This is a genomic window from Crossiella cryophila (genome assembly GCF_014204915.1).
Classification (GTDB): domain Bacteria; phylum Actinomycetota; class Actinomycetes; order Mycobacteriales; family Pseudonocardiaceae; genus Crossiella; species Crossiella cryophila.
The window spans coordinates 9,367,657-9,482,999 of sequence record NZ_JACHMH010000001.1 but is presented as its reverse complement, the minus strand read 5'-3'; the positions used below and the strand labels follow the sequence as shown (position 1 = coordinate 9,482,999).

102 protein-coding genes and 2 riboswitches (2 of these 104 only partly in view) are annotated in these 115,343 nt (G+C 71.7%); of the genes, 63 read left to right on the top strand and 39 right to left on the bottom strand.

The window, feature by feature from the left end; all coding sequences use genetic code 11:
• The 5 genes from HNR67_RS40680 to HNR67_RS40660 all read left to right on the top strand — a co-directional run.
• Nucleotides 1-656, top strand: partial view of an ABC transporter ATP-binding protein gene (locus HNR67_RS40680; protein WP_312989236.1) — the 3' portion only. 259 nt of this gene lie to the left of the window's left edge; only the last 656 of its 915 coding nucleotides appear in the window; its start codon lies off the left edge, out of view; it ends in the stop codon at nucleotides 654-656.
• The gene (locus HNR67_RS40675; RefSeq protein WP_185008944.1) at nucleotides 656-2,266 is read left to right on the top strand and encodes an ABC transporter permease; all 1,611 of its coding nucleotides are present in this window, start codon (nucleotides 656-658) and stop codon (nucleotides 2,264-2,266) included. Before HNR67_RS40680 ends, HNR67_RS40675 begins: the two co-directional genes overlap by 1 nt.
• Nucleotides 2,267-2,348: 82 nt before the next feature.
• The gene (map, locus tag HNR67_RS40670) at nucleotides 2,349-3,206 is read left to right on the top strand and encodes a type I methionyl aminopeptidase (protein WP_185008942.1); all 858 of its coding nucleotides are present in this window, start codon (nucleotides 2,349-2,351) and stop codon (nucleotides 3,204-3,206) included.
• Nucleotides 3,203-4,741 carry a cobyric acid synthase gene (locus HNR67_RS40665; RefSeq protein WP_185008940.1) on the top strand — a complete coding sequence of 513 codons (1,539 nt, stop codon included), beginning with the start codon at nucleotides 3,203-3,205 and terminating at the stop codon, nucleotides 4,739-4,741. Before map ends, HNR67_RS40665 begins: the two co-directional genes overlap by 4 nt.
• Before the next feature lie 118 nt (nucleotides 4,742-4,859).
• The gene (locus HNR67_RS40660) at nucleotides 4,860-5,330 is read left to right on the top strand and encodes a DUF5994 family protein (RefSeq protein ID WP_221490218.1); all 471 of its coding nucleotides are present in this window, start codon (nucleotides 4,860-4,862) and stop codon (nucleotides 5,328-5,330) included.
• 45 nt (nucleotides 5,331-5,375) lie between these two features.
• Here HNR67_RS40660 and HNR67_RS40655 read toward each other — a convergent pair whose 3' ends face one another.
• Nucleotides 5,376-6,179 carry a dienelactone hydrolase family protein gene (locus tag HNR67_RS40655; protein WP_185008937.1) on the bottom strand — a complete coding sequence of 268 codons (804 nt, stop codon included), beginning with the start codon at nucleotides 6,177-6,179 and terminating at the stop codon, nucleotides 5,376-5,378.
• Between the two features lie 325 nt (nucleotides 6,180-6,504).
• Here HNR67_RS40655 and HNR67_RS40650 point away from each other — a divergent pair, with 325 nt between their 5' ends.
• On the top strand, nucleotides 6,505-10,500 hold the full coding sequence (locus HNR67_RS40650) for a discoidin domain-containing protein (protein WP_185008935.1): 3,996 nt from the start codon (nucleotides 6,505-6,507) through the stop codon (nucleotides 10,498-10,500).
• Between the two features lie 85 nt (nucleotides 10,501-10,585).
• Here the strand turns inward: HNR67_RS40650 and HNR67_RS40645 are convergent, their stop codons facing one another.
• Entirely contained in the window at nucleotides 10,586-11,452 is an 867-nt protein-coding gene (locus HNR67_RS40645) for a LysR family transcriptional regulator (protein WP_185008933.1), read from the bottom strand.
• A 133-nt stretch (nucleotides 11,453-11,585) separates the two neighbouring features.
• On the opposite strand from HNR67_RS40645, the gene HNR67_RS40640 reads away from it, so the two are divergent.
• From HNR67_RS40640 to HNR67_RS40630, 3 genes are read left to right on the top strand one after another with little or no spacing between them, the layout of a single operon-like run.
• On the top strand, nucleotides 11,586-12,551 hold the full coding sequence (locus HNR67_RS40640) for an SMP-30/gluconolactonase/LRE family protein (RefSeq protein WP_185008932.1): 966 nt from the start codon (nucleotides 11,586-11,588) through the stop codon (nucleotides 12,549-12,551).
• Between the two features lie 15 nt (nucleotides 12,552-12,566).
• A complete protein-coding gene (locus tag HNR67_RS40635; protein WP_185008929.1) occupies nucleotides 12,567-14,312 on the top strand; it encodes an amidohydrolase in 1,746 nt (581 codons plus the stop codon).
• 52 nt (nucleotides 14,313-14,364) lie between these two features.
• A complete protein-coding gene (locus HNR67_RS40630) occupies nucleotides 14,365-16,203 on the top strand; it encodes a glycosyltransferase family 39 protein (RefSeq protein WP_185008927.1) in 1,839 nt (612 codons plus the stop codon).
• Here the strand turns inward: HNR67_RS40630 and asnB are convergent.
• Entirely contained in the window at nucleotides 16,179-18,020 is a 1,842-nt protein-coding gene (gene asnB, locus HNR67_RS40625; protein WP_185008925.1) for an asparagine synthase (glutamine-hydrolyzing), read from the bottom strand. The two genes, HNR67_RS40630 and asnB, sit on opposite strands and share 25 nt — an antisense overlap.
• A 113-nt stretch (nucleotides 18,021-18,133) precedes the next feature.
• Between asnB and HNR67_RS40620 the strand changes: the two genes are divergently transcribed.
• Nucleotides 18,134-18,619 carry a MarR family winged helix-turn-helix transcriptional regulator gene (locus HNR67_RS40620; RefSeq protein WP_185008923.1) on the top strand — a complete coding sequence of 162 codons (486 nt, stop codon included), beginning with the start codon at nucleotides 18,134-18,136 and terminating at the stop codon, nucleotides 18,617-18,619.
• 66 nt (nucleotides 18,620-18,685) lie between these two features.
• Here the strand turns inward: HNR67_RS40620 and HNR67_RS40615 are convergent, their stop codons facing one another.
• Complete coding sequence (locus tag HNR67_RS40615) at nucleotides 18,686-19,369, bottom strand: FadR/GntR family transcriptional regulator (RefSeq protein ID WP_185008922.1); 684 nt, start codon at nucleotides 19,367-19,369, stop codon at nucleotides 18,686-18,688.
• Nucleotides 19,370-19,417: 48 nt separating this feature from the next.
• Here HNR67_RS40615 and HNR67_RS40610 point away from each other — a divergent pair, with 48 nt between their 5' ends.
• Entirely contained in the window at nucleotides 19,418-20,785 is a 1,368-nt protein-coding gene (locus HNR67_RS40610) for an MFS transporter (protein ID WP_221490217.1), read from the top strand.
• Here the strand turns inward: HNR67_RS40610 and HNR67_RS40605 are convergent.
• From HNR67_RS40605 to HNR67_RS40590, 4 genes are all read right to left on the bottom strand, one after another.
• The gene (locus HNR67_RS40605; RefSeq protein ID WP_185008919.1) at nucleotides 20,782-22,026 is read right to left on the bottom strand and encodes a cytochrome P450; all 1,245 of its coding nucleotides are present in this window, start codon (nucleotides 22,024-22,026) and stop codon (nucleotides 20,782-20,784) included. The two genes, HNR67_RS40610 and HNR67_RS40605, sit on opposite strands and share 4 nt — an antisense overlap.
• Nucleotides 22,027-22,114: 88 nt before the next feature.
• The gene (locus HNR67_RS40600; protein ID WP_185008917.1) at nucleotides 22,115-23,479 is read right to left on the bottom strand and encodes a mycothione reductase; all 1,365 of its coding nucleotides are present in this window, start codon (nucleotides 23,477-23,479) and stop codon (nucleotides 22,115-22,117) included.
• Between the two features lies 1 nt (nucleotide 23,480).
• Nucleotides 23,481-24,647: a VanZ family protein gene (locus HNR67_RS40595; RefSeq protein ID WP_185008916.1), complete on the bottom strand. Its 1,167-nt coding sequence runs from the start codon at nucleotides 24,645-24,647 to the stop codon at nucleotides 23,481-23,483.
• A 4-nt stretch (nucleotides 24,648-24,651) separates the two neighbouring features.
• The gene (locus HNR67_RS40590) at nucleotides 24,652-25,197 is read right to left on the bottom strand and encodes a YbhB/YbcL family Raf kinase inhibitor-like protein (protein ID WP_185008914.1); all 546 of its coding nucleotides are present in this window, start codon (nucleotides 25,195-25,197) and stop codon (nucleotides 24,652-24,654) included.
• Nucleotides 25,198-25,286: 89 nt separating this feature from the next.
• A riboswitch (ZMP/ZTP riboswitch) is annotated at nucleotides 25,287-25,374 on the top strand.
• Nucleotides 25,375-25,406: 32 nt separating this feature from the next.
• On the opposite strand from HNR67_RS40590, the gene glyA reads away from it, so the two are divergent.
• Nucleotides 25,407-26,678 (top strand): serine hydroxymethyltransferase, encoded by a 1,272-nt coding sequence (gene glyA / locus HNR67_RS40585; protein ID WP_185008912.1) that lies wholly within the window; start codon nucleotides 25,407-25,409, stop codon nucleotides 26,676-26,678.
• Nucleotides 26,679-26,747: 69 nt separating this feature from the next.
• Here the strand turns inward: glyA and HNR67_RS40580 are convergent, their stop codons facing one another.
• A complete protein-coding gene (locus HNR67_RS40580; protein WP_185008910.1) occupies nucleotides 26,748-26,951 on the bottom strand; it encodes a PspC domain-containing protein in 204 nt (67 codons plus the stop codon).
• Between the two features lie 132 nt (nucleotides 26,952-27,083).
• A complete protein-coding gene (locus HNR67_RS40575; RefSeq protein WP_185008908.1) occupies nucleotides 27,084-28,031 on the bottom strand; it encodes an alpha/beta hydrolase in 948 nt (315 codons plus the stop codon).
• Nucleotides 28,032-28,154: 123 nt separating this feature from the next.
• Between HNR67_RS40575 and HNR67_RS40570 the strand changes: the two genes are divergently transcribed.
• A complete protein-coding gene (locus HNR67_RS40570; protein ID WP_185008906.1) occupies nucleotides 28,155-31,073 on the top strand; it encodes an AAA family ATPase in 2,919 nt (972 codons plus the stop codon).
• On the opposite strand, the gene HNR67_RS40565 is transcribed toward HNR67_RS40570, so the two are convergent.
• Together HNR67_RS40565 and HNR67_RS40560 are read right to left on the bottom strand one after the other, a co-directional pair.
• Complete coding sequence (locus HNR67_RS40565; RefSeq protein WP_185008904.1) at nucleotides 31,070-31,459, bottom strand: hypothetical protein; 390 nt, start codon at nucleotides 31,457-31,459, stop codon at nucleotides 31,070-31,072. The genes HNR67_RS40570 and HNR67_RS40565 overlap by 4 nt on opposite strands.
• A gap of 208 nt (nucleotides 31,460-31,667) precedes the next feature.
• Entirely contained in the window at nucleotides 31,668-31,991 is a 324-nt protein-coding gene (locus HNR67_RS40560) for a hypothetical protein (protein WP_185008902.1), read from the bottom strand.
• Between the two features lie 373 nt (nucleotides 31,992-32,364).
• Here HNR67_RS40560 and HNR67_RS40555 point away from each other — a divergent pair, with 373 nt between their 5' ends.
• Nucleotides 32,365-33,456 carry a M48 family metallopeptidase gene (locus HNR67_RS40555; protein ID WP_185008900.1) on the top strand — a complete coding sequence of 364 codons (1,092 nt, stop codon included), beginning with the start codon at nucleotides 32,365-32,367 and terminating at the stop codon, nucleotides 33,454-33,456.
• Nucleotides 33,457-33,519: 63 nt separating this feature from the next.
• On the opposite strand, the gene HNR67_RS40550 is transcribed toward HNR67_RS40555, so the two are convergent.
• Nucleotides 33,520-34,413, bottom strand: coding sequence for a M15 family metallopeptidase (locus tag HNR67_RS40550; protein ID WP_312989226.1), 894 nt, complete (start codon nucleotides 34,411-34,413; stop codon nucleotides 33,520-33,522).
• A 164-nt stretch (nucleotides 34,414-34,577) separates the two neighbouring features.
• Here HNR67_RS40550 and HNR67_RS40545 point away from each other — a divergent pair, with 164 nt between their 5' ends.
• The 4 genes from HNR67_RS40545 (at nucleotide 34,578) to HNR67_RS40530 (ending at nucleotide 38,414) form a co-directional block, all read left to right on the top strand.
• Nucleotides 34,578-35,420: a S1 family peptidase gene (locus HNR67_RS40545; RefSeq protein ID WP_185008899.1), complete on the top strand. Its 843-nt coding sequence runs from the start codon at nucleotides 34,578-34,580 to the stop codon at nucleotides 35,418-35,420.
• Between the two features lie 245 nt (nucleotides 35,421-35,665).
• Complete coding sequence (locus tag HNR67_RS40540; protein WP_246492704.1) at nucleotides 35,666-36,466, top strand: S1 family peptidase; 801 nt, start codon at nucleotides 35,666-35,668, stop codon at nucleotides 36,464-36,466.
• Nucleotides 36,467-36,592: 126 nt separating this feature from the next.
• Nucleotides 36,593-37,405 carry a S1 family peptidase gene (locus HNR67_RS40535; RefSeq protein WP_185008897.1) on the top strand — a complete coding sequence of 271 codons (813 nt, stop codon included), beginning with the start codon at nucleotides 36,593-36,595 and terminating at the stop codon, nucleotides 37,403-37,405.
• 193 nt (nucleotides 37,406-37,598) lie between these two features.
• Nucleotides 37,599-38,414, top strand: coding sequence for a S1 family peptidase (locus HNR67_RS40530; protein ID WP_185008895.1), 816 nt, complete (start codon nucleotides 37,599-37,601; stop codon nucleotides 38,412-38,414).
• An 18-nt stretch (nucleotides 38,415-38,432) separates the two neighbouring features.
• On the opposite strand, the gene HNR67_RS40525 is transcribed toward HNR67_RS40530, so the two are convergent.
• Together HNR67_RS40525 and HNR67_RS40520 are read right to left on the bottom strand one after the other, a co-directional pair.
• The gene (locus HNR67_RS40525) at nucleotides 38,433-38,822 is read right to left on the bottom strand and encodes a phage holin family protein (protein WP_185008893.1); all 390 of its coding nucleotides are present in this window, start codon (nucleotides 38,820-38,822) and stop codon (nucleotides 38,433-38,435) included.
• A gap of 39 nt (nucleotides 38,823-38,861) precedes the next feature.
• A complete protein-coding gene (locus tag HNR67_RS40520) occupies nucleotides 38,862-39,503 on the bottom strand; it encodes a LysE family translocator (protein ID WP_185008891.1) in 642 nt (213 codons plus the stop codon).
• 175 nt (nucleotides 39,504-39,678) lie between these two features.
• Here HNR67_RS40520 and HNR67_RS40515 point away from each other — a divergent pair, with 175 nt between their 5' ends.
• Nucleotides 39,679-40,116, top strand: coding sequence for a GNAT family N-acetyltransferase (locus HNR67_RS40515; RefSeq protein ID WP_185008889.1), 438 nt, complete (start codon nucleotides 39,679-39,681; stop codon nucleotides 40,114-40,116).
• A 62-nt stretch (nucleotides 40,117-40,178) separates the two neighbouring features.
• Here the strand turns inward: HNR67_RS40515 and HNR67_RS40510 are convergent, their stop codons facing one another.
• The 3 genes from HNR67_RS40510 to HNR67_RS40500 all read right to left on the bottom strand — a co-directional run bounded on the left by HNR67_RS40510 (nucleotide 40,179) and on the right by HNR67_RS40500 (nucleotide 43,733).
• Nucleotides 40,179-41,183, bottom strand: coding sequence for a hypothetical protein (locus tag HNR67_RS40510; RefSeq protein ID WP_185008887.1), 1,005 nt, complete (start codon nucleotides 41,181-41,183; stop codon nucleotides 40,179-40,181).
• A gap of 140 nt (nucleotides 41,184-41,323) precedes the next feature.
• The gene (locus tag HNR67_RS40505) at nucleotides 41,324-42,361 is read right to left on the bottom strand and encodes a serine hydrolase (protein ID WP_185008885.1); all 1,038 of its coding nucleotides are present in this window, start codon (nucleotides 42,359-42,361) and stop codon (nucleotides 41,324-41,326) included.
• 202 nt (nucleotides 42,362-42,563) lie between these two features.
• Nucleotides 42,564-43,733, bottom strand: coding sequence for an 8-amino-7-oxononanoate synthase (locus HNR67_RS40500; protein WP_185008883.1), 1,170 nt, complete (start codon nucleotides 43,731-43,733; stop codon nucleotides 42,564-42,566).
• 38 nt (nucleotides 43,734-43,771) lie between these two features.
• Between HNR67_RS40500 and HNR67_RS46565 the strand changes: the two genes are divergently transcribed.
• From HNR67_RS46565 to HNR67_RS40460, 8 genes are all read left to right on the top strand, one after another.
• Nucleotides 43,772-45,004, top strand: a complete 1,233-nt coding sequence (locus HNR67_RS46565; protein ID WP_221490215.1) for a cytochrome P450 — start codon at nucleotides 43,772-43,774, stop codon at nucleotides 45,002-45,004.
• Between the two features lie 50 nt (nucleotides 45,005-45,054).
• Nucleotides 45,055-45,633: a TetR/AcrR family transcriptional regulator gene (locus tag HNR67_RS40490; RefSeq protein WP_312989222.1), complete on the top strand. Its 579-nt coding sequence runs from the start codon at nucleotides 45,055-45,057 to the stop codon at nucleotides 45,631-45,633.
• An 18-nt stretch (nucleotides 45,634-45,651) separates the two neighbouring features.
• Nucleotides 45,652-45,769, top strand: a riboswitch (cobalamin riboswitch).
• Nucleotides 45,770-45,801: 32 nt separating this feature from the next.
• Nucleotides 45,802-47,799: a putative cobaltochelatase gene (locus HNR67_RS40485; RefSeq protein WP_185008881.1), complete on the top strand. Its 1,998-nt coding sequence runs from the start codon at nucleotides 45,802-45,804 to the stop codon at nucleotides 47,797-47,799.
• Between the two features lie 16 nt (nucleotides 47,800-47,815).
• Entirely contained in the window at nucleotides 47,816-48,430 is a 615-nt protein-coding gene (gene cobO / locus HNR67_RS40480; RefSeq protein ID WP_185008879.1) for a cob(I)yrinic acid a,c-diamide adenosyltransferase, read from the top strand.
• Nucleotides 48,424-49,782, top strand: coding sequence for a cobyrinate a,c-diamide synthase (locus tag HNR67_RS40475; protein WP_185008877.1), 1,359 nt, complete (start codon nucleotides 48,424-48,426; stop codon nucleotides 49,780-49,782). Before cobO ends, HNR67_RS40475 begins: the two co-directional genes overlap by 7 nt.
• A 297-nt stretch (nucleotides 49,783-50,079) precedes the next feature.
• The gene (locus tag HNR67_RS43955; RefSeq protein ID WP_221490214.1) at nucleotides 50,080-51,669 is read left to right on the top strand and encodes a cobalt-precorrin-4/precorrin-4 C(11)-methyltransferase; all 1,590 of its coding nucleotides are present in this window, start codon (nucleotides 50,080-50,082) and stop codon (nucleotides 51,667-51,669) included.
• A 179-nt stretch (nucleotides 51,670-51,848) separates the two neighbouring features.
• Complete coding sequence (gene cbiE / locus HNR67_RS40465; RefSeq protein ID WP_185008875.1) at nucleotides 51,849-53,057, top strand: precorrin-6y C5,15-methyltransferase (decarboxylating) subunit CbiE; 1,209 nt, start codon at nucleotides 51,849-51,851, stop codon at nucleotides 53,055-53,057.
• A gap of 10 nt (nucleotides 53,058-53,067) precedes the next feature.
• Entirely contained in the window at nucleotides 53,068-55,392 is a 2,325-nt protein-coding gene (locus HNR67_RS40460; RefSeq protein ID WP_185008873.1) for a cobalamin biosynthesis protein, read from the top strand.
• A 488-nt stretch (nucleotides 55,393-55,880) separates the two neighbouring features.
• Here the strand turns inward: HNR67_RS40460 and HNR67_RS40455 are convergent, their stop codons facing one another.
• On the bottom strand, nucleotides 55,881-56,300 hold the full coding sequence (locus HNR67_RS40455; protein WP_185008872.1) for a winged helix-turn-helix transcriptional regulator: 420 nt from the start codon (nucleotides 56,298-56,300) through the stop codon (nucleotides 55,881-55,883).
• A 105-nt stretch (nucleotides 56,301-56,405) separates the two neighbouring features.
• On the opposite strand from HNR67_RS40455, the gene HNR67_RS40450 reads away from it, so the two are divergent.
• Nucleotides 56,406-57,473 carry an alkene reductase gene (locus HNR67_RS40450; protein ID WP_185008870.1) on the top strand — a complete coding sequence of 356 codons (1,068 nt, stop codon included), beginning with the start codon at nucleotides 56,406-56,408 and terminating at the stop codon, nucleotides 57,471-57,473.
• 153 nt (nucleotides 57,474-57,626) lie between these two features.
• Nucleotides 57,627-58,877 carry a uroporphyrinogen-III C-methyltransferase gene (gene cobA / locus HNR67_RS40445; RefSeq protein ID WP_185008868.1) on the top strand — a complete coding sequence of 417 codons (1,251 nt, stop codon included), beginning with the start codon at nucleotides 57,627-57,629 and terminating at the stop codon, nucleotides 58,875-58,877.
• A 418-nt stretch (nucleotides 58,878-59,295) separates the two neighbouring features.
• On the opposite strand, the gene HNR67_RS40440 is transcribed toward cobA, so the two are convergent.
• The 3 genes from HNR67_RS40440 to yaaA all read right to left on the bottom strand — a co-directional run bounded on the left by HNR67_RS40440 (nucleotide 59,296) and on the right by yaaA (nucleotide 63,537).
• Complete coding sequence (locus HNR67_RS40440; RefSeq protein ID WP_185008866.1) at nucleotides 59,296-61,377, bottom strand: DEAD/DEAH box helicase; 2,082 nt, start codon at nucleotides 61,375-61,377, stop codon at nucleotides 59,296-59,298.
• 326 nt (nucleotides 61,378-61,703) lie between these two features.
• Complete coding sequence (locus HNR67_RS40435; RefSeq protein WP_185008864.1) at nucleotides 61,704-62,570, bottom strand: serine protein kinase RIO; 867 nt, start codon at nucleotides 62,568-62,570, stop codon at nucleotides 61,704-61,706.
• A 223-nt stretch (nucleotides 62,571-62,793) separates the two neighbouring features.
• A complete protein-coding gene (yaaA, locus tag HNR67_RS40430) occupies nucleotides 62,794-63,537 on the bottom strand; it encodes a peroxide stress protein YaaA (RefSeq protein WP_185008862.1) in 744 nt (247 codons plus the stop codon).
• 76 nt (nucleotides 63,538-63,613) lie between these two features.
• Between yaaA and HNR67_RS46045 the strand changes: the two genes are divergently transcribed.
• Nucleotides 63,614-64,612, top strand: coding sequence for a GNAT family N-acetyltransferase (locus HNR67_RS46045; protein ID WP_185008860.1), 999 nt, complete (start codon nucleotides 63,614-63,616; stop codon nucleotides 64,610-64,612).
• A 14-nt stretch (nucleotides 64,613-64,626) separates the two neighbouring features.
• Here the strand turns inward: HNR67_RS46045 and HNR67_RS40420 are convergent, their stop codons facing one another.
• Nucleotides 64,627-64,995 carry a VOC family protein gene (locus HNR67_RS40420; RefSeq protein ID WP_185011677.1) on the bottom strand — a complete coding sequence of 123 codons (369 nt, stop codon included), beginning with the start codon at nucleotides 64,993-64,995 and terminating at the stop codon, nucleotides 64,627-64,629.
• Nucleotides 64,996-65,133: 138 nt separating this feature from the next.
• Here HNR67_RS40420 and HNR67_RS40415 point away from each other — a divergent pair, with 138 nt between their 5' ends.
• The 5 genes from HNR67_RS40415 (at nucleotide 65,134) to HNR67_RS40395 (ending at nucleotide 73,401) form a co-directional block, all read left to right on the top strand.
• Nucleotides 65,134-66,882 carry a proline--tRNA ligase gene (locus HNR67_RS40415; RefSeq protein WP_185008858.1) on the top strand — a complete coding sequence of 583 codons (1,749 nt, stop codon included), beginning with the start codon at nucleotides 65,134-65,136 and terminating at the stop codon, nucleotides 66,880-66,882.
• A gap of 39 nt (nucleotides 66,883-66,921) precedes the next feature.
• Nucleotides 66,922-68,298, top strand: a complete 1,377-nt coding sequence (locus HNR67_RS40410; RefSeq protein ID WP_185008856.1) for a type I glutamate--ammonia ligase — start codon at nucleotides 66,922-66,924, stop codon at nucleotides 68,296-68,298.
• Complete coding sequence (locus tag HNR67_RS40405) at nucleotides 68,299-69,432, top strand: amidohydrolase family protein (RefSeq protein WP_185008854.1); 1,134 nt, start codon at nucleotides 68,299-68,301, stop codon at nucleotides 69,430-69,432. It begins immediately after the preceding gene.
• A gap of 91 nt (nucleotides 69,433-69,523) precedes the next feature.
• Nucleotides 69,524-71,404, top strand: a complete 1,881-nt coding sequence (locus tag HNR67_RS40400) for a Xaa-Pro dipeptidyl-peptidase (RefSeq protein ID WP_185008852.1) — start codon at nucleotides 69,524-69,526, stop codon at nucleotides 71,402-71,404.
• Nucleotides 71,405-71,631: 227 nt separating this feature from the next.
• A complete protein-coding gene (locus HNR67_RS40395) occupies nucleotides 71,632-73,401 on the top strand; it encodes a Xaa-Pro dipeptidyl-peptidase (protein WP_185008850.1) in 1,770 nt (589 codons plus the stop codon).
• A 389-nt stretch (nucleotides 73,402-73,790) separates the two neighbouring features.
• Here the strand turns inward: HNR67_RS40395 and HNR67_RS40390 are convergent, their stop codons facing one another.
• From HNR67_RS40390 to HNR67_RS40370, 5 genes are all read right to left on the bottom strand, one after another.
• Nucleotides 73,791-74,486 carry an HAD family hydrolase gene (locus HNR67_RS40390; RefSeq protein ID WP_185008848.1) on the bottom strand — a complete coding sequence of 232 codons (696 nt, stop codon included), beginning with the start codon at nucleotides 74,484-74,486 and terminating at the stop codon, nucleotides 73,791-73,793.
• On the bottom strand, nucleotides 74,486-75,409 hold the full coding sequence (locus HNR67_RS40385; protein WP_185008846.1) for a hypothetical protein: 924 nt from the start codon (nucleotides 75,407-75,409) through the stop codon (nucleotides 74,486-74,488). The genes HNR67_RS40390 and HNR67_RS40385 overlap by 1 nt, the downstream gene beginning before the upstream one ends.
• 36 nt (nucleotides 75,410-75,445) lie before the next feature.
• Nucleotides 75,446-76,243, bottom strand: coding sequence for a hypothetical protein (locus HNR67_RS40380; RefSeq protein WP_185008844.1), 798 nt, complete (start codon nucleotides 76,241-76,243; stop codon nucleotides 75,446-75,448).
• 15 nt (nucleotides 76,244-76,258) lie between these two features.
• Entirely contained in the window at nucleotides 76,259-77,563 is a 1,305-nt protein-coding gene (locus HNR67_RS40375; RefSeq protein WP_185008842.1) for an MFS transporter, read from the bottom strand.
• A gap of 113 nt (nucleotides 77,564-77,676) precedes the next feature.
• Entirely contained in the window at nucleotides 77,677-78,087 is a 411-nt protein-coding gene (locus HNR67_RS40370) for a secondary thiamine-phosphate synthase enzyme YjbQ (RefSeq protein WP_185008840.1), read from the bottom strand.
• A 38-nt stretch (nucleotides 78,088-78,125) separates the two neighbouring features.
• Here HNR67_RS40370 and HNR67_RS40365 point away from each other — a divergent pair, with 38 nt between their 5' ends.
• Entirely contained in the window at nucleotides 78,126-79,157 is a 1,032-nt protein-coding gene (locus HNR67_RS40365; protein WP_185008838.1) for an aminotransferase class V-fold PLP-dependent enzyme, read from the top strand.
• On the opposite strand, the gene HNR67_RS40360 is transcribed toward HNR67_RS40365, so the two are convergent.
• Nucleotides 79,150-80,091, bottom strand: a complete 942-nt coding sequence (locus tag HNR67_RS40360) for a DUF222 domain-containing protein (protein WP_185008836.1) — start codon at nucleotides 80,089-80,091, stop codon at nucleotides 79,150-79,152. The genes HNR67_RS40365 and HNR67_RS40360 overlap by 8 nt on opposite strands.
• A 133-nt stretch (nucleotides 80,092-80,224) precedes the next feature.
• Here HNR67_RS40360 and HNR67_RS40355 point away from each other — a divergent pair, with 133 nt between their 5' ends.
• Both HNR67_RS40355 and HNR67_RS40350 read left to right on the top strand, forming a co-directional pair.
• Nucleotides 80,225-81,289, top strand: a complete 1,065-nt coding sequence (locus HNR67_RS40355) for a DNRLRE domain-containing protein (protein WP_185008834.1) — start codon at nucleotides 80,225-80,227, stop codon at nucleotides 81,287-81,289.
• Nucleotides 81,290-81,426: 137 nt separating this feature from the next.
• A complete protein-coding gene (locus HNR67_RS40350) occupies nucleotides 81,427-82,047 on the top strand; it encodes a hypothetical protein (RefSeq protein WP_185008832.1) in 621 nt (206 codons plus the stop codon).
• Between the two features lie 318 nt (nucleotides 82,048-82,365).
• On the opposite strand, the gene HNR67_RS40345 is transcribed toward HNR67_RS40350, so the two are convergent.
• Together HNR67_RS40345 and HNR67_RS40340 are read right to left on the bottom strand one after the other, a co-directional pair.
• Nucleotides 82,366-82,836, bottom strand: coding sequence for a ferritin-like domain-containing protein (locus HNR67_RS40345; RefSeq protein ID WP_246492702.1), 471 nt, complete (start codon nucleotides 82,834-82,836; stop codon nucleotides 82,366-82,368).
• The gene (locus tag HNR67_RS40340) at nucleotides 82,833-83,330 is read right to left on the bottom strand and encodes a hypothetical protein (RefSeq protein WP_312989209.1); all 498 of its coding nucleotides are present in this window, start codon (nucleotides 83,328-83,330) and stop codon (nucleotides 82,833-82,835) included. Before HNR67_RS40340 ends, HNR67_RS40345 begins: the two co-directional genes overlap by 4 nt.
• A gap of 214 nt (nucleotides 83,331-83,544) precedes the next feature.
• Here HNR67_RS40340 and rimP point away from each other — a divergent pair, with 214 nt between their 5' ends.
• The 7 genes from rimP (at nucleotide 83,545) to HNR67_RS40305 (ending at nucleotide 90,746) form a co-directional block, all read left to right on the top strand.
• Nucleotides 83,545-84,090, top strand: a complete 546-nt coding sequence (gene rimP / locus HNR67_RS40335; protein WP_185008830.1) for a ribosome maturation factor RimP — start codon at nucleotides 83,545-83,547, stop codon at nucleotides 84,088-84,090.
• Nucleotides 84,087-85,121: a transcription termination factor NusA gene (gene nusA / locus HNR67_RS40330; RefSeq protein ID WP_185008828.1), complete on the top strand. Its 1,035-nt coding sequence runs from the start codon at nucleotides 84,087-84,089 to the stop codon at nucleotides 85,119-85,121. The genes rimP and nusA overlap by 4 nt, the downstream gene beginning before the upstream one ends.
• Nucleotides 85,048-85,428 (top strand): YlxR family protein, encoded by a 381-nt coding sequence (locus HNR67_RS46560; RefSeq protein ID WP_312989207.1) that lies wholly within the window; start codon nucleotides 85,048-85,050, stop codon nucleotides 85,426-85,428. The genes nusA and HNR67_RS46560 overlap by 74 nt, the downstream gene beginning before the upstream one ends.
• Before the next feature lie 156 nt (nucleotides 85,429-85,584).
• Nucleotides 85,585-88,704 (top strand): translation initiation factor IF-2, encoded by a 3,120-nt coding sequence (gene infB / locus HNR67_RS40320; protein ID WP_185008825.1) that lies wholly within the window; start codon nucleotides 85,585-85,587, stop codon nucleotides 88,702-88,704.
• 74 nt (nucleotides 88,705-88,778) lie between these two features.
• Nucleotides 88,779-89,078: a DUF503 domain-containing protein gene (locus HNR67_RS40315; protein WP_185008823.1), complete on the top strand. Its 300-nt coding sequence runs from the start codon at nucleotides 88,779-88,781 to the stop codon at nucleotides 89,076-89,078.
• 36 nt (nucleotides 89,079-89,114) lie between these two features.
• Nucleotides 89,115-89,624: a 30S ribosome-binding factor RbfA gene (rbfA, locus tag HNR67_RS40310; RefSeq protein ID WP_185008821.1), complete on the top strand. Its 510-nt coding sequence runs from the start codon at nucleotides 89,115-89,117 to the stop codon at nucleotides 89,622-89,624.
• Between the two features lie 126 nt (nucleotides 89,625-89,750).
• Nucleotides 89,751-90,746: a DHH family phosphoesterase gene (locus HNR67_RS40305; RefSeq protein WP_312989205.1), complete on the top strand. Its 996-nt coding sequence runs from the start codon at nucleotides 89,751-89,753 to the stop codon at nucleotides 90,744-90,746.
• Nucleotides 90,747-91,029: 283 nt separating this feature from the next.
• On the opposite strand, the gene HNR67_RS40300 is transcribed toward HNR67_RS40305, so the two are convergent.
• Nucleotides 91,030-91,554, bottom strand: a complete 525-nt coding sequence (locus tag HNR67_RS40300; RefSeq protein ID WP_185008819.1) for a CGNR zinc finger domain-containing protein — start codon at nucleotides 91,552-91,554, stop codon at nucleotides 91,030-91,032.
• Between the two features lie 72 nt (nucleotides 91,555-91,626).
• On the opposite strand from HNR67_RS40300, the gene HNR67_RS40295 reads away from it, so the two are divergent.
• The 11 genes from HNR67_RS40295 to HNR67_RS40245 all read left to right on the top strand — a co-directional run bounded on the left by HNR67_RS40295 (nucleotide 91,627) and on the right by HNR67_RS40245 (nucleotide 103,053).
• Nucleotides 91,627-92,940, top strand: a complete 1,314-nt coding sequence (locus HNR67_RS40295; protein WP_185008817.1) for an MATE family efflux transporter — start codon at nucleotides 91,627-91,629, stop codon at nucleotides 92,938-92,940.
• 179 nt (nucleotides 92,941-93,119) lie between these two features.
• Entirely contained in the window at nucleotides 93,120-94,457 is a 1,338-nt protein-coding gene (locus HNR67_RS40290) for an MFS transporter (RefSeq protein ID WP_185008815.1), read from the top strand.
• A gap of 11 nt (nucleotides 94,458-94,468) precedes the next feature.
• The gene (truB, locus tag HNR67_RS40285; protein WP_185008813.1) at nucleotides 94,469-95,377 is read left to right on the top strand and encodes a tRNA pseudouridine(55) synthase TruB; all 909 of its coding nucleotides are present in this window, start codon (nucleotides 94,469-94,471) and stop codon (nucleotides 95,375-95,377) included.
• 48 nt (nucleotides 95,378-95,425) lie between these two features.
• Nucleotides 95,426-96,385: a bifunctional riboflavin kinase/FAD synthetase gene (locus HNR67_RS40280; protein ID WP_185008811.1), complete on the top strand. Its 960-nt coding sequence runs from the start codon at nucleotides 95,426-95,428 to the stop codon at nucleotides 96,383-96,385.
• Nucleotides 96,386-96,510: 125 nt separating this feature from the next.
• On the top strand, nucleotides 96,511-96,990 hold the full coding sequence (locus tag HNR67_RS40275) for a helix-turn-helix domain-containing protein (protein WP_185008810.1): 480 nt from the start codon (nucleotides 96,511-96,513) through the stop codon (nucleotides 96,988-96,990).
• A 95-nt stretch (nucleotides 96,991-97,085) separates the two neighbouring features.
• Entirely contained in the window at nucleotides 97,086-97,511 is a 426-nt protein-coding gene (locus HNR67_RS40270; RefSeq protein ID WP_185008809.1) for a 2'-5' RNA ligase family protein, read from the top strand.
• A gap of 133 nt (nucleotides 97,512-97,644) precedes the next feature.
• Complete coding sequence (gene rpsO / locus HNR67_RS40265; protein WP_185008807.1) at nucleotides 97,645-97,914, top strand: 30S ribosomal protein S15; 270 nt, start codon at nucleotides 97,645-97,647, stop codon at nucleotides 97,912-97,914.
• Between the two features lie 285 nt (nucleotides 97,915-98,199).
• Nucleotides 98,200-100,455: a polyribonucleotide nucleotidyltransferase gene (locus HNR67_RS40260; RefSeq protein ID WP_185008805.1), complete on the top strand. Its 2,256-nt coding sequence runs from the start codon at nucleotides 98,200-98,202 to the stop codon at nucleotides 100,453-100,455.
• A 113-nt stretch (nucleotides 100,456-100,568) separates the two neighbouring features.
• Nucleotides 100,569-101,831, top strand: coding sequence for a M16 family metallopeptidase (locus tag HNR67_RS40255; RefSeq protein WP_185011669.1), 1,263 nt, complete (start codon nucleotides 100,569-100,571; stop codon nucleotides 101,829-101,831).
• On the top strand, nucleotides 101,828-102,613 hold the full coding sequence (dapB, locus tag HNR67_RS40250; protein ID WP_185008803.1) for a 4-hydroxy-tetrahydrodipicolinate reductase: 786 nt from the start codon (nucleotides 101,828-101,830) through the stop codon (nucleotides 102,611-102,613). The genes HNR67_RS40255 and dapB overlap by 4 nt, the downstream gene beginning before the upstream one ends.
• On the top strand, nucleotides 102,610-103,053 hold the full coding sequence (locus HNR67_RS40245) for a hypothetical protein (RefSeq protein WP_185008801.1): 444 nt from the start codon (nucleotides 102,610-102,612) through the stop codon (nucleotides 103,051-103,053). Before dapB ends, HNR67_RS40245 begins: the two co-directional genes overlap by 4 nt.
• Nucleotides 103,054-103,090: 37 nt before the next feature.
• Here HNR67_RS40245 and HNR67_RS40240 read toward each other — a convergent pair whose 3' ends face one another.
• Together HNR67_RS40240 and HNR67_RS40235 are read right to left on the bottom strand one after the other, a co-directional pair.
• Complete coding sequence (locus tag HNR67_RS40240) at nucleotides 103,091-103,570, bottom strand: VTT domain-containing protein (RefSeq protein ID WP_221491383.1); 480 nt, start codon at nucleotides 103,568-103,570, stop codon at nucleotides 103,091-103,093.
• 56 nt (nucleotides 103,571-103,626) lie between these two features.
• Nucleotides 103,627-104,187 carry a GNAT family N-acetyltransferase gene (locus HNR67_RS40235; protein WP_185008797.1) on the bottom strand — a complete coding sequence of 187 codons (561 nt, stop codon included), beginning with the start codon at nucleotides 104,185-104,187 and terminating at the stop codon, nucleotides 103,627-103,629.
• Nucleotides 104,188-104,278: 91 nt separating this feature from the next.
• Between HNR67_RS40235 and HNR67_RS40230 the strand changes: the two genes are divergently transcribed.
• The gene (locus HNR67_RS40230; RefSeq protein ID WP_312989707.1) at nucleotides 104,279-105,331 is read left to right on the top strand and encodes a methyltransferase; all 1,053 of its coding nucleotides are present in this window, start codon (nucleotides 104,279-104,281) and stop codon (nucleotides 105,329-105,331) included.
• A gap of 66 nt (nucleotides 105,332-105,397) precedes the next feature.
• On the opposite strand, the gene HNR67_RS40225 is transcribed toward HNR67_RS40230, so the two are convergent.
• Both HNR67_RS40225 and HNR67_RS40220 read right to left on the bottom strand, forming a co-directional pair.
• Nucleotides 105,398-106,255, bottom strand: a complete 858-nt coding sequence (locus HNR67_RS40225) for a S1 family peptidase (RefSeq protein WP_185008793.1) — start codon at nucleotides 106,253-106,255, stop codon at nucleotides 105,398-105,400.
• Between the two features lie 221 nt (nucleotides 106,256-106,476).
• On the bottom strand, nucleotides 106,477-107,238 hold the full coding sequence (locus HNR67_RS40220; protein ID WP_185008791.1) for a S1 family peptidase: 762 nt from the start codon (nucleotides 107,236-107,238) through the stop codon (nucleotides 106,477-106,479).
• Nucleotides 107,239-107,419: 181 nt separating this feature from the next.
• Between HNR67_RS40220 and HNR67_RS40215 the strand changes: the two genes are divergently transcribed.
• Complete coding sequence (locus HNR67_RS40215; protein WP_185011667.1) at nucleotides 107,420-108,655, top strand: winged helix-turn-helix domain-containing protein; 1,236 nt, start codon at nucleotides 107,420-107,422, stop codon at nucleotides 108,653-108,655.
• 45 nt (nucleotides 108,656-108,700) lie between these two features.
• Here the strand turns inward: HNR67_RS40215 and HNR67_RS40210 are convergent, their stop codons facing one another.
• Both HNR67_RS40210 and HNR67_RS40205 read right to left on the bottom strand, forming a co-directional pair.
• Nucleotides 108,701-109,609, bottom strand: coding sequence for a DUF4097 family beta strand repeat-containing protein (locus tag HNR67_RS40210; protein ID WP_185008790.1), 909 nt, complete (start codon nucleotides 109,607-109,609; stop codon nucleotides 108,701-108,703).
• Between the two features lie 22 nt (nucleotides 109,610-109,631).
• On the bottom strand, nucleotides 109,632-110,195 hold the full coding sequence (locus HNR67_RS40205; protein WP_185008789.1) for a toxin-antitoxin system HicB family antitoxin: 564 nt from the start codon (nucleotides 110,193-110,195) through the stop codon (nucleotides 109,632-109,634).
• Between the two features lie 109 nt (nucleotides 110,196-110,304).
• Between HNR67_RS40205 and thyX the strand changes: the two genes are divergently transcribed.
• The 5 genes from thyX to HNR67_RS40180 all read left to right on the top strand — a co-directional run bounded on the left by thyX (nucleotide 110,305) and on the right by HNR67_RS40180 (nucleotide 114,964).
• Complete coding sequence (gene thyX / locus HNR67_RS40200) at nucleotides 110,305-111,057, top strand: FAD-dependent thymidylate synthase (RefSeq protein ID WP_185008788.1); 753 nt, start codon at nucleotides 110,305-110,307, stop codon at nucleotides 111,055-111,057.
• Nucleotides 111,058-111,067: 10 nt separating this feature from the next.
• A complete protein-coding gene (locus HNR67_RS40195) occupies nucleotides 111,068-111,616 on the top strand; it encodes a GNAT family N-acetyltransferase (RefSeq protein WP_185008787.1) in 549 nt (182 codons plus the stop codon).
• Between the two features lie 31 nt (nucleotides 111,617-111,647).
• Nucleotides 111,648-112,265: a TIGR03085 family metal-binding protein gene (locus HNR67_RS40190; protein WP_185008786.1), complete on the top strand. Its 618-nt coding sequence runs from the start codon at nucleotides 111,648-111,650 to the stop codon at nucleotides 112,263-112,265.
• Between the two features lie 93 nt (nucleotides 112,266-112,358).
• Nucleotides 112,359-113,270: a 4-hydroxy-tetrahydrodipicolinate synthase gene (gene dapA, locus HNR67_RS40185; protein ID WP_185008785.1), complete on the top strand. Its 912-nt coding sequence runs from the start codon at nucleotides 112,359-112,361 to the stop codon at nucleotides 113,268-113,270.
• Nucleotides 113,270-114,964, top strand: coding sequence for a ribonuclease J (locus tag HNR67_RS40180; protein ID WP_374205820.1), 1,695 nt, complete (start codon nucleotides 113,270-113,272; stop codon nucleotides 114,962-114,964). The genes dapA and HNR67_RS40180 overlap by 1 nt, the downstream gene beginning before the upstream one ends.
• A 205-nt stretch (nucleotides 114,965-115,169) precedes the next feature.
• Here HNR67_RS40180 and HNR67_RS40175 read toward each other — a convergent pair whose 3' ends face one another.
• Nucleotides 115,170-115,343 carry the final stretch of a lysophospholipid acyltransferase family protein gene (locus HNR67_RS40175; protein WP_246492701.1) on the bottom strand. 573 nt of this gene lie beyond the right edge of the window, so only the last 174 of its 747 coding nucleotides appear in the window; the start codon falls outside the window, past its right edge; it ends in the stop codon at nucleotides 115,170-115,172.

Genomic DNA, 115,343 nt, shown 5'->3' with positions numbered 1-115,343 from the left:
CGCTGTGGCCCACCCTCTCCGGCGGCGAGGTCATCGACCTGCTGGGCAGGCTGCGCGGCGGGCTGGACCAGCGTCGCCGCGCCGACCTGCTCGACCGCTTCCAGCTCGATCCGCGCACCAGGGGCCGCGCCTACTCCAAGGGCAACCGGCAGAAGGTGGCGCTGGTGGCCGCGCTGGCCTCCGACGTGGAGCTGCTGGTGCTGGACGAGCCGACCTCCGGCCTGGACCCGCTGATGGAGGAGGTCTTCCGCGAGGTGATCCGCGAGGAGCAGCGGCGCGGGGACCGGACGGTGCTGCTTTCCAGCCACATCCTGACCGAGGTCGAGGCGCTGTGCGACCGGCTCACCATCATCCGCGACGGCCGTGCCGTGGAGACCGGCGCCCTGGCTGAGCTGCGGCATCTCACCCGCACCTCGGTGCAGGCCGAGCTGTCCGGACCGCCGGCGGGGCTGGCCGGGCTGGCCGGTGTGCACGATCTGCGCGCCGACGGCAGCCGGGTGCGGTTCACCGTGGAGACCGCGGCGCTGGATCCGGTGCTGCGCGCGCTCACCGCGATCGGCGTGCGTGGACTGACCTGTCAGCCGCCCACCCTGGAGGAGCTGTTCCTCCGGCACTACGACCGGGCGCGGCCCGCCGGGCCCGAGGTGGCGAAGTGATGACGACACTGACCGGCGCCGGCCCCCTGCTCCGGCTCGCCCTGCGCCGCGACCGCCTGCTGCTGCCGGTGTGGGTGCTCTTCCCCGCGGTGATCCCGGTGGTGTTCGTGGCCGCCTTCACCACGGCGTTCCCCACCCAGCAGGCGTTGCGGGAGTACGCCGAGACCAGCGTGCACAACACCGCGTTCACCGTGACCTACGGCGCCCTGCACGGGTCCGGTCTCGGTGAGTTGATCGCCTGGCGGGCCGGGTTCGTGCCGGTGGTGATCGGCCTGTTCACCCTGCTCACCGTGCTCCGGCACACCCGGTCGGAGGAGGAGGCCGGGCTGCGCGAGTTGATCGGCGCGACCGCGGTGTCCCGGCACGCGAACCTGATCGCCGCCCTGCTGCTGGCCGGCGCCGCCAGCCTGGCGCTCGGCCTGTTGTCGGCGCTGGCGATGATCAGCCAGGGGCTGGACCCGGCCGGATCGCTGGCCTATGGGCTCGGGCTGGCCGGCGCGGGCTGTGTCTTCGCCGCCATCGGCGCCGTCACCGCCCAGCTGACCACCGGCGCCAGCGCCGCCCGCGGGATCGGGATCGTCGTCCTGGGCGGCGCGTTCCTGCTGCGCGGCGTCGGCGATGTCAGTGCGGGCGCTGGTGGCGGGCTTGGCTGGCTGAGCTGGTTGTCCCCGGTCGGCTGGCCCGGTCAGCTCCGCGCGTTCAGCGGTGAGCGCTGGTGGGTGCTGGCGCTGTTCGCACTCGCCGTGGTCACGTTGACCGCGCTCGCCCTCGCCCTGTCCCAGCGCCGGGACCTGGGCAGCGGCCTGCTCCCACCGCGTACCGGACCGGCCGGGGCGGCCGCCGGCCTGCGGTCCCCGTTCGCCCTGGCCTGGCGGCTGCACCGAGGGGCGCTGGCCGGCCGGGCCGCGGGCTTCGCGGTGGTCGGCTTCGGGCTGGGCGCGATCGCCGAGGCCATCGGCGAGCTGATGAACAACAGCACCCCCGCCGCGCGTGCGGTGCTGGCCCGGATCGGCGGGCCGGGGCCGGTCATCGACCAGTACCAGGCGGGGCTGATGACCATGCTCGGGGTGGTCGCGGCCGGGCTGGCGATCCACACCGCCCTGCGGGCGCGGGCCGAGGAGCGCTCCGGGCGCGCCGACCCGCTGCTCGCCGGGCCGGTGCACCGCCTGCGCTGGGCAGGCGGCCACCTGGTCTTCGCCCTGCTCGGCCCCCTGCTCTGGCTGGCCCTCTTCGGCGCCGCGCTTGGCCTGGCGCACGGGCTCAACACCGGCGAAGTCGGCCACGAGTTGCCCCGCTCGTTCGCCGCCGCGCTGGTGCAACTGCCCGCGGTGTGGCTGTTCGCCGCGCTCGCGTTCGCGCTGTTCGGGTGCCTGCCGCGGCTGGCGGGCGGCGCGTTCGCGGTGCTGCTGACCAGTCTGCTGATGGGCTGGCTGGGCGGCGAACTCAAGCTGAGCCAATGGGTGCTGGACCTCTCGGTGTTCGAGCACATCCCGCGCCTGCCGGGCAGCGCGGTGTCGGCGGCGCCGCTGCTGGTGCTGACCGCGCTGGCCGCGGCACTGGGCCTGCTGGGCCTGCTCGGGCTGCGCCGCCGGGATCTCTCGCTCGGTTGAGTCCGTCACATCGCTCCGCCACCGGGCCGTTCTCCGGCCGGTCCGGTCCGCGCGACCAACCCGGCGTCGTAGTCTGGAGGGCATGCCCGTCCGTGCCCCACTGAAGCCCGGCCAGCTCTCGCCGCGGCGTCCCGTGCCCGCTCACATCGATCGTCCCGAGTACGTGGACAAGCCGGCGCCCCAGCGCAACACCGATCCGTGGGTGCAGCCGCCGGAGATCATCGAGGCCATGCGGGTGGCCGGGCGGCTCGCGGCGCAGGCACTGGCCGAGGCTGGCAAGGTGTGCGTGCCGGGGGCGACCACGGACGAGGTCGACGCGGTGGTGCACGAGTTCCTCTGCGACAACGGGGCCTACCCGTCCACGCTGGGCTACCGGAACTACCCGAAGTCCTGCTGCACCTCGCTGAACGAGGTCATCTGCCACGGCATCCCGGACACCACGGTGATCGAGGACGGGGACATCGTCAACGTCGACGTCACCGCGTTCATCGGCGGTGTGCACGGCGACACCAACGGCACCTTCCTGGCAGGCAACGTGGCCGAGGAGGCCCAGCTGCTGGTCGAGCGGACCAGGGAGGCCACCCACCGGGCGATCAAGGCGGTCAAGCCGGGCCGTCAGATCAACGTGATCGGCCGGGTCATCGAGGCATACGCCAAGCGGTTCGGCTACGGCGTGGTGCGCGACTTCACCGGGCACGGCATCGGCCGCTCCTTCCACAGCGGCCTGGTCGTGCTGCACTACGACGAGCCCAGCATGGACACCGTGCTGGAGCCGGGCATGACCTTCACCATCGAGCCGATGATCACCCTCGGCACCATCGACTACGACATGTGGGCCGACGGCTGGACGGTGACCACCAAGGACAAGAAGTTCACCGCGCAGTTCGAGCACACCGTGCTGGTCACCACCGACGGTGTCGAGATCCTGACCCTGCCTTGACCGGCGGTGGCCTGCTGATCGCGGGCACCACCTCCGACGCGGGCAAGAGCGTGCTCGTCGCCGGGCTGTGCCGCTGGCTGGCCCGGCGCGGGGTGCGGGTGGCGCCGTTCAAGGCGCAGAACATGTCCAACAACTCGGTGGTCACCGCCGACGGCGGCGAGATCGGCCGGGCCCAGGCGGTGCAGGCGGCCGCGGCCGGGCTGGCGCCCTCGGTGCGGTTCAACCCGGTGCTGCTCAAGCCCGGCAGCGACCGCAGCTCGCAGGTGGTGTTGCTGGGCAAGGTGATCGGCGAGGTCACCGCGCTGTCCTACCGCGAGCGCAAGACACACCTGGCCGCCACCGTGCTGGCCACCCTGGACGGCCTGCGCGCCGAGTACGAGGCGGTGATCTGCGAGGGCGCGGGTTCGCCAACCGAGATCAACCTGCGCGCCAACGACATCGCCAACATGGGCCTGGCCAGGGCGGCCAACCTGCCGGTGCTGGTGGTCGGCGACATCGACCGCGGCGGCGTCTTCGCGCACCTGTTCGGCACCCTGGCCCTGCTCGACCCGGCGGACCAGGCCCTGGTCAGCGGCTTCGTCATCAACAAGTTCCGCGGCGATCCTGCCCTGCTCGACCCTGGTCTGCGTCAGCTCACCGCGCTCACCGGCCGCCCGGTGCACGGTGTGCTGCCCTGGCGGGAGGAACTCTGGCTGGACGCGGAGGACTCGCTCTCCTACGCCGCCGACGGCGTGGTGGGCCGTCCCGCCGCGCCGGTCGGCGAGCAGTGGCTGCGGGTGGCCGTGCCGCGGCTGCCCCGGATCTCCAACGCCACCGACGTCGAGGCCCTGGCGAGCGAGCCCGGCGTCTCGGTCCGCTTCGTCACCGAGCCCTCCCGGCTGGCCGACGCCGACCTGGTGGTCATCCCCGGCTCCAAGTCCACCGTGGCCGACCTGGACTGGCTGCGCCGCACCGGACTGGCCGAGGCCATCACCCGGCACGCGGCCGCGGGCCTGCCGGTCACCGGCATCTGCGGCGGCTACCAGATGCTGGCCCGCAGCCTGCACGATCCGGTCGAGTCCAAGGTGGGCACGGTCGACGGCCTCGGCCTGCTCGACCTGGACATCGAGTTCCACCCGGCCAAGACCCTGGCCAACCCCACCGGCGCCGCGCTGGCGCACCCGGTGCGCGGCTACGAGATCCACCACGGCCGCCCGGCCCGCCGCGCCGAGGACCTCGCCCCGCTGATCACCCTGCCGGACGGCACGGGGGAGGGCGCGCTGCACGGGCCGATCGCGGGCACGCACTGGCACGGCCTGTTCGAGAACGACGGGTTCCGCCGCGCCTTCCTGCGCTGGGCCGCGACCCGCGCGGGTCGCACCGGCTTCAGCCCGGCCCCGGACACTGATTTCGCCGCCGCCCGCGCCGCCCAGCTGGACCTGCTCGGTGACCTGGTCGCCGACCACCTGGACACCGGCGCGGTGCTCCGCCTGCTGGATTCCGGGGCGCCGCAAGGACTCCCGGCCATCCCGCCCGGAGCACCACCCGGTAGCTGAGGCGAGGGCGTAGAGTGCGGGTACCGGAGGCAGGCCGAATTTCAGCGTTCTCGCTGAGCAAACCTCGGGCGTACGCCGAACCCGGCGCCTGAGCGCTGCCGGAGATGGGATGACCGACATGACGTCGGGATCCACGCAACGCCAGGACTTCCAGCCCCCAGCCGCCGGCGCCGTGCAGCACGAGTCCCGGGTCCAGGTGAAGCCGGTGGACGCGAGTCCCGGCTTCCTCGACGGTGGCTGGTGGCCCAACAGCATGGACCTCACCAGGGGCCTGCCCGCACTGCTGGCCGCGCTGCGCGAACGGCTGGGCCCGGTCACCAGGGTCACCTACCACCTGGAGCACTGGCTGCCAGCGCCCCGGCGGCTCACCGTCGGCGGCCGGGTGGTGCGGCTGGAGGGCTACCGCTCGCCCGATCCGCGCACCATCACGGTGACCGGCCAGACCGGGCAACGGCTGGTGCTGCTGGTGGTGCCGCCGGAGACGACCGAGGCCGAGGCGCGCCGGGTGCTGGACCTGACCGCCGGGCCGGACAACCGGGACAGCGCCGCGAGCCTGCTCGGTGTGATCAGCCAGGCCGACCAGCACTGACCACCGCCACCCGGGGTGCCCGGCGCCCGCCGGACCACCCCGGGGTCAGCCCAGCCGCTCGTGCAGGAACGCCACCACCTGCGCCCGCGCGGCCAGCGCCGCGTGCCCGTCCCGCTCGCGGACCTCCCTGGTCAGCACCGAATGCGCGTTCTTCTTGAAGCCGTCCGGATTCCCCGGCCGCGAGTCCAGTTCCACCACCCGGAACGCCTCGCCCAGCCGGTCCTTCAGCGTCTGGAACCGCTCGCCGGGCGCCATCCAGTCCTCGCTGAACCGCAGCCCCATCAGGCACAGCCCGGACTCCACCGTGCGCGCCGCGATCCTGGCCAGCTCCGCCTCCGACATGCCCGGATCAGCCTTGCGCTTGGCGCCCAGCGGCAGTGGCAGTGACGGCTGGCTGCCCACCGGGGCCAGCACCACGTCGTCCACCGCGGCGGCCAGCGCGAACCCGCCGGTGAAGCACATGCCGATCACGCCGACGCCGGGTCCGGGGGTGCGGGCGGCCAGGTCCCTGGCGACCGCGCGCAGGTAGTCGCTGAACGGCCGTTTCGCGTTGGTGGCGAAGGCCCGGAACTCCGCGGACACACACGCCTTGGCCACCACCGGCAGTCCGGTGCGGGTGCTCTCCGGCACGCCAGGGGTGCCGAAGGCGGACACGATCAGCACGGTGAACCCGTTGTCCACCAGGTGATCGGCGAAGCCCAGCACCGAGGGCGTCATGCCGGGGATCTCCGGCAGCAGCACCACACCGGGGCCGCTGCCCTTCTCGTAGCAGTCATAGGTGGAGCCCGCCGCGGTGAACGGCGCGCGCCGCCACCCGGTCAGGTCCGTCTCCGGCGCCCCGGCGGTCATGGCAACTCCTCGATGTGGTCGGACCCGGCCCGCCGCAGTCTCGCGAGCTTGATCACGGTTGTACACCAGCGGCGGGGCGGCCGTTCGCGCACAGCGCGCTGACCCGCCGCTGCTCCATTCGGCGGTTTGCTGTCACGTTCCAGAACCAAGCCCTGCCGAGCCGTTGACGCGGCCGTAGCCCGTCTGTAACTCTTGCCTCCCGCCGCGCAAAATCATGACATTGCACCGGTAATTCCGTACAGAGTCCCGTGAATTCCTGCGCAACGCCGCGCATGACCTCCTCCCTGGCTGCCCTGCCGTGGGGATGAGAAACAAGAGGACCGCAATGAGAGTGCAGCGCTCCCTGTCCCGACCCGTCGCCTTATTGACCACGTTGTGCCTGGTCATCCTGGGTGGCCCCGTGGTGGCCACCGCCGCACCCGCCGCCGATCTCGCGATCCGGCAGCCGGTGGCGGCCAGCAGCGCCGAGGCCGCGCACACCGCCCGCGCCCTCACCGACGGCGACCAGGGCACCTACTGGCAGAGCGCGGGCGCCGCGCTCCCGCAGTGGGCCCAGGTGGACCTCGGTAGTGAGTCGGTGATCGACCAGGTCAAGCTCAAACTGCCGGCAGGCTGGGCCAAACGCACCCAGCAGCTGGCCGTGCAGGGCAGCAGGGACGGGGTCGGCTTCGACACCCTGCTCACCTCCCGCGCGCACACCTTCGACCCGGCCACCGGCAACGCGGTGACCATCGACCTGCCCGCGACCACCACCCGCTACCTGCGCCTCGAGGTCAGCGCCAACTCCGGCGACCGGGCCGCGCAGCTGGCCGAGGTCGAGGTCCGCAGGGCCACACCGTCCACAGTGGACATCGCGGCGGCGGCCACCTTCAGCGCGAGCAGCCAGAACCAGAACTACGCCGCGGCCAACGCCGGTGACGGCAACGCGGGCAGCTACTGGGAAAGCGCCAACAACGCCTTCCCACAATGGATCCAGGCCGATCTGGGCGCCTCGATCAGCGTCAACCGGCTGGTGCTCAAACTCCCGGCGAACTGGGAGACCCGCGCGCAGACCCTCACCGTGCGCGGCAGCGAGAACGGCAACACCTTCACCGATCTGCTGGCCAGCCGGGCGCACACCTTCAGCCCGCAGGCGCAGAACACGGTGACCATCACCTTCAACGCCACCACCACCCGGTATGTCCGGCTGGAGATCACCGCGAACACCGCCTGGCCCGCCGCGCAACTCGCCGAGTTCGAGATCTACGGCCCCACCAGCGGCGACACCCAGGCCCCCACCGCGCCCGGCGCGCTGGCCTACACCCAGCCAGGGGTGGACCAGATCCGGCTGACCTGGACCGCGGCCACCGACAACGTGGGCGTCACCGGCTACGACATCTACGCCAACAACACCCTGCGCAGCAGCGTGGCCGGGAACGTGCTGACCTACACCGACACCCAGCCGGTGACCGCCACCGTCACCTACCACGTGCGGGCGCGCGACGCCGCGGGCAACGCCTCACCCAACAGCAACGCGGTCACCCGCACCGGCACCGACACCGGCACCAACCTGGCCCAGGGCAAGCCGATCACCGCCAGCTCGCACGTGCACACCTTCGTCGCGGGCAACGCCAACGACAATGACGTGCGCACCTACTGGGAGGGCGGCGGCTACCCGAACACGCTCACCGTGTCGTTGGGCGCCAACGCCGATCTCACCTCGGTGGTGCTCAAACTCGACCCCAGCTCGGCATGGGGCCGCCGCACCCAGACCCTGGAAGTCCTTGGCCGGGACCAGGGTGGCGGCGCGTTCACCCCGCTGGCCGCCTCCGCACAACACGTCTTCGACCCCGCCACCGGCAACACGGTGACCATCGGCGCCCGCGGCCGGGCCGCGGACATCCAGCTCCGCTTCACCGGCAACACCGGCGCGCCAGCCGGTCAGGTCGCCGAGTTCCAGGTGCTCGGCGTGCCCGCGCCGAACCCCAACCTGACCGTCACCGGCAGCTCCTGGACCCCGGCCACCCCGGTGGAGACCGATCCGGTGCGCCTGAGCGCCACCGTGCGCAACGCGGGCAGTGCCGCCGCGGGCGCCACCAGCGTCGGCTTCTACCTGGGCGAGACCAAGGTCGGCACCGCCGCCGTCGGCGCGCTGGCCGCCGGTGCGAGCAGCACCGTCACCGCCGACGTCGGACCGCGCGACGCGGGCAGCTACCCGTTGACCGCCAAGGTCGACGAGGACAACCAGGTCGTCGAGCAGAACGAGACCGACAACAGCCACACCAACGCCAGCCAGCTGGTCGTCAACCCGGTGTCCAGCTCGGACCTGGTCGCCGCCGCGGTGAGCTGGACCCCGAACAACCCGTCCCCGGGCGCCGCGGTCAACTTCTCGGTGTCCATCCGCAACCAGGGCAGCATCGCCTCGGCCTCGGGCGCGCACGGCATCACGCTGAACGTGCTGGACGCCAACGGAAACGTGGTTCGCACCCTCACCGGCGCGCACAACGGCGTGATCACCCCGGGCAGCACCACCGCCCCGGTGAACCTGGGCAGCTGGCCGTCCGCGGCCGGACGGCACTCGGTCCGGGTCGTGCTCGCCGACGACGCCAACGAGCTGCCGGTCAAGCGCGCCAACAACACCAGCACCCAGGCCCTGTTCGTCGGCCGCGGCGCCAACATGCCGTACGACATGTACGAGGCCGAGGACGCGGTCACCGGTGGCGGCGCCTCCGTGGTCGGCCCCAACCGCACCATCGGCGACCTCGCCGGTGAGGCATCCGGCCGCCGGGCGGTCACCCTCAACAGCACCGGCAGCTTCGTCGAGTTCACCACCAGGGCCGCCACCAACACCCTGGTGACCCGCTTCTCCATTCCGGATTCGGCAGGTGGCGGCGGCATCGACGCCACCCTCAACGTCTACGTCAACGGCCAGCCGCACCAGCCACTGAACCTGACCTCCAAGTACTCCTGGCTCTACGGCGCGGAGGCCAGCCCCGGCAACTCGCCGGGCGCGGGCTCACCCCGGCACATCTACGACGAGGCGCACCTCAAGCTGGGCAGCACCATCCCGGCCGGCAGCAAGATCAGGCTGCAGAAGGACGGCGGCAACAGCACCAACTACGCGATCGACTTCATCAACACCGAGCAGGTCGCACCGATCGCCAACCCGGACCCGGCCAAGTACGCGGTGCCAACCGGATTCGGCCACCAGGACGTGCAGAACGCGCTGGACAAGGTCCGGATGGACACCACCGGCACGCTGATCGGGGTGTACCTGCCCGCCGGTGACTACCAGACCAGCAGCAAGTTCCAGGTCTACGGCAAGGCGGTCAAGGTCACCGGAGCCGGGCCGTGGTTCACCCGGTTCCACGCACCGTCCACACAGGACAACACCGATATCGGCTTCCGCGCCGAGGGCACCGCCGGTGGCTCCTCCTTCGCCAACTTCGCCTACCTCGGCAACTACACCTCGCGGATCGACGGACCCGGCAAGGTGTTCGACTTCAGCAACGTCGCCGACATCGTCATCGACAACATCTGGAACGAGCACATGGTGTGCCTGTACTGGGGCGCCAACACCGACCGGATCACCATCAAGAACTCCCGGATCCGGAACATGTTCGCCGACGCGATCAACATGACCAACGGCAGCACCGACAACCACGTGGTCAACAACGATTCCCGGGCCAGCGGCGACGACAGCTTCGCGTTGTTCTCCGCGATCGACGCCGGTGGCGCGGACATCAGGAACAACGTCTACGAGAACCTGACCTCCACGCTGACCTGGCGGGCGGCCGGTATCGCGGTCTACGGCGGCTACGACAACGTCTTCCGCAACATCTACGTGGCCGACACCCTGGTCTATTCGGGGATCACCATCTCCTCGCTGGACTTCGGCTATCCGATGAACGGGTTCGGGCCGGGACCGACCAGGTTCGAGAACATCTCCATCGTCCGGGCGGGCGGCCATTTCTGGAACGGCCAGACCTTCCCCGGCATCTGGGTGTTCTCCGCCTCCAAGGTCTTCCGCAACATCCGGGTGTCCGATGTGGACATCATCGACCCGACCTACAGCGGCATCATGTTCCAGACCAAGTACACCGGCAGCTCGCCGGAGAACCCGATCACCGACACGGTGTTCACCAACGTCTCCATCTCCGGGGCACGCAAGAGCGGTGACGCCTTCGACGCCAAGTCCGGGTTCGCCCTGTGGGCCAACGAACTGCCCGAACCCGGTCAGGGTCCGGCGGTCGGCTCGGTGACGTTCACCAACCTGCGGCTGTCGAACAACCACACCGACATCCGCAACACCACCTCCACCTTCACCATCAACCGCAACTGATCAACCCAGTCGAACGGGCGCGGCCGTGTGCACTCCGGCCGCGCCCGTTTCCCTGTGTGGCAACGACTTCGGCCCACCAAGCACTTCAGCGCAGCAACGCGGTGAACACCGCCCGGATCCTCGGCAGGTTCTCCCGGCCGCGCCGGGTGGCCAGGTGGATCGAGTTGGTCACCGGCTTGGCCGGGTGGTGCAGCACGGTGAGCACCCCGGCGGCCAGGTCGTCCTCGACGAAGTAGCGCGGCAGCACCGCTAGTCCGGCCCCGGCCCGCACCGCGGCGGCCACCGCGCGCACATCCGGCACGGTCAGCGCGGGCGCGGGCGGGCGCAGCCCCCAGCATTCCCGGAAGTACCGGCGCGCCATCGGCATCTCCTCGGCGTACCCGGCGAAGGGCCTGCTGTCCTGCCGCGGGTCGTACGGCGGCTCCCCGGCCCGGCCCACCAGCACGAACTCCTCGTCCAGGAAGTGCACCAGGTACAGCTTGCGGGTGGGCGCGCCGCCGACCTGGGTGAGCACCGCGATGTCCAGCTCGTCCCGCAGCACCGCTGGCACCAGTTCGGCGGCCAGCCCGGTCCGGCAGCGCACCAGCAGCCCGCTGGCCAGCACCGGCGGCAGTGCGGGCACCACCAGCGCGGCCAGCGCGTCGTGCGGGGCGCCCAGGAACACCATCGCCGCCTGCCCGTCCCCGGTCGGGCGCAACGCGTCCACCGCGCGTTCCAGCGCGTCGATGTGGTCGGCGATCTCCGCGGCCAGTGCGTGCCCGGCCTCGGTGGGCTCGATGCCCCGCCCGGCCTTGACGAACAACGGCCGTCCGGCCACCGCCTCCACCGTGCGCAGGTGGTGCGAGACCGAGGGCTGGGACAGCGCCAGCGCGTCCGCGGCCTTGGACACCCCGCCGGTGCGGTAGACGGCGAGGAAGGAGCGCAGCGCCACGAGTTCGGCCCGGGTGGACATAGCAACAGCGTAGATGGGTGACCCTGGACACCGTAAGTTTCCTGATGGGTCGACCAACGCATCGAGATGGCCCGGAGCGCACCGGGACGATTGACTCGGAGGCACAGAACTTCCTGTCCCCCAAGGAGATTCGATGCTTCGTCGGACCATCGCCGCCCTGGTTATCGGTTCCCTGTCGATGCTCACGCCGACGGCTTCGGCCGCGCCACCGCGGAGTACCTTGACCGCCCTGCCCGGCAACGAGGTCTTCCCGGAGAGCATCGCGGTCGATCAGCGCACCGGCGTCTACTACGTCGGCTCGGTCAAGGACGGCACCCTCTTCCGCGGCAGGGTCGGCAGTCCCGAGGTCACCGTGTTCTCCCCGGCGGGCGCGGACGGCCGCACCATCGCCAACGGCCTGGCCCTGGACGGCGACCGGCTGATCGTGCTCGGCCGCCAGACCGGCAAGGTGCACGTCTACGACACCCGCACCGCCCGCCTGGTGACCACCCTGCACAACGGCGAGCCCAGCACCTTCCTCAACGACCTCACCGTGCACCCCGGCGGCGGCTACTACGTCACCGACTCGATCAACCCGTGGCTGTACCGGATCCAGCGCACCGGGGACGGCTACCGGCTGGAGAAGTTCCTCGACTTCACCGGCACCCCGCTCACCTACACCACCGGCGCGGGCGCGGCCGGGATCAACGTCAACGGCATCGTGTCCACTTCGGACGGTCGGCACCTGATCGTGTCCAAGCGCAACGAGAACGCCCTCTACCGGATCACCCTTGCTACTAAGCACGTCGTCAAGATCGCCACGCCGCCGGGCGCCCTGGAAACCCAGGACGGCCTCTTCCTCACCGGCCGCACCCTGTACGCCGCACAGAACCTGCCGCGCAACGTGGCCGTGCTGCACTTCGCCGCCGACTACGCCTCGGCCACCCTGACCGGCCACCTAGGCGACCCGAGTCTCCGCTTCCCGACCGGCGTCGTCCGGCACGGCAACCGGCTCCTCGTGGTCAACGCCCAGTTCGACTCCAAGGGCAGCCCCGCCGCCGTGACCGGCCCCAACCCGCCGGTCCTGCCCTTCGGCGTCACCACCCTGCCCCTCACCTGAGCCGAGGAATTCCCTGTGTCCGAACACGAACTCACCCGCCGACAGGCCCTCACCGCCGGACTCGGCGTCGCGGCGGCAGTCACCCTCGCCAGTACCCTCGGCCCGGCCACCGCCAGCGCCCGCCCTGCCCCCGGCGCCCCCGCCGACCTGGTGCTGCGCAACGGAAAAATCACCACCCTCGACCCCAACCGCCCCCGCGCCGGCGCACTGGCCATCCGCGACGGCCGCGTCCTGGCCGTCGGCGCGGACGCCGCCACCCACATCGGCCCGCGCACCCGGGTGCTCGACCTGCGCGGCCGCCGGGTGGTGCCCGGCCTCAACGACTCGCACACCCACATCACCCGCCAGGGCCTGAGCTACACCAACGAACTCTCCCTGGCCGGGGTCCGCTCGGTCGCCGACGCGCTGCGGATCCTGCGTGCCGAGGCCGCCCGCACCCCGGCAGGCCAGTGGATCCGGGTGGTCGGCGGGTTCAGCCAGTTCCAGTTCGCCGAACAGCGGCTGCCCACCCTGGCCGAGCTGAACGCGGCCGTGCCGGACACCCCGGTGTTCCTGCTGCACCTCTACGACCGCGCCCTGCTCAACCAGACCGCGCTGCGGGTGCTCGGCTTCGACAAGAACACCCCGGAACCACCCGGCTCCCAGATCCAGCGCGACGCCGCGGGCAACCCGACCGGCCTGCTGATCGCCAATCCCAACGCCACCCTGCTCTACGCCACCCTGGCCAAACTGCCCAAGCTCGACCCGGACAGCCAGTACCGCTCCACCCGCGCCTACCTGCGCCACCTCAACGTCCGCGGCGTGACCAGCGCGAACGACGCCGGCGGTGGCGGGCAACGGTTTCCGGAGGATTATTCGGTGGTGGACCGGCTGCACGCGGAGAACAGGCTCACCGTGCGGATCGGCTACCACGTCTTCACCCAGCAACCCGGCGCCGAACTCGCCGACTACCAGCGGATGGCCAAGCTCACCCACCCCGGCGCGGGCGACGACTTCCTGCGGATGATCGGCGCGGGCGAGCTGCTCGTCTACTCGGCCAGCGACTACGAGACCTTCTTCCAGCCCCGCCCCGACCTGCCCGCGACCATGGAATCCGAACTGGCCAAGGTCCTGGAGTTCCTGGCCGGGCAACGCTGGCCGTTCCGGCTGCACGCCACCTACGACGAGTCGATCAGCCGGTTCCTGGACGTCATCGAACGCGTGCACACCCCCGGCACCCGGTTCGTGCTCGACCACGCCGAGACCATCTCGCCACGCAATATCGACCGGGTGGCCGCCCTCGGCGGTGGCATCGCCATCCAGCACCGGCTGGCCTTCCAGGGCGAGGCGTTCGCCCAGCGCTACGGCGCGGCCGCCACCCGCGACGCGCTGCCGGTCAACCGGATGCTGCGGGCCGGGATCCCGGTCGGCCTCGGCACCGACGCGACCAGGGTGGCCAGCGACAACGTCTGGCAGGCCCTGCACTGGCTGCACACCGGCCGCACCGTCGGCGGGCACACCGTGCTCGGCCCGGACTCCCGGCTCTCCCGCGAGGACGCGCTGCGCAGGCTGACCGTGGGCAGCGCCTGGTTCACCGGCGAACAACAGGTCAAGGGCAGCCTCGCCCCGGGAAAGCTCGCCGACCTGGCGGTGCTGTCCGAGGACTACCTCACCGTGCCCGCGCCACGCATCCCGGCGATCACCTCGGTGCTCACCGTGGTCGGCGGCCGGATCGTGTACGGCGCGGCCGAACACGCCGCCTTCGACCCGGGTCTGGGCTGACTCCCAGCGGGCTCCCACCCAACTCCCAGCAACGGCGGCCAGCCTCAACCCCGTGAGCGCCTCCACCGTCGTCCCGGAGCCCGCGACCGCACGCTGGTCCCGGCCCGCCCTCGCGGCGGTGCTGGGACTGGCCGCGGTGCTCTACACCTGGGGCCTGTCCGCCAACGGCTACGCCAACACCTACTACTCGGCGGCCGTGCTCAGCGCCACCAAGTCCTGGTCGGCCTTCTTCTACGGCTCCCTGGACGCCGGCAACTTCATCACCGTCGACAAACCACCACTGGCCCTGTGGGTGCAGGCGTTGTCCGCCAGGGTGTTCGGCTTCTCCGGCTGGAGCATCCTGCTACCCCAGGCACTGGCCGGAATCGCCGCCGTCGCCATCGTCCACCACGTCACCAAACGCTCTTTCGGCCCCACCGCTGGGATCCTGGCCGCCCTGGCCCTAACCCTGACCCCGGTGACGGTCGCGGTCACCCGCCACAACAACCCGGACACCCTGCTCGTCCTGCTGCTCACCCTCGCCGCCTGGGCACTGTCCAACGCCCTCCGCTCCGGCCGCCTGCTACCCCTGCTCGCCAGCGCCCTGGCCATCGGACTCGCCTTCAACACCAAGATGCTCCAGGCCTACCTGCTCGTCCCCGCCGCCGCGGCCGCCTACCTGATCGGCGTCACCGGCCCGTGGTGGCGCAAACTCCTCCGCCTCGCCCTTGCCGGTGTCGTCCTGCTCGGCGTGAGCCTGTCCTGGCTGCTCGCCGTGGACGCCATCGCCCCCGCCGACCGCCCCTACATCGGCAGCAGCACCGACAACACGGTCAGCGAGTTGTTGTTCGGCTACAACGGATTGGGCCGCCTGTTCGGGCAGAACCGGGTCGGCTCACCCGGCCTGACCGTCGGCGGAGGCGGCGCGGGCAACGCCAGTGGCTGGGACCGGCTGCTCACCGGCGAGGTCGGCGGCCAGATCGCCTGGCTGTTCCCACTCGCCCTGGCCGGCCTGCTCGCCGCGTTCGTGCTGCGCCGCCACCGCGCCGAACTCGTGCTGTGGGGCGGCTGGCTGCTCACCACCGTCGTCGTCTTCTCCACCGCCGCCGGGATCTGGCACACCTATTACACGGTCGCGCTCGCCCCACCCCTCGCCGTCGTCCTCGGCCTTGGCGGGACCGCGCTGTGGCGCCTGCACCAAACCCGCTCGCACTGGGCCTGGCTGCTCCCGGTCTCCCTGGCCCTGACCGGGTTCTGGGCCGCGACCCTGCTCGGCCGCACCCCCGCCTACCTGCCCTGGCTGCCGATCACCGTGGTCTTGCTCGCCCTGGCCGCCGCGATCACCCTGGCCATCCCGTTGCTGGGCAAGCGACTCACCCGCCGCACCACGGCCCTCGCACTCACCGCCGGACTCGTGGCCGCCCTGGCCGGACCCGCCGCCTACGCGATCACCCCGCTGACCACGACCACCTCGGTGACCTTCCCGATCGCCCAGCCCGCCACCACTGCCACCGCCCGCCCCGGCGGCTTCGGCGAAGCGGACGGCCCGGACACCGCCGCCCTCAACCACATCCAGGCCGAGTACCGGAATCAACGCTGGGCGCTGGCCGTGGTCGGCGCGCTGGTGGCCGCCCCGGTCATCCTGGACACCGGCCTGCCGGTAATGGCCATCGGCGGCTTCAACGGCAACGACCCCGCACCCACCGCGACCCAGCTCCAGAACTACGTCCACAGTGGACAGTTGCGGTTCGTCTGGACCAGCGGCGAGTCCACGGTGCGCCAGTTCGGCGGTACCACCGGCACCGGCGCGACCGTGGTCAACCAGGCCCTGTCCTGGGTCACCGCGAACTGCGCGCTGGTCCCAGGAACAGGGCAGCTCTACGACTGCTACACGGCCACCCGGACGTCGTAGTCCAGGATCCACCGGTTCAGGCCCAGCAACGATTCCACCGTTCGCCGGGTCGCCGAGTCCGAGCCCACCGCGTTCAGCGGCGAGTCCAGCAGCAGCTGGATGTCCTTGCGCGGCACCAGTTCGCACACCGGCGCGGCGGTGTCGGTGATCACCGTGGCCAGCTCCTCGCGCAGCGCCTTCTCATAGCCCGCGTCCTGGGTGGAGGGGTACGGGCTCTTCTTGCGCTGCACCACCGACTGCGGCAGCACGTCCGCGGTGGCCGCGCGCAGCAGGCTTTTCTCCTTGCCGTCGAAGGTCTTCATCGCCCACGGCGCGTTGAACACGTACTGCACCAGGCGGTGATCGCAGAAGGGCACCCGCACCTCAAGGCCCACGGCCATGCTTATCCGGTCCTTGCGATCCAGCAGGTTGTTCACGAACCGGGTCAGGTTCAGGTAGCTCAGCTCGCGCATCCGCGCCTCCAGCCCGGTCTCCCCGGCCAGCCGCGGCGCCTCGGCGAGCGCCTCCCGGTAGCGCCCCTGCACGTAGTCGCCCAGCTGGAGCCGTTGGGCCAGCCCGGCGAAGACCGACTCGGTCCGGCTGTGCGCCCGCGCGGCGATCCACGGGAAGGTGTCCGCGTTGACCGCGGCCGGGTCGTGGAACCACTTGTAGCCGCCGAAGACCTCATCCGCGGACTCCCCGGACAGCGCCACCGTCGAGCGGCCGCGGATCGCCTTGAACAGCAAGTACAGCGAGAAGTCCATCTCGCCCATGCCGTTGGGCAGGTCCCGTGCGTGCAGGGCGGCCGCGCGGACCGCCGGGTCCATCAGATCGTCGTTGTCCAGCACGATGTTGGTGTGGTCGGCGGCCACGTGCGCGGCCACCTCGGCCACGAACGGCGCGTCCGGGCTGTCCCGGAAGGCGTCGGCGTGGAAGTTGTCGGTGTACCCGGCGAAATCGATGGAGAACGAGCGCACCGGCCCGGCGCCCTGCGCGGTCAGCGCCTTGGCGGCCAGCGCGGTCAGCGCGCTGGAGTCCAGGCCGCCGGAGAGCAGCGTGCACAGCGGCACGTCCGCGATGAGCTGCCGCTCGACGATGTCCTCCAGCAACTCGCGCACGGTGCTGACGGTGGTGTCCAGGTCGTCGGTGTGCTCGGTGGCTTCCAGCTGCCAGTACCGGGACTTGGCGATCCCCTTGCGGGACACCGTGACCACCGACCCCGGCCGCACCTCGAACAGCCCGCGCAGGATGCCCAGTTCGGGCGTCTTGACGAAGGCGAGCGCCTCGCGCAGCCCGTCCGCGTCCAGCACCGCCTCGGCGAGGGGGTTGGCCAGGATGGCCTTGGGTTCGGAGCCGAAGAGCACGCCGTCGGCGGTGGGGTAGTAGTAGAGCGGCTTGATGCCCATCCGGTCGCGCACCAGCAGCAGTTCCTCGCTGCGGGCGTCCCAGATGGCGAAGGCGTACATGCCGTTGAGCCGGTCGACCAGCGACGGGCCCCATTCCAGGTAGGCGTTGAGCACCACCTCGGTGTCGCTGGCGGTGCGGAAGTGGTGGCCGCGGCGCTGGAGTTCGGCCCGCAGCTCGCGGAAGTTGTAGACCTCGCCGCTGTAGGTCAGCACCGCGGCGGTGCGGCCGTCCTGTTCGGCCACCATCGGCTGGCGGCCGCCTTCGAGGTCGATGATGGCCAGCCTGCGCTGGCCGATGGCGGCGTGCCGATCCAGCCAGAGCCCGGAGTCATCGGGGCCGCGGCAGGCCATGGTCTCGGTCATCGCGGCGGCGGTGTCGTGTTCCTGGGTCAGGTCGCGCTGGTAGCCGATCCAGCCGGCGATTCCACACATGAGATCCCCCTTCATCGCTGAAATTGGTGGGATGTCTCCGACGGTAAACCCGATGGTTGCGTCGCGCAACTGTCTGTCTGGTGTTCCGGACCTACAGGTGGAAGGGTGGTTTCGTGACGAACCGGGCCGAACCGACGACACCGGACAGCGAGCTGACCACCGCGCTGGAACACGAGCTGACCGTGTTCACCCGCAAGGCCTTCTGGCGGTTCTGGACCACCAGGTATCCCGAGGTCGTAGGCCTGGATCAGACCACGTACCCATACCTCGCGGTGATCACCGCACGCCCCGAGCTGACCGTGGGCGAGCTGTCCCGGATGTTCAACGTGGACAAGTCCACCGCCAGCAGGCATGTGGCCAAGCTCACCGGCGGCGGCCTGGTCCGGGTGGTCGACAACCCGCCGAACGCACGCACCCAGCCGCTGCAGGTCACCGACGAGGGCAGGCATCGGGTCGCCATCGTCCAGGCCGACCGAGCCGCCTGGCTGCACGGCGTACTGGCCGACTGGCCCGAACAGGACCAGCGCGACCTGGCCCGCCTGGTCGCCCGGCTCAACGCGGACCTGGACGCCCGCGAGGCCCGGCTGCGCACCCGGTAGGCCCGAATCGCCCCCTCGGTGACCCGGCCCCGTCCCGGACCCGGATCGCCGAAGGGGCGCGCGACCTCAGTGCTCGGCAGAACCGAGGGTGGAGAGCAGTTCCTCGATGAAGCCGCCCGCCTCGCGGGCCGCCCGTTCGGAGTCCCGGTCCCGGACCGCCGCCAGCAGGTCCTGGTGGGAGATGTGCCGGTCGCTCTCGGCCTCGGAATCAACCGTGGTCGCGACGCTGGCCTTCACCGCCTCGGTGAACCCGCGGTACAGCTCGGTGAGCACCGGGTTCTGCGAGCATTCGACGAGCATCAGGTGGAAGGCGGTGTCAGTGACCACCATCCGGTCCCATTCACCGGCGGCCAGGGCCGCATCGCGTTCGGCCAGGGTCTCGGTCAGCCTGCGCAGGTCCTCCTCGCTGCGGCGGACCGCGGCCAGTCGCGCTCCCTCGACCTCCAGCGCGTGCCGCACCTCCAGCACATCGCGGAGTTCGGCGTCGCACAGCCTGCGCACCGCGCCCGACAGTTCACTGGTCGCGCGCACGAACGTGCCGTCGCCCTGCCGCACCTCCAGCAATCCCGCGTGCGCCAGCGCCCTGACCGCCTCCCGGACGGTGTTCCTGCCCACGCCCAGCGCCGTCACAAGCTCGGGCTCGGCGGGAATCCGCCGCCCGATCGGCCATTCGCCGCTGGTCACCAGCGTGCGCATCTGGTCGATCACCTGCTCGACGAGGCCGGTGCGTCGGGTAGTGGCCAACGGCACAGTCTCATCCTTTCATCCGGACATCCCATGTTTGCCTATAGTACTTGCGTGACCGTGACGCCGACCCTCCCTGACGACATCCGGTCAACGGATCAGACTGCCATCTCCGACCGCTCCCGTGCAGCTACGGTCGTCGGCGGCAGCCTGCTGTTGATTGTCGGAATCGTGCTCGCCGCGCTGAACCTCCGTCCTGCCGTGACCAGCCTCGCCGCCGTGCTGGCCGAGGTCCGTGATTCTTTGGGCGTCTCGGCAGTCTGGGTCAGCGCGGTCACGGCTGTGCCTACGGTGTGTTTCGGTTTCGCCGGTCTCGTCGCGCCAACGCTTGCGCGACGATTCGGCGCCCTCCGCGTCGTCGGTTTCGCGCTGGGCCTGCTCGGGCTGGGACTCGCGCTGCGGGTGCTGGACGGACCAGCGGTCCTGCTCGGCGGCACGCTCGCCGCCTGCTCCTCGATCGCGGTGGCCAACGTGCTGATCCCGGTGGTCGTCAAGGAGTCCTTCCCCGGCCGCCTCGGCTTCGTCATGGGCGTCTACAGCGCCGCCCTCTCCGCCGGTGGCGCCGCGGCCGCGGCCTTCACCGCCCCGCTGGAACGCTGGGTCGGCGGCTGGCGGCTCGCGGTCGGCCTGTGGGCCGGTCTCGCGGTGGTCGCCCTGATCGTCTGGGCGGTGGCCCGCCGCCGCGCCCAGCCCCTGGAAACCGCCGCCCTGGCCCACGACGCCGAGGAACAGGCTGCCCAGGCCACCGACCCGGCCGCCGCCGCGACCCCGGACGTGATCGCCCCCGCCACCGCCCCGGCCGCCACCGCCCCGGCCGCCGCGTCCACCACCGCGGCCGCCGGGCGCACCACCAGCCTCTACCGCAACCGGCTGGCCTGGGCCGTCACCGGCTTCTTCGGCATCCAGTCGCTGGTCGCCTACACCTGGATGGGCTGGCTGCCGGAGATCCTGCGTGACGTCGGCGGCGTCGACCCGACCACCGCGGGCGTCATGCTCGGCGCGCTGATGGTCATCGGCGTGCCCGCCGCGCTGATCATCCCGCCGCTGGTCACCCGCCGTCGTGCGCAGTCCGGCTGGGCGGTCGGCATGACCGCGACCTCGCTGCTGGGCGTGCTGGGCCTGCTGTTCCTGCCCACGCTGTCCCCGGTGCTCTGGGTGGTGCTGCTCGGCGTCGGCATGGGCGGGCTGTTCCCGCTCGCGCTGACCTTCATCACGCTGCGCTCGCGCACCGTGGCCGACACCGCCGAGCTGTCCGCGATGGCGCAGAGCCTTGGCTACCTGATCGCCGCGATCGGCCCGTTCGGCGTCGGCATGCTGCACGGCTGGACCGGCGGCTGGACCGCCTCGCTGCTGCTGGTGCTCCTCGCCATGACCATCCAGCTGCTGATCGGCTACCTGGCCGGCCGCCCGCGCTACGTCTAGAACCGGACCGGCAGTCCGCTGAGCCCGCGCAACGCCACCGTGGGCCTGCGGACCGCCGGTCCGCTCAGCCGCAACTCCGGGAACCGCGCCACCAGCGCACCCAGCAGGGTGGTCATCTCCAGCCGGGCCAGCGCCGCGCCCAGGCACAGGTGGATGCCGTGCCCGAAGGACAGCGAGCGGCCATCGGCCCGGCCGATGTCGAACCGGTCCGGCTCGGCGAACCGGGCCGGATCCCGGTTGGCCGCCCCGGTCAGGATCATCACCGACTCACCGGCGTGCACGGTCAGCCCGCCGACCTCGGCCTCGGCCACCGCGACCCGCTGCCCGAGCTGACCAGCGGTGTCCCAGCGCACCAGCTCCTCCACCGCCGAATCGGCCAGCTCCGGATCCGCGACCAGCCGCGCCCACTGCACCCGGTCCCGCAACAGCACCTCCAGGCCGTTGCCGAGCACCCCGGCCGTGGTCTCGAAACCGCCGCCGAAGAGCACGATCAGCGAGTCGACCAGCTCCTCGTCGCCGAGCTGGTCCGGGTCGGCCGCTCGCTTGGCCAGCAACGCCGAGGCCAGGTCGTCCCTCGGTTCCCGCCGCCGCGCCTCGATCAGCCGCTGGAAGTAGGCCCGGTACTCGAGCGCGGCCGCGTCGCCGCGGGCCTTGGTCGCCGCGTCGGCCTGCGGGTCGAGGAACCGGCCCACCGCGTCGACCAGCTCCCGGAACCGTGGCCGGTCCGCCTCCGGCACGCCGATCAGCTCGCTGATCACGGTCATCGTCACCGGGTACAGCACCGTGTCCACCAGGTCCGCGCCCGCGCCGTCGGCGGCCAGCCGGTCCAGCGCCGCGTCCACGCACCGCCGCACCGCCGGGCGCAGCGCCTCCACCCGCCGCACGGTGAAGTCCCTGGTCAGCAGCCGCCGCAGCCGGGTGTGCTCGGGCGGGTTGCGCCAGGCCAGCAGCGCGGACAGGAACACCTGCGCGTTGGAGTCCCGCCAGTCCGGGGTGTGCTCGTCCCGCCAGGCCGCGTCCACCACCCGGAAGTTCGCGGTGTCGCCGAGCACCCGCCCGCAGTCGGCGAACCGGGTCAGCACCACCGCGCCCAGCGCCGGACTCCGGTGCACCGGGGCCAGCTCGCGCAGCCGGGCGAACAGCGGGTACGGATCCGGCGGGCTGTCCGGTCCGAACAGGGTGCGCAACACCTGCTCGGCCTCGTCGGTCGCCGTGGGCGCGAAGTCGACGCGAAAGGGCATGCCGCCCACCCTGCCCACCCGAAACCGCCAGCGACAGTGGTGCGAAGTCCACAGTCGCGGGCGGTTCGGACAGGTCAGCCGGCCAGGATCAGATCTTCAGCAGCGCGTTCTCGATCAGCTCCGGCATGGCCGGGTGGATCCAGTACTGCCCGCGTGCCATGGTCCGCGCGTCCAGCCCGAAGTGCATGGCCTGGATCAGCGGCTGGATCAGCGTGGAGGCCTGCGGGCCGATGATGTGCGCGCCCAGCAGCTGCCCGGTGACCGGGTCCGCGATGAGCTTGCAGAACCCGGTGGTGTCCTCCATCGCCCAGCCGTAGGCGATGCCCGCGTACTCCTGGGTGACCGCCACGTGCGCGAGTCCGGCCGCCTTGGCCTGGTCCTCGGTCAGCCCGACCGAGGCCACCTGCGGCGAGGAGAACACCGCGTGCGGCACGAACCGGTGGTCGGTCCTCCGCGGCGACTCCGGGTGCAGCAGGTTGTGCTGGACGATCTTCGCCTCGTGGTTGGCCACGTGCTTGAGCTGGTGCGGCGAGCTGACATCGCCCAGGGCGAAGATGCCCTCGACCTCGGTGCGCTGGTGCTCGTCGACCACGATCCGGCCGTCCGCGTGCGTGCCCACCCCGGTCGCCTCGACCTCCAGCAGCTGCGCGTTCGGGATCCGCCCGGCCGCGACCAGCAGCTCCTCGGCCTCCACCACCTCGGCGCCCTCTGGCCCTTCCAGGTGCAGCCGGACCACGCCGTCCACCCGCTCCGCGCGCAGCGCCTTGCGGTTGAGCCGCACGTCCCAGCGCTGGCTGACCAGCTCGGTGAACCGCGCGGACACGTCGGCGTCCTCGGCCCGCAGCAACGCCCCGGACCGGTTGACCACGGTGACCTGCACGCCGAAGGAGCTGAACACGTGCGCGAACTCGGTGGCCACGAACCCACCGCCGAGGATCACCATCCGCGCGGGCAGCTCTTCCAGCCGCATCACGGTCTCGTTGGTGTGGTAGCCGACCTCGTCGATCCCGGCCACCGAGGGCACCACCGGCCGGCTGCCAGCCGCGATGACGAACCGGTCCGCGGTGATGGTCACCCCGGTGCCGGTGTCCAGCTGCTTGGGCCCGGTGAACTTGGCCGCACCGGTATAAACGGTGACGTTGGGGCACTCCTCCGCGCGGTAGCGCTGACCACCGGCCGCGATCGGGTCGATCCGGCCGAAGACGCGATCGCGCACCTCGGCCCAGCGCACCCCGTGCAGTTCGAGGTCGACACCCAGCTTGGCCGCGGCCTTGGGGCTGCTGGCGAGTTCGGCGGGGTGCACGAACATCTTGGTCGGGATGCAACCGACGTTGAGGCAGGTGCCGCCGAAGACGCCCTTCTCCACGATCGCGATGTTCCAGTCGTCGAACCGCTCGTCGATGATCGAGTTGCCCGAGCCGCTGCCGATGATGACCAGGTCGTAATGAGGCACGCTATCCATCCTGCCTGTCGCTCGTTGGCCGCCGGTCATCGGCGGGGTCGGGGACCGCCGCGGACACCCGGGCGTCGATCACCTGCAACCCGGACAGCCGCCCGGAGATTCCCCGCTGGTCCCGGCCGAAGACCGCGGACACACCGTGCACCAGCAACAACCCCAGCGCCACCCACCAGGCGATCTCTGCCCCGGGGACCTCGGTAGGCGTCACCGCCAGGCCCAGCAACCCGGCCACCCCACCCAGCCCGACCAGCCACCGGAGGAGCATCGCGACAGCGCCCGGCCGCCGCCCGGCCGCGGGCTCGGCCCGCGCCACCTCGTCCCCGGCCGCCACCGGCCGCAGCCGCACGATCACCTGCCCAGGACTGGCCCCGCGCGCCGCCACCGTCAGCACCAGCAACCCCACTGCGGGCACCCACCACTCCGCCCACGCGGGCACCCACGGCCCCGCGAACCCGAACACGCCCGCGAGCAGCGCGAACACCTGCCCGGCCCACCAGACCAGCAGCAGGTCGCACATCATCGCCAGCAACCGCCGCCAGCGCGTCACCGGTCGCGGCAACCCGGCGTCGGCCACCGCCCGCTGCCCCGGCACCAGCCGCAGCAACGGCGCGAACAGCACCCCGATCGCCGTCCCGCCGGTGTTGGAGATCAGGTCGTCCACGTCGAAGATCCGGAACGGGCAGGGGTAGATCCACCAGATCCCGGTCAGCTGGGTCAGCTCGACCAGCAGCGACACCCCGAACCCGATCAGCACGGTGGCCACGAACCCGCGCCGGAACAGGTGCCGCAGGAACATGCCCAGCGGCACGAAGAAGGCCACGTTGAGCGCGAAGGAGCGGAAGCTGCCGTCCGCGGCCACCCTGGGCAGATCCCGCCAGGTGCGCACCGCCGGCCACTCGGTCAGCACGTGCATCGGCTGCCACTGCGGCCGCACCCAGCCGTAGTACTGGCAGAAGTCCGGGCCCACCGGCGGCATCGGCACCATCACATAGGCGATCAGCGCCAGCGCGTAGAGCAGGAACCCGAAGGCCAGCGCCACATCCCCGGCGCCGAGGTCGCCGCGCCTGCGATAGCGCACGGCGACGTAGGGGACGAACAGCACCAGCGCCAGCCCGACCGCGGCGATCGCCGCGACCCAGGCCGGTAAGACCCGGACTCCCACGCGGTCAGTGCGCGAAGACCGGGCTGATCACGGCCCTGGCCAGGGTGTGGAACACCAGGTTGAAGCTGACCACCGCCGGGGTCGCGGAGGCGTCCACGCCGAGGGTCTCCACGTCCAGCGCGTGCACCACGAACATGTACCGGTGCGGGTGGTCCCCGGCCGGCGGCGCGGCCCCGCCGTAACCCTCGGACCCGAAGTCGGTGCGCACGTGGAAGGCGCCCGCGGGCAGCCCGGAGCCGTCGGCCCGGCCCGCGTCGGCGGCCAGCTCGGTGACCGAACCGGGCACGTCGACGACCAGCCAGTGCCAGAACCCGGACGGGGTCGGCGCGTCCGGGTCGAAGCAGGTCACCGCGAAGCTCTTGGTCTCGGCGGGGAAATCGCGCCAGCTCAGCTGCGGGGAGCGGTTCTCGCCGGAGACGCCCATCCCGTTGAAGACCTGCGCGCTGGGCAGCTGCTCGCCGTCGGTGACCTCGGTGGAGGTGACGGTGAACGAGCCGACCTTGGGCAGCAGGCTGTACGGGTCGGGGGCGACGGGACGTTCGAGGCTCATCGGCACTCCAGAAGGGGATGTCGCGGGTCACGGCCACCGCGGCTGCGGTCACCTTATCCACCCCCGTACTACCCCGTCGCACGGTAGGATCACCCGGTCGCGACTGGCGTGTTCGGGTGGACTCAACCACCGGGGAGCGGCACGGTTCGGTGCGCGCCGTACGCCTGGGCGCAGCCGGTATCCGTTGCCGTGCCGCGAGAGGAACGCCCATGCACCAGCCCGCCCTTCCCCACCTCAGCCAGGCCGATCCGGTGCTCGCCGAACTCGTGCAGGCCGAGGCCGGTCGCCAGTTCGACAAGCTCCGCATGATCGCCTCGGAGAACTACGTCTCCGAGGCCGTGCTGGAGGCCACCGGCACCGTGCTGACCAACAAGTACTCCGAGGGCTACGCCGGCCGCCGCTACTACGAGGGCCAGCAGCTCATCGACCCGATCGAGACCATGGCCGTGGATCGGGCCAAGGCGCTCTTCGGCGTTGACCACGCCAACGTGCAGCCCTACTCCGGCTCCCCGGCCAACCTGGCCGTCTACCTGGCCTTCGCCAGCCCCGGCGACACCGTGATGGGCATGGCACTGCCCTCCGGCGGCCACCTCACCCACGGCTGGAGCGTCTCGGCCACCGGCAAGTGGTTCCGCAGCGTGCAGTACGGCGTGCGCAAGGAGACCGGTGTGGTGGACATGGACCAGGTGCGTGACCTGGCCCGCGCCGAACGCCCGAAGCTGATCTTCTGCGGCGGCACCGCGATCCCGCGCACCATCGACTTCCCGGCCTTCGCCGAGATCGCCGGCGAGGTCGGCGCGATCCTGGTCGCCGACATCGCGCACATCGCCGGCCTGATCGCCGGTGGCGCGCACCCCAGCCCGGTCGGGCACGCCCAGGTCATCACCACCACCACGCACAAGACCCTGCGCGGCCCGCGTGGCGCGATGCTGCTCTCCGACGCCGAACACGCCAAGGCCCTGGACAAGGCGGTCTTCCCCGGTCTGCAGGGCGGCCCGCACAACCACACCACCGCGGCCATCGCGGTCGCCCTCGGCGAGGCGTCCGGCCCGGCCTTCCGCGACTACGCGCACGCCGTGGTCGCCAACGCCAAGGCACTGGCCGCGGCGCTGACCGAGCGCGGGTTCGAGCTGGTCTCCGGCGGCACCGACAACCACCTGATCCTGGCCGACCTGACCAGCAAGGGCATCGGCGGCAAGCCCGCGGCCAAGGCACTGGACCGGGCGGGTGTGGAGCTGAACTACAACACCGTGCCGTTCGACCCGCGCAAGCCGTTCGACCCCTCCGGCATCCGGCTGGGCACCGCGGGCATCACCACCCGCGGCCTGGGCGTGGCGGAGATGCCGAGGGTCGCGGAGTGGATGGACCGCGCGGTCACCGCGGCGGGCACTGGGGACGAGCAGGCCATCGAGGCGATCGCGGCCGAGGTCGCCGAGCTGATGGCCGGCTACCCGATGCCCGGCTGGGCCCCGCAGGTCTGAGCCGACCAACGAGGCGGGACCCCCACCAGTGGTTGGTGGGGGCCCCGCCTCAGGTCAGTTCAGCGCAGGTCAGTACTTCTCCGGCGAGCGCATGAACAGCGCGAGCAGCAGGTACAGCAGGAACTGCGGGCCAGGCAGCACGCACGAGATCACGAACGCCAACCGCACCGTGCCGGGCTTCCAGCCGAAGCGTTCGGCGATCCCGCCGGCCACGCCGAAGAACACACTGTTGCGCGACCGGGCCAAGCGTCGCGACCTGATCGGGGCGGACATCGTGAGTACCTCCTGGAGTAGGGCCGCTCGGTGCGGCGCTTCCCCATTCACTTTCCCCGTTTCCCGCCGTCCGCACCTCGGGGTACACCCCTGATTTTCGACTCCGGGTGACCGCGGCCACATCCGCCCAGGTCAGAGCGAGGTGCGCGAGGTCAGCCAGTCCCTGGCCGCGGCCAGGGCCCGCTCCCGCACCGGGGGTGCGGACAGGAACACGTCGTGCAGCGCGTCCGGCACCGGCGTCACCGTCACCTCGCCTGCCAGCTTCGGCGCCCACCGGGCGATCTGCTCGACATCCAGGACGGTGTCGGCGTGCCCGGCCGCCTCCTCCCACGCCTTGCGGTGCAGCAGGCTCTTGTCCGAGCACAGCACCAGCACCGGCGCGCCGACGTCGATCCCGGCGTGCACCTGGGAGTGCCCTCGGCGCACCGCGCGCAGCCAGCCCGCGCGCACCGGGAAGTGCTCGATCGGCTTCCAGGCCAGGTTGTACTCCCACTCGCCGTGGTGGCTGGCCAGCAGGCTGTGCCCGTAGGTCGGCGCCAGCGTCGGCTTGATCACCAGCTTCGGGAACCAGCGGCCGACCAGCCGCACCAGCGCGGTGCCGATGACCCGGTTGAACCAGCCCTCGGCCAGGTCCAGCCACGGGCTGTTCAGGATCAGCCCGTCCAGCGGCAGGCTGCCCCGGCGGGCCTGCGCCCACAGCGGGGTGATCAGCCCGCCGGTGGAGTGCGCCATCACCACCAGGTGCTCGTGCCCGTCGGCGCGGATCAGCTCGGCGGCGGCGTCCAGCTCCTCGAAGTGCTGGGCCAGGTCGGTGACGAAGTTGGGCAGCTGCCCAGGGCGCAATGACCGGCCGTAGGCGCGTAGATCCAGCGCGTAGAAGTCGTAACCGAGTTCACTGAAGAACTCCGCGACGTGCGTCTGGAAGAAGTAGTCGCAGAATCCGTGCACGTAGAGCAGTGCGCCCTTGGCGGGCGACTTCGCCGGGTGGTGCACCAAGGTGGCCACCGTGTCCACATTCTGGACCGCGGCCAGCTTGATCGTCCGCGCGGTATAGGGATTCCCCAGCAGGTCCGCTGTCACGATCACAGTCTGCACCACAAAACTCCAATGTGGACTGGCCGTTGGTCCACCCAGCTTCCTAGTCTTCCTCCATTCAGATTTCGCACCGCCGCGAAGCCCGAAGTGGCCTTCGAGGAGCAGCCGATGACGCGCCAGCGACCATGGATGCCCGAGCGCGACACCCGGCTGATCGGGCGGTCCGCCGAGCTGACGATGGTCCGCGACCTGCTCGCCGACGTGCGCGGCGGGCTGCCGCGGGCGGTGCTGGTGACCGGCACCGCGGGCATGGGCAAGTCCAACCTGCTGCGCGCGGTGGCCGAGCTGGCCGAGGAGTCCGGCCTGCTGGTGCTCAGCGCGCAGGCCGCGCCGGTGGAACGCGATTTCGCCTTCGGCGTGGTCCGGCAGCTGCTGGAGCCGGTGCTGCTCACCGTGCCCGCGGAGTGCCGGGAGCGGCTGCTGGCCGGTCCGGCGGTGCTGGCCGAACGGGTGCTCGGCTGGGAGGGCCTGCCCGGCGCGGCCGAACGCCCCGCGCTGGACACCTACGCCGCCCTGCACGGCTTGTTCCGCTTCACCGCCAACCTGGCCGCGACCGCGCCGCTGGTCATCGCGGTGGACGACGTGGAGTCCACCGACCCGCCCTCGCTGCGCTGGCTGGCCTACCTGCGCCGGCGCCTGCACGGCCTGCCGGTGCTGCTGGCCATGGCCAGGGGAGCGGGCCGTGAGGTCGCCGACCCGGTCGCGCTCAACGACCTGACCACCGCCAGCGTGCCGCTCGCGCTGACCGGCCTGGCCGGCGGGGACTGCGCCGACCTGCTCGCCGCCGTCTTCGGTGAGCCGGTCGCGCCCGAGTTCGCCGCCGCCTGCGCCGCGGCCACCGGCGGCAACCCGTACCTGCTCGGCGAGCTGGCGCACTCGATGTATGCCGCCGGTATACCGCCTGCCGCCGAGTATGCCGCCGGTATACCGGAGTTCAGCGAGCGTCACCTGGCCCAGCTGCTGCTGCCCAGGGTGCACGCCCAGCCCATCGAGGTGACCCGGCTGGCCCGCGCGGTCGCCGTGCTCGGCGTGGCCGAACTGGACCTGGCCGCGGCGGTGGCCGACCTCAGTCCGGCCGAGGCGGCCGAGGCCGCCCGCGAGCTGACCGGGCTGGGCATCTTCGCCGACGGCAAACCGCTGACCTTCGCGCACGGCCTGGTCGCCACCGCCCTTGGCGCCGAGGCGGGTCCGGCCGATCGGGAGACCGCGCACGCCCGCGCCGCCGCGCACCTGCACGCCGCCGCCGCGCCCGCCGAGCAGATCGCCGCGCACCTGGCCGCCACCCCGCCCGGCGCGCTGGCCGGCGACTGGATCACCGACACCCTGGTGCGGGCCGCCCGCGGCGCCGCCGCCAACGGCGCGCCCGACCTGGCCGTGCGCTGCCTGCGCCGGGCACTGGCCGAACCCCAGCCCACCGCGCAGCGGGACGAACTCCGGCTCGAACTCGCCCTCACCGAACTCCAGATCGACCCGGAACCCGGCATCCGCCGCCTCACCCAGCTCACCGGCGAGGACCTCGATCCGGTGCTCGGCGCCAGGGCCGCGCACGCGCTGGCCCAGGAACTCGGCGAGGCCGACCGGCACCCCGAGGCGATCGCCCTGCTCGAGGCCGCGGTGCCCAGGGTCGAACCGCACGATCCCGAACTGGCCAGGCAGCTCCGGCTCTCCGTGCTGTGCCTGCAGGTCGACGACTGCCACGTGCAGCCCGACCTGCCTGCCCGCCTGGCCGGCCTGCGCGGCGCGCCGGGGTCCATGCGGGCCAGCCGGTTCGCCGACACCATGCTCGCCTTCCAGGCCGCCGTCGGCGGGTCCAGCGCCGCCGAGGCCGATCCGCTGGCACTGCGTGCCTGGGCCCAGCGCGGCCTGGCCCCGGCCACCGGCGCGCACGCCGAACTGGCCGAACGCTGGGAGTTCGCCTACCTGATCGCCGCCCTGTTCGTGCTGGAACGCCTGGACCTGGCCGAGGCGCACTGCACCGAACTGCTCACCCAGGCCCGCCGCCTCGGCTACTCGCTGCGCGCCGCCGCCGCGCTCGGCCTGCGTGCCCAGGTGCGCTGCCGCCGCGGCGCGCTGGCCGAGGCCGAGACCGACGCTCGCGCCGCGCTGGCCGTGCTCGACGAACTGCGCAGCGGCACCCGCAGCTCCACCATCTTCGCGGTGTCCACGCTGGTGGAGATCCTGCTGGAGCGCGGCGAGATCGCCGCCGCCGCCGACCTGCTGCACGCCCGCGGCCTGGCCGACGAACTGCCCGCCGGCTGGCGCTACAACTACCTGCTGCTGGTCCGCGGCCTGCTGCGGGCCTCCATGGGTGACCTCAGCGGCGGCCTGGCCGACCTGGAACAGTGCGGAAAGCGCTTTCAGGACCGAGGGGTCACCAACCGTGCGGTGCTGGTGTGGCGCTCCTGCGCGGTGCCGCTCTACCTGCTCACCGGCCAGCGCGAACGGGCCGAACAACTCGCGGCCGAGGAACTGGCGCTGGCCCGGCGCTGGGGCGGGCCCGGCCCGCTCGGCGTCGCACTGCGCACCGCCGCGCTGACCGCGCCCGAGGCCGAGCGCCTCGACCTGCTGACCGAGTCGGTGCGACTGCTGGAGACCTCCCCGGCCCGCGCGCAGCTGGCCCGCTCACTGGCCGAACTCGCCCTGCACCTGGGTGCGCGGGGCAAGACCACCCAGGCGGGCGCGTTGTTCCGGCGCGCGCTGCGGCTGGCCGAGGACTGCGGGGCGGACGTGCTGGCCGACGCGGTGCGCAGGCAGGCGGCCGGACTGACCGAGGCGCGCCGCGGCGGCGAGCCGGTCGACGGTGGCGAGCTGACCCCGCACGAGCTGCGGATCGCCGAACAGGTGGTGCGCGGCCGGACGAACCGGGAGATCGCGCAGGGCTTCCAGGTCACCTCGCGGGCGGTGGAACAGCACCTCACCCGCATCTACCGGAAGCTGGGCATCGCCCGCCGCTCGCAACTGGCCGCCGCCCTGCTGAGCAGGAACGGCGGCCAGTCGTGGGTTCGGCGCGCGCCTGGTGGCGATTAACCGATCGAGATCAATCCGGCGAGGCCGCGGATCTTGATCTTGATGCCCAGGATGTTGATGTTCACGGCGAGGCCGATGTTGACCTTCGCGCCGATCTTGATGGAACCGAGGCTGACCCGCACGCCGCCCTTGAGGATCGTGCAGCCCGACCCGACCTTCAACGAGACGATGGCTCCGGTCTTGAGCCGGACCTTGATCCCGGCCTTGAGGACGGCGACAACCTCCGCGCCCTCGTAGTCGTAGTCGTCATGGTCGCCCGCGACGGCCGTGCTCGTGGCCGGTGCGGAGGGGGTGGCTGCCATCGCCGGTGCGGCGATGAGGAACAATCCGGCTGACATCGCGGTTGCGGCGACGACGGCGACGGTTCGTCTGGTGAAGGATCGCATTGTCCTGGCTCCCTCGGTTCCTAGCGTGAGTCCTGATCGGGCTCAACTGCCAGTGAACATTCATCACCAGGGGGACGGCAGGGTGGATGGACCATTCTCATCATATTCGTCATTACCGGCAGGTATTCGAACGGCTGAGAGTGACCGAGGTCCACCAATCTGGCTGACCACGGTCACTCTCAGCGGTGAATTTGTTACGATATTTGGGTCAGCGGGCGATCACGAAGCTGGCCAGCAGCGAACCGGCGATGCTGATGCCCTTGACGTTGACCTTGCCGCCGACGGCCACGGTGCCCTCGATCTTGGTGTTCTTGCCCAGCGTCACGTCCACGGTGGAGCCGGAGGTCAGCTTCAGCTTGAGCTTCTTGGTGGTCGCCTCCAGCACGGTGGCGCCGCTGAAGCTGAACTCGGCGGACTGCGCGGTGGCGGTGCCGGCCGGGGCGGCCGAGGCGATGCCGCCGGTGAGCAGCAGGCCGGCGGACAGGGCGAGGGCGGAGGTGCCGGCGGCCAGAATCCGGGTGACGTTGCGCATTGTTACCACTCCCATTCCTGGTGTTTCACATTGAGCTTTGTCTTGGGCTTTGTCGGGTCGCGGTCCGACAAGAGGAATGAGATCAGCCCCCGGCAATTAGCGGCAAGACTGATCACCGAAGCGGCAAAGAACCGGATTGGCACTTCGGGAAGGGTGTAGTTCGCGGTATCAGGAAAACAAACGCGCACTTCGGTTTACCGAAGCGAGCTGCGCCGTCCAGTGCCACCGGTTGCGCCGCGTGGTCGATTCGGACTTCCGAAGTTCCCGACCCTGAGTTTCCCCTGAGTTGTCCCTGAGACGACGGCGTGGCCGCGTGCGCGTCTGTACGCTCGAATCCAGTACCGCTTGTTTCAGCGACTAACGGGGGTTGACGATGGCGGACGACGCGGCCCAGGTGCCTGTGGCGACGGGGCGCACCCGGTTCCCACAGATCAGCCCGCGGGCCTACGAACACCCGGCCGATCGGGGCGCCCTGGCCACCGCACGCGCGGTGCCCGGCTTCCCCGCGGTCCTCAAGGCGATCTACGGCGCCATTCCGGAGCGCAGCGAGCGCCTGCTCGCCCTGGCGACCTCGATCAAGGTCTCCGAGACCCAGTACCCGGAGCTGCACCGGCTCCGGGTGGAATGCGCCACCGCGCTCGACCTCGAGCAGGTGCCCGACCTCTTCATCACGCGCGACCCGCACCCGAACAGCTACGCGATGGGGATGGACGAGCCGTTCATCGTCATCACCACCGGGCTGGTCGAGCTGCTCGACGAGGAAGGGCTCCGGTTCGTCCTCGGCCACGAGATGGGCCACATCCTGTCCGGGCACGTCCTGTACTACACGATCCTGCGCCGCCTGATCGGCCTGGCCGCCGGCATGTCCTGGATGCCGGTCGGCTACTGGGGCCTGCGCGCGATCATCCTCGCGCTGCAGGACTGGCACCGCCGCTCCCAGCTCTCCGCCGACCGCGCGGGCCTGCTGTGCGTGCAGGACCCGGCCGTGGCGCTGCGGGTGCACATGATCCTGTCCGGCGTGACCGATCCCTCCAAGATCGACACCGCCGAGTACCTCAAGCAGGCCGCCGACTACGACGGCGTCGAGGACGTGCGCGACAGCGTGCTCAAGCTCATCCACCTGGACGGGCTCACCCACCCGCTGCCCGTGGTGCGCGCGGCCGACCTGCAGCAGTGGGCGGCCGGCGAGCAGTACCGCGACATCCTGGCCGGGGAGTACCCGCGCCGGGAGGACGACAGCACCACCTCGAACTGGAAGGACGACGTCAAGGGCGCGGCCAAGTCCTACAAGGAGGCCATCACCTCCTCGGCGGACCCGCTGGCCAAGGTGCTCAGCGAGGTCGGCAGCCTGGTCTCGGACACCGCCGGCAAGGTGTGGAACTCCTTCACCGGCGGCAACCGCGGCGGTGGCGACAGCTCCGGCGGCAGTGGCCCGGACAAGGGCTCCGGCCCCTCGGCCAACTGACCCGGCAAGACCCGAACCGCCCGTCCAGCCTCCGGCTCGGCGGGCGGTTCGCCGTTCCGGCGTTCAGTCGCCGGTCGAGGAGAAGTGCATCAGGTCCTTGGGGGAACGCCAGGTGCCACCCCAGGTCCAGCCGATCGCGGTGAACGCCTGCACCACCGGGTCGCCAGGGTGGATCATGCCGGGCTTGCGCTGCCGCCGGTCCACATACGCCGAGGCCAGCTCCGGCAGCACCAGATCCCCGCGCAGGTACGGGTTGTTGAACGGGTTCACATCCACCGCCAGTCCCTTGGCGTGCGCCGACCACCTGGTCTGGCCGCGGGCCGGGCGGCAGACGAAACCGTTGGTGTTGTTGCCGTCCCCGGTCGGCGCGGCGTCCAGTTCGGGCTTGTTCGTCACCCGCATCTCCTCGATCGGGAAGCGCGCCGCGTACAGCCGCTCGAACACCCTGCGCACGTTCTCCGCCACGCCACTGGCCACGATCAGCTCGCCGGTGTGCGGCCGGTCGTCGAAACCCCAGAAGGACAGCGTCAGGTAGCGCAGCCCGTCCACGCCGACCGGGCAGGCCGGTTGCCAGGTGCTGCGCGCCAGCACGTCCGAGGGCACCGGGCCCACGGTGGCGGCGAAGTGCCCGTCCCGCGGCGGCGGCAGCCGGTCCGCGCTCGGCAACCGGCGCTGGGCCAGCTCCGGCGGGGTCGGCAGCACCTGCCCGAAACCGTCCGGCCGCCGTGGCAACGGCCGGGCGCCGACCGTCCACACCGGCGGCGCCGGGGGAGCGGTGCGCACCTCGCTGGTCGGCGGCGGACCGCTCGGCGGTGGCGTGCCCGGCTGCTCGAACCGGAAGGTCACCGGCGGCTCGGCGCTGCTCGTGGCCACCGGGGCCGCCGCGCCCTGGCAGGCGGTCAGCGTCGCCGCGAGCACGAGTGCCACCACCGGTCCGATCCAGCTTCTGCTCCCCACCCGTTCAGGATGACACGCTCACCGAATGCACCCGTTCGGCGTAGTAATCGATCGACCGAACGACCGAGTATGCTTCCCCGTGCGTGCGCTGGGTGTCTGACTCGTCGCGCTGCGTTCATCTCCCGGCGGTGCGGCCGGGGCCACCCGTCGTGAGAGGTAAGCCGATGACGAACACCGAATCGCCGCGCAACCGGTGGTGGCTGCTGGCGCCCGCGGCGGCGCTGGTGCTCCTCGGTGGACTGGTCTACTCGGTGCTCACCCCGGCGGCCGGGCCCGCCGCCCAGGCCGAGGACGTCCGGCCGCTCTCGGCCCGGATCGTCGGCGGCACCACCACGGCCAGCGAGAACCACCCGTGGGCGGTCTACCTGGTCGGCCGCGCGGGCAACCAGTACTGCGGCGGCACCCTGGTCAGTCCGACCAAGGTGCTCACCGCCGCGCACTGCGTGGTCAACCGCGCCCCGGCCGACGTGCGGGTGGTCGCGGGCCGCACCGACACGCAGAGCCGCACCACCGGCGAGGTGCTGGCGGTCAACCGGATCTGGACGCACGAGAAGTTCGAGTCGGTGTTCAACGGCGACGACGTCGGCGTGCTCACCCTGGCCGCGCCGGTCTCCTACCCGACCCTGCCGCTGGCCGAGTTCGGCGACCCGCGCTACCGGCCGGGCACCAAGGCCACCGTGGTCGGCTGGGGCGCCACCCGCGAGTCCGGGCCGACCTCGCGCTACCTGGTGCAGGCGCAGGTGCCGGTGCTGCCGGACGCCAAGTGCCAGGCGCCCTACCGCACCTACACCCCGGCCAAGATGTTCTGCGCCGGGTACGAGGAGGGCGGCATCGACGCCTGCCAGGGCGATTCGGGTGGTCCGCTGGTGGCCGAGGGGCGGCTGATCGGCATCACGTCCTGGGGTGAGGGCTGCGCGCAGAAGGGCAAGCCCGGCGTGTACACCAAGATCGGCAACTACCTGGACAAGATCAACGCTCAGCTCGGCGCCCGCCGCGCCACCCGCTGAGTTTCAGTTCAGTCCGTTACCAGCGGGTTTCCGATCATTACGGGTTTCCGTGACAACAGATTAACGCCGCCTTCCTGAGCTGGGTTCTGCCTGCTCACGGGTGGTCCGGACGGTCACTAACTGATTAGGCCGAACGGGTCACGACGAAGGAAGGTTGTCGCCGCAAACACTCCTCGCGTTGCCTACAGCGCACCCGGCCACCGTGGGCCGGGACCTCGTACGAGGGCACGAGGAAGGAGTGACCGTTGGCGACCACCCTGCATCGCCTGGTCAAGTTCATCGGGGTCGCGGCGGCAGCCGTGACCCTCGGCCTGGCGCCCGGCGCCATGGCCAGCGCGGCGCCGCCACCGGAGCCGAGCATGGATCCGTTGATCGTCGGCGGCACCGCGGCGACCACCCAGCAGTACCCGTGGACCGTGGCGCTGCTGCTCGACGGCACCCAGTGGTGCGGCGGCACGCTCGCCGCGCCGAACAAGGTCGTCACCGCCGCGCACTGCACGGCGGGCAAGGCCGTCTCGCGCTGGCAGATCGTGGCCGGCCGCACCGACCTGCGCACCAGCGAGGGCCACACGGCCAAGGTGACCAAGGTGTGGCAGCACCCTGGCTACCGCAGCGTGACCCAGGGCGACGACGTCGCGGTCATGACGCTGGACCGCAACCTCAACTACACCACCCTGCCGCTGGCCAAGCCCGCGGATTCGGGGCTGTACAAGGCGGGCACCCAGGCCCGCGCGCTCGGCTGGGGCGACACCACCGGCAACGGCGACTACTCCGACACGCTCCGGCAGGTCGTCGTACCGCTGACCTCCGATCAGACCTGCGCGAGCGCGTACTCGGAGTACAAGAGCGCGTCCATGGTCTGCGCCGGCTTCCCGCAGGGCGGCAAGGACACCTGCCAGGCCGACTCCGGTGGTCCGCTGGTGATCAACGGAAAGCTGGTCGGAATCACCTCTTGGGGTGAGGGCTGCGCCCAGGCGGGCAAGCCCGGCGTGTACGCGCGGGTGTCCAGCTACTACACCCAGCTCAGCACGCAAATCAGCTCCTAACAGGCACGGAGTGGCTCGCCGCCCGAACGGTCCACATCGAACGGCCGTTGTGTGGCGGGTCACTCCTCTGTTGCTCTTGGTATGCGTCTCCCACTCGTTCGAGGGCACGAGAAAAGGAGCCCCACCATGGCGGTAACCCTGCGTCGCCTGGGCCGAATGCTCGGCGTCGTCGCCGCGGTCGCGGCGGTCACGCTGACCTCCGCGGCAGCTGTGAACGCCGCACCGGCCCCGTCGGCATCCGATGTCGACCCGTTGATCGTCGGCGGCTCCCGGGCCACCATCGGCCAGCACCTGTACACGGTGTACCTGGCCTCCGGCGCCTCCGGCTCCGGCCAGTTCTGCGGCGGCACCCTGGTCGCGGCGAACAAGGTCGTGACCGCGGCGCACTGCACCAAGGGCCGTTCGCCGGCCAGCACCTTCGTGGTGCACGGCCGGGAGGACAAGCAGAGCACCGCAGGCACCGTCGCCAAGGTCACCAAGATCTGGGTGCACCCCAGCTACACCAGTGCCACCGCGGGCTTCGACGTCTCGGTGCTGACCCTGGACCGCAACATCAGCGGCCCGACCGTGCCGCTGGCCACCCCGGCGGACACCGCGCTCTACGCCGCGGGCCAGAGCGCGCTGATCCTGGGCTGGGGCACCACCAGCTCCGGCGGCTCCGCCTCGCGCTACCTGCTCAAGGCGAACGTGCCGGTGACCTCGGACCAGACCTGCAAGACCGCGTACCCGCAGTACAGCAACACCTCGATGGTGTGCGCAGGCCTGCCCCAGGGCGGCATCGACACCTGCCAGGGTGACTCCGGCGGCCCGATGATCGTCGGCGGCAAGCTCATCGGCGCCACCTCCTGGGGCCGCGGCTGCGCGATGGCCAACTACCCCGGCGTCTACGCCCGGATCGCCCCCTACCACGCGGTGCTGACCCAGCAGATCACCTCCTAGCCCTGCGGCGAGGCCACAACTGAATATCCCTGCACCCCGATGGGGCGGTCCGTTCGCGGGCCGCCCCATCGGGCTGTGTCCGGCTTGTCCGGACCCCGGTCACTCGCGTGGGTTGCCTTCGCCGACTCGACTTGTCCACCGGCTCGGCCGGGGCTGTCCTTGAGCAGGGGAGGCGAGCAGACGGGAGCGGACAATGTGGTCTGGCACGCGTTCACAGCTCAGTGGGTTCCGCCGGCACGCGACCCTCGGCGCCGCGCTCGCCGCGGTCCTGCTCACCCTGGCCGCCCCGGCCCCCGCGCTGGCCGAACCACCCGCGCCACCGGACTCGCGCGTCGTCGGCGGCATCCGCGCCTCGATCCTGGAGTTCCCCTGGACGGTCGCGATCACCAAGTCCGACGGCTCGCCGCTCTGTGGCGGCACCCTGGTCGCCCCGGCCATGGTGCTCACCGCCGCGCACTGCGCGATCGGCAGGCAGCCGAAGGATCTCCTGGTCATCGCCGGCCGCGAGGACCTGCTCACCCTGGGCGGGGAGATCCGTGCGCTCACCGGGATCTGGATCCACCCGTTCTACACCGACGTCCGCGCCGGTGACGACGTCGCCGTGCTCCGCCTCGCGCTGCCGCTGGCCCGGCCGACCCTGCCGCTGGCCACCCCGGCGGACACCCTGCTCTACGGCCCCGGCTCCTACACCCTCGCACTCGGCTGGGGCCGTACCGCCGAGGGCGGTTTCCCGTCCCGCTACCTGCTCAAGGCCGCGCTGCCGATCGTCGGCGACCCGCTCTGCCAGGCGGTGCTGGCCGGGTTCGAGGCGAGTTCGATGCTGTGCGCCGGGTACGCCAACGGCGGTGTGGACACCTGCCAGGGCGACTCGGGCGGGCCACTGATCGCCGGCGGCAAACTCATCGGCGTGACCTCCTGGGGCATCGGCTGCGCGCGGCCGTACCAGCCAGGGGTGTACGTGCGGGTCAGCACGTACCAGCCGCTGCTGGACCTGGTGCTCAGGTCCTAGCAGCGGCCGGCGGTGGTGCTAGTCGTCCAGCGCCTCACGTGCCTGGAGAACCGCGTTCAGCACCCAGCTCACGAAGGCCACGATGATCGCGCCGAAGAACGCCGGCCAGAAGCCGGTCACCTGGAACGGCAGGTCCAGCTTGTCGGCGAACCAGCCGGTCAGCATGAACAGCAGACCGTTGACCACCAGGCCGATCAGCCCGAGGGTCAGCAGGTAGAACACGCAGCCAACCAGCTTCACCACCGGCTTGATGACCGCGTTGACCAGACCGAAGACCAGGCCGACCAGCAACAGGGTGCCGATCTTCGCACCCACCGAGACCGGACCTGGTCCGATGTCGATGCCGGGCAACGCGGTGGACACCCACAGCGCCACGGCGGTGATGACTACCTGGAGGATGAAGAACACGGGCGGCTCCCTGGGTCGGACGGCGGCGGGCCGTGCGGCTCAGCTGCCGAGCACCAGCCCGACCGACATGCTCAGGAAGGCTACCGCGCAGAAGGCGTCCAGCCCGTTCAGCACCACCGGTCGCGCGAGCCGTTCCTGCAACCGGCTCGCCGCCAGCACGATCGCCAGCTCCCAGGCGAAGGCCAGCACCATGAACACCCCGGCCAGCACGCCGAGCTGGAGCACCGGGTTGCCGGCGGCTCCGATGAACTGCGGCAGGAAGGCCAGGCAGAACAGCAGCATCTTCGGGTTGGTGATGTTGCACAGGAACCCGCGCAGGAACGGGCCGTTGCCCGCCCGCTCGTCCTCCCGCTCGCCCGCGGTCGCGGTGCGCAGTTCGCCACGGGCCAGCCACAGCCCGCGCGCGATGGAGAAGGCCAGGTAGCCGAGGTAGGCCGCGCCCAGCCAGCGCAGCGCGGTGAGCACGCCCGGCGAGTGGCTGATCAGCAGGCCGAGCCCGGAGACCACCAGCGCGACGTGCACCAGCGCGGCGGAGTGGATGCCGGCCAGGGTGAGCAGCCCGGAGCGCACGCCCTGCCGCAGCGAGGTGCGCAGCAACAGGAACGCGTCCACCCCCGGTGTGAGCACCACGACGGCACAGGCGAGCAGGAACGCGGGCAGTTGGGTCAGGTCCAGAGACATGTCGCCTCCCTCGCGGTAGCAGGACGAACCATGGGTTCAAAGCAGATTCAACGGGCAATCTTTCGCCTTGATGGGATCTTAACAGGAAGACTTACGGTCATTGACGCGGAAACTACGTGTGCTCCCTCACCCCGGCCGATCTTGGGAACTTTCCGTGAGGTGATAGGAACGGCAGGTGAGCACCCTGTACCGGGCCACCGGTGACCAACTGGACGCGAGCACCCTCTACGCCCTGCTGCGCCTGCGCGTGGACGTCTTCGTCGTCGAACAGGAAAGCCCCTACCCGGACCTGGACGGCCGTGACCTGGACCCGGTCACCCGGCACCTGTGGTTCGCCGAGGCCGACGGCGCGCCACTGTCCTACCTGCGCCTGCTGATCGAGCCCGACGGCGCGACCATCCGGGTCGGCCGCGTGGTCACCAGGGCCGACGTGCGCGGCAAGGGCCTGTCCCGCGAACTGATGCGCGAGGCGCTGACCGATATCGGCGATGCCCCGTCCGTGCTGGACGCGCAGACCACGGTGACCGGCTTCTACGCGAGCTTCGGCTACCGGATCACCGGCCCGGAGTTCCTGGACGGCGGCGTCCCGCACGTCCAGATGTCCCGCCCCTGAACACGACAACGGCGCCCTGACCACCCCCTCGATGGTCAGGACGCCGTTCGTTCGGCCTGCGCTTACAACCCGCGGGCGACGAACCCGCCGCTGGACGGTGCGAAGAAGGGCGTGAAGCCCTGGCAGTCCAGCACCGGGGGCGACGTCGGCAGCCCCCACAGCCAGCCGATCCGGTCCGCGCGCGCCCCGTCGTAGACGGAGAAGGACACCCTGAGCCCGACGTGCGCGGGATCCGCGCTCCGCTCCACCACCCCGGTGGCCATGCCGACCCGCCCGCCGACCAGCAGGCAGGTGATCCGCCCGCTGAAGTCGGCGACCAGTCCGCCGTCCGGCCGGTGGTGGGTGACGTGGAAGCGCCCGCTCGCGGTGTCCGGCGCGGCCCCCGGCGCGACCTTGGCCGCCACCGAGAACATCAGCGGATCGTCCTGGAACTGGGGGTCCTTGCTGGTGCCGCGCACCGTGCCGGCGAGCAGGTGCCCGCGATCCGCCTCCGCCGAGACCGCCACCCCGGAACCCTCGGCCCGCTCAGCCGCGTCCGCCCCTGGCACCGGCCCGCGCACCGCGAAATCCCCGTCGCTCAGCCGCAGCACCGGCGCACTGCCCTGCAGCGGACTCACCGGCTGCCCGAAGAACCCCCACACCCAGCCGATCCGGTCCCCGCGCCGCCCCTCGTCCTGCACGGTCAGCGACACCGGCTTGCCCACGAACTCGATCTGCGGCGCGCCGGGATGCTCGGCCCAGGTGATCTTCCCGTTCACCACGCCGACCTGACCGACCGCGTGCAGACCGGTCACCTCGCCGGAGAACCGGGCCAGCAGCGACCCGTCCGGCTTGTGGTGGCTGACCTTGAACGTCCCGCTCGGCTTCAGCGGGTCGGTGGCACTGGCCTGGATCTCGAACCGCACCGGATCACCGGCCATCGAGCCGAACTCGGGTCCGAGCTGCCCGCCGGCCGAGCCGCGCACACTCATCGGCGCCTCGGCCGCGAAGGCGGGCGCCGCGACCCCGCCGAGAACCGCCGTGGCGGCCAGTCCGGCCACCAGGAACCCGCTTGCTGTCCTTGTCATGCCCCGAGAATCGCGGCCCGGCCGCGTCCCCGGGTCCCGCCCCGGCGTGATGGTGCTCCCCCGCCCGAGGGAGCACCATCAGCCCGGATCTCCGGGGCCGATTCCGGGTCGACCCCGAGACCCTGGTCCATTGCCGCCGGTCAGCCGCCGTTGCTGGGCTGGTACGCGGGCTGGTGGTGGGTGCGCGCGGTGCTGGCGGTGATCCGGGAGACCGCGTCGACCATCTTGCGGCCCAGCGCGACCCTGGCCCGCAGTGCCGGGTGGGTGGTGCTGTAGTCGTTCAGGTTCTCCGCCGGGTCACCGCGGAACTCGCCGGAGGCGAACAGCGAGTAGGTCACCATCGGCTTGCCCGCGGTGTCGAAGATGACGCCCGCCTCGTTGCGCCCGTCGGCGAACCAGCCGGCCTTGGTCGCCACCCGGCCGCGTTCGGCGGAGTTCAGCTCCAGCCGGACGCCGTCGGTGAAGGCCGACATCGAGCGCAGCAGGGTCAGCACGTACTCGGTGGAGGCCGCGGAGAGCAGCGTGCCGTCGACCAGCCTGCGCAGCATCGTGTGCGTCTCGCGCGGGGTGGTCTTGCCGAGGAAGAACCGGTTCGGGTTGGCCACCGGCTTGACCTGGGTGTGCGTGAAGCCCTTGGCGCGCAGGATCTCGTTCAGCTCGGCCGCCGGGCACACCAGCCCGCACAGCCGGACCGCGGTGTTGTCGGAGACGGTGAGCAGGTTGGCCATGGCGTGGCCCAGCGTCACCGAACTCGGGTAGGCGCCGTCGAAGCCGAAGATGCCGTCGCCGTCCTTGCTGACGATCGCGCTGGTGACCTCCACCCGCTGGTCCAGCGTCAGCAGCCCGCGGTCGATCTTGTCCAGCACCGCCGCGGCGACCGCGATCTTGTTGACGCTGTACGCCTCGACCACGCGGTCCGCCTCGGCCTCCACCGCGGGAACCGGGGTGCCGTCGGGGTCGGTGACGCTGATGAACGAGGACCAGGTGCCGCCCGCCCGCAGCGACTCCCGCCGGTAGACCCGTTCGATCCGCCTGCGCGCGAGCGCCGCGGAAGTGGGGATGACGCTCTCGTCGTCGACAGGCTCGCTCTGCGCCGCCGCGATCGTGGTGGAACCCAGCATGGCGCCCGCCGCTGCCACAGTCCCCAGACCGAGCGCGCGCCTCCGGTTGATGGTCATGCGCGGCAGCCTAGGGCCATTCGAGTGACAAGCAAGGAAAACATCAGTCCTCTGTCGGACTCGGCCCGCGCGGACACCCCGGACGGAGCAGCGCGGGCGGCTGTTCGCCTGTCGTGCCTTGCGGCAAGTGTCGTCAGCGGGCTTGCCGCCACGGTGCGGCGGCCCCGCGCGCGTGGTGCGGGCGGCCTCGCGGTCAGCGTTGTCAGCGCTCCCGTCGCGCGGCCGCCGGGGCGTTGCGCGTGATGACCTCCACCGCCCGGCCAAGATCCGCGGCAGCCAGATCCGCCCGCGCGGTCAGCCGCAGCCGCGACACCTGATCCGGCACCGACGGCGGCCGGAAACAGCCCACCGCGACCCCGTCCGCCCGGCACCGGCCCGCCCACTCCACCGCCTCGGCAGGCGAGGGCGCGCGCACCGACACCACCGCCGCACTCGGCGAACTCACCGCGAACCCGGCCGCGCCCAGCCGCCCCGCCAGCTCCCGCGCCACCCCTCGCGCCCGCCCGGCCAGCTCCGGCTCGGCCCGCAGCACCCGCAACGCGGCCAGCGCCCCACCCACGCAGGCGGGGGCCAGCCCGGTGTCGAAGATGAACCCGCGCGCGGTGTCCACCAGGTGCGCGATCACCCGCCGCGACCCGAGCACCGCCCCGCCCTGGCTGCCCAGCGATTTGGACAGCGTGGTGGTCACCACGACGTCGGCCGCCCCGGCCAGCCCGGCCGCGTGCACTCCGCCCTGCCCGCCCTCGCCGAGCACGCCGAGCCCGTGCGCGTCGTCCACGATCAGCGCCGCGCCGTGCGCCCGGCAGGCATCGGCCAGCTCGGGCAGCGGCGCGAGGTCGCCGTCCACCGAGAACACCGAATCGGTCACCACCAGGGCACGCTTCTTCACGCGTTCGGCCAGCAGCCTGGCCACCGCGGCCGGATCGCGGTGCCCGGCCTCGGCCGCCTCGGCGCGGGACAACCGGCAGCCGTCGATCAGCGAGGCGTGGTTGTGCGCGTCGGTGACGATCAGCGTGCCCGGCCCGGACAACGCGGTGAGCGCGCCCAGGTTGGCCAGGAACCCGGAGGAGAAGACCAGTGCCGCCTCCGCGCCGCAGTGCTCGGCCAGCTCGTGCTCCAGCTCCGCGTGCAACTCCGTCGACCCGGTGACCAGCCGCGATCCCGTCGCCCCCGCACCCCAGCGGCGGGCCGCGGCCGCGGCGGCCTCGGTGACCCGCGGATCGCGGGTCAGGCCGAGGTAGTCGTTGGAGGCCAGGTCCAGCGCGGCGGCGTCGGCGGCCCGCGGCCGCAGCGAGCGGGTCAGGCCCGCCCGGGAGCGGGCCTGGGAGCGGGTGTCCAGCCAGGCGAAGACGTCCGGGGTGGTCGAGGTCACCGCCGGAGTGTCGCATCAGCCGGGCTACCGTCTTGGACGTGCGGGCGACGACGGGTTCTCTAGACGAGCTGGACCTGTTCGGTCCACGCTTCGTCGGCGACCCGTGGCCGAGTTTCGCCGAACTCCGCGAACGCGCCCCCGTGCACCACGACCAGCGCACCGGCCTCTGGCTGGTCAGCAGGCACGCCGACGTCCGCGCGGTGCTGGCCGACCCCGACGGGTTCATCCCGGACAACGCGCTCACCGCGATCACCCCGATCCCGCCGCCGCAGCTGCGCGTGCTGGCCAGGGCCCGGTTCTCCCTGCCGCCGACGCTGGCCAACAACGGCACCGACAGCCACACCGGCCTGCGCCGCCTGGTCGCCGGCTACTTCACCCCCGGCCGGGTCCGCGACGCCGAACCCCGCATCCGCGCCCTGGCCAACGACTACCTCGACCGCCTCCCGGCCACCGGCTCGTTCGACCTGGTCAGCGGCCTGGCCGCGGAGCTGCCCTGCCGGGTGCTGCTCGACCTGCTCGGCCTGACCGAGGTCGACCTGCCAGTGCTCAAGGCGTGGAGCGCGGCCTCCCTGGAACTGTTCTGGGGCCGCCCCGACCCGGACCGCCACCAGGCCCTGGCCGAGGCGGCGGGGGAGTTCCACCAGTGGCTGGCCGCCCGCATCCGCGCCGCCACCCCCGGCAGCCCGGACCTGTTCGGCCAGCTCGCCGCGCACCGCGCGCCCGGCGACCGCCCGCTGCGCATCGCCGAGGCGGTCGGTGTCTGCTACTTCCTGCTCATCGCCGGCCAGGAGACCACCAGCCAGCTGCTCAGCACCCTGCTGCACCGCCTCATCCCGCACGCCGACCTGTGGCCCCGGCTGGCCGCTGGCGAACCCGGTTTGGCCGATGCCTGCGTGGAGGAGGTGCTGCGTCGCGAACCACCGGTGAACACCTGGCGCCGCATCGCCGCCCGCCCGGCCACCCTCTCCGGCGTCGACGTGCCGCGCGGCGCGCACCTGCTGCTCCTGCTCGCGGGCTCCGGCGCGGACCCGGACGTCTTCCCCGACCCCGAGCGGTTCTGCCCGGCCCGCCCCGAGGTCCGCCGTCACCTGGCCTTCGGCCACGGCCGCCACTTCTGCCTCGGCGCCGGACTGGCCAGGACGGAGGCGAGCGTGGTGCTCACCGAGGTCGCCCGCCGCCTGCCCCGCCTGGAACTCCTCGAAGCCGAACCACCCATGCTCGGCCTGCTCTCCTTCCGCGCCCCGCTGCGCGTGCTCGCCCGCCGCGCCTGACCGGTCCGGTAAATTCGGACCGCCAGTCCGGTTACCCAGGGAGGAGTTCCGTGGCCGAGCGTGCCGACGCCGCCCGCAACCGCCAGGCGATCCTCGCCGCGGCCGAGCGGCTGATCATCGAGCGCGGCCCGGACGCGGTCACCATGGACGAGATCGCGCTGGCCGCCGGGGTCGGCAAGGGCACGCTGTTCCGCCGCTTCGGCGACCGCTGCGGACTCCTCCGCGAACTCCTCGACCAGTACCGGGGCGAGGTGACCGACAAGGTGGACACGGCCTGCGCGGACACGGCGGATCCGGTGGACCGGCTGCTCGCCTACCTCGGCGTGCTCTTCGACGAGTCCCAGCGCCTGCGCCCGCTGGTCGCCGCCCTGGAGGCGGAGGCGACGCCCGGCTCCTGCTGCCGCTCCGCCGCCGGACGGCACCGCGTGCTCGCCGAGTGGATCACCCGGGCCAACCCGGCCCGTGCGGGCTCGGCGGACTTCCTCGCGCACGCGCTGCTCGCCGCGATGCGCGCCGAGCTGGTGCGGCACCTCACCGAGGACCTGGGCACGCCGCTGGCCCGGGTGCGCGCCGACCTGCTCGCGCTGGCCAGGGCAAGCGTGATCAGCGAGACGGTCGCGACCGCCTGATCCTGTGCGACGATGCGAACTGCTTTGTCAGCGAGGGGTGCGCGAGGAACCCGGTGCGAGTCCGGGACGGTCCCGCCACTGTGACCGGAGCCTGCCTCCGGGAGTCAGGAGACTCGGCCCCTCGATCCTCCGGCCCCGGGCGTGGACACCCGAGGAAGGACCGCGCGCATGACCGTCGGCTACCCGTTCTCCGCTGTGGTCGGACACCCCGATCTCCGGCTCGCCCTGCTGCTCAACGCGGTGCACCCGGGGATCGGCGGGGTGCTGGTCCGGGGTGAGAAGGGCACCGCCAAGTCGACCATCGTGCGGGGCCTGGCCGCGTTGCTGCCCCCGGTCGCCGTGGTCGAGCACTGCCGCTTCGCCTGCGACCCGGCCCGCCCCGACCCCGGCTGCCCGGACGCCCCGCACGACGGCGCGGCCACCAGCCGCCCGGCCCGGCTGGTCGAACTCCCGGTCGGCGCCACCGAGGACCGCCTGGTCGGCTCGCTCGACCTGGAACGCGCGCTCACCGAGGGCGTGCGCGCCTACCAGCCCGGCCTGCTCGCCGGCGCGCACCGCGGCGTGCTGTACGTGGACGAGGTCAACCTGCTGCACGACCACCTGGTCGACCTGCTGCTCGACGCCGCCGCCATGGGCCGCGCGCACGTCGAGCGTGAAGGCGTGTCCATCTCGCACGCGGCGAGCTTCCTGCTGGTCGGCACGATGAACCCGGAGGAGGGCGAACTCCGGCCGCAGCTGCTCGACCGGTTCGGCCTGACCGTCACCGTGCTCGCCGCCCGCGACACCGACACCCGCACCGAGGTCGTCCGCCGCCGCCTGGCCTACGAGGCCGACCCGGCCGGTTTCGCCGCCAGCTGGACCCCGGACGACGAGGACCTGGCCGCCCGCATCGCCACCGCCCGCGCCGCACTGGCCGCGGTGACCCTGCCCGATGTCGAACTGCGCCGGATCGCCGCGCTGTGCGCCGCCTTCGAGGTCGACGGCATGCGCGCGGACCTGGTGGTGGCCCGCACCGCGCTCGCACACGCCGCCTGGCGCGGCGCCGAGGCGGTGGCGGCGAGCGATGTCGAGGTCGCGGCCCGGCTCGCGCTGCCGCACCGCAAGCGCCGCGACCCCTTCGACGAGCCCGGCCTGGAGGAGGAGCAGCTCCAGCAGGCCCTCTCCGCCGCCGCCGAGGAGGCCGAACCACCGCGACCCGAGCCGGAGGACGACCCGGACGGCCCCGGCGGCGGCCAGGACCACGGCGAGAACTCCGCCCCGCCGCAGGGCGAGCAACAGTCCACTTCGGACGGTGAGCGGTCCGGCCCCGATCAGCCGAGGCCGAGCGGTTCCGGCAGCGGCGAACAGGCCCCCGCCACCCCAGCGCCCGCCTTCCGCGCCCGGCTGCTCCAGGTCCCCGGCCTGGGCGAGGGCGCGCCCGGACGGCGTTCCCGGTCCCGGTCGGAGTTCGGCCGGGTGGTCCGCGCGTCCACAGTGGACGGACACGGGCTGCACCTGTCGGCCACCGTGGCCGCGGCCGCCCCGCACCAGTCCACCCGCGGCCGCACCGGCCCCGGCCTGCTGCTGCGCGGCGAGGACGTGCGGCGCGCGGTCCGCGAGGGCAAGGAGGGCAACCTGGTGCTCTTCGCGGTGGACGCCTCCGGCTCGATGGCCGCCCGCAAGCGGATGTCCGCGGTCAGCGGCGCGGTGCTGTCCCTGCTGCGCGATGCCTACCAGCGGCGGGACAAGGTCGGCCTGGTCACCTTCCGCGGCAACAGCGCCGAGCTGACCCTGCCGCCGACCTCCTCGGTGGACGCGGCCGCCGCCCGGCTCAAACGGCTGCGCACCGGCGGCCGCACCCCGCTGGCGGACGGCCTGCTGCGCGCCCGCAAGACCCTGGCCGCCGAACGCCTGCGGGACCCGCGCCGCCGCCCGCTGCTGGTCGTGGTCACCGACGGCCGCGCCACCGTCGGCGTGCACGGCGACCCGGTCCGCGACGCCCTGCGCGCCGCCGCCCTGCTCGCCGCCGACGGCGTGGCCGCGATCGTGGTGGACTGCGAACACGGCCTGGTCCGCCTCGGCCTGGCCGCCCGCCTGGCCATCGCCCTCGGCGCGAACTGCCTGACCCTGGACGAGTTGTCCGCCGACCGGGTGGCCGGCGTGGTGCGCGCCGCCCGCGCGGCCTGAGCCGGGAGGAAAACCGATGCCGCAAGGACAACCGACCAGTGTGCCCGCCGACGGGATGACCACCAGGCAGCGCCGCAACCGGCCGCTGCTGGTGGTGCACACCGGCGAGATGAAGGGCAAGTCCACCGCCGCCTTCGGCATGGCGCTGCGTGGCTGGAACCAGGGCTGGTCCATCGGCGTGTTCCAGTTCGTCAAGTCCGCCAAGTGGAAGGTCGGCGAGGAGGAGGCGTTCCGCGCGCTCGGCAGGCTGCACGAGCAGACCGGCGAGGGCGGCGAGGTCGAGTGGCACAAGATGGGCGAGGGCTGGTCCTGGAGCCGGAAGAAGGGCACCGAGACCGACCACGCCGAGGCCGCCCGCGAGGGCTGGCGGGAGATCGCCCGCCGCATCGGTGAGGCGCGGCACGGCATGTACGTGCTGGACGAGTTCACCTACCCGATGCACTGGGGCTGGATCGACGTCGAGGAGGTCGTGGCCACCCTGCGCGACCGGCCAGGCCACCAGCACGTGATCATCACCGGCCGCTATGCCCCGCCCGCGCTGCTGGAGGCCGCCGACCTGGTCGCCGAGATGTCCAAGGTCAAGCACCCGATGGACGCCGGGCAGAAGGGCCAGCGGGGGATCGAGTGGTAGCCAGACTGGTCATCGCCGCCCCCGGCTCCGGCGCGGGCAAGACCACGGTGGCCACCGGCCTGATGGCCGCGCTGCGCCGCCGCGGCCTGCGCGTCGCACCCGGCAAGGTCGGGCCCGACTACATCGACCCCGGCTACCACGCGCTGGCCACCGGCCGTCCCGGCCGCAACCTGGACCCGGTGCTCTGCGGCGAGGACCGGGTCCGCCCGCTGTTCGCGCACGGCGCGCGCGATGCCGACATCGCGATCATCGAGGGCGTGATGGGCCTGTTCGACGGTCGCCTCGGCACGCCGGGCCACGGCTCCACCGCGCACGTGGCCACCCTGCTGGACGCGCCGGTCGCGCTGGTCGTGGACGCCCGCGGCCAGAGCCGCAGCCTGGCCGCGCTGCTGCACGGCTTCCGCAGCTACGACCCGGCGGTGCGGATCGCCGGGGTGCTGCTCAACAAGGTCGGCTCCGACCGGCACACCCAGGTGCTCACCGAGGCATGCGCCGAGGTCGGCCTGGACGTGCTCGGCAGCCTGCCGCGCGATCCGGCCTTCGAGCTGCCCTCCCGGCACCTCGGCCTGGTCACCGCGGCCGAACACGGGCGCGCGGCCACCGAGGTGGTGGACGCGCTCGCGGACAAGGTCGCCGGCGCGGTCGACCTGGACGCCGTGCTCCGCCTGGCCCGCTCCGCCCCACCACTGCCCCCGGCGACCTGGGAACACGGCCTGGAACCCGGCCCCGGCCGACCGGTCATCGCCATCGCGGGCGGCTCCGCGTTCACCTTCGGCTACACCGAGCACGCCGAACTACTCGCCGCCGCGGGCGCCCAGGTCGAGGTCTTCGACCCGCTGCGCGCGGAGGCCCTGCCCGAGGGCGCCGCCGGACTCGTGCTGCCCGGCGGCTTCCCGGAACAGCACGCCGAGGAACTCTCCGCCAACGCCCCGCTGCGCGCCGCGGTCGCCGCCCTGGCCACCGCGGGCGCGCCCGTGCACGCCGAATGCGGCGGCCTGCTCTACCTGGCCCGCGAACTCGACGGCCGCCCGATGTGCGGCGTGCTGCCCGCCATCGCCCGGATGACGCCGCGGCTGACCCTGGGCTACCGGGACGCGGTCGCGCTCGGCGATTCGGTGCTGCAGCAGGCCGGAACGCGCCGCACCGCGCACGAGTTCCACCGCACCGAGCTGGTCCCCGCCTCGGGTGCGACCGCGGCCTGGGCCTGGCGGCAGGACGATCGCCCGCACGCCGAGGGGTATGTGCTCGGCAGCGTGCACGCGTCCTATCTGCACACCCACCCGGCCGAGGACCCCGGTTCGATCGCCCGGTTCGTCAGCCACGCCGCGACGTTCGCCGCACGCCAACCCTGAACGCCGGATCGAGGGTCTGGACTTCGGCCCATTCGCCCGAAGCTATCGATTGCCCGACACGCACAGTCACCACTGTCCTAGGTGGACCGTCACAGGTCCGGCGATTCGGCGCAGCAGCGGCTACGTGACGTGGCGATCTTGGTCTAGCGGGTACCGGGCTGCACGGGCCGGGAATCGCAGGCGGTAACGTCGTCGCCTACTCGCCGGACGCTCGGAGCACACCGACTCGCGACACCGGCGCCAAGTCCGAAGTGGACAGAGAAGTCCTTCCGCCTGCCGCGGGAGAGGGGAACTGCTGTGAGTGGTCGGATCTCGTTCATCGGCGCGGGGCCCGGTGCCGCCGACCTGATCACGCTGCGGGGCGCGCGGCGGATCGCCGAGGCGGACATCGTGGTGTGGTCGCCCACGGTCGTCGACGCCGACTGCGTGCGCGAACACGCCACCGCCGAGGCCGAGCTGATCGACTGCTCCCGGGTGGGCCACGAGCAGATCCTCGACGTCTACCGCCGGGCCGCGGTGAAGAAGTTGTCCGTGGTGCGCCTGCACTCCGGCGACGCCACCCTCTGGGGCGCGGTGCAGGAGCAGTACGACGCCGCGCAGAAGATCGGCCTGGAAGTCGAGATCGTCCCCGGCGTCTCGACCCTGTCCGCCGCCGCGGCCGCGGCAGGCCGTGAGCTTGGCCCGGTCTCGGCCGCCGCACCGGTCGTGCTGACCAGGCCCGAGGGCGACACCGGCGCGCTGCCGGATGGCGAGAAGCTGCGTGAACTGGCCGCGCACGGCGGCACCATGGCGGTCGCGCTGTCCGCGGCCCGCACCGAACAGCTCGTCGAGGAGCTGCGCGCGGGCGGCTACGCCGAGGACACCCCGGTCGTGGTGGCGTACAAGACGAGCTGGCCGGACGAGCTGCTCGTGCAGACCACGCTCGGCGAACTGCTGGGCACGGTCAAGGAGCACAAGCTCTGGCGGCAGACGCTGTTCCTGATCGGCCAGGTGCTGCGCGCCGGTGGCCAGCGGGCCCGGCTGTACCAGCCAGGTACCCGCCCGGCGACGAGCTACCGCCGCAGTGATTTCACCGCCCGCCGCGCCGAACGCCTCGCCGCGGGCCAGCCCCCCGAAGCCGTGGTCGAGGCCGAAGCCGACACCCCCGCTACCCCGAACACCTGGTGGTCCGGCCGCGACCAGCTCGAGTCCACCCGCTCCTCCCGGGCAGGCGCCCGCTACCGCACCGGCGCCTCCAAGCGCGCCGCCGCCGCGGCCGCCACCCGCTCCGGCCAGGTCACCCTGGCCCTGCACGACGAGCAGAACCGCGCCGCCAAACCCGGCCCAGCCACGAACAGTGCGGCCACGAACGGCACGGCCACGAACGGCGTCAGCACGAACAGCCCGGCCGCCGCAGGCTCGAACGGCGCAGGCTCGAACGGCGCAGCCACCGCGGGCATGAACGGCGCGGCCACGGCCACCTCGAGCGTGCACGCCGCGCACCCGACCGGCACCGGCCAGACCGGCAACGGCTTCGCCGGCGCCGACCAGACCGGCACCGGCTACGGCCAGACCAGCAACGGCTTCGCCAGCGCTGGCCGGACCGGCGCGGCAACCCCCGCCGCGACCGCGCCCGGCGCGAAAACCACTGCGGCACAGCAGGTTCCGGCCCACCACGGCACCGCCCCCGCCATCGAGCGACCCCAGGCCGACACCCCGGCCGGGACCCCGCGGATCGAGACGGTCAAGGTCGCGGTCGAGGTCGAAGCCCCCAGGACCGAATCGCAGGCGGCCACCCCGGCCCAGCCCGCGATGAAGGCGTCGACGGCGGGAAAACCCGCCGCAGGCAAGAACAAGGCGAAGTCCACCGCCACCCGGCGGACCAAACGGACTCCGCGGAGCAGCTGACCCGATGACGGCGGACGAGGACTTAGCGCGACGCTCGGCGTTGTCGCCGCGCGTCCGCCGCCACTCGGGTACTTCAACGGTTCATCGGCGAGCCGCGCCAGCGGATCCGGCCCGGCGTTGCCATGATCGACTTCAGGTCGGCCGCTGGTGGCCGTAACCGAGGCGGAGTGGGTGGCGACATGACGGTCACTGTGGTCGGCGTCGACGGCGGTCCCCTGGTCCCCGACGCGCAGAAGGCCCTTGCCGACGCGCGGCTGGTCATCGGCAGGCGTCGGCTGCTGGAACTGCACGCGCCCGAAGGCGCGCGCCGGATCGAACTCGGTCCGCTCGGGCCCGCGCTCTCCGCGCTCGGCTCGCTCACCGACGAGGACGGCCCCGCCGTGGTGCTCGACCACGGCGACCCCGGGTATTTCGGGATCCTGCGGGAGATCCGGGCCCGCAACATCCGCGCCCAGGTGGTGCCCGCGCTCTCCACCGTGCAGCGCCTGCTCGCCCGCATCGGCCGCTCCAGCGACGACGTCACCGTGGTCAACGCCCAGGGCCGCGAACTGCGCAAGGCGCTCAACGTCTGCCGCGCCCGCCCCGCGGTCGCGGTGTTCACCGAGGGCGTGGCCGGTCCGGCCGAGATCGGCGCCGGCCTGCTGGGCTGGCGGCGCACCCTGATCGTGGCCGAGGACCTGGGCGGCCCGGACGAGAACGTCACCTCGATCTCCCCGGCCAAGGCCGCGAAACGGCGCTGGAAGGACCCGAACCTGGTGCTGTGCCTCACCGATCCCGGCCTGGTGCCGGAGCCGGGCTGGTACCTGGGCGGCGAACCGGTGCCCGCGGTCGGCGGCTGGGCCCTGCCCGAGGAGGCGTTCGCCCACCGCGACGGCATGGTCGCCTCCGCCGAGGTCCGCGCCCTCGCTCTGGCCCGGCTCGCGCCGCGGCCCGGGATGCTGGTGTGGGACGTCGGCGCTGGTTCGGGCGCGCTGGGTGTCGAATGTGGACGGTTGGGCGCCGCGGTGATCGCGGTGGAGCGCAATCCGGTGCACACCATGCGGATCGTGGCCAACGCGGTCAACCACGGCGTGGACGTCCGGATGGTCGAGGGCGAGGCCCCCGCGGTGCTCTCCGGCCTGCCCACCCCCGACGCGGTCTACGTCGGCGGCGGCGGTCCCAAGGTCGTCGAGGCATGTGCCGCGGTCGGCGCGGAACGCGTGGTCGTCGGTCTCAACGCGCTGGACGAGGTCGCCTCCTGCCGAAACGCGCTGCGCGGCGGCGGTTACCAGGTCGACGGTTGCCAGCTCAGCGTCGCCCGGCTGGGCACGCTGTCCAACGGATCGAGCACCCTCACCGCGGTCAATCCGACGACCCTGCTGTTCGGCCGCCGCGAGGACGCCGGATAGCGTTGCCCGCGTGATCGGGCTGTTCGCGGCGAGCGCCGCCGGAAGGCAAGCCGCCGCCGAACTCGCTGGCCGCCTCGGCCCCGCCGCCGTGCTCGCCGACGGCCCGGTCCGCCCCGCACTGGAACGCCTGTGGCCCCAGCTGGACGCCGCGGTGTTCCTGCTCGCCACCGACTCCACCATCCGCCTGCTCGCCCCGCTGCTGCGCGAACGCCACAACGACCCGGCCGTGGTCTGCGTCGACGAGGCGGAACGGTTCGCGGTAGCCCTCATCGACGGCCCAGCTGGCAACGCCCGCGACCTGGCCGAACAGGTGGCCGAGATCCTCGGCGGCACCGCGGTCGTCACTGCCGCCGAACACGCCACCGGCACCACCCCACTGGACGAGCTGGCCGAACTCCTCGACGCCGCCGTCGACGGCGACCTCACCGCCTGCGGTGCCGCCGTGCTGGCAGGCGAACGCGTCCGCCTGGCCAACCCCCTCGGCTTCCCCCTCCCCGCCCTCCCGGCCAACGTCCTGCTCTCCGACACCCCCCTCGGCGACGAGAGTCCACAGTGGACAGTCCTGGTCGACGACCGCCTGCCCAGCCCGGAACCCGAAGGCCAGGTCCTGCGCCTGGTGCCCCGGACCCTGGTCGTCGGCATCGGCGCGGGCAGCGGCGTGTCCACCACCGCCGTCACCACCGCGGTAGCCGCCCTGACCGACGAACACCGCCTGGACCACCGCGCGGTGCTCGCCTTCGCTACCGTCGACACCAAGGCCACCGAACCCGGCATCGCCGAAGCCGTCGAGGACCACGGCTTCTGGACCGCCCGAACCCCCCGCCTGCTGCACTACCCGGCCACCACCCTGGCCACCATCCAGGTCCCCAACCCCAGCCCCCAGGTCAACACCACCACCGGCACCCCCAGCGTCGCCGAAGCCGCCGCCCTGCACGCCGCCGCCACCCTCGCCCAGGGCGCCCCCACCGAACTCGCCGCCGAGAAAACCCCACGCGGCAACGTCACCGTCGCGGCGGCCCGCATCCGCCCCCGAGGCCGCCTGGCCGTCATCGACCTCGGCCCCGGCCACCCCGACCTGCGCGTCCCCCGAGCCGAAGCGGAACTCCGCAAAGCCGCGGTGGTCGTCGGCACCGAACAAGCCTTGTCCCAGGTCCGCACCCTGGTCCGCCCCGGCACCGAACTGTGGTCCAGCGGCAACCCCCAGGAAGCAGCCACCCAGGCCGTTGACCTGGCCACCGCCGGCCGCGCCGTGGCCCTGCTGAGCCCAATCGCCCCCACCACCGGCCCGGAGATCACTGTGATCGCCGTCCCCGGCCTGTCCCCAACAGCAGTAGCCGCCACAGCCCTGCTGAGCGCCCCACCCCTCCCCGGCCCACAGCCAACCCCGGCCGCAACCGCGCAGTCAGCCGCAACCGCGCAGCCGACCACGGCACACCAGCCACCCACAGCACCACTCTCGCCCGCGGACTCCGCCGCCGCCGTGACCCGGCCCGCGCCCGCAAGGCCCGCCAACGCCGCAGCACCCCGCCCGCCCGCAGCATCCGCGGACGTCACAGCACCGCATGCACCCGCCGGGCCCGAAGACGACGCGGCACTTCATGCACCCGCGGCACCGCATTCGTCCACAGGACAGCATTCGCCTGCGAGCCCGGAAGGCGTTGCAGCACCGCATGCCACCGCCGAGCCCGAGGACATCGCGGCACCGCATGCACCCACAAGTTCCGCGGACGTCGCAGCACCGCACCCGCCCATCGGCCCCGACAGCGTTGCAGCACTGCACCCGCCTGTCGGCCCCGACAGCGTTGCAGCACTGCACCCGCCTGTCGGCCCCGACATCGTTGCCATACCGCCCGCGCCCGCAGGGCCCAACAACGCCGCGGCAACCCGCCCGTCCGCGGAGCACGAGCACGCCACCGACCGGCACCCGACCACCGAGCCGCGCACCGGCGAGACGCCCAACGTCGCCGTGCCCACCCCGTTCCCGGGCGCGGCACCACACCGCGGCACCACCGCACCCGGCGGCCACATCGAGCTGCTGCTGTCCGCGGCCCAGCCCTGGCCCGAACAGGAACAGCGTCTCCGTGGACTCGCCGCGAGCGACCTGCCGCTCTGGCTGAGCCCCACGACCGCCTGGCAAACCCTGGCGACCGAGGTCCTCACCGCGCTGCTGGAATCCCGCGGACCGGACACCCCCGCCGGTGTGGTCCGCAACCCGGGCCGGCCAGACCAGGCCGCCCGGTGGATCCCGCTGGCCGAGCTGGACCCGGCCGCCTTCGACGCTAGCACCGCCGTCGTGATCGGTGTGGCGGCTATCCACAGGGCCCCCGGACACTGAGAAATCCGGCCCGAAGTGAACCGGCCGCGTGCGCGAGTTCAACCGAATGTGTACCCGGGACAGTCGAACTCGCTGGTTCGGTCAATTCTGTGGCCGTGACCGTCCGGTAATCGTCGCGGATCGTGTTTCCACAGGCCCCGGAGAATCCAACTTCCGTGCAGTTGACCAGCCTGTTGGCCGCGTGTTGGCATTGACTTAGCACCGGGACGTAGTCGGGCCAGACTCGGGGAGGTCGAGAAACGGGCCTGTCACGGCAGGCAAGTGGTGGCCACTACAGCACGAGTGGTGGCGAAGGGATTATCCGAAGCCCCCCGACGCCGCGGTGCCGGAGATCGGAGTACGAAGCACGAAGTGGTTGTTCCGCGATGAGTTCGCGGCGGGCGGTCAAATCCGCATCCAGTGTGCTGATCGCGCCGAAGAGAGACTGCTCTGCCTGCCCCATCCGCCGCCCGGGGCAGGCAGAGCTTTTTCGGTTATCCGAATTCTTCTCAGGTCTGATTGACCGGCGCCGCGGTGGCGGATTCGGCTGATCGCGCCGCCGCCTCGCTCGCCGCCTGGGCCGCCTTCATCGCGGCGTACTGGGCCTGCACCTCCGGCGGGGCGTGCCGGTGCGCCCAGTCGCCGAGCAGGATCACCACGTCGGCCAGCTCGCGGCCCTTGTCCGTCAGCCGGTACTCGATGCGCACCGGCCGGGTCGGCTCCACGTGCCGGGTGACGATGCCCTCGCTCTCCAGCTCCTTGAGCCGGATCGACAGCAGCCGGTCGGTCAGGTCGGGGATGGTCTCGGTCAGCTCGGAGAACCTGGTCCGGCCGGCCAGCATGGCGCGCACGATCGCCCCGGTCCACCGGCGACCGAGCACCTCCATGGCGTCCTGGAACTGCGGACAGTAGGGGGTGATCTGGTCCATTCGCGCAGCTTACCTCCGATTAGCGCCTTCCGCTTGACAAGCTAACCTTCGGTCGGGAAGCTTATGGAAAGTAAGCCAGTCGGGAAAAACTTGTGGAGGACGCACGTGAGCACCCTGTTCGACGAGGCGAAGATCGGCGGCCTCGGGCTGGCCAACCGCATCGTCCTGTCCCCGATGACGCGTAACCGGGCCGACCGGGACGGGGTGCCGACCGACCTGATGGCCACCTACTACGCCCAGCGGGCCGGCGCCGGCCTGATCGTCACCGAGGGCACCCAGCCGTCGGCGATCGGCCAGGGCTACGTGACCACGCCCGGCCTGCACACCGACGCGCAGGTCGCGGGCTGGCGCAAGGTCACCGACGCGGTGCACGCCGAGGGCGGCCGCATCTTCATCCAGATCATGCACACCGGGCGCATCGGCCACTCCTCGCTGCACGGCGGCGAGCCGCAGGTGGCGCCGTCGCCGGTGCTCGCCGAGGGGCAGACCTTCACCTATGAGGGCCTGGTGGACAACGAGACGCCGCGTGAACTGACCACCGCCGAGGTCGAGCAGACCGTGGCCGAGTTCGTCGAGGCCGCGCGCAACGCGATTCGGGCCGGTGCCGACGGTGTCGAGCTGCACGGGGCGAACGGCTACCTGATCCAGCAGTTCCTGGCCAGCGGCAGCAACCAGCGCACGGACAAGTACGGCGGCTCGGTGGCCAACCGCATCCGGTTCGCCGTCGAGGTGGCCACCGAGGTCGCCAAGGCGATCGGCCCGGAGCGCGTCGGCCTGCGCATCTCCCCGGCGAACACCTTCAACGGGATCAGTGAGACCGAGACCGAGGAGCTGTACCCGGCGCTGCTGCGCGAGATCGCCCCGCTGGGCCTGGCCTACCTGCACATCGTGGAGAGCGCGGGCCGCGAGTTCACCCGCACGCTGCGCGCCCAGTGGTCGGGCACGGTCATCCTCTCCCCGAACAACGACGGCGCCCCGACCGGCAGGGAGCACGGCGAGCAGGCGATCGCCGACGGCGCCTGCGACCTGGTCGCCTTCGGCAGGCAGTTCCTGGCCAACCCGGACCTGCCCGCGCGGTTCCGCGCCGGCGCGGACCTGAACGAGGCCGACCCGGCCACCTTCTACGGCGGCGACCACCGCGGCTACACCGACTACCCGGCCCTGGCGGTCTGACTGGGCGAGTGATCGAGGGCGGGGCGGCGTGGGGCCGCCCCGCCCTCGCGGTTTCATGCTGAGGAATATTCCGGTCAATGACCGATATGGTCATCACCACAGCTCGGCGACGTCATCGTGGACTTCACAGCGGCCCGGGGCATGCTGTTTCACATGCACGCAGAGCACCACTATCTGGCCGGACTGGACCTCACCGGCCGCCGGGTCGTCATCATCGGAGCCGGCACCGTCGCCCAGCGTCGCCTGCCCCGGCTGGTCGCGGTCGGCGCGGCGGTGGAGGTCATCGCCCCCGAGGCGACTCCCGCGGTGGATGCCATGGCCCAGGCCGGCGAGATCACCTGGACCCGCCGCCGCTACACCGAGGGTGATCTCGACGCCGCCTGGTACGCCCTGGCCTGCGCGGACGATCCCGAGGTCAACGCCGCGGTGGTAGCCGAGGCGGAGGCGCGACGGGTGTTCTGCGTGCGCGCCGACATCGGCGTCAAGGGCACCGCGGTCACGCCCGCGATGGGGGAGCACGACGGACTGCTGTTCGGGGTCCTGTCCGGTGGCAGGCCACTGCGCTCGGCCGCGGTGCGCGACACCGTGCTGGACGCGCTGCGCACCGGCCAGCTCGACGACGCGCACGCGGGCCCCGACCCGAGGGTGCGTACCGGCGAACTGCCCGGCGTCGCACTGGTCGGGGGTGGTCCCGGCGATCCGGAGCTGATCACCGTACGCGGCCGCAGACTGCTGGCCAGGGCGGATGTCGTGGTCGCCGACCGGCTCGCACCACGCGAGCTGCTGGAGGACCTGCCACCACAGGCCGAGGTCGTGGACGCGGCCAAGATCCCCTACGGCCGCGCGGCCAGCCAGGAGTTCATCAACAAGACACTGATCGAGAACGCCCTGGCCGGGAAGTTCGTCGTCCGCCTCAAGGGCGGCGACTCCTACGTCTTCGGCCGCGGCTTCGAGGAACTGATCGCCTGCGCCGAAGCAGGTGTGCCGGTCACCGTCGTCCCCGGCGTGACCAGCGCGTTCGCCGTGCCCGCCCTGGCCGAGGTGCCGGTGACACACCGCGGGGTGGCGCACGAGGTGGTCGTGGTCTCCGGCCACGTCGCGCCGGACGACCCACGCTCACTGGTCGACTGGTCACTGCTGGCCCAGCTACGAGGCACCCTGGTGCTGCTGATGGCGGTCGAGCGGGCCGAGGTCTTCGCCGCCGCACTGATCGAACACGGCCGCCCCGCGGACACCCCGGTAGCGGTGATCCAGGAGGGCGCGACCCGGAGCCAACGCGTGCTGCGCTGCACGTTGGAAGGTCTGGGTGCGGCGATCCGGGATGAGGGCATCCGGCCGCCGGCGATCATCGTGGTCGGGCCGGTCGCGGGTCTTGCCGCGGAGCTGCCGGGGCGTTCGAGCTGATCGCGGGCGCGGTGGGGCGGTTGGGGGACTGAGGGCACGGTCGGGCCTGGCGGGGTGCTGGGGCGTGCTCCGCGACTCCGCGACTCCGCGACTCCGCTACGGAGCGACTGTGCGAGTCCGCGGCGACGTCGGCCGGATGGCCGGGCAAGGGAGTGGTCGAGCGAAGAGGCGACCGCAAGAAGCGACGGCTGTGCGAACGGATAACTAGGTAACAGCGTGCCGTGCTCAGCGCTCCGCGATCACGCGAACCAGTCGGACCGCGCCGACACCGTATCCGGCCAGCCACGGTCGACGCGCCTCCCCGCCACGACCCGGCCGCGCCACCGCGGAACCAGCGGAACCAACCAAAACGGGGCGGCCCCGGCACCATCGATCTGGTGCCGGGGCCGCCCCGTCTGTACTGCTAATCAGCTACTAGTCAGCGACCCGCGCTCGGGCGGTGGGTCGCGCCGCCGGTGTGGCGGCGCTGCTGCCAGCCGCCACTGCTGCTGCGGTTGCCGCTCGGGCGACCTTCGCCGCCGCGCCAGCCTTCGCCGCCCGCGCGCCGGTTGTCGCCGCCGGAGCGGTTCTCGGTGCGGTAGCGGTTCTCGCCGGTGCTGCCAGTGCCCGCGCTGTGCCGGTTGTCCGAGCGGGGGGTGTCGTAACGACCCTCGCTGCGGTTTTCCGAGCGGTAGCGGTCGCCCCCACTGCGGTAGCGGTCACCGCCACCAGCGGTGCGCTCGCCGGCGGAGCGGTTCTCGCCGTAGCCGCGGTTCTCGCCATAGGAGCCGCCGCTGCCTGCGCGGTTCTCCGAATAACGGTTACCTGGGTAACGGTTCTCCCGGTAGCCGCCCTCGCGGGGCGCGCTGTCGCGGGAGGCGTTGTCGCGGTAGCCGCCCTCGCGGGGGCCGCGGGAGTCGTCGGTGCGGCGGAAGTCGCCGCCCCGGCTGTCGGCGCCGCGGTTGTCGCTGCTCCGGTTGTCACTGCCGCGGTAGCCGCCGCGGTCGTTGGACCGGTACTCGCCGCCACCGCGGTAGGTCGAGTCGGACCGGCCCTCGCCGCTGTCGCGGAAGTCGCGCCGGGCCTCGGTGTAGTCCCGCCGGGACGCGCCGCCGCGCTCGTCGGTGCTCGGCTTGAAGCGGTTCGGCCGGCCACCCTGACCACGGTCGCTCCAGCTGCTGCGGCCGCGGTAACCGCCGCCGCCCTCGCCACGCTCCGGCCGGTCGCCGAACTTGCGGCGGCCCACGGGACGCTCCGGCTCGTCCGGGATCGGCTCGCCGCTGGGCTCGCGGGCGCCGGTCAGCTGGATCAGCGCCTGGTCGCCGGGGCGGACCTTGGTGGTCACCGGGCTGACGCCGGCCTTGCCGGTCATCGCCTGCACCGAGCGGCGCTGGTTGTGCAGCACCAGGGTGACCACGGTGCCCGACTCGCCGGCCCGTGCGGTGCGGCCCGCGCGGTGCAGGTAGTCCTTGGGGTCGGCCGGCGGGTCCACGTGCAGGACCAGGCTGACGCCGTCGACGTGGATGCCGCGGGCGGCGACGTCGGTGGCGACCAGCACGGGGGCGATGCCCTCGCGGAACTCGGCCAGCGTCCGGGTGCGGGCGCCCTGGGTCTTGCCGCCGTGCAGCGCGCCGGCGCGAACGCCCAGGCTGCGCAGCTTCTTGGTCAGGCGGTCCACGGTGTGCTTGGTGCGCACGAACATGATCGTGCGGCCGTCCCGCGCGCCGACCTCGGCCACGATGGTGTTCTTGTCCTCGGCGGAGATCAGGAGCACGTGGTGGTCCATGGTCGTCACGCTGGCCGAGGAGGGCGCGGTCGAGTGCGTGACCGGGTTCTTCAGGTACTGGCGGACCAGCTTGTCCACGTCACCGTCGAGGGTCGCGGAGAACAGCAGGCGCTGACCGTCGGCGGCGACCAGGTCGAGCAGCTCGCGGACCTGGGGCAGGAAGCCCATGTCGGCCATCTGGTCGGCCTCGTCCAGCGCGGTCACGGTGACCTCGGACAGGTCCGCGGTGCCCTGGCGCACGTGGTCGGCCAGCCGGCCGGGGGTGGCGATCAGCAGGTCGACGCCGCGGCGCAGCGCGCTGATCTGCTTCGGGAACGAGGTGCCACCGACGACCATGCGGCAGGTCAGGCCGAGCGCGTCGGCGTAGTCGGTGAGCGAGTCCTGGACCTGCATCGCGAGTTCGCGGGTCGGCACCAGCACCAGGCCACGCGGCTGGCGCGGCTTGGCGTGCGAGCCGGCCAGGCGGGTCAGCATCGGCAGGCCGAACGCGAGGGTCTTGCCGGAACCGGTCTGACCCCGTCCGAGCACGTCCTTGCCGGCGAGCGCGTCGGGCATCGCGGCGGCCTGGATCGGGAACGGGGTGATGATGCCCTTGCGCGTCAGCGCCTGGACGACCGGGAGCGGCAGACCAAGCTCGCTGAAGGAAGGAACCGCCTGCTCGACGACGCCCTCGGCGTCCTCAGGGCGAGCGGGACTGACAGATGTGTCAACGGACACAGATGACCTCCGAGACATGGCACGTCTCGGGGATGCCCCACGCCATGGATGGCGTTTCGGGAGCTGATCGCAAGGACGAGCCCGGCGCGTTGCGCGCCTCTGGTGGGTGGTTTGGCACCACGGGCCGTTCAGTGTGGCTGGACGGCGACCATCGGTCGTCCGCCCGATCGCGGTACCTGATCAGTGTAGCTGGTGTCCGGAGATGCTCCGCACCGATCCAGCTCTGAGTGAGCGAGCTAACGTCCGCACAGGTCAGAGCGGCGTGGACCGGTGGGCGCGCGGTGTCCACGAAGCGGACAGCGGCGCCCACCGGTTGGACTCCGGTGCGCGGCGGTTCAGCCGGTTCAGCGGATGCCGGCCTCCCTGGCCAGCAGGTCGGTCAGCCAGTCCGGATCGGCCACGCCGGGGGACAGGCCGCGGCTGACGAACCAGTCGCACACCCCGCGCACATCGCGATCCAGGTAGCCGCTCGCCGCCGGGTTGGCGACCAGGTCCACCGCCTGCGGCAGGTCGATCAGCATCAACCGCCCGCGGTGCACCAGCAGGTTGAACGCGGACAGGTCGCCGTGGGTCAGGCCCTGGGCGGCCAGGTCCAGCATCGCCTGCACCAGTTGCCGCCACAGGCCGCGCAGCTCGTCCGGGTCCGGGCGGAGCTGGGCCAGCCGCGGCGCGGCGGTGCCGTCGGGTTCGCCGAGGAACTCCAGCAGCAACTCGGTGTTGGCCAGCTGCACCGGATACGGCACCGGCACCCCGGCCAGCCACAACCGGCTGAGCACGGCGAACTCGGCGACCGCCCACTGCTGGCTGATCACGTCGCGGCCGAAGGAGGTGCGCTGCGCCATCGCGCGCATCTGCCGGGACTCGGCGACCTTGCGGCCGTCCAGGTAGCCGGCGTCGCGGTGGAACATGCGGTGTTCGCGGGCGCGGTACCGCTTGGCGGCCAGCAGACAGGAGGTCCCGTCCGCGCCGGTCCGCTCGATCAGGTGCACATCGGCTTCCTTGCCGGTCTTGAGCACACCCAGTTCGACATCGGTCGTGTCCGGGTCGGTGACCAGCCAGTCCGGCACGGGGCCGGGGCCGCGTTCGGAGCGGGACAGCTCCTCGAAGCGCCGCCGCCGGGTCGCGTCGCGCGGTTCCTCGTCGTCGAAGCGCTTCTTACGGCGCGGGGTGCGGGATGAACTGAAGGCGTTGTCGTACTCGTGCCTGCGCACGCTGGGTCTCCTAGGTGACTACACCCCAGCCGTGCGCGCGAGAAAGACGTCAGCGACCGGCGGGGAGAACTGGCGGGCAACGGCGAACCGCGCCCAGGGCGATGGCAAGTTCCATCGGTCCCACCTCCTCGACCCAGCCGGTATGAGCACCGGCACCGGTACGTGCGAACGCAGCATGCCGACCACGACCGTCGGCGCACAACCGAATTTCCGCGGCGACGACTCAGCCGCTGACGATCACGTCCAGGGCCAGTTCCCCTGCTCTCTCCACCCGCATGCCCGCGGCCACCGCGACCTTGCGCACTCCGTCCACAGTGGACGGTTCGGACCTGGTCGTCGCCAGCGCCCGCGCCAGCCTGCCCTTGTGCGACTTGTTGTGGTGGCTGACCACGGTCCGCTTGCCCCGCGCGTCCTCGGTCAGCACCCGCACCGTCACCGCGTCCGGGATCTTCGCCAGGTTCGCGTACACCCCCGACCGCAGATCCACCACCAGCCCGGACACCGAGGACAGCGCGGGCTCCAGCGCGGGCCGCCACAGCGCGCCGAGCGGTCCGATCGCGGGCAGCACACTGCCGCCGGACAACCGGTACGCCGGAATCCCGTCGCCCGCGGCCAGCACGCCGAACAACGCCGAGGCCACCGCCAGCCGGGAGTTCGCCCGCGCCAGCTCCGCCTTGCCGAACCCCGGCACGTCCAGCGCGTCGTAGAGCACCCCGGTGTAGCGGGACAGCGCGGGCATGGTCGGCGCGCGGCGCAGTGCGGCGTTGCGTTCCACCTCGGCGGACTGCCGTGCGGAGATGCCGAGTGCGGCCAGGCTCGCCGGCAGGTCGGCGGCCAGTTCCACCAGCGCGTCCAGCAGCTTCTCCCGCACCGGGTTCAGCTCGGGCGCGAACAGCCCGTCCACCGCGAGCGTGGGCCCGTCGCCGCCGGGGGCCTTGGTTTCCGAAGGGGGGAGCAGCACCAGCACGAACGCACCCTATCCGGGCCGGGGCCCGGCGAAATTCAGTCGTCACCTCCTCGGGTGGTCCTTACCTTCCTTACCCATGCAGACCTTCGGCGCGGACCTCATCCACCGGCCCCTGACCGCGGCCGATGCCCCGGCCTGGGCCGAACTGACCGCGGCCACGCAGAAGGTCGACCCCGGCGGCGAGGAGTACTCCGCGAGCGAACTCGCCGAGGAACTGGCCGTGCCCGGCTTCGACCCGGCCACCGACTCCCTCGGCGTCTTCCGCGGCGACACGCTCGTCGCCATCGGCCTGGTCCACCGCAAACCCACCGGCGAGCCCGAACTCCGGTACCGCCTCGACGGCGCGGTGCACCCCGACCACCGCCGCGGCGGCATCGGCACCGCCCTGCTGCGCTGGCAGCGCGACCGCACCCGGCGGATGCACCGCGACAGCGGCAGCGCCCTGCCCGGCTTCGTCTACGCGAGCCGCCACCACGGCGACGCCGACCACGAGAAGATCCTCACCGTCGCCGGGATGGAACCGGTGCGCTGGTTCTTCGACATGACGTGCGACCTCACCGCACCCCTGGTCACCGCGCCGGTGCCCGAAGGACTGCGCTTCGCCGACCACGCGGTCAGCGCGGACGAGGCGGTCCGGCTCGCCTACGTGGAGACCTTCGGCGACCACTGGGGCAGCCCGCAGGCCGACCCCGACTACTGGCAGCACAACTTCGTCGGTTCCGGCATCTTCCGCCGTGACCTGTCCCGCCTGGCCTACGACGGCGACCAGATCGCCGGCTACGTGCTCTGCTTCCGCGGTGAGCGCGACCGTGACGACCAGGGCAGGGAACGGGTCTGGCTCGGCGACATCGGCGTGCGCCGGCCCTGGCGCCGTCGCGGCGTGGCCGCCGCGCTGATCGCCGATGTGCTCGCCCGCTGCGCCGCCGCCGGATTCCCGCGCGCCGCACTCGGCGTGGACGCGGACAACCCGACCGGCGCGCTCGGGGTGTACCAGCGCGCCGGTTTCGAGGTCGTGCACCGCTGGGTCAGCCACGGCGAACAGCTGCCCGCCCCGGCACGACCGACCACGGGCTGACGACCGCGAGGTCCTCAGCCCAGTTCGGCCGGATCGCCGTGGTTGGCGATGCAGAACTCGTTGCCCTCCGGGTCGGCCAGCACCGTCCAGGTCAGCCCCGGCACCTTGTGCGTGGCCAGCACCCGGGCGCCCAGCCCCACCACCCGCTCGATCTGCGCGTCCGGATCGGGTCCGGTGAGGTCGATGTGCACCCGGTTCTTGCCGGCCCGCTCCTCGGGCACCCGCTGCAACCCGATCCCGGTCGCGCCCGGACCCGGCGGCGCGAGCACCACGTAATCGCCGTAGTCCGCGGCGACCGAGGCGCCCAGCACCTGCGTCCAGAAACCGGCCTGCGCCTGCGGATCCGCGCAGTCGATGGTCACCATGCCGATGCTCAAACCCACTGTCCGCTCTGTCATGGCGCGCACGCTAGACCCTGCCACCGACAACCCGCCTGCGCTGCGCGGATACCCTTCACTACGCTTTCCCGCGCGCCTTGTCAGCGCACGTCCACCCGATCCCGAAACCCCAGGAGTCCCGTCGTGATCACCAGGATGTCGTCGTTGTTCCTGCGCACGCTGCGCGAGGATCCGGCGGACGCCGAGGTGCCGAGCCACAAGCTGCTCGTGCGCGCCGGCTACGTCCGCAGGGTCGCGCCGGGCATGTTCTCCTGGCTGCCGCTGGGATACCGGGTGCTGCGCAACATCGAGAAGGTCGTGCGCGAGGAGATGGACGCCATCGGCGGCCAGGAGGTGCACTTCCCCGCGCTGCTGCCCAGGGAGCCCTACGAGACCACCGGCCGCTGGACCGAGTACGGCGACGGCCTGTTCCGGCTCAAGGACCGCAAGAAGGCCGACTACCTGCTCGGACCCACCCATGAGGAGCTGTTCACCCTCATGGTCAAGGGCGAGTACGGCTCCTACAAGGACTACCCGGCCGTGCTCTACCAGATCCAGAACAAGTACCGGGACGAGGCGCGCCCCCGCGCGGGCATCCTGCGCGGCCGCGAGTTCGTCATGAAGGACTCCTACTCCTTCGACCTGGACGACGAGGGCCTCAAGCGCTCCTACGAGCTGCACCGCGAGGCCTACATCCGGATCTTCGACCGGCTCGGCCTGAAGTACGTGGTCGTCTCCGCGGTCTCCGGCGCCATGGGCGGCTCGGCCTCCGAGGAGTTCCTGGCCGAGAGCGAGACCGGCGAGGACACCTTCGTGCGGTGCCTGGAGTCCGGCTACGCGGCCAACGTCGAGGCTGTCACCACGCCGGTCCCGCCCGCCCGCGCGCTCGAGGGACTGCCCGCCGCGCAGGTCCACCACACGCCGAAGACGCCGACCATCGACACCCTGGTCGACTTCCTCAACGCCGCGGGGCTCGGCCGTGAGTTCACCGCCGCGGACACGCTGAAGAACGTCATGGTCAAGGTGCGCAAGCCCGGCGACGCCGACTGGGACCTGCTCGCGGTGGGCGTGCCCGGCGACCGCGAGGTCGACTTCAAGCGCCTGGAGGCATCCGTGGCGCCGCTGGAGGTCGCGCTGCTCGAGGAGGCCGACTTCAAGGCCAACGCCTGGCTGGTCAAGGGCTACATCGGCCCGAAGGCCATCCAGGACAACGGGGTCCGCTACCTCGCCGACCCGCGCATCGTCACCGGCACCGCCTGGGTCACCGGCGCGGACCAGGCCGACCACCACGTGATCGACCTGGTGGCCGGCCGCGACTTCACCCCGGACGGCGTGATCGAGGCCGCCGAGATCCGCGAGGGCGACCCCTCGCCGGACGGCGCGGGTGCGCTGGTCGCCGCGCGCGGCATCGAGATCGGCCACATCTTCCAGCTGGGCCGCAAGTACGCCGACGCCTTCGGGCTGGACGCGCTCGGCCCGGACGGCAAGCCGGTCCGGATCACCATGGGCTCCTACGGCATCGGCGTCTCCCGCGCGGTCGCCGCGGTCGCCGAGCAGCACCACGACGGCCGCGGGCTGATCTGGCCGCGCGAGATCGCGCCCGCCGACGTGCACGTGGTCATCGCGGGCAAGGACGAGACGCTGCGCGAGGGCGGCGAATCGCTGGCCGCCGAGCTGGACGCGCAGGGCGTGCGGGTGATCCTGGACGACCGCACCGCCTCACCGGGGGTGAAGTTCGCCGACGCGGAACTCGTCGGCGTGCCCACCATCGTGGTGGTCGGTCGCGGGCTGGCCAACGGCGTGGTCGAGGTCAAGGACCGGCGCACCGGCGAGCGTGAGGACGTGCCGAGGGACGAGGTCGTGGCCCAGCTGGTCGCCCTGGTGCGCGGCTGAACCTGGCGTGACACCCAGGCACCGGGTAGACCTGCGTAGGTGACTGCGCAGCTACCCCTGGACGCCAACGGCGTGGACGAACTGGCGGCCCGTCTGCGAGCGGGGGGCATCGACCTGATCGCACTGTCCTTTGTGGACAATGCGGGCATTGTCCGGGTCAAGGCGGTGCCCTCCCGCAAGCTGGCCGCCGCGGTCCGGCACGGGGTCGGCGCCTCGCCCTGCTTCGAGACCTTCACCTGTGACGACCGGCCGCTGGTCGGCAAGTACCTGGGTGGGCCGGACGGCGACCTCCGGCTCATCCCGGACCTGAACCGGCTGGTGCCGCTGGCCGCGCAGACCGGGTGGGCGCTGGCCCCGGTCACCAAGTTCACCCAGGACGGTGAGGTCTTCACCGCCTGTCAGCGCAGCTTCGCCGCCCGGCAAGTCGCCGCGGCGGCCGCGCTGGGGCTGGAACTGCGGATGGCCTTCGAGACCGAATGGCAGGTCGGGCTGCCCGACACCGGCACCGAGTTCGTGCCGGCCTTCGAGGGGCCTGGCTACGGGCTGGCCCGGCTGGCCACGGTCGCCGACTACGCGCGTGACCTGGTGCAGGTGCTCGGCAGGCAGGAGATCGAGGTCGAGCAGTTCCACCCCGAGTACGCACTCGGGCAGCTGGAGCTGTCCATCGAGCCGAACGATCCGGTGGCCGCCGCCGACGACGTGCTGCTGGTCCGGCACACCATCCGCCGGATCACCGCGGCCCGTGGCTGGCGGGCCAGCTTCGCGCCGACCGCGGTCGCCGGGCGGTCCGGGTCGGGTGCGCATGTTCACCTGTCCGTGCACACCAAGGGTGGACCGGCGTTCGCGGGCGGGTCCGGCCGACACGGTCTGCGACCGGTGGGCGAGGCGTTCCTCGCCGGGGTGTTGCGCGAACTGCCAGGGCTGATCGCGATCGGCGCCGGCAACCCGGCCAGCTTCCTGCGGCTGCGGCCCTCGTTCTGGGCAGGCGCCTGGCAGAGCTGGGGCCGGGAGACCAGGGAGGCGGCGCTGCGGTTCATCACGCCCTCGGCGGGGCAGCGGCCGAGCGCGGCCAACGCCGAGATCAAGTGCTTCGACGCCACCGCCAACCCGTACCTGGTGGTCGGCGGCATCATCGCGGCCGGTCTGGCCGGGGTCCGGGCCGAACTGACCCTGCCGCCGGAGATCACCGGCGATCCGGCCGGGCTGACCGAGGAGGCGCGTGCGGCGGCGGGCGTGCACCGGCTGCCGACCTCGGTGCTCGAGGCCGCGGACGCGCTCGAAGGCTCCGAGGTGCTGGCCGAGGCACTCGGCGCGCCACTGCACGACGCGATCCTCACCGTGCGCCGCGGCGAGGCGGAGCGATTCGCCGAAGCCGACGCGGAGGAGATCGTCACGCGCACCCGCTGGCTGTTCTGAATGATCACCGACGAGGTGCCGCTGCTCGACCACCACTGCCACGGCGTGGTCGACGCCGACCTGGACCGCCCCGCCTTCGAGGCACTGCTCACCGAGGCGCCCACCGCGCACCCCGGTCGCAGCGGGTTCGACTCGCTGCTGGGCGCGGCCGTGCTGCGCTGGTGCGCGCCACTGCTCGACCTCGAACCGCACTGCGATCCCGAGCGCTACCTGGCCCGGCGCTGGGAACTGGGCTGGTCGGAGGTCAGCAGCCGGCTGCTGCGCGCCGCCGGGGTCGACACCTGGCTGGTCGACACCGGGTACAGCTCGGTATCGCTGACCACCCCCGCTGAGCTGGCCGGACTCGGCGGCGGCGTGGCACACGAGATCCTGCGGCTGGAACAGGTCTTCGAGGAGGTCTCCCGCACCGCCGACGCCGCCGGACTCGCCGCGGCGGTGGAGGCGGCGGTGCGCACGCGTGGCGCGCACGCGGTCGGTCTGAAGAGCATCGTCGCCTATCGCACCGGCCTCGAACTGCCTGCCCAGCCACCCACCGCGGCCGAGTTCACCCGCGCGGCCGACACCTGGCTGCGCGAGGGCGACGGCAGGCTCGCCAACCCCGTACTGCTCGGCTGGCTGGCCCACCTGGGCGTGCGCGTGGGCGCCGAACTGGGCCTGCCGCTGCAACTGCACACCGGCTTCGGCGACCCCGACCTGCGACTGCAACGCGCCGACCCGCTGCTGCTCAGCGACTTCCTGTCCGCGACCCGGCACGGCAGCGCCACGGTGATGCTGCTGCACTGCTGGCCGTTCCACCGCAACGCGGGCTACCTCGCGCACGTCTACGGGCAGGTCCGGGTTGACGTCGGACTGGCCGTGCCCTACGTGGGCGAGCGCGCGCACGAGGTGCTCGCCGAGCTGCTGGAGCTGGCCCCGTTCAGCTCGGTCTGCTACTCCTCCGACGGCTACGGCCTGCCTGAACTGCTGTTCCTGGGCGCCAAGCTGTGGCGGCGCGGACTGGGCAGGCTGGTGGACACCTGGCTCGCCGACGACGCGCTGCCGCTGCGCACCGCCGAACGCCTGGTGCACGGCATCGCCGCGGGCAACGCGGCCAAGGTCTACATCCACGCTCGGCCGAATGGACCAACCGGTTAGGCGGAACCGCCCACGTCGCTTATGTATCTGTTGAAACGCACCTCCTTTAGTTCGTATCTGCTGGTCACAGCGACCTTGTGTGCTGGACCACATGCGCCCTGCACGCACCACCCTGACCCTGCTGACCGCGGTGACCGCCGCGTTCGCGGGCACCCTGGCCGTCCTGCCGGCCAATGCCGCCCCCGCACCGGCGGGGATGTCCGTGGTCGCCGACGAGACCCAGCCGATCTACTCCCACGCCGAGGCCATCCGCGAGACCGTCTACATCGAGTCGACCATCGACAGCGACGGTGACGGCAAGCTCGACCGCATCGCCGCCGACGTCATGCGGCCCAAGGAGACCAACACCGCCGGCCTGAAGTCGCCGGTGGTCATGGAGGCCAGCCCGTACTACCGCGGCACCACCGCGCGTGAACGGGCCGTCGACGCCGACCGCCAGATCCCCGGCACCGCGCCGCGCGGCTTCGGCCGCTGGTACGACGAGTTCTTCGTGCCGCGTGGTTACGCCGTGGTCGAGGTCGAGATGCAGGGCACCTCCCGCTCGGCGGGCTGCCCGACCACCGGCGGCAAGGAGGACACCGCCTCCATCGTGGCCTCCATCGACTGGCTCAACGGCCGCACCAAGGCCTACTACGCCGACGGCAAGCCCGCGGTCGCCTCCTGGAGCACCGGCAAGGTCGGCATGCTCGGCGTCTCCTACAACGGCACCCTGCCCAACGCGGTGGCCACCGCGGGCATCGAGGGCCTCAAGACCATCGTGCCGATCGCGGCGATCTCCAGCTGGTACGACTACACCCGCGACCAGGGCATCGGCTACAGCGGCGGCTGGGACCGGCGCTACCCGGAGTACCTGGCCAACTACGTCATCAGCGCCGACGCCAAGACCAAGTGCGCGGCCAGGGTGAAGGCCCTCGGCGACAACGCGGGCGATGACACCTTCGACTACACCCCGTTCTGGCAGGAACGCGACTACCGCCCCAGCGCCGCCAACATCAAGGCGTCGGTGTTCGTCGTGCACGGCCAGGAGGACTGGAACGTCAAGCCCGGTCACTACTCCAAGCTCTGGTACGAGCTGGTCAAGAACAACACCCCGCGCAAGATCTGGCTGCACCGCGGCGCCCACCTCGACCCGATCGGCTTCCGCCAGGCCGAGTGGCAGCGCGTGATGCACAAGTGGATGGACCACTGGCTGGTCGGCGTGCAGAACGGGATCATGAACGAGCCGCAGGCCGACATCCAGCGCCCCAACGGCGCCTGGGAGACCCACTCCGCCTGGCCGCAGGCAGGCACCGCCAACGCCAAGCTGCACTTCGGCCCGGCCACCGCCGGCGCGGTCGGCTCGCTGAACAAGACCGCGGCCACCGGCACCCAGTCCTTCACCAACAACAGCAGCCAGACCGAGACCACCGCGGTGTCCACCCCGGAGACCGCCAAGGCCAACCGGCTCGCCTACCTGACCGCGCCGCTTGCCAAGAACACCACGCTGTCGGGCACCGCCAAGCTCGACGTCACGGTCACCCCGGACAGCGCCAGCACCCCGCTGACCGCGGTCCTGGTCGACTACGGCCCGGCGACCACCACCACGCTGTCCGACAAGACCCCGGAACAGCTGCTCACCGAGTCCTGCGAGGCCGCTGACCTGGCCCTGCGCACCGGTTGCGCGGCGCCGCCGCTGGAAAGCCAGGCCGCGGTCACCTACCAGGTGGTCACCAAGGGCTCGATCGACGTCAAGAACCACGCGTCCCTGCAGCGCGGCACCGCGCTGACGCCGGGCACCGCCTACCGGGTCCGCTTCGAGCTGCACCCGAAGGACTACGTGTTCCCGGCCGGGCACCGCATCGGCGTGGTGCTCGTGGCCAACCTGAGCAGCTACGTCTCGGTGGACGCGGCCGCTCGCGGGGTGCGGGTGTCGCTGGCCGCCAGCAGCGTGGACCTGCCGCTGGTCGGCGGCAACACCGCGCTCGGCGGCTGACCACTCGAGAGGTCCCACCGAACAACACCGGTTAAAGCGGTGGTCCCGCCCGGCGGCAACCCGGGCGGGACCACCGGTCGTTTCGGCCCGAACGGCCTGGTTTCAAGCATTCGAAGCAGGTCAGAGCGCACAAGGTTGCGCCATTAGGTCGATCCGCCAGGCCCATTCGTCCTGTGAGCTGTCAGCGGTCGCGCCTCGGTGAGGCAGGCGTGACCGGAGGAGGATTCATGGAACACGCGCGCAGACCAGTCGCGCTGCTCGCCGGTCTGGTGGCTGTGGTCACCGGCTCGGCGTTGCTGATGCCGCTTTCCGCCGCGGCGACCCCGCAGGGGCCGGTGGTCGGCAACGAGACCAAGCCGATCTACTCCCACGCCGACGCGGTGAAGGAAACCGTCTACATCGAGTCCAAGATCGACAGTGACTCGGACGGCAAGCTCGACCGGATCGCCGCGGACGTCATGCGTCCCAAGGAGACCAACTCCGGCCTGAAGGTCCCGATCGTGATGGAGGCCAGCCCGTACTACCAGCTGGCCCCGTTGCTGACCCGGGAACGCCTTGACCGGCAGATCCCGATGCTGCCGAAGGACTTCCGTCGCTGGTACGACGAGTTCTTCGTGCCGCGCGGTTACGCCGTGGTCGAGGTCGAGATGCAGGGCACCGCCCGCTCCGACGGCTGCCCGACCACCGGCGGCAAGGAGGACACCAGGTCCATCGCCGCCTCCATCGACTGGCTCAACGGTCGCGCGAAGGCCTTCTACGCCGACGGCACCCCCGCCGTCGCCTCCTGGAGCACCGGCGCCGTTGGCATGCTCGGCGGCTCCTACAACGGCACCCTGCCGACCGCGGTCGCCGCGACCGGCATCAAGGGCCTCAAGACGATCGTCCCCATGTCGGCGATCTCCAGCTGGTACGACTACACCCGCGACCAGGGCATCGGCTACAGCAACGGCTGGGACGAGCGCTACGCCGAGTGGCTGGCCAGCTACGTCGCCAGCCCCGCCGCCCGCGAGCGGTGCAAGGAACAGCTCAAGGCGCTGGGTGACAACTCCGGCGACGACACGTTCAACTACACCTCGTTCTGGCGGGAACGCGACTACAAGCCGGACGTGGACAACATCCGCGCCTCGGTGTTCGTCGTGCACGGCCAGGAGGACTGGAACGTCAAGCCGGGCCACTACTCCAAGCTGTGGGACCTGCTGGCCAAGAACCACATCCCGCGCAAGCTGTGGCTGCTGCGCGGCGGGCACGTCGACCCGAACGGCGTCCGCTCGGCCGAGTGGCAGGCCGCCATGCACCGGTGGATGGACCACTGGCTGTACGGCCTGGACAACGGCGTGATGAAGGAGCCGATCGCCGACATCCAGCGCCCGGACGGCAAGTGGGAGACCCAGACCAGCTGGCCGGACAAGAAGGCGGAGGACACCCGCCTGTTCTTCGGCCCGGCCACCGACGGCGTCGCGGGCACCCTGCGCTCGCTGCCGAGCTGGCCGTCCGGGAACCAGTCGTTCACCGACGACCCGCAGCAGACCGAGGTCAACGCGATCGGCGGCCCGGAAGCGGCCAAGGCCAACCGCCTCGCCTACCTGACCCCCGAGCTGAAGCAGCCCACCAGGATCTCGGGCACCTCCGAGGTCACCGTCCGGGTCACCCCGGAGACCACCAGCACCCCGCTGACCGGTCTCCTGGTCGACTACGGCCCGGCCAGCGACCCGGCCTTCCGCCCGATCGTCGTCACCCGCGGCGCGATCGACGTGAAGAACCACCTGTCGCTGAGCTGGGAACACGACCTCAAGCCCGGCCAGTCCTACTACGTGCGCTGGAAGCTGCACCCGAAGGACTACATCTTCGCCGCCGGTCACCGCATCGGCCTGGTGGTCGTGGCCAACAACGCGAGCTACGTCTCGGTCGACGCCAAGGCCGGCAAGAACTCGATCTCGCTGCTGACCAGCAACATCGAGCTTCCGGTCGTCGGCGGCCGCAAGGCCCTCGGCTTCTGACCAGTTGCCAGTGGTGCTCAGCTCCCAGGACCTGAGCACCACTGACAGCCCGCACCACCAGCACTGACCACAGCGCCCCGGCGGCCAACCGCCGGGGCGCTGTCACATCTCCACCAGCCCACCCGGCCATAAGCGCGAGACACCAGCACCCAGCCGATCCCCACCCCACCACCACGGCCAAGACCATCGTCAGCCAGTCCGAATCCGGCAGCCCCACCCAGCCACGTCACGCCGATTCCTGGCCCCCGCAGCCCAGCTCAAGACCGCGACTCAGCCCAACGCCACAGCTCGTCAGCTCAGCTCAGCCCCGAAGTTCAGCTCAACACCGCAGCCTAAATTCGCAGCTCAGCGCCACAACTCAACCCAACGCCGCAGCGCAACCCCGCCGCTCAGCGCACCAGCGCCGCCAACACCCCCGCCGTATCCGCCAGATCCGGCAACACCACATGCGCCCCCGCCGCCCGCAACTCGGCCGCGTCACAACGCCCAGTCGTCACTCCGACCGCGGTCGCCCCGTGATGCAGCGCCGCAGCCACGTCATGCGGCGTATCGCCCACCACGACCACCCGCTCAGCCGGGAACGCCACCCCGTACTTGCGTTCGGCCAGCGTCACCGCCGTGCCGACCAGCGGATGCCGCTCCACCGACTCGTGCCCGTACCCGCCGACCTCGAAGTCCACGTGCTCGTCCAACCCGAACGCGTCCAGCTTGAACCGCGCGACCTCCGGCAGATTCCCGGTGACCAGGCTCTGCACCACGCCAGGGGTGTCCGCCAGCGCCCGCAGCACCGCCGCCGCCCCCGGTAACGCGCTGCCACGTTCGTGCAGCAGCTCCCGGTCCTCGGCCACCACGTCGACCAGCGCGGCGAACACCCGCCGCACCTCGTCCTCGGTGTCCGGGATGCCGTGCCGGTTCAGCAGCTCGGTGGTGATCGCGCGCTCGGTCCGCCCCTGCATCGACGGCACATGCCGGATCGCCTGCCCAGCCAGCCGCCGCAGCACGGTCCCGTACCAGTCAGCACCGGTTCCGCGCAGGTCAACCAGGGTCAGATCGATGTCCCAGAGCACCAGTGTGTGCGGCGTCATCACTCCACCACCCGCAAGCTGGAGACCATCTTCTCCATGTCGGCCGTGCTCAACGAGTCCGGCGTGTCCTGGTCGGCCTGGATGACGAACACCGCCCCGGTCTCCGCCGTCGCACCCTTCACCGCCACCACGTGCACCACGCCCGCGGGCGGATCGCACTCGTGCTTGGCGGCCACCTTGACCTTGGCCGTGACCCGCGAGGCCTCCCGGGTGCCCACCATCATCGGCGTCGCCTTGCCCAGCTCAACCTGCGGCTGCACGCCCTCGGCCTCGCCATACCGGCCGTCGGCCCACAGCTTCGCGCCTTCCCCTGCGGTACTCGCCGCGTCCGACACCTTCGCGCCACCGATCCCGACCAGCGCACGTCGCGCCGTGCGCCGCTTCGGATCAGCGGTGCAGTAGCCCTCCCTGAAGGTGGACACACCGCTCATCGCGACCTTCGGCCCGTTCGCGTCCTCGAACCCGACGATCGTGGCCGGGCTCAGCACCTTCCATTCGCGCGGCACGTCATAGGCCAGCCCACGCTTCGTCCAGACCGCCTGCCACCCCGTGACCTGCGGCGTCACCGATTTACTCGGCAGCGTCGTGGTCGGCGCGGGAGTGCGCGAGGTGGTGCCGCGAGTGGTCCGTCCGGTGGTGCCCGACGCGGCCACCGCGCTCGTCTCACTCGGCCCGGACCCGCCCGAACCGCTGACCAGGAACACGATCGACACCAGCCCGATGAGGATGACCGCGCTCAGCGCCACCACGGCGATCCGGCGACCACGCTGCTGCGGCGGAGGGGGCGGCTGCGGCGGAACCGGACCGTCGGTCCGATACACCCCCAGCCCGCCGTACTCCGGACCCGAGCCGTAGAACTCGGTGTTCTGATACCGCTCCCAGTAGGCCGGATCCTGTCCGTTGCCGGGTCCTGACGATGTCACCCCGCGACCGTACCGGTCCCGACCCGGGGAGTTCGGTCACTTGGCCAGCCGCACCGAGTCGAGGATCTGTTTCATCTCGTCCTCAGTCGGCGTGAACTGCGAGTTCTTGCCCTCGTACGACACGTCGAGCATGAACACCGAGCTGCCCTTCGCCCCCTTGACCGCCAGCCCGATCACCTGCCCACGCGGCGCGTTGCACTCACTGGTCTTGGCCGCCGTGGCGTTCGCGACCACCAGCACCCCGGTCGTCCCGCTGTTGTCGAAGGTCTTCGGCTCGTTGAGCACCACCTTCGGCTCGACCTTGTCGACCGTGTAGCCCTGGGTGGCCACGTATTTGGCCAGGTCGCTGGCCGCGCGAGTGAGGTTGGTGTCGTCGGTGCGGCCGGAGCCGACCTCGGCGCGGGTGAACTGCCCGTTGCCGCAGTCGTATGGGTAGCGCGCCGCCATGCCCTTCAGGATCGGCCCGGACGTCGTGCGCGACATCCCGTCACCGCCCTTCTGCCAGGACGCGGGCACCTTGTAGGTCAGCCCGGACTCGGTGTTGGTGATGGTCTGCACCGCCGCCGACTTCGCGCTGCTCGAACTGCTCCCCGCCGTGGCCGACGAGGTCGCGGGAGTGGTCTGCGCCGCGGGCGGCGTGCTCTCGTCCCGACCCAGCAATACGACCACCATCACCAGCCCAACCACGATGACCAGGCTCAACGCGGCGATGATCGCCATCCGCCAGCGGTTCTTCGGCGGCTCGGGCTGACCTTCGCCGAACACGCCCAGGCCCCCATAAGCCCCGGTGAACTCGCCGCCGCCCCTGTTGCCCTGATCCCCAGACCACGTCACGGCTGGACACCGTACCTAACGCAGCTGGGACCGTCGGGTCTCCGGCACGATCAACATGCCGACCACCGTCAAACCCAGGCACGCCGCGAGCAGCCACGCCACCGGCGCCGGCGACCCGGTGCTCCGCAACAGCTGCGTCCCGACCAGCGGCGCCGCCGCCCCAGCCAGCATCGTCGCCGCCTGGTAGCCGACCGACACACCCGAGTACCGCACCGTGGTGTCGAACAGCTCCGCGTAGAAGGCGGCCTGCGCCCCGGTGAGCAACCCGTGCAGGAGCAACCCCACCCCCACCGCGAGCAACACCCACATCTGGTCCTTGGTCGCGACCAGCGGGAAGAACACCGCCGTCCACCCGGCGGCCAGCACCGCGGCGACCACCGCCACCGGCCGCCGCCCGAGCCGGTCTGACAAGGCCCCACCGGCAAGCATCGCCAGCACCTGCACCACCGAGCCCACCGTCACCGCCACCGTGGCCGCTCCCGCGGGCAACCCGATGTGGTTCGCGTAGACGAGCAGAAAGATCGTGAAGACGTAGAACGCCGCGTTCTCCCCAACCCGCGCCGCGAACACGCTGAACAACTGCCGCGGATGCCGCCGAAACGCCGTCACCAGCGGTGCCCGCTCCGGTCGAGCCTCCCGCTTCACCTCGGCGAACAACGGCGACTCGGCCACCCGCAACCGAACCCACAACCCGACCAGCACCAGCACCACGGACGCCAGGAACGGAATCCGCCAGCCCCAGGAGGTGTAGTCGGCGCTGCTCATCGAGTACGCGGTCGCCGCCAGCGCGGCGGTGGCCAGCAGGTTCCCCAACGGCCCACCGGTCTGCGGCGTAGCCGTCCAGAACCCCCGCTGCCGAGCCGGCCCATGCTCAGCGACGAGCAACACGGCCCCACCGAACTCACCACCCAGCGCGAACCCCTGCACCAGCCGCAACAACGTCAGCAGCACCGGCGCCACAACCCCGATCTCGGCATACCCCGGAAGGATCCCGATCAGGAACGAGGACACCCCCATCAGCAGCAAGCTGACCGCGAGCAGCTTCTTCCGCCCAACCCGGTCGCCGAAGTGCCCGAACACCACTCCACCCAACGGCCGCGCGACAAACCCAACCGCATAGGTGACCAGCGCGAGCAACACCCCGACCAAGCCATCGGCCTGCGGAAAGAACACCGGCCCGAAGATCGTCGCCGCAGCCGCGCCATACAGGAAGAAGTCGTAGAACTCGACCGTGGTGCCAATGACGCCCGCGCTCACCACCCGCATGAGCGGCCCACGCCCCACAGCGCCGCCAGCCCCCTCCCGAACCCCGTCAGCCATGCGCCGCAGCCTCACTCGCACGCAGCCCGGAGTCAAGATTTTCGGACGATTCCGTCCGCTATCCGGACATCCATCCGCGATCCGCCCCGCCAACCAAACCAAGCGCCCCCAACTCACCCCACCAGCAAGCTGAGTCGCACCTTCCGCACCGGATTGTCCACATTGGTGTCCACCAAACACACCGACTGCCACGTCCCGAGCGCCATCCGCCCACCGAGCACCGGCACCGTCGCATAGGGCGGCAGCAACGCCGGCAGCACGTGATCCCGCCCATGCCCAGGTGAACCATGCCGATGCCGCCACCGGTCATCCTTCGGCAACAGCTCCCGCAACGCGGCCAACAGGTCATCATCGCTGCCCGCACCGGTCTCCAGCACGGCAAGTCCCGCCGTCGCATGTGGCACCCACACGTGCAGCAGACCGTCGCGTTCACCCGCGTCCGCCAGGAATCGCTCGCACTCGGCCGTGAGGTCGTAGACCACCTCGACTGATCCGGTCCGGATCTCGATCTCCTCGGTCAACACCTCACGCACGCTACCGATCCCGACCTAGGGTCGTACTCGTGCGCCCCACCCCCGGACACAACTTCGAAGCCCCGATCGGCTACCTGAACACCGCCAGCATCGGAATCCCGCCCACCTTCGCGGCCGATGCCCTCACGGACTCCATCACCCGCTGGCGAACCGGCGCCGACACCGCCCCAGACTTTGACGCACAGGTCACTCGCGCCCGAGCAGGCTTCGCCGCCCTGGTAGGCGTCCCACCCGGACAGGTCGCCAGCGGTGCCAGCGTCTCCCAACTGATCGCGCTGGTCGCAGGCAGCATCCCAGACGGCACTCGCGTCCTTACCCTGTCCGACGACTTCACCAGCGTGACATTTCCCTTTGCCGCCCAAGCGCATCGCGGCATCACAGTCACCGAGGTCGACCCTGACAAGCTCCTGTCCACTGTGGAGCAGTTCGACCTGGTCGCGGTCAGCCTCGTGCAGTCGTCCACTGGCTCCGTGCTTGACGCCGACGCACTCCGCGAGGCGACCAGTGCCGCGGGCGTCCCGGTGCTGCTCGACGTCAGCCAAGCGGCCGGATGGATGCCGCTCTCGCTTGGCTGGGCCGACTGGGTCGTCGGTGCCGCCTACAAATGGCTGCTGTCACCCCGTGGCGCGGCCTGGCTCGCTGTCCGGCCGGACGCGCTCGAGCGCACGCTTCCGCTCGCCGCCAACTGGTACGCGGGAGAAGACCCGTGGGCCTCGATCTACGGTCTGCCGCTTCGGTTGGCGAACGATGCTCGACGCCTTGACCTGTCACCGGCGTGGTTCGCGCAAGTGGGTGCGGCGGCAGCGATTCCGTGGCTGGCGGGGTTGGACTTGGGGGCGATTCGCGACCACTGCGTGGGGCTGGTCGACGCTGTGCGCAGGGAACTTGGGCTTCAGGGGAATGGGTCAGCGATCACCTCTCTTGAACTGACCACAGAACAGGTCAGGCGCCTGCGGGCCGCGGGGGTTCGGTTCAGCATGCGGGCAGGTAGAGCACGCTTGTCGTTCCATCTCTACAACACCGCCGCGGACGTCGACCTTGTGTTGGGCGCCCTCACGTAGCCCTGGCGCTCGACGTGATGGCGTCCAAGCGTCTTTCGATGCCGGACAGAGCAGGCGTGAGGCTGCCGTCGGGGAATGTGCGACGGCCGGGAGTGTGGCCCTGGCGTGGCAGGGGGATGGAGCTGGCGACGTTGACGGCCGAGGTGCGGGCGGCTGCCGTGTGAGTCTGCCGGTGGTTGGGCGGGGACACCGAGGTGCTGGCTGGGCGGTGCGTGCTGGCGAGGTGGCGATGTGAGTGGCGGGGGCGCATGCGGGCAACCGACCAGCTCGGGATCCGACGTGATGTGTTCTGCCGCAACGAACTGAGTTGGCGGCTGCACAAGGTGATCAGTGCCTCGGCACGGCGTTCGGACTTCGGGGTCGGGGCTGTACCGGTCGGGGTGGGCAGGACGGTGTTCAGCGCCTCCTGCAGGGTCGCGCCGCCAGACTGATCCAGTCGGCCGTGCAGGGTGACCGTGCCGTCCTCGTGGGTTCGGATGGCCAGCCGACCGTGGCCTGACTGGTCTGCCGCGGTGCCGCGCCGGACAGGGGTGTGTTCCTGGCGGACCTGTCTGACGTGCTGGCGAAAGCGGGCCGCGTCGAGGGCTTGGGCTGTGGCCAGGAGGTCTGACTGGACTTCGGTGAACGCGGTGGCGCCGATTCCGACGCGGGTGCGGGCGAGCAGGCTGACATGTGGGTAGGGGAGTTGGCCGTCGGTGAACAATGCGGTCACCTTGGGCAGCTCGCGGAGTTGCCGGGCGACGCAAACCCGTTGGGACGCTTCGGATCCGGTCATGTGCAATTCGCGGACCAGCCAGGATCGCATCGAGGTGTGCCGGTCGAGTTTGTAGTCGCCGCGCGCGTCGGCTTCGCCGATGGTCCGGCTGAACTCGGCCTGGAGCTTGGTGAGGTTCCGCCATTGGTCGCGGAGGCGTTTCCGCAGGTCGTTGGACATGTCATCGACGCTAGGCGGGGGGACTGACATTTTTCGAGCTGGGGAGTGGTCGGGTTTGTGGGAATCACCCGGGACGGTGAACGTTGAGGTGGTGGCTATCGGTTGCCCGGGGTCGACCACAATGGTGGGGGACATGCTCGTGCGCCGTGTCGCCGTTGTCGTTGCCCTTGTCAGTGCTCTTGTTCCGGTCGGATCCGCGCAGTCACAGCAACAACCTGTCGAACTTGTCGAGGCGCGGACCGAGTACACCTCGACGTTTGCCAATCCGGATGGCTCCCGCACGTTGATGCTGCACACCGGGCCGGTGCACGTGCGGGACGGTGGCGGCTGGCGACCGGTTGATCTCACGTTGCGGATGGTCGCGAGCGGCCGGGTCGAGCCTGTTGCCCATCCTCGGGCGTTGAGTCTCGGTGGGGCGGGAAGCACGGAGTTGGCGCGGCTGGTGGACGGGTCCGCCCGGATCAGTCGGCAGTGGCCGACGCCGTTGCCCGCGCCGTTGCTGGCGGGTAATCGTGCGACCTATCCGGGGGCGCGGCCTGGGCAGGACCTGGTGGTGACGGTGACTCGCAATGGGTTCACGCAGCGGTTGGTGCCCAGCGGTGGTGGAGCAGGGGCACCGATGGCTGAGAACGGGGTTGACTGGAGTAGTGGGTCGGATCTTGTGGCTGAGCCGGTGGGTGTGTCGCTGGGGCCCGTGCTCGACACCTACGTGCAGAGCAACATCCTGACCGCGCCGATGGGGGATCAGCCGGACGTTCGGGTTGGGACATTCGACGGGGCGATCGTCGCGCGGTCGTTTCTCAGCTGGCAGTTGTCGGGGTTGCGGGGGAAGCAGGTTCGGCGGGCTGAGTTGAAGCTGTGGAACTGGCATTCGTGGTCTTGTCAGCCGAGGGGCTGGCAGGTGTGGGAGACCGGGGTGGCTGACGGGAAGACCGCCTGGAGCCTGCAGCCGGCGTGGTTGCGACTGGTGGCTGGGTCGACCAGGACGCTGGGGTACTCGGCGAACTGTCCGGACGGCACGGTCGGGGTGGAGTTGACCGGGCTGGTGCGGGAGTGGGCTGGTGGCGGAGCCGCGTTGGGTGGGCTGGGGTTGCGGGCTGAGGACGAGGCCGATGTGTTCGCGTGGAAGAAGTGGTCGGCCAGCGAAGGTGGCGAGGGGCATCCGCCGCGGCTGGAAGTGACCTACCAGGAGGGATAATCACAATTGACCACTCGGTTCGTGGTCCTGGCCGGATGCGATTACGGTGAGAGATCGTGTCGGAGCATCTTTCATCCGGACCGGTGAGGGAACTGTCGGATCCCTGGCGTGGGAGTGGTACCTCGCAGTTGCCGGCTGTGTCCATCGGGGTGGACGAGGGTCACCCGGTCGCGGGGGAGCCCTCGCTGGTCGAGCGGCCGGTGGTCAACTACGCGGTCAAGGGCTTGGGACTGGTGGGGGTGGCCATCCTGTCCGGGTTGTTGTGGGTCGCCTTCCAGCCTTCGCTGGTGGTGGGCACGCCGACGACTCCGGCGGGGGTTCCGGCCTATCAGTTCCAGGCGCACGCCGAGCATCGGGACACCGACTGCCGGAAGCGGGCCTACGGGGCCGTCGCCGAGTTCCTGTCGAGTTCGTCGTGTCAGCAGGTGGTGCGTTCGCTGCACACCACGAGCACCGCGGACGGGGCGAAGGTGGTCGTGTCCATCTCGGTGGTGCGGATGGCGGACAGCAAGACCGCTGCTGAGCTGAACCAACTGGCCTCGCGGGACAAGACCGGCAACATCACCGATCTGCTCCGTGACGGCTACACCGTGCCGGATGGGCCGCGGAAATTGACCGGGGCTGGCTATGCCTCCACTGTCACCGGGTCCGTGGTCACCATTGTCGAGTCTGACTTCTTCACCGAGGGGCGGTCGGACCTGGATCTGCTCAAGGCGATCAGCACCGACGCGTTGCGGTTCGGCGCGATCATGAGCTGAGCGCCTGGAGGGCTGGCCCCGGCTACGTTGGCGGCGAGTTCAGGTCGCGTCGAGTTGCGTGGACATCGCGTTGTGTGGACTGAACTGGGCAGGTCGTGGGGCTGGGGGAGGCAGGACAAGACCGGGCGGACTGTGTCGGTTGGACTGGTCTTGCGTGCGCCTTTCACACACATCCCGGAGTCGCGTCATCGGCTGCGAGTGCGGGCGCGGCGGCTGGTTCGCGCAGCGCCTGGTCGGCGGCGGGTTGGACGACCAGGCGGGCGTTTACCGGCCTGCCGGGTGCCCGGCAGGCCGTGTGTCAGGGTGCTCCGTCGGTGGTCAGGGCTGGCCGGGGAACGGCACTGTGAGCGGCGTCGCGCCCCCTGCCTTGCGCCACCGGGTCGCACGGACCGCGGCCGCGGTCAAGGCGTCCAGGCTGGATCTGCGCAGGTTGGCGTCTGCGGTGCGTTCCAGCACCGCGCGCCAGGCGGCCGTGGCGTCGGTTTCCGCGGTGACCAGGAGGGTGATCGCCGTTGGCTGGTCGGTTACCGGCTGTGGTGCGGCGTAGCCGGGCTCGGCGGCGACCGGCGTGGCGCCCGCGTCGCGGAGCAGGCGTTCGGTGCTGTCGCGGCGGGCCCGGTGCAGGGTGGCGCCTTCGCGGAGTGCGTTCTGCAGTGAGTCCTTCACGAACGCCGTGGCCAGGCCGTATGCCCAGTCCGCGGCGTGTTCGGCGGCCAGTGCGCGTTGCACGGCGGCCATGGCTTCGGGCTCCATCGTGGTGGTCGTGCCGCTGGGCTGGGGCGAGGTCATGCCAGCACCTCCCGCAGGCTCGCGCAGCAGGCGGCGACCGAGCCGACCAGGCCAGCGCGGTACATCGGCAGGCCCGCGACCAGGCCGGCGGCCTCCTTCTCCGCGGCGGCCACGGCCTCGCGCAGCGCGGTCAGCGCGGCGGTCTGCTGACCGAGGACCGGCGGCGGGGCGGGATTGCCGGTCGGCGCGCCCGACGCCGAGGTCGAGGGGCGGGCGGGGCGGACCCGGTCGATCTCCTTCTGCAGGGCGTCGGCGTGCTGCTGACGGTCACCGGCGACGGCCCCGGCCTGGGCGGCCAGGCCCTGGTGCGCGGTCGCGGTGGCCTTGGCCAGGGCGATGTCCGTCCTGGCCCGGCTGAGCAGCGCCTCCAGGGGATCGGCTTGCTCAGGGGCCGGTTCGGGAGTGCACGCGCCGGCCAGCGGCAGCGTCGTCACGGCGAGTGCGCCGGCGACGAGCACCCGGCGGCGGCCGATACGCGGGAGGACGGTGGTCACACCGAGTCATCCTGCCAGGCCGCCCGGCGGGCCCGTCGAACCGCACAGTCGGCGACTCAACCGAACGAGCGGTGATCGTCGGGACCCGGGCACCTCCTCCGACGAGATACGCTGAGCAACCTCGGCCGGTGAAGTGCAGCACCGGACGCGGGACGGCCCTTGCCATCTGCGGGCGCCGTCGCAACCCCCTGCACCGCAGACAAGGAGTGACCACGTGTCCAGCGCGCCGCGCGACGAGCTCGTCGCCCAGCTCGAACCTCTAGTGCGGGAGACCGTGCACCAGGAGGGTTTCGAGCTGGAGGAGCTCGACATCCGGCAGGCGGGACGGCGTCGGCTGGTCAGGGTGGTCGTCGACTCCGACGACGGCATCGGACTGGACGAGATCGCCAAGGTGTCCCGCTCGGTGTCGGCCACTCTCGACGCCAACGACGCGATCCTGGCCAGCGCCTACACCCTCGAGGTCACCTCGCCGGGCATCGACCGGCCGCTCACCCACCCCCGCCACTGGCGGCGCAACCGGCTCCGGCTGGTGAAGGTGCGGCCGCTCGAGGGCGCCGAGTACATCGGCCGGGTCGGCCCGGCCGACGAGCACGAGACCGGCGGCGTGGTGCTGCTGGTGAACGACGAGTTGCGCACGGTCGCCTACCGCGAGATGGCCAAGGCCATCGTCGAGGTGGAGTTCCGCCAGCCGCCCGCCGAAGAACTGATCAAGCTGGACCGTTGCCAGGGCACGGACGGATCGAAGGAGGAGTCGAAGTGAACGTCGATATCGCCGCACTCCGGGCAATCGAACGGGACAAGGACATCCCCTTCGAGACTGTCCTGGACGCCATCGAGACCGCGCTGCTCACCGCGTACAAGCACACCGAGGGCCACGCCCCGCACGCCAGGGTCGACATCGACCGCAAGTCCGGCCTGGTGCGGGTGCTGGCGCAGGACCTCGCGCACGACGGGGCCATCGCCCAGGAGTGGGACGACACCCCGGAGGGCTTCGGCCGGATCGCGGCGACCACCGCACGCCAGGTCATCCTGCAGCGGCTGCGGGACGCCGAGCACGAGAAGACCTTCGGCGAGTTCGCGGCCAAGGAGAACGAGCTGGTCGCCGGGGTGGTGCAGCGCGACGCGCGGGCCAACTCCCGCGGCATGGTCGTGGTGCAGATCGGCGACACCGAGGGCGTGCTGCCCCCGGCCGAGCAGGTGCCCGGCGAGGACTACCAGCACGGCAACCGGATCAAGTGCTACGTGGTCGGCGTCTCCCGCGGCATGCGTGGCCCGCAGATCACCCTCTCCCGCACCCACCCGCACCTGGTGCGGCGGTTGTTCGCGCTGGAGGTCCCGGAGATCGCCGACGGCACCGTCGAGATCGCCGCGGTCGCCCGTGAGGCCGGTCACCGTTCCAAGATCGCGGTGCGCTCCACCGTGCCAGGGGTCAACGCCAAGGGCGCGTGCATCGGGCCGATGGGCGCCCGGGTGCGCAACGTGATGAGCGAGCTGTTCGGCGAGAAGATCGACATCGTCGACTACTCCGAGGAGCCCGCCACCTTCGTCGGCAACGCGCTCTCGCCGGCCAAGGTCGTCACAGTGCACGTGGTCGACGAGCGGGCGAAGACCGCCAGGGTGATCGTGCCGGACTTCCAGCTCTCGCTGGCCATTGGCAAGGAAGGTCAGAACGCCAGACTGGCCGCCAGGCTCACCGGCTGGCGGATCGACATCCGCAGTGACGCGGACCCCGCTGGACCTGGGGCGGGAGCGGCGGCGGCGGGCGCTACGGCATCCGGTTCGGCTGACTGAGCTGGAAGCGTTAGACTCTAACTTGGCGCAACGCTGGGGAGCGGTTTTCGTGCACGAAGGTCCGGTACGGACGTGTGTCGGATGCCGGTCTCGGGCGTTGGCCACTGAGCTGCTGCGATTGGTGGTCGAGGACGATTCGCTCGTTCTCGATCTTCGCCGTAGGTTGCCCGGTAGGGGGGCCTGGTTGCACCCCGATCCGGAATGCCTGCGCCTGGCCGAGCGGCGTCGGGCGTTCCCGCGAGCGTTGCGCGTTCCGGGACCGCTGGACGCGGTGCTGGTCAGGGATCACCTCGACCAGCGAGCTTGAGAATCTTCACCGATGCGAGGACCTCTCGCGTCATGTCCGGAACAAGGAAGCAGGTCGACCCGTCATGAGTCAGCCGTGAAGCTGAAGCCATGAGCGCGTTTCGACGGTAGGCGAGGTCGAGCGGGACTGCCGCTTGGCCTCCAGATAAGGAGACCAGTGCCAGGCAAGGCCCGCGTGCACGAGCTCGCCAAGGAGCTCGGAGTCACCAGCAAGGAAGTACTGAACAAGCTCAAGGAGCTTGGCGAGTTCGTCAAGTCCGCGTCGTCCACCGTGGAAGCCCCCGTCGCCCGCAGGCTCCGGGACTCCCTGGGCGCCACCGACTCCCCGAAGCGCTCCGCTCCGCGACCCGCGCCGCCCGCTTCCCGTCCGTCGCCGACCGACGCGAAGCCCCAGCCCGCCGGCGAGCAGGCCCGCCCGTCCGCGCCGGTCCCCGGCCCGGCCGCGATGCCGGGTCGTCCCGGTCCGGGCCCCAAGCCCGGCCCGCGCCCGCCGGCCCCCAAGCCGGTCGAGCAGGCTCCGGCCCCCGCGGCGGCGGCCGCACCGGCGGCGGCTCCCGCCCCGTCGGCCCCCAAGCCCCCGCAGCCCAAGCCGGCCCCCAAGGTCGAGCAGCCGCGGGTGGAACAGCCCAAGGTCGAGCAGCCGAAGGCCGACGCGCCCCGGGCCGAGCAGCCCAAGGCCGACCGGCCCGCCGGGACTCGTCCCGGCCCCGGCCCACGTCCCGGCCCCAAGCCCGCGCCGGACGCCGGCGTCGTGCCGCCGAAGCCGCAGTCCCCGAAGCCCGGTCCGCGCGCGCCGCGTCCCGGCAACAACCCGTTCGGTGTCGGCGCCGGTGCGCCGCCCGCACGTCCTTCCGGCCCGCGTCCCGGCACGCCGGGCGCCATGCCGCCCCGGCCGAGCGACTCGCGGCCCGGCGACGGGCGTCCTTCGCCCGCGCCGCGCGGTGACCGGCCCGCACCGGGCAGCGGTGGCCCGCGCCCGACCCCGGGCAACATGCCGCCTCGGCCCAACCCGGGCATGATGCCGCCCCGGCCGGCTCGTCCGGCTGGTCCCGGCGGCGGTGGCCGTGGTGGCCAGGGTGGTCCCGGCGGTGGCCGTGGCGGCCCCGGTGGCGGCGCTGGCCGTCCCGGTGGTGCCGGCGGTGCCGGTGGCGGCTTCCGCGGCGGTCCCGGCGGTGGCGGCGGCGGTGCCGGTCGTCCCGGTGGTGGCGGCGGTGGCGGTGGCTTCCGTGGTGGCCCCGGTGGTGGCGGTGGCGGCGGCGGTTTCCGCGGCGGTCCCGGTGGCGCCCCTGGTGGCGCGCCCGCCGGTGGTGGCGGTGGCTTCCGCGGTCGTCCGGGTGGTCCCGGTGGCCGTGGCGGTGCCGCGGGTGCCTTCGGCCGTCCCGGTGGCCCGGCTCGCCGTGGTCGCAAGTCCAAGCGCCAGAAGCGCCAGGAATTCGACAACATGCAGGCCCCGTCCATCGGCGGCGTGCGGCTGCCGAAGGGCAGCGGCGAGGTCATCCGACTTCCCCGCGGCGCCTCGCTGACGGACTTCGCCGAGAAGATCGGCGCCAACCCGGCCGCGCTGGTGCAGGTGCTCTTCCACCTCGGTGAGATGGTCACCGCGACCCAGTCCGTCTCCGACGAGGTGCTCGAGCTCCTCGGCTCGGAGATGAACTACCAGGTCCAGGTCGTCAGCCCGGAGGAAGAGGACCGCGAGCTGCTGTCCTCCTTCGCGATCACCTACGGCGAGAACGCCGGTGACGAGGAAGACCTCGTCATCCGTCCGCCGGTGGTGACCGTCATGGGTCACGTCGACCACGGTAAGACCCGACTGCTGGACACGATCCGCAAGACCAACGTCCACGAGGGCGAGGCCGGCGGCATCACCCAGCACATCGGCGCCTACCAGGTGATGACGCAGCTGGACGGCAACGAGCGACTCATCACCTTCATCGACACCCCCGGTCACGAGGCGTTCACCGCCATGCGTGCCCGTGGTGCGAACTCCACCGACATCGCGGTGATCGTGGTCGCCGCCGACGACGGTGTGATGCCGCAGACGGTGGAGGCGATCAACCACGCCCAGGCGGCCAACGCGCCGATCGTGGTCGCGGTGAACAAGATCGACAAGGAGGGGGCCAACCCCGACAAGATCCGCCAGCAGCTCACCGAATACGGGCTGGTCGCCGAGGAGTACGGCGGCGAGACCATGTTCGTGGACATCTCCGCGCGGCAGGGCATCAACATCGACGGCCTGCTCGAGGCGATCCTGCTGACCGCGGACGCCTCGCTGGACCTGCGGGCCAACCCGGCCATGGAGGCCCAGGGTGTCGCGATCGAGGCGCACCTCGACCGCGGCCGCGGTCCGGTGGCCACGGTCCTGGTCCAGCGCGGCACGCTGCGCGTGGGTGACTCGATCGTCGCCGGTGACGCCTACGGCCGAGTCCGCCGCATGGTGGACGAGCACAACGAGGACGTCACCGAGGCGACCCCGTCGCGTCCGGTGCTGGTCATCGGTCTGACCTCGGTGCCGGGTGCGGGTGACACCTTCCTGGTGGTCGACGAGGACCGCGTCGCCCGGCAGATCGCCGAGCGTCGCCAGGCCCGGATCCGCAACGCGCAGAACGCGGCGAAGCGGAAGCGGATCAGCCTGGAGGACCTGGACTCCGCGCTGAAGGAGACCAACCAGCTCAACCTGATCATCAAGGGCGACAACTCCGGTACCGTCGAGGCACTGGAAGCCGCCCTGATGAAGATCGAGGTTGGCGACGACGTCCAGCTGCACGTGGTGCACCGCGGCGTCGGTGGCGTCACCGAGAGCGACATCAACCTCGCCACCGCGGAGAACACCATCGTCCTGGGCTTCAACGTCCGGGCCGAGGGTCGCGCCACCGAACTGGCCAACCGCGAGGGCGTGGAGATCCGGTACTACACCGTGATCTACCAGGCGATCGACGAGATCGAGCAGGCCCTCAAGGGCATGCTCAAGCCGGAGTACGAAGAGGTCCAGCTCGGCCGCGCCGAGATCCGCGACGTCTTCAAGTCCTCCAAGGTCGGCACCATCGCGGGTTGCATGGTGCTCTCCGGTGAGATCAAGCGGAACACCAAGGCCCGGCTCCTCCGCGACAACAACGTCATCGCGGAGAACCTGCCGATCTCGACGCTGCGCCGGTTCAAGGACGACGTCACCGAGGTCCGCGAGGGCTTCGAGTGTGGTCTGACGCTCGGCAACTACTCCGATCTCAAGGTCGAGGACATCATCGAGACCTACGAGATGCGGGAGAAGCCGCGCAACTGAGGTTGTGGCGGGCCCGGACCGACCCCAGGTCGGTCCGGGCCCGTGCCCATCGACTTACCCACTGGTGATGCCATTTGTACGTCGGGTCGCTGGAACTCGACATCCTGCTCGGCGACGTGCATTCGCTGAAGCAGAAGCGATCGCTGGTCCGCCCGGTGATCGCGGAGATCCGCCGCAAGTTCGAGGTGTCCGCCGCTGAGGCCGGACATCTGGACCTGCATCGCCGTGCCCTCGTCGGGGTGGCCGTGGTGGCCGCGGACGCGGGGCACATCCGGGAAGTGCTCGACGCCTGTGAGCGGATGGTCGCCGGGCGCCCCGAGCTGGAGCTGCTGTCGGCGCGCCGGCGCGTGCACGGACCGGACGACGACGAGTAACAAGACAGGCAAGACCCGAGAAAGGGAGTGAGCGCCGTGGCCGACCAGGCCCGCGCCCGCAGGCTGGCCAAGCGGATCGCCCAGATCGTGGCCTCCGCGATCGAGCACCAGATCAAGGATCCGCGACTGGCGAAGGTGACCATCACCGACGCCAAGGTGACCGGAGACCTGCGCGACGCCACCGTGTACTACACCGTCCTCGGCGACACCGTGGACGCACCGCCGGACCTCGCCGGAGCGGCGGCCGCCCTGGCCAGCGCGACCGGAGTGCTCCGGTCGCTGGTGGGGCAGGGCACCGGGGTGCGGTTCACCCCGACGCTGGCCTTCATCGCCGACACCGTGCCGGACACCGCACGGCAGATGGACGAGCTGCTGGCCAAGGCCAGGGAAGCCGACGCCGAGGTCGCGCGCATCGCCTCCGGGGCCAGCCCCGCCGGCGAGGCCGACCCGTACCGCGCACCGCGGGAGGCGGAGGAGGACGAAGCCGAAGGTGTGGCTGAGGCGACCGCCGCCGAGCCGGCCGACGGTGAGCTTCGCCACCGCTGAACAGCCCGGATATCGCCGGAAGGCATGGACGTGACCTGGGGTTGTGGGCGAGGCTGACCCCTTGAGGTCAGCTACAACAGCAGGATTGTCGCGGAGGTGAGCGCCCTGGCCGGCGAACGTGGAGCGGTGGCCCCACTCGAGCTCGAGGTGGCGGCGGCCGCCCGGCTGCTGGCCGAGGCCACCGACGTCACCCTGCTCGGACATGTCAACCCGGACGCCGACGCCCTGGGCAGCGCCCTGGCCCTCGGTCTTGCCCTGCATCGCCTGGGCAAGACTGTCCGGGTGTCCTTCTCCACCCCGGACCGCGCGCCGGACGCGTTGGTCGCGCTGGACACCGAGCAGCTGCTGGTCCCGCCCTCGCAGGTGCCCGAGTCGCCGCCGGTGCTGGTCGCCATGGACACCGGCAGCCTCGCCCGCCTCGGCTGGCTGGGCGAACGGGTGCCGAAGATCATCGCCGCAGGCGGCCAGGTCGTGGTCATCGACCATCACGCCTCCAACACCCGCTACGGCACCCACCACATCGTCGACGACCGAGCCGAGTCCACCACCGTCCTGGTCCTGCGCCTCCTGGACGAAATGGGCATCACCCCGGACCCCGACATCGCCCGCTGCCTGTACGCCGGCCTGGTGACCGACACCAGCTCATTCCGCCGCGCCCGCCCCCACACCCACGAACTGGCCGCCCGCCTGCTCGCGGCGGGCGTGGACGCCGAAGCGACCGCCCGCCCGCTGATGGACAACCACCCCTTCGCCTGGCTGGGCATGCTCTCGACGGTCCTGGGCGGCGCCCGGCTGGAGCCCGACGGCGCCCGCGGCTTCGGCCTGGTGCACGCGGCGGTGCGGTTGCGCGATGTGGCCGGCCTGCGCAGCGAGGACGTGGACAGCGTCGTCGACGTGGTGCGCAGCACCGCGGAAGCCGAGGTGGCGGTCGTGTTCAAGGAGATCGGCGACCAGGAGTGGTCGCTGTCGATGCGTGCGGTCGGCCGGGTCAACGTGGGTGCGGCGGCACAGGCGTTGGGCGGTGGCGGGCACCGGCTGGCGGCCGGTTGCACGATGCGCGGCGCGTTGGACGAGGTGCTCGACGAGGTGCGTGCGGCACTGAACGCGGCCCCACTGCTATAGCCGGGCTGCTGTAGCCGGACCAGCTACGACCAGGTCAGCGGCGGCCAGATCAGGGGCGAACAGGTCCAGGTTGCGGCCGAGGCGAATGCGGTGCGTCGCGGTGCGGGAGAGGATCGGGTTGCCGCTGCCGCTGTGGCTCGTGAGTCGAGTGCGAGAACGCCACGGCGGGGCACAGCATGCGGTGTGCGGGCGCGGGCGGCGCCCTGCTTGGCGCGATTGGCTGGCCGGAATCTGATCGGCGGGATAGCTCGCTGACTTGGCGCCGGTGAGATGTCAGCGCTGCTCAGGTGCGCTGTCGGGCGCGGAACGCGGCCACGTGGACCCGATTCGCGCAGCGCGCCGAGCAGAAGCGCTTGGCGCGATTCGTCGAAGTGTCGACGAAGTACGTGGCGCAGTCCTGGGCGGCGCAATGCCCCCAGCGATCCAGGCCGTGGCGGACGACTGCCTGGGCCAGGCCCCAGGCCGCGGCGGCGGCTATCTCCTGGGCGGGTGGGGCGTCGGGTTCGGCTACGTGGATGTGCCAGTTGGGGGTTTCGCCGCTGCTGTGGCCGGACAGGCGGGGGCGCGGCGGGTGGGTGGTCAGGAGGGTGTTCACCGTGGTCAGGACGGCGTCCGCGTTGTCGTTGACGGCGGCGTCCAGGGCCTGGCGGAGGGTGGTGGCGACGGTGCGGAGGGCGGCCAGGTCCGCTTCGGTGGTGCGGTCGGCCCACCATGGCTCGTCGTGCAGGGCGGCGCGGAGGTCGGCCAGGTCGGCCAGGCTCGCGTTGGCGAGGCGGAGGGCCACGTCGAGGTAATCGGCGTTGTCCATTGTCGGTCCTTACGTCTACGCTGCCATGCGTCAGGGGTCAAATAGCTAACAGCACCTTACCGGGAGGTTGCCGTGGACCAGGTGCCATTGCGGCGGGTGCTCTCGTTGGCGCTGCCCGCGCTGCTGGTACTCGCCGCGGAACCGCTGTACCTCCTGGTCGACACGGCGGTGGTCGGGCGGCTTGGCGCGGTGCCGTTGGCCGCGCTCGCGGTGGGTGGCGTGGTGCTCGCGCAGGTCTCCACGCAGCTGACCTTCCTCTCCTACGGGACCACCGCCCGAGCCGCCCGGTTGCACGGGGCGGGGCGGCGAGAGGACGTGGTCGCCGAGGGGGTGCAGGCGACCTGGCTGGCGTTGTTGCTGGGTGCGGGGCTGGTGCTGGTCGGGCAGGTGTTCGCGGGGCCGGTTGCGCGACTGCTCGCGGGGGAGGGGGCGGTCGCGGACTCCGCGGTCTCCTGGTTGCGGATCGCGTTGTTCGGGGCGCCGTTGATCCTGGTCACGATGTCCGGCAACGGGTGGATGCGCGGGGTGCAGGAGACCGCGCGGCCGATGCGGTACGTGCTGTTCGGCAACGCCCTCTCCGCCGTGATCTGCCCGGTGTTCGTGCACGGGCTCGGCGGGTTCGACGGGTGGGGCCTGGAGGGCTCCGCGATCGCCAACGTGCTCGCCCAGGCCATCTCGGCCGTGCTGTTCCTGCGGGCGCTGGCGGTGGAGCGGGTGCCGTTGCGACCGCACTGGCGGGGCATGCTCGCGCAGCTCGGACTGGGGCGTGACCTGGTGTTGCGCAGCCTGGCCTTCCAGGCGTGTTTCGTCTCCGCGGCGGCGGTGGCGGCGCGGACCTCGGCGGCGACCGCGGCGGCGCACCAGGTGGTGTTGCAGCTGTGGACGTTCCTGGCGTTGGTGCTGGACTCGCTGGCCATCGCGGCGCAATCGTTGGTCGGGGCCGAGCTGGGTGCGGGGCGGGCGGAGCGGGCGAAGGCGCTGGCGAGGCAGATGATCCGCTACGGGCTGGTGTTCGGGATCGCGCTCGGGGTGATGTTCGCGGCCTTGTCGGGGGTGCTGCCTGGGGTGTTCACGCCGGATGCCGGGGTGCTCGCCGAGGTGCCGCACGCGTGGTGGTTCTTCGTGGCGTTGCAGCCGGTGGCGGGCGTGGTGTTCGCGCTGGACGGGGTGCTGCTCGGGGCGGGGGACGCGGCGTTCCTGCGGACCGCGACCCTGCTGTCGGCGGCGCTGGGTTTCCTGCCGTTGGTGTGGGCGTCGATGGTCTTCGGCTGGGGACTGCTCGGAATCTGGACCGGGCTCAGCGCGTTCATGGTGCTGCGGCTCGCCGCGGTGTTGTGGCGGGCGGGCAGCGGGCGCTGGGCGGTGGTGGGCGCCGTGCGGGACTGACGAGTCGCTGACCCGCGGCGGGGCCGCGCGGGGCTGGTTCGCGCAGGCGTGTGGGCCAGAGCACGTCTCGGGTTGATAACGCTTACGGGTGATCATCCGATGTCTAAGGTGGGCCAGCGTCGGCCGCACCCTTTCCGACTTCTATCTCACTGTTCTCCGCTGTTCCTTGGAGGGTTTCCTTGTCGGCCGAGCGTGCCCGCCGTCAGGCGTGGCTGGTCTGGTCCATCGCGGTAATCGTTTACGTGGCTGCGGTCTTCCACCGCACCTCGCTCGGGGTCGCCGGACCCCAGGCCGCCGAGCGCTTCGGCGTCGGGCCGGCCGCGCTCGGTGTCTTCACCGTGCTGCAGATCGGCGTCTACGCCGCCATGCAGATCCCCACCGGCCTGCTGGTCGACCGGTTCGGGCCGCGGCGGGTGCTCACCGCGGCCGCGCTGCTCATCGGCGCCGGACAGATGCTGTTCGCGCTCGCCGACTCCTACCCGCTCGCGCTCTCCGCCCGCGCCGTGCTCGGCTGCGGTGACGCGATGACCTGGGTCAGCCTGCTCCGCCTGATCGCCGGGCACTTCCCCGCGCGCAAGTACGCCGTGGTCGTCTCGATCTCCGCCGCGCTCGGCGGCGCCGGCAACCTGGCCTCGACCATGCCGCTGACCATGCTGCTGGACAACGTCGGCTGGACCCTGACCTTCCTCATCGGCGGCGGCCTGACCACCGCCTACGCCGCGCTGGCCGGCACCAGGCTGCGTGATGTGCCCGAGGGCGCGCCCGTCCCGGCCGCCGACCCGGTGCCGCTGCGCTCGGTCGGTCGCTCGGTGGCCGCGGCCTGGCGGATCCCCGGCACCCGGCTCGGCTTCTGGGTGCACTTCTCCACCATGTTCGCCCCGGCCGTGCTCGGCCTGCTCTGGGGCTTCCCCTACCTGACCGAGGCGCAGGGGCTGAGCCCGCACGTGGCCAGCGCGATGCTCGGCGTGCTGGTGATCGGCGCGATCGTCGGTGGGCCGCTGTTCGGCGCGCTCATCGGCCGCCGTCCCGAACTGCGCATGCCGCTGGTCGTCGGCTTCCTCGCCGCGGCCGTGCTGACCTGGGTGGTGCTGCTGGGCTGGCCCGGCGGGCAACCGCCGATCGCGCTGGTGGTGATCGCGCTGGTGGTGCTCTCGCTGGGCGGACCGGCCTCCACGGTCGCCTTCGCGCTGGCCCGCGACTACAACTCGCTGCGCACCGTCGGCACGGCGACCGGGCTGGTCAACGTGGGTGGCTTCAGCGCGACCACGATCGCCGCGCTCAGCGTCGGGCTGCTGCTGGAGGTGGCCGCGCCACTGGGTTCGGCGGTCAAGTTCCAGGTCGCGTTGTCGGCGATCCTGCTGGTGCTGCTCTTCGGCACCTGGCGGACCGCGGTGTGGTGGCGACGCGCTCGCGCGGTCGTGCTCGCCGCCGCGGCCAGGGGCGAGGAAGTGCCGGTCCAGCTGCGTGCGCGACGCTGGGACGACCTCGCCGCCGTGCCCGTGCCCGCCGCTGCCTAGGATCGCGCCTCGTGACCCGAGCTGAACGCGCCTCACGTCCCCCCGTGCCACCCGGTCTCGTCGTGGTGGACAAGCCGAGCGGGATGACCTCCCACGACGTCGTCGCGCGGGTGCGCCGGATCATGGGCACCCGCAAGGTCGGACATGCCGGCACGCTGGACCCGATGGCCACCGGCGTGCTCGTGCTCGGCATCGAACGCGCCACCAAACTGCTCGGCCACCTCGCCCTGGACACCAAGGCCTACCTGGCCTGCATCCGCCTCGGCTCCGCCACCACCACCGACGACGCCGAGGGCGAGGTGACCTCCGCCGCCGACGCCGGCACGGTCTCCGAGGACGCGGTGCGCGCGGAGATCGCCAAGCTCACCGGCGACATCCTGCAGGTGCCCAGTTCGGTCAGCGCGGTCAAGATCGACGGCCAGCGGGCCTACGCCCGGGTGCGTGCCGGCGAGGAGGTCGTGCTGGACGCGCGGCCGGTCACCGTGGCCCGCTTCGACCTGCTCAACCTGCGCCGCGAGGGCGAGTTCACCGACCTGGACGTGCTGGTCGAGTGCTCCTCCGGCACCTACGTGCGCGCGCTGGCCCGCGACATCGGCCGCGAACTCGGGGTCGGCGGCCACCTCAACGCGCTGCGCCGCACCCGGGTCGGCCCGTTCGGCCTGGCCACGGCGCGGACGCTGGAGAAGCTGGAAGAGGAGCCGCAGCTCAGCCTTGACCTGGACGCCGCGGTCGCCGCCGCCTTCCCACGCCGCGACGTCGACGCCAGCGCGGCCTCCGCGCTCGCGCACGGCGGCGCGCTGCCCGCGGCCGGCATCGACGGCACCTACGGGGTGTTCGCGCCCTCCGGGAAGGTGATCGCGCTCGCCAAGGACAACGCGGGCCGGGCCAAGCCGCTCGTGGTGCTCGCGCCGTCCGGCTGAGGCTCGCCCAGTCCGGCTGACGATCACCGAGCCACGTAGGCTCGCCTCGTGCAACGCTGGCGCGGACTGGACAACCTGCCCGGAGGCTGGGGACGCTGTGTGCTGACCGTCGGGGTCTTCGACGGAGTGCACCGCGGTCACCAGCAACTCATCGCCCGAGCCGTGGAACTGGCCAAGGAACGCGGCCTGCCGAGCGTGGTGATGACCTTCGACCCGCACCCGTCCGAGGTGGTCCGGGCCGGGAGTCATCCGGCCCAGCTGACCAACCTCGCGCGGCGGGCCGACCTGGTCGAGCAGCTCGGCGTGGACGTGTTCTGCGTGCTGCCGTTCAGCCCGGACATCTCCCGGGTGCCTGCGGATGAGTTCGTGCACGAACTGCTGGTCGAGCGGCTGCACGTGGCCGCGGTGGTGGTCGGGGAGAACTTCCGCTTCGGCCACCGCGCGGCCGGGGACGTCGAACTGCTGCGCTCGCTGGGCGCGCGGTTCGGGTTCGTCGCCGAGGGCGTGCGGTTGCTCGCCGAGGACTCGGTCACCTTCTCCTCCACCTACATCCGGGCCTGCATCGACGCCGGTGACGTCGACGCCGCGGCCGCCGCGCTGGGCCGGCCGCATCGGCTGGAGGGCATCGTGGTGCGCGGTGACCAGCGTGGTCGGCTGCTCGGTTTCCCGACCGCCAACCTCTCCAGTCAACTGCATTCCGCGGTGCCTGCCGACGGCGTGTACGCGGGGCGGCTGGTGCACGTGGGCCACATCAGCCACGGCGTGCCCGGACAGGTCCGCTCGCTGCCCGCGGCCATCTCGGTGGGCACCAATCCGACCTTCTCCGGGCGGGAGCGCCGGGTGGAGGCATACGTGCTCGACATCAACGAGGACCTCTACGGCGAACGCGTCGCGCTGGACTTCGTGCACCGGCTGCGTGCCACCGAGCGCTACGACAACGTCGACGCGCTCATCGCGCAGATGCACCTGGACGTCGCGGAGACGCGGAAGCTGCTCACGAACGAGTGAACCCACCGCGGGTGCACTTGCGAACGCCTCGGCGGTTCGTGCCGGTCCCGGCCGTCCGACCTGGCAGGATTCAAGCCGCTGAACGCAGGTCGCCGGGGACCGAGCCAACTGGGAGTGCAATAGCAGTGGAGGAACAGAAGATCGTCCAGCGTAACCTCGCGCTGCAGCGCGAGTGGTACGGCGAACCGCTGGGAGACCGGGTCCGGCGGCTCGTGGTCGCCTACGACATCTCCCAGGCGCAGCTGGCCGACGTGCTCGGCATCAGCGCGCCCATGCTCAGCCAGGTCATGAGCGGACGACGGGCGAAGATCGGCAACCCCTCGGTGCTCGCCAGGATGGTCATGCTGGAGCGGCGGGTGCTGACCCCCGGTGTCGCCGCCGGTGAGAAGTCCGCCATCGACGAGGCGCTGGTGCAGGTCCGTGACTCCCGGCCCAAGGTGAGCATGGACACCCTGCCGGTGGACGAGGGTCGCGCCGAGCAGACCGCGCTCAACCGGCTGCGCGATCTGGCGGTGGCCGAGGAACTCAGCGGCGCGGCCGATCTGCTGGCCGGCCGCTACCCGGCGCTGGCCGATCTGCTGCGACGGGCGGCGGAGGAGTCCTGAGCCAGGCCAGGCTGTTCACCGCGCTCTGGCCGCCGGCCGAGGCGCTCGGCCATCTCGCCGAGTGCGTCGGCGGGCTCGACGGGATCGGTCAGAGTGTGCGTGCCGAGCCCGTCGAGCGGTGGCACCTCACGCTGTGTTTCCACGGCCCGGACTCGATCGAGGACCGGACCCTCGCGCTGACCGGGCAGCTGCGCGGACTGCGCGCGCCGCGACTGCGGATCGGCGGCTGGGGCGAGTTCCGCGGGGTGCTCTGGGCCGGGATCCAGTACGCGAGCCCGGCCGACGAACTCGCGCTGCGCGCGCTCGCGCTGGCCGCGGGCGCCGACCCGGAGCGGTACACCCCGCACCTGACCCTGCTGCGCTTCGCCGGGGACCGCCCGGAAATGAGTTCGCTGACCACCCGGCTGGCCGACTACACTGGGCCGTGGTGGACGCCAGCGGAGGTAGATCTGGTCCGCAGTGACCAAACCCCGCGTGGTCCCAGCTATCACTCTGTGGCGCGGCTCGCCCTGACCGGCTGAGACGCACTGCGCCGAACGGCTGCTACCCTCAATCTTTGGGTCCGGCTGCGTTCCGTGGCGGCTGGCACCGTCCAACCCCCGCCGGATGGGCGAGGGGTCCGCACGGAACGAGCGAAGTACAGGAGTAACACGCGTGGCACTGTCCACTGACCAGAAGAAGACCATCCTCGGCGAGTACGGCACCCACGAGTCGGACACCGGCTCGCCGGAGGCGCAGGTCGCCCTGCTGAGCAAGCGCATCAGCGGGCTCACCGAGCACCTCAAGACCCACAAGCACGACCACCACTCGCGTCGCGGGCTGCTGCTGATGGTCGGCCGCCGTCGTCGCCTGCTCGACTACTTGAAGAAGAGCGACATCGAGCGCTACCGAGCGCTGATCGCTCGCCTCGGCCTGCGCCGATGAGCTGAAACCGAGGGGGAGCGGCCGAGCCGCTCCCCCTCGGTTCATCACGATCGCGTCCCGCAGACCGGGCGCGAACAGGCTGGATGCAGTAGAAAACCAGCCAGAACCCCACAGGGGCCCGCGCCGTCCCAGGCAGCGGAAGTGCGGACGCCGGTCCTCGGTAGTGGTTCCCGGGCGGGATGCCCGGGAGCTTCGATCGAAGACCGGCAGACATTCGTCGCGACACTTCCGCCGGGACAGCCGCGTGGTGGCCCTACACAGAGAGAACCAAAGAGGAGTAACCACGTGACCGATGTCGAGATCTACGAATCGACCGCTGTTCTGGACAACGGAAAGTTCGGCTCCAGGACCGTTCGGTTCGAGACCGGCCGCCTGGCCCGTCAGGCCGCGGGCAGCGTCGTCGCCTACCTGGACGACGACACCATGCTGCTCTCCGCCACGACGGCGTCCAAGCACCCCAAGGACCACCTCGACTTCTTCCCGCTGACGGTGGACGTCGAGGAGCGCATGTACGCCGCGGGCCGTATCCCCGGCTCGTTCTTCCGCCGCGAGGGCCGTCCCTCCACCGACGCGGTGCTCACCTGCCGGCTGATCGACCGTCCGCTGCGCCCGTCCTTCGTGGACGGTCTGCGCAACGAGATCCAGGTCGTCGTCACCGTGATGAGCCTGTCCCCGACCGACCTGTACGACGTGCTGGCGATCAACGCCGCCTCCGCGTCCACCCAGCTCGCGGGTCTGCCCTTCTCCGGGCCGATCGGCGGCACCCGGGTCGCCCTGATCGAGGGCCAGTGGGTCGCCTTCCCGACCTACGAGCAGCTCGAGAACGCCGTGTTCGACATGGTCGTCGCGGGCCGCATCGTCGGTGACGACGTCGCGATCATGATGGTCGAGGCCGAGGCCACCGAGAAGACCATCGAGCTGGTCGCCGGTGGCGCCGCCGCCCCGACCGAGGAGATCGTCGCGGCCGGCCTGGAGGCCGCCAAGCCGTTCATCAAGGCGCTGTGCGAGGCCCAGCAGGAGCTGGCCGCCGACGCCGCCAAGGCGACCGCGGACTACCCGGTCTTCCTGGCCTACGAGGCCGACGTCTTCGCCGCGGTCGAGGGCGCTGTCGCCGCCGACCTGACCCAGGCGCTGACCATCGCGGACAAGCAGGAGCGCGAGACCCGTCTGGACGAGCTGAAGGCCAAGGTGCTCGACTCGCTCGTGCCCGACGCCGACGCCGAGTTCGCCGGCCGGGAGAAGGAGATCGGCGCGGCCTTCCGCTCGCTGACCAAGAAGTCGGTGCGCCAGCGCATCCTGCGCGACCAGGTCCGCATCGACGGCCGTGGCGTCAGCGACATCCGCAGCCTCGGCGCCGAGGTCGCGGTCATCCCGCGCACCCACGGCTCCGCGCTGTTCGAGCGCGGCGAGACCCAGATCCTGGGTGTCACCACGCTGAACATGCTGCGCCTCGAGCAGCAGATCGACTCGCTCTCGCCCGAGACGCACAAGCGCTACATGCACCACTACAACTTCCCGCCGTACTCCACCGGTGAGACCGGCCGGGTGGGCTCGCCCAAGCGTCGCGAGATCGGTCACGGCGCGCTGGCCGAGCGGGCGCTCATGCCCGTGCTGCCCACCCGCGAGGAGTTCCCCTACGCGATCCGCCAGGTCTCCGAGGCGCTGGGCTCCAACGGCTCCACCTCGATGGGCTCGGTCTGCGCCTCCACCATGTCGCTGTTCAACGCCGGTGTGCCGCTGAAGGCGCCGGTCGCGGGCATCGCCATGGGCCTGGTCTCCGACGAGGTCGACGGCAAGACGCGCTACGTCGCGCTGACCGACATCCTCGGCGCCGAGGACGCCTTCGGCGACATGGACTTCAAGGTCGCGGGCACCAAGGAGTTCATCACCGCGCTCCAGCTCGACACCAAGCTCGACGGCATCCCCTCCGACGTGCTCGCCGGCGCGCTCGACCAGGCCCGCGACGCGCGGCTCACCCTGCTGGAGGTCATGGCCGAGGCCATCGACCGCCCGGACGAGATGAGCCCGTACGCCCCTCGGGTGACCTCGGTGACCATCCCGGTCGACAAGATCGGCGAGGTGATCGGGCCGAAGGGCAAGATGATCAACTCGATCACCGACCAGACCGGTGCCGACATCTCCATCGAGGACAACGGCACCATCTACGTCGGGGCCGCGGACGGTCCGTCCGCCCAGGCCGCGATCGACATGATCAACGCCATCGCCAACCCGCAGCTGCCGAAGGTCGGCGAGCGCTTCCTGGGCACCGTGGTCAAGACCGCGGCCTTCGGCGCGTTCGTCTCGCTGCTGCCGGGCAAGGACGGCCTGGTGCACATCTCCAAGCTGGGCAACGGCAAGCGGATCAACAAGGTCGAGGACGTGGTCAAGGTCGGTGACAAGCTCCGGGTGGAGATCGCCGACATCGACCAGCGCGGCAAGATCAGCCTCGTCGTGGTGAACGAGGAGGACGCCGCCAAGGCCGACACCGGTGCCGAGGTCAGCGCCGAGGGTGCTGCCACCCCGGAGCCGGCTGACGCGTGACGTCGCGGAACAACAGGGCAGGGGGCGCTTCCGGCGCCCCCTGCGCCGTATCGGAGGGCTTTGTGACCGAGGTGTTGGAGCGCACCTCGGAGGACTGCGCAGTGCAGCGCACCATGCTGCCGGGCGGCCTCCGGGTGATCACCGAACAACTGCCAGGGGTGCGCTCGGCGTCCGTGGGGATCTGGGTGGCCATCGGCTCCCGGGACGAGCCGCAGGAGGTCGCGGGCGCCGCGCACTACCTGGAGCACCTGCTGTTCAAGGGCACCAAGCGGCGTAACGCGGTGCAGATCGCCGAGGAGATCGACGCGGTCGGCGGCGAGCTGAACGCGTTCACCGCCAAGGAGCACACCTGCTACTACGCGCACGTGCTCGACGCGGATCTGCCGCTGGCGGTGGACCTGGTCGGTGACGTGGTCTTCGACGCGGTGTGCGCCGACGCGGACATGGAACTCGAGCGCGGCGTGGTCCTGGAAGAGATCGCCATGCGCGATGACGACGCCGAGGACCTGCTGCACGAGGCGTTCTGCACGGCCATGCTCGGCGACCACCCGCTGGGGCGGCCGGTGCTCGGCTCCGAGGAGTCGATCACCGCGATGAGCCGGGACGCGCTCTACGGCTTCTACCGGGACAACTACACGCTGCCCCGGATGGTGCTGGCCGCGGCCGGCAACGTGCGGCACGAGCAGGTGCTGGAGCTGGCGCAGGTCGCACTCGGCGACCGGCTGACCGGCAACCCGGCGCCGCTGCCGCCTCGGGTCGGCACCGCGGAGATCATCCGCGGGCCGAAGCTGGTGCTGTGCGAGGACGACACCGAGCAGGCGCACCTGATGCTCGGCGTGCCCGCGCTGGACCGGCACGACGAGCGGCGCTTCGCACTGGGCGTGCTCAACGCGGCACTGGGCGGCGGGATGAGTTCCCGGCTGTTCCAGGAGGTCAGGGAGCGGCGCGGGCTGGCGTACTCGGTCTACTCCTCGGTCGCCGCCTACGCCGACACCGGGCATCTCGCGGTGTACGCGGGGTGCCAGCCGGAGCGGCTGGGCGCGGTCGCGGGCGTGGTGCGCTCGGTGCTGACCGGTATCGCCAGGGACGGGCTGCGGCCCGCCGAGGTGGCCAGGGGCAAGGGGCAGTTGCGCGGTGGGCTGGTGCTGGGGCTGGAGGACACCAGTTCCCGGATGTCCCGCATCGGCAAGGGCGAGCTGAACTACGGCGATCACCTGACCGTGGAGGAGACCCTCGCGCGGATCGACTCGGTGACCGCCGAGCAGGTGGCCGAACTCGCACGTGAATTGTTGGAACGCCCGCTCAGCGCCGCGGTGGTGGGGCCGTACGCTTCTGCCGACGATTTGCCAACCGAGGTGCACGAGGTGATCGCATGACGGCCCCCGTCCAGTCAGCCGGACGCAGCGCCGAGGAGCCGATTCGCGTCGGGGTGCTCGGCGCACGCGGCCGGATGGGCGCCGAGGTGTGCCGCGCGGTGGACGCCGCGCAGGACATGGAACTGGTCGCCATGGTCGACGAGGGCGACTGGCTGGCCGGTGTCGGCGACGCTGGTGCCGAGGTGGTGGTGGACTTCACCCACCCCAGCGCGGTGATGGACAACGTCCGCTTCTGCGTCGAACGCGGCATCCACTGCGTGGTCGGCACCAGCGGCTTCAGCGACGCGCGGCTGGAGGAGATCCGCGGCTGGCTCCGGGAGAAGCCGGAGCTGGGCGTGCTGGTGGCGGCGAACTTCGCCATCGGCGCGATCCTGTCGATGCGCTTCGCCGAACTGGCCGCGAAGTACTACGAGTCGGTGGAGATCGTCGAGCTGCACCACGCGCGCAAGGCCGACGCGCCCTCCGGCACCGCGCACCGCACCGCCCAGCTCATCGCCGCGGCCAGGGACAAGGCGGGCATGGGGCCCATCCCGGATGCCACCACGCAGGAGCAGGACGGTGCCCGCGGCGCGGACGTCGACGGCATCCGGGTGCACTCGCTCCGGCTGTCCGGCCTGGTCGCGCACCAGGAGGTGCTCTTCGGCACGGCGGGGGAGACGCTGACGATCCGGCACGATTCGCTGGACCGCAGCTCGTTCATGCCGGGCGTCCTGCTGGGCATCCGCGCGGTGCGCACCCGCCCCGGCCTGACCCTCGGCCTGGAATCCCTGCTCGACCTGTGAACGCCCGCAGAGTCGCCTACATCCTCACCGCGGTGCTCGCGGTGTACCTGGTGCTGTTGGCCGAACGCGCCTACACCCTGGTCACCTCGGGCACCGCCGTGGCCTTCATCCTGGGCCTGGCCATCCTGATCCTGCCGATCCTGGGCGCCTGGATGGTCCTGGCCGAGCTGCGTTTCGGCAGCCGCACGGAGGCGCTGGCCCGTCGACTGGACGAGGCAGGCGAGCTGCCCGACGTCAGCGACCTGCCCCGGCGACCGTCGGGACGGGTGGAACGAGACGCGGCGGACGCCTGGTTCGCCGAGCGCAAGGCCGAGGTGGACGCGGCGCCGCAGGACTGGCGCGGCTGGTTCAAGCTCGCGCAGGCCTATGACATCGCGGGGGACCGGCGGCGGGCGCGTGAGGCGATGCGCAAGGCCATCGAACTGGGCAACACCACCTGATTTGACCGCTGGGGCTCGGCTCGCGCCCCCGCCGACCTCAGAGCAGCCAGCCGCTGACCAGTGCCGGTGCGGCGGCCAGCGCCGCGAAACGGGCGAAGCGGCCGATCAGGCAGGCCGAGACGAAGTTCAGCAGGGACACCCTGGCGACGCCGGCGATCACCGCGATCGCGGCGTAGGGCGGCACGCTCGCGGTCGCGCTCAGCAGCATCACCGAGTACGACCAGCCCGGCCGACGGGCGCACACCTCGCGGAAGCGGTCGACGCGCACACTCCACTTGCCCTTGGGCCGTTCCGGATCGCGTTCGCGGCGCAGGAACTTCGGCAGGGTGATGTCGCCGCGGCCGGCGTAGAAGTACAGCAACTTGCCTGCCACCTGGCCGACGGCCACCACCAGCCCCATCGCCCACCAGGGCAGTTGCGGCTGGGCCAGCACCACGGCGAGCACGTACGCCTCGAGCACGATGATGGGGATCAACGCCGACGCGATGCCCATGCCCAGGCTCAGCGCCAACCACATCAGCACACCGCGCTCCCGCCTCGTCGGGCGCCAGCGTACCCGTGAGCTGCGGCGACCTACTCCACCAGGGACAACTCCAGAGAACCCGTCAACCGGAGTTCACGCAGCGGCCGGCCACCGGCGTCCAGGGTGCGGATGGTGCCGTCGGTGTCCCAGCCCGCGGAGCGGAAGAAGCTCAGCGAGGCCTGGTCCGCCTCGGCCACCCAGGTCACCCCGCGCTGGGCGCCCTGGTCCCGGAGCCGGGCGGCGGCCGTGGCCAGCAGCCGGCCGGCGTGGCCGCGGCGGCCCCAGCGGGGCTCCACCAGCAGCACGCTGACCAGCGCGGTCGACTCGGCGTCCACCGGCAGTGCGCCGTCCGCGGCCGCGATCTCCTCGATGGGAGCCGGCCCGGCGGCACAGAAGCCGACCACCCACTCGCCCTCGGTGGCCACCAGCACCGTGGCCGGGCCCGTGGTGACCGCCTCCAGCCACAGCCGTTCGGTCTCCTCGGCATCCAGCCCGGCCAGCACCTCGGCGGGCAGGATCGCCGCGTACGCGGTCTGCCAGGTGACCTGTTGGATGCGGGCGATCTCGGCGGCGTCAGTGGGGAGTGCGGGCCGGACGGCGGCGTCTGCCATGCGAGACAACCTAGCCGGTTGCCCGCTGCGATATAACTTAGGCAAGGCTAACCAAAGCAAAGTCACACTCCTGGGGGTTGTCTTGACCGAGGTGCCCGACACCGAGAATTCCGAGCACTCCGCCGTCGCACCGCGCTCGCCCGCCGAGCTGTTGCCGATCGCCTACGGCTTCGCCTACACGCACGTACTGCGCGTGGTCCTGGAACTACGGCTGCCCGAATTGCTCGCCGAGCGCCCCCGGGACATCGCCGAACTCGCCACCGCGACCCGCTCGCACGAGCCGTCGCTGTACCGCCTGACCCGGTTGCTGATCGCCTTCGGACTGGTCGAGGACCGCGACGGCGTGCTGCACCTCACCGAACTCGGCCGGTACCTGCGCGCCGACGTGCCCGGTTCGGTCCGCGGCGCCATCGAACTCGCCCTCGACCCGGTGCTCAGCCACGCCTGGACCGAACTCGGCCACACCGTGCGCACCGGCGAGACCGCCTTCGACCACGTGCACGGCCACGGACTGTTCCGGCACCTGGACGCCGATCCGGCCGCCGCGGCCACCTTCCACCGGGTGATGGCGGGCTCGACCCGGGTGGTGCTGCCCGCGGTGGTCAGCGCCTACGACTTCGGTCCGCTGCGCACCCTGATCGACGTCGGCGGCGGGGACGGCACCCTGCTCGCCGCGTTGCTCTCGGCCTACCCGGCGCTGCGCGGCACCGTCTTCGACACCCCGGCCGCGATCGGCGCCGCGGCCGGGGTGTTCGCCGCGGCGGGGGTGGCCGACCGCGCCGACACCCAAGCCGGGGACTTCTTCGCCTCGGTGCCCGAGGGCGCGGGCGGATACCTGCTCAAGAGCATCCTGCACGACTGGTCGGACGCGGACTCGGTGCGGATCCTGCGCAACTGCCGCGCCGCGATGCGCCCTGGCGGGCGGGTGCTCGTGGTCGAACCGGTGGTCGCCGAGGACCCGGCCGGGGCGGGTGGGCTGCATGCGGCGATGAGCGATATCCAGATGCTCGTGCTCACCCCCGGCCGGGAGCGCACGCTGGCCGAGTTCGCCCGGGTGTTCGCCGACAGCGGGCTGGTCCTCGTCGGGGTGCACCCGTTGCCGGACTCGCCCGCGCTGCACCTGCTGGAGGCGCAGGCCGCCTGAGCCGGGGGTGGTGACGGACGCGGGCCCGCGCGCCCGCGTCCGTCACCGTGACAAAAGTCGTGTGGGTCACACTCCGGAGATCTGCTTGATCCAGGAGCGCATTCCGGTGATGTCGGCGTAGCCGCCGAACCCGTCGTTCTGGGTGGGCTTGTGGCCGATCGAGCACACGCCGACCTGCACCCCGTTGACGATGATCGGACCGCCGGAGTCGCCGCCGGCGACCTCGCCGTTGTTGCGCACGCAGATCAGCGTGTTGTCCCCGGCGCAGCCGAGCGAGGCGACGCTGCCGGTGGCGTACTTGAGGTTCTCCGGCAGCGGGCCGGACCAGTCGGACTTGTCCGCACCCCAGCCGTAGATGGTGTCGGCGGAGCCGACCCGCACCGAACCGGCCGCGCCGAGCCGCGAGTAGGTGGTGTTGATGTCCCGGTCGAGCTGAACCAGGCTCACGTCGTTGCGGCCGCTGTAGTTGACCAGGCGGGTGGCCTTGGCGGTCTGGCCGCCGCTGCTGCGCTTGAGCGAGCCGACCCGGACGGTGAAGTTGGCGACCGGGCGCTGGGTGCAGTGCCGCGCGGTGAGCACCCAGCGCGGCGCGATGATCGAGGCGGTGCAGGTGTGGCTGCCGTTGTAGGCCAGCGAGACGATCCAGGGGATGTTCTGGGTGACGGTGCTGCCGCGGACGATGAACGGCTCGACGTCGCCTGCGGCCGGCGGGGCGGTGGCGTCGGGGGCCAGGGGGTGGGCGATGGTGGCGTTGTCGGCGGCGGCTGTGGTGGAGCCGGTGGTGGTGTCGGCGGTGGTGGCTGAGTTGGTCGCGTCGGTGGTCGTGCCCGGGGTGGCGGTGGCGGCTGGGGAGGCGGTGGCGGCGGTCGCGCAGACGAATAGCGCCAGCACGGCGGCGCGCAGGAGCTTGGTCTTTCCTCGCATGGTGGGTCCTTCGCAGGGATGGTCACGCACAGGGATGCGGCGGCGGTAGCCTGGCCGCAGGGCCGAGTGTGCGAGCCTCGCGCGAGGAGCGGATCCCTTCGTAGGGACCGTGGAAATCGTCGAAAACGCGGTTCTCCAGGTAACCGTTCTCCTGGGTCGGTGGGACAGGCAGAAGGGCGCCACCCGGCAGGATGACGCCCTTCCTTGCTGCCCCTCGGTCGTCAGACGCCCGCGTAGGAGCGGATCCAGGTGCGGAACAACGCGACGTTGGTGTAGCCGGCCCAGCCGCTACCGGCCGGCTTGTGGCCGATGGCGCACACGCCGCCCTGGACCATCTGGCCGGACTGCGGGTTGCGCACGTACACCGGGCCGCCGGAGTCGCCGCCGGCGATGCTGCCGTTGGTCTGGGTGCACAGCACCCTCGGGTTCGCCGAGGCGCAGTTGGCGTCGGAGACCCTGCCGTCGGCGTACTTCAGGCGCTCGGGCAGCGGGCCGGACCAGTCCGCCTTCTCCGAGCCCCAGCCGTAGGCGGTGGCCGCCTGGTTGGTGGCGATGTCCGCGCTGGTCGCGAGCACCGAGTAGGTGGTGTTGATGCTGCGGTCCAGCTCGACCAGGGCGATGTCGGCGTTCGGCCAGGAGTAGCTCGGGTGCTTGATCACCCGGGTGGCGTTGGCCGTGGTGCCGCCGCTGCTGCGGGTCAGTGAGCCGACCCGCACCGAGTAGGTGCCCGCCGCCTCGACGCAGTGCGCCGCGGTGAGCACCCAGCGGGCCGCGATGATGCTGGAGGTGCAGGTGAAGCCGCCGTTGCGGTGCAGGGCGGAGATCCACGGCTTGGCGGAGCTGACGAATCCGCCGCCGACGATGAGCGGGTCCACGTCCTGGGTGGTCGTGGGCGCGGCGGCGGCGGGCAGGGCGCCGAGCAGCAGGGAACCGCTCACCGCGATGGTGGCCAGGATGGAACGCAGGGTCTTCTTCCCTCGCATGGTCAAACCCCTCGATCGGCGAACCGCCGTGCCAGTGCAGGGGGGCGCGGCGGTCCGGAATGGTGAAGCCGGACAGAGTGTGGGTGCCGTCACACTTTCGGCTGAACCCCTCTAACGGCGGGTGTGGCTCGGAGTTTTGAACAAACGTTGGCGGCGGGCGATCTTGTCAGGGGTGGCTGCGATGATCCGCCGGGTGCAGACCATGAGCCCGGCCGCTGCCCGGCGGACCGCCCTGGCCGCCCAGGGATTCGCCGAACCCCGCCCCACCGCGACCCCGACCCGGCGGCACCTGCAACGGGTGCTGGAACGGACCCAGCTCATCCAGCTGGACTCGGTCAACGTCGCGGTGCGCGCGCACTACGCGCCGCTGTTCAGCAGGCTCGGCGCGTACCCGACCGAACTGCTCGACGAGGCCGCCTGGTCGCACAGCGCGCGCCGGCCGCGGCTGCTGGTGGAGTACTGGGCGCATGAGGCGAGCGTGGTGCCGGTGGCGGACTGGCCGCTGTTCCGGTGGCGGATGCGGCACTACGAATCGTTGCGCGGCAGGCACTGGAAGGCCGCGGTGGACACGCCGGCGCTGGTCGAGGACGTGCTGGCCGCGGTCAAGGAGCTGGGGCCGGTCGGCGCGGGCGCGCTGGAGAAGGCGCTGGGCGGGCAGGGGCGCGGGCCGGGGGCCTGGTGGGAGCGCTCGGAGGTGAAGATGGTCTGTGAGTACCTCTTCGCCGTCGGCGGGCTGACCACCGGCACCCGGCGTTCCTTCGAGCGGCTCTACGACCTGCCGGAACGGGTGATTCCGGCGGAGTTCCTCGGTCAGCCGGAGCTGCCGGAGGCGGACGCGCACCGGGAGCTGATCCGGCGGTCCGCGGTGGCGCTGGGTGTGGCCACCGAGACCGATCTGCGCGACTACTACCGGCTGCCGGTGGCCGGCGCCCGGCAGGCGGTGGCCGAGCTGGTCGAGGAGGGCGAGCTGGAGCCGGTCGAGGTGCTCGGCTGGGGCCGCCAGGCCTATCGGCACGTGCGGGCGCGGACCCCGCGCAAGGTGCCCGCACGGGCCTTGCTGTGCCCGTTCGACCCGCTGATCTGGGAACGGGCCCGCACCGAGCGGCTGTTCGACTTCCACTACCGGATCGAGATCTACGTGCCCGCGCCCAAGCGGGTGCACGGCTACTACGTGTTCCCGTTCCTGCTGGAGGAGCGGTTGTCCGCCCGCGTCGACCTCAAGGCGGACCGGGCCGCCGGGCTGCTGCGGGTGCCGGGGGCGTTCCTGGAGGACGGGCCGGACAAGCCGCCGCGGGCGCGGGTGGTCGCCGAACTGGCCGACGAACTGACGCTGATGGCGGACTGGCTCGGGCTCTCCGGGGTGGCGATCGGCGGGCGCGGCGACCTGGCCAAGGACCTGGCCGCCGCGCTCCGCTGATCCCCCGACCGCCACCACCCCCGGGGCGGTCCGAACGGCGCCGACCTACCAGGAGGAGGTCGTCACCACGACGTTGCCGTAGCCGGTGCGGCCGGTGATGCGCAGCGGCAGGTCCTCCGGCGGGGTGTCGCCGTGGACCTCCAGCTCACTGCGTGCCTGCCCGTAGCTGGACTCCAGGTCCAGCTCGGCGGCCACGCCCGGCCGGATCGCGATGCGCAGCTCGCCCGAGCCGGTGCGCAGTTCCAGCTTGCCCTCGGCGGCGTCGGCCACGGTCAGGTCGCCGGTGCCGGTGCGCACCCGCACATCGGCCTGCACCGCGCCCAGCCACACGCTGCCGCGGCTGGTGGTCAGCTCGCTCGGACCGCCGACCGAGGAGACCTCCAGGTCACCGCTGCCGCTGCGGGCGCGCAGGCCGCCGAGCATCGGGCCGAGCCGGACGCTGCCGGAACCGGCGTTGACCGAGGCGGCGCCGTCGGCCCGGTCCACCGAGATCTGGCCGGTGCCGGTGTTGACGTCGAGCCGGTTCGCGGTGCCGGTGACGGTGACGTCGCCGGAACCGCTGTGCGCGGTCAGGTGCGAGCCGTTGGGCGCCTGCACCTCGACCTTCACCGGGACCAGGCGCAACGGCAGGTCGGACGGGGTGCGCACGCGCAACCGGTTGCCGGTGAACTCCACCGTGGTGCGGCGCAGCACCTCGGCGCCGACCTCGGCCGGGTCGCGGGTCGCGCCCGCCGAACCGAACTGGTCGGTTACCCAGGTGAGCAGGCCGGTGAGCTGGTTGCCGAAGCCGGTGGCAAGGCCGGGATCGTGGGTGAGCCGCACGTGCACCCCGGGTTTGTCGCTCAGCCGCACCTCGATCCGGCCGGAGCCGATCTCCACGTGCACCTCGCCCGGTCCCTCGGCGGCGAACTCCTCGACCCTGGTCGCGGCGGGGCCGGTGTTGGCCTCGGTCATGATCACATCCACCCCTCTGTCCTCAGCCCTGGACCCAGCCGCGCAACCGGCTGTTGGTCGCCTCGCCCCGCTGTTCGCTGCGCCGCTGCTGACGCCACTCGTGACGTCGCGACCGATCGTCCGTGCCCTGCCCGTGCAGAGCGCCCTGCACCGCCTGGGACAACCAGGAGTTCAGCGACACGCCCTGGGCGTTGGCCGCCTTCTCCGCCTTGCCCTTGAGTTCCTCGAACAGCCGCAGCGTGATCCGGCTGATATCGCCGCCCTCACCCAGCGGGGGGAACGGCGGCAGTGGTGGCGGAGGCGGTGGCGGCACCGAATCCGCGCTGGGAGACTGCCGCTGACCAGCGGCGGGAGTGACCACGACGCGCACGTCCCTGCCATCGAGACGCACGTCCACCAGCTGTCCGTCCAGCGTCGCGGTGACCTCGGCGGCCAGGTCGGAGAGCGCGTTCATGATGGCCAGCCGAGCCGCCGGCTCCAGCGCGGCGGCCAGCAGGGCCGCGGTGCGCCGGGTCTGCTCGTCCCCGGCCGAGGCGGCGGTGGTCAGGTCCTCCCGCAGTCCGTTGACGTAGCTCGTGAGATCCATGACGCCACTATGGCGTCGCTAGTGACGTCAGTCAAGGAAAGGGTGGCGGCGAGGTGCTGTCAACGGGGTCTGCTGCACGTCGGGGACAAGGCGAACTACTGTGTTCGCCGTGACTCAGACGGTGCAGCCGAAGGTTCAGCTCATTGGGAAGACCGAGTTCTTCCCGCCGGCCGACGTGCCGTGGTCCACCGACGCCGACGGCGGCGAGGCGCTCGCGGAGTTCGCCGGCCGCGCCTGCTACCAGTCCTGGAGCAAGCCCAACCCGGCCACCGCCTCCAACGCCGGCTACCTGCGGCACATCCTGGAGGTCGGCCACCTCTCCGTGCTCGAGCACGGCTCGGTCAGCTTCTACTTCACCGGCCTGTCCCGCTCGCTCACCCACGAGCTGATCCGGCACCGGCACTTCTCCTACTCCCAGCTCTCCCAGCGCTACGTGCCCGAGCGGGACGCCGCCATGGTCGAGCCGGACGTCATCGCCGAGGACCCGGAACTGCACCGGATGTTCCTGGCCGCGGCCGAGGCCAGCGTGGCCGCCTACAACGAGCTGCTCGAGGGCCTGGAGCGCAAGTTCGCCGACGTCAAGAACGCCACCCTGCGCCGTAAGCAGGCGCGGCAGGCGGCGCGGGCGATCCTGCCCAACGCCACCGAGACCCGCATCGTGGTCACCGGCAACTACCGCGCCTGGCGGCACTTCATCGCGATGCGCGCCACCGAGCACGCCGACGTGGAGATCCGCGCGCTGGCCGTGGAGTGCCTGCGCCAGCTGCACAAGGTCGCGGCGAACGTCTTCAACGACTTCGAGATCTCCACGCTGGCCGACGGCACCGAGGTCGCCTCCAGCCCGCTGGTCACCGAGGGCTGAGCCCGCGCGGATGCGGCTGGAACTGCTCACCGGGACCGCGCTGGCCGGGCTGCGGCCGCGGGTGGCCACGGCCTACGCGGCCGCGTTCGCGGCGCCGCCGTACGCCTACGACCAGGCCAAGGTCGACCGCGCGCTGAACACCCTCGGTTTCGCCGCGGCCCAGCCCGGCGCGGCCGCGGTGCTGGCCCTCGACGCCGACGACACCGTGCTCGGCGCGGGCTGGGGCTGGGTGACCCCACCCGGCCTGCACGTGCCGGACAGCCCGTTCACCCGGCTCTACGCCACGGTGGCCGAGGCCATCGGCGGCGAATCGGTCGCGCACGAGCTGCTGCCCGGCCGGTTCGAGCTGCTCGAGTTGTTCGTGCACCCGGACCGGCAGGGCGAGGGGCTGGGCCGGGCGCTCGCGGCCGCGGTGCTCGACGGCCGTGGCGGCTGGCTGCTGGCCTGGCCGTCGGCGCCCGCGCACGCCGCCTACCTGCGCTGGGGCTGGACCGAGCGCGGCCGCTTCGGCAACCGGCACGGCGAGCAGGTGGCGGTGCTCACCGTGGAGCCGGCGTAGCGGACCGGTAGTCCGGTTGTAGGGTGGCGGCATGGGCATCGCGCGGACGGAACGCCGGGAACTGGTCGAGCTGTTCACCGCGGTCGGGCCGGACGCGCCGACCCTGTGCGGGGAATGGACCACCCGGGACCTGGCCGCGCACCTGGTGCTGCGGGAACGCCGTCTGGACGCGGCTCCCGGCATCGCGCTGAGCGCCTTCGCCGGGCACACCCAGCGGGTGCAGGATGCCTTCGCCGCCAAGCCGTGGGCCGAGCTGGTCGACCTGGTCCGCACCGGCCCGCCCTGGTACTCCCCCTACGGCCTGCCCGGCCTGGAAGACCTGGTCAACGGGGCCGAGTACTTCATCCACCACGAGGACGTCCGGCGCGCCCAGCCGGACTGGGAGCCGCGTGAGCTGGACCAGGAACCGCTGTGGCGCACGGTCCGGATGTCGGCCCGGCTGACCTACCGCAAGAGCCCGGTCGGCCTGGCGCTGGCGCGTCCGGACGGGCAGCGCGCGGTGATCAAGAAGGGGCCGAGCCCGGTGACCATCGTGGGCGAGCCCGCCGAGCTGCTGCTGCACTCCTTCGGGCGGGAACAGGCCAGGGTGGAACTGCAGGGAGACCCGCGCGCGGTGGCCGTGGTGGAGAATCTCGACCGCAGCATGTGACTCGCCGGAGTATTCGCGGCGCGGCATGTGAACTGCGGCAAACGGGGGCCGCGCGGTCAGGGCGGGATCGAAAGCGTTGTAGCGTTTCAGACCATGACCGCTTGCCCCACCGCACAACCTGGCCGGCCGTTCGGCCAGGTGCTTGTCGCCATGGTGACGCCCTTCGACGCCGCAGGAGCTCTCGACCTCGACGCGGCCCAGAAACTGGCCGCCCACCTGGTCGCCAAGGGCTGCGACGGCCTGGTCCTCAACGGCACCACCGGCGAATCCCCGACGACCTCCGACACCGAGAAGGCCGAGCTGGTCCGGGCCGTGGCCGACGTCGTGGGCGACCGCGCCGCGGTGATCACCGGCGTCGGCACCTATGACACCGCGCACAGCGTGCACCTGGCCATGGAGGCGGCCAAGGCGGGTGCGCACGGCGTGCTCGTGGTGACCCCGTACTACTCGCGCCCACCGCAGTCCGGCCTGCTCGCGCACTTCAGCGCGGTGGCGGACGCGACCGAGCTGCCGGTGATGCTCTACGACATCCCGCCGCGCAGCATCGTGCCGATCGAGGTGGACACCTTCCGCAAGCTCGCCGAGCACCCGCGGATCGTCGCGGTCAAGGACGCCAAGGGCGACCTGACCGCGGGCACCCAGGTGATGGCCGACACCGGCCTGGCCTACTACTCCGGCGACGACGTGCTCAACCTGCCCTGGCTCTCCGTCGGCGGGATCGGGTTCGCCAGCGTCATCGGCCACGTCGTGCCGGACAAGCTGGTGCGCATGCTGCGCGCCTACGAGTCGGGCGATGTGGCCGGGGCACGCGCGGTGCACACCGCGCTGTTGCCGATCTATGCCGCGTTCGCCAAGCTCGGCGGCGTGATCTTCAGCAAGGCCGCGCTCCGGTTGCAGGGCATCGAGGTGGGCAACCCCAGGTTGCCGCTGCCGCCCGCCACCCCGGAGCAGGTCGAGCTGGTTGCGGCGGCTCTGCGCGCCGCGGATGTGGAGGTTTCCCGCTAGTGATCGACATCGCGGCAGTGCTGCCCACCAACAAGCCGGGCCCGCTGCCCGACGGCGGACTTCGAGTGGTCGCCCTCGGCGGCATCGGCGAAGTCGGCCGCAACATGACCGTCTTCGAGCACGCCGGGCGGATGCTCGTCGTGGACTGCGGCGTGCTCTTCCCCGAGGACGACGCGCCCGGCGTCGACCTGATCCTGCCGGACTTCCGCGCGCTGGAATCCCGGCTGGACGACATCGACGCGCTGGTGCTCACGCACGGGCACGAGGACCACATCGGCGCGGTGCCGTTCCTGCTGCGGTTGCGGCCGGACCTGCCGGTGGTCGGCTCCCGGTTCACCCTCGCGCTGCTGGCCGCCAAGTGCAAGGAGCACCGGCAGAACCCGGTGCTGATCGAGGTGGTGGAGGGCGAGCACCGCAGCTTCGGACCGTTCGAGCTGCAGTTCCTCGCGGTCAACCACTCCATCCCGGACGCGCTCGCGGTGGCCATCCGCACCGAGGCCGGGCTGGTCCTGCACACCGGTGACATCAAGCTGGACCAGCTCCCGCTGGACGGCAGGCTCACCGACCTGGCCGGTTTCCACCGGCTCGGCGACGAGGGCGTGGACCTGTTCCTGGTCGACTCGACCAACGCCGAGGTGCCCGGGTTCGTCACGCCGGAACGCCAGATCGGGCCGGTGCTCGACGGCGTCATCGGCAAGGCCAAGCAGCGGGTCATCGTGGCCTGTTTCGCCAGCCATGTGCACCGGGTGCAGCAGGTGCTGGACGTGGCGGCCACGCACGGGCGGCGGGTGACCTTCGTCGGCCGCTCGATGGTCCGCAACATGGGCATCGCCGCCGATCTGGGCCTGCTCACCGTGCCGGAGGGCCTGCTGGCCGACCTGGACGAGGCCATGCAGCTGCCCGAGGACCAGGTGGTGTTCGTCTCCACCGGGTCGCAGGGTGAGCCGCTGTCCGCGCTGTCCCGGATGGCCCGTGGCGAGCACCGGCAGATCAGCATCCGCGCCGGGGACATGGTCGTGCTGGCCAGCTCGCTCATCCCCGGCAACGAGACCGCGGTCTTCGGCGTGGTCAACGGCCTGGTCCGGCTCGGTGCGCAGGTCGTGCACCAGGGCACGGCCAAGGTGCACGTCTCCGGACACGCCTCCGCGGGCGAGCTGCTGTACCTGTACAACGCGGTCCGGCCGAGCAACGTCATGCCGGTGCACGGCGAGTGGCGGCACCTGCGTGCCAACGCCGAACTGGCCACGCTGACCGGGGTGCCGCCGGAGCGGGTGGTCATCGCCGAGGACGGCGTGGTGGTGGACCTCATCGACGGCGCGGCGAGCATCGTCGGGCGGGTCGAGGTCGGGCACGTGTACGTGGACGGCCTCTCCGTCGGCGACGTCGGCGAGTCGACCCTGTCCGACCGGCTGGTGCTCGGCGAGGGCGGGTTCATCGCGATCGTCGTGGCCGTCGAGTCCGCCACCGGCCGGGCGGTCACCCCGCCGACGGTCTCCGGGCGCGGGTTCTCCGACGACCCGAAGGCCCTCGACCAGGTGGTCCCGCTGGTGGAGATGGAGCTGGCGCGCACCGAGGCGGAGAACATCACCGACCCGCACCGCATCGCCCAGTCGGTGCGCCGCGTGGTCGGGCGGTGGGTCGCCGAGACCTACCGGCGCCGGCCGATGATCGTGCCGACCGTCATCCCGGTCTGAGCGACGACGGACCCGGCGAGCCGGGAGAACGGTTCTCCGGGTAACCCGTTTTTCGGGCTGGAGAGCCTGGTCGACGAGTTCGGCGACCGGGCCACGAATCAGTACGAGACGCGAACCGGCCGCACTCCGAGAAGGAGGGCGGCCGGTCGCGTAAGCGTGGTCAGAGTGGCTGTGGTCAGCGTGGGTGGGGGTCAGCGCGGGGTGATCAGAGCTGGTCCGGGGTCCACGGGCTGCGGGACTCGGTGGGCCGGGTCGCGTCGTGGAACTTCAGCTTCTCCAGCTCGCCGGGGCGGATGCCGATCATGCCCTTGGCGATCTCGCGCATGATCCGGTCCCGGGCGCGGGCGGCGTCACCCGGTTTGGCCGGGGACAGGTCCGA

Excerpts from the sequence above, each read along its gene's own strand:
- HNR67_RS40675 (WP_185008944.1), top strand. The coding sequence starts at position 656 with ATGACGACACTGACCGGCGCCGGCCCCCTGCTCCGGCTCGCCCTGCGC.
- map (WP_185008942.1), top strand. The coding sequence starts at position 2,349 with ATGCCCGTCCGTGCCCCACTGAAGCCCGGCCAGCTCTCGCCGCGGCGT.
- HNR67_RS40660 (WP_221490218.1), top strand. The coding sequence starts at position 4,860 with ATGACGTCGGGATCCACGCAACGCCAGGACTTCCAGCCCCCAGCCGCC.
- HNR67_RS40655 (WP_185008937.1), bottom strand. The coding sequence starts at position 6,179 with ATGACCGCCGGGGCGCCGGAGACGGACCTGACCGGGTGGCGGCGCGCG.
- HNR67_RS40650 (WP_185008935.1), top strand. The coding sequence starts at position 6,505 with ATGAGAGTGCAGCGCTCCCTGTCCCGACCCGTCGCCTTATTGACCACG.
- HNR67_RS40645 (WP_185008933.1), bottom strand. The coding sequence starts at position 11,452 with ATGTCCACCCGGGCCGAACTCGTGGCGCTGCGCTCCTTCCTCGCCGTC.
- HNR67_RS40640 (WP_185008932.1), top strand. The coding sequence starts at position 11,586 with ATGCTTCGTCGGACCATCGCCGCCCTGGTTATCGGTTCCCTGTCGATG.
- asnB (WP_185008925.1), bottom strand. The coding sequence starts at position 18,020 with ATGTGTGGAATCGCCGGCTGGATCGGCTACCAGCGCGACCTGACCCAG.
- HNR67_RS40605 (WP_185008919.1), bottom strand. The coding sequence starts at position 22,026 with ATGCCCTTTCGCGTCGACTTCGCGCCCACGGCGACCGACGAGGCCGAG.
- HNR67_RS40590 (WP_185008914.1), bottom strand. The coding sequence starts at position 25,197 with ATGAGCCTCGAACGTCCCGTCGCCCCCGACCCGTACAGCCTGCTGCCC.
- glyA (WP_185008912.1), top strand. The coding sequence starts at position 25,407 with ATGCACCAGCCCGCCCTTCCCCACCTCAGCCAGGCCGATCCGGTGCTC.
- HNR67_RS40580 (WP_185008910.1), bottom strand. The coding sequence starts at position 26,951 with ATGTCCGCCCCGATCAGGTCGCGACGCTTGGCCCGGTCGCGCAACAGT.
- HNR67_RS40570 (WP_185008906.1), top strand. The coding sequence starts at position 28,155 with ATGACGCGCCAGCGACCATGGATGCCCGAGCGCGACACCCGGCTGATC.
- HNR67_RS40565 (WP_185008904.1), bottom strand. The coding sequence starts at position 31,459 with ATGCGATCCTTCACCAGACGAACCGTCGCCGTCGTCGCCGCAACCGCG.
- HNR67_RS40560 (WP_185008902.1), bottom strand. The coding sequence starts at position 31,991 with ATGCGCAACGTCACCCGGATTCTGGCCGCCGGCACCTCCGCCCTCGCC.
- HNR67_RS40555 (WP_185008900.1), top strand. The coding sequence starts at position 32,365 with ATGGCGGACGACGCGGCCCAGGTGCCTGTGGCGACGGGGCGCACCCGG.
- HNR67_RS40545 (WP_185008899.1), top strand. The coding sequence starts at position 34,578 with ATGACGAACACCGAATCGCCGCGCAACCGGTGGTGGCTGCTGGCGCCC.
- HNR67_RS40535 (WP_185008897.1), top strand. The coding sequence starts at position 36,593 with ATGGCGGTAACCCTGCGTCGCCTGGGCCGAATGCTCGGCGTCGTCGCC.
- HNR67_RS40530 (WP_185008895.1), top strand. The coding sequence starts at position 37,599 with ATGTGGTCTGGCACGCGTTCACAGCTCAGTGGGTTCCGCCGGCACGCG.
- HNR67_RS40520 (WP_185008891.1), bottom strand. The coding sequence starts at position 39,503 with ATGTCTCTGGACCTGACCCAACTGCCCGCGTTCCTGCTCGCCTGTGCC.
- HNR67_RS40510 (WP_185008887.1), bottom strand. The coding sequence starts at position 41,183 with ATGACAAGGACAGCAAGCGGGTTCCTGGTGGCCGGACTGGCCGCCACG.
- HNR67_RS40505 (WP_185008885.1), bottom strand. The coding sequence starts at position 42,361 with ATGACCATCAACCGGAGGCGCGCGCTCGGTCTGGGGACTGTGGCAGCG.
- HNR67_RS40485 (WP_185008881.1), top strand. The coding sequence starts at position 45,802 with ATGACCGTCGGCTACCCGTTCTCCGCTGTGGTCGGACACCCCGATCTC.
- cobO (WP_185008879.1), top strand. The coding sequence starts at position 47,816 with ATGCCGCAAGGACAACCGACCAGTGTGCCCGCCGACGGGATGACCACC.
- cbiE (WP_185008875.1), top strand. The coding sequence starts at position 51,849 with ATGACGGTCACTGTGGTCGGCGTCGACGGCGGTCCCCTGGTCCCCGAC.
- HNR67_RS40455 (WP_185008872.1), bottom strand. The coding sequence starts at position 56,300 with ATGGACCAGATCACCCCCTACTGTCCGCAGTTCCAGGACGCCATGGAG.
- cobA (WP_185008868.1), top strand. The coding sequence starts at position 57,627 with ATGCACGCAGAGCACCACTATCTGGCCGGACTGGACCTCACCGGCCGC.
- HNR67_RS40440 (WP_185008866.1), bottom strand. The coding sequence starts at position 61,377 with ATGTCTCGGAGGTCATCTGTGTCCGTTGACACATCTGTCAGTCCCGCT.
- HNR67_RS46045 (WP_185008860.1), top strand. The coding sequence starts at position 63,614 with ATGCAGACCTTCGGCGCGGACCTCATCCACCGGCCCCTGACCGCGGCC.
- HNR67_RS40405 (WP_185008854.1), top strand. The coding sequence starts at position 68,299 with ATGATCACCGACGAGGTGCCGCTGCTCGACCACCACTGCCACGGCGTG.
- HNR67_RS40400 (WP_185008852.1), top strand. The coding sequence starts at position 69,524 with ATGCGCCCTGCACGCACCACCCTGACCCTGCTGACCGCGGTGACCGCC.
- HNR67_RS40395 (WP_185008850.1), top strand. The coding sequence starts at position 71,632 with ATGGAACACGCGCGCAGACCAGTCGCGCTGCTCGCCGGTCTGGTGGCT.
- HNR67_RS40390 (WP_185008848.1), bottom strand. The coding sequence starts at position 74,486 with ATGACGCCGCACACACTGGTGCTCTGGGACATCGATCTGACCCTGGTT.
- HNR67_RS40375 (WP_185008842.1), bottom strand. The coding sequence starts at position 77,563 with ATGGCTGACGGGGTTCGGGAGGGGGCTGGCGGCGCTGTGGGGCGTGGG.
- HNR67_RS40360 (WP_185008836.1), bottom strand. The coding sequence starts at position 80,091 with ATGTCCAACGACCTGCGGAAACGCCTCCGCGACCAATGGCGGAACCTC.
- HNR67_RS40355 (WP_185008834.1), top strand. The coding sequence starts at position 80,225 with ATGCTCGTGCGCCGTGTCGCCGTTGTCGTTGCCCTTGTCAGTGCTCTT.
- HNR67_RS40345 (WP_246492702.1), bottom strand. The coding sequence starts at position 82,836 with ATGACCTCGCCCCAGCCCAGCGGCACGACCACCACGATGGAGCCCGAA.
- HNR67_RS40300 (WP_185008819.1), bottom strand. The coding sequence starts at position 91,554 with ATGGACAACGCCGATTACCTCGACGTGGCCCTCCGCCTCGCCAACGCG.
- HNR67_RS40255 (WP_185011669.1), top strand. The coding sequence starts at position 100,569 with ATGCTGCCGGGCGGCCTCCGGGTGATCACCGAACAACTGCCAGGGGTG.
- dapB (WP_185008803.1), top strand. The coding sequence starts at position 101,828 with ATGACGGCCCCCGTCCAGTCAGCCGGACGCAGCGCCGAGGAGCCGATT.
- HNR67_RS40240 (WP_221491383.1), bottom strand. The coding sequence starts at position 103,570 with ATGTGGTTGGCGCTGAGCCTGGGCATGGGCATCGCGTCGGCGTTGATC.
- HNR67_RS40235 (WP_185008797.1), bottom strand. The coding sequence starts at position 104,187 with ATGGCAGACGCCGCCGTCCGGCCCGCACTCCCCACTGACGCCGCCGAG.
- HNR67_RS40225 (WP_185008793.1), bottom strand. The coding sequence starts at position 106,255 with ATGCGAGGAAAGACCAAGCTCCTGCGCGCCGCCGTGCTGGCGCTATTC.
- HNR67_RS40220 (WP_185008791.1), bottom strand. The coding sequence starts at position 107,238 with ATGCGAGGGAAGAAGACCCTGCGTTCCATCCTGGCCACCATCGCGGTG.
- HNR67_RS40215 (WP_185011667.1), top strand. The coding sequence starts at position 107,420 with ATGATCCGCCGGGTGCAGACCATGAGCCCGGCCGCTGCCCGGCGGACC.
- HNR67_RS40210 (WP_185008790.1), bottom strand. The coding sequence starts at position 109,609 with ATGACCGAGGCCAACACCGGCCCCGCCGCGACCAGGGTCGAGGAGTTC.
- HNR67_RS40205 (WP_185008789.1), bottom strand. The coding sequence starts at position 110,195 with ATGGATCTCACGAGCTACGTCAACGGACTGCGGGAGGACCTGACCACC.
- HNR67_RS40195 (WP_185008787.1), top strand. The coding sequence starts at position 111,068 with ATGCGGCTGGAACTGCTCACCGGGACCGCGCTGGCCGGGCTGCGGCCG.
- HNR67_RS40190 (WP_185008786.1), top strand. The coding sequence starts at position 111,648 with ATGGGCATCGCGCGGACGGAACGCCGGGAACTGGTCGAGCTGTTCACC.
- dapA (WP_185008785.1), top strand. The coding sequence starts at position 112,359 with ATGACCGCTTGCCCCACCGCACAACCTGGCCGGCCGTTCGGCCAGGTG.